Raw genomic sequence first — 115,343 nt, 5'->3', positions numbered from 1 at the left:
TATCAATTTGCTCAATTTCCTTATAGGCATTATTAAAACGAATTTTCAAAGACTCTTCCGTTTCTGAGCCTCTGCCTATAATCCTTTGCTTTAACTCTTCCATACTTGGTGGAAGTAAAAACATTAAAACTGCATCGTCATATGCTTTTTTAACTTGCATGGCTCCTGCCACATCAATCTCAAGTAAAACTGTGTTACCCTTTTCTATTTGACCAAAGACAAAATCCTTTGGCGTTCCATAAATATTTTGATGCACATGAGCATATTCAAGCATCTTATCCTTTGCAATTAGGTCCTCAAATTCATCTTCGCTAATAAAAAAATAACTTTTTCCGTCAACCTCACCTTCTCTAGGCTGCCTTGTGGTTGCTGATATAGATAAAACTATTTCTTTATTATTTTTTAATAATTCCTTACAAACCGTTCCCTTGCCAGCACCAGATGGACCTGACAAAACGACGAGAAGCCCATTACTCAAAACTTTCACCACCATTTCTTTTTAACTAATAAACTTTATACGCCTATTATATAAGAAGGAATTTTATAAAACAATAGAATGTTTCGAAAACTTAACAATATACTTTTTATTCTATGATATAATTGCCTTGAGGTGAATTATGTCATTAAACGGACCAGCAATTAGACTTTTAACAAAAGAATTAAACGATAGCTTGCTTGGAGCAAGGGTCGATAAAATATATCAGGAAAACAAAGATGTATCAATCCATCTTAGAGCAGGTAGAGAAAATAAAATTTTATATTTTTCTTTTTCTTCTGATACTCCTGCTGTATATCTGACTGATAAAAAACAGGATTATCCACAAGAGCCACCTTCATTTTGTATGTTACTTAGGAAATATCTAGTAGGAGCTCGTATCCTAAAAATTGAACAAATAAGAATGGATAGAATAATATCAATAACCTTCTCAACATCTGCTGACATATACTCAACAGACCACATTAAAATGCAGTTTGAAAGTATGGGAAAATATTCTAACCTTATTGTTGTAGATGAAAATAATAATCAAATAATAGACTCGTTAATAAGAGTTTATCCAGATATGAGTAGTGTTAGGCTTGTGCTTCCAAAAGAAAAGTACAAATTACCAGAAGCAAATGGCTTGAACCCACTAAGTGCAAGTCAAGATGATATAAGAAACAAACTCGAAGAATCCAAGCTTCAAAATTTAAAAACTGCTATTTTTAAATCGTTCGAAGGCTTAAACCCTGATATCTCTTCTTATATCCTTCACACAGCAAAGATTAACGAAGACATTAACTACACTAATCTCGATCAAAGCGAAAGGGAAAATTTGATTCTTATCATCTATAATGTCTTTCAAGATATAGTAGAATATAATTTGCAAGCCATTGTTTACAAGAAAAACGATATCCCCTTCAAGTTGTCAGCCTTTGATTTAAGTCCATCTTTTACAAATGGTAAAGAGTTCGATACAATGAACGATGCAGTAAGATATTTTTACGAAACAAAATCAACTTACAAAATTATATCATCCAGAACTCATGATTTAAGGAAAAAAATTAACCACAAAATAAATAGCCTGGAAAAAACCTTAAATATACAAAAGAAAGACTACCTTAAATCTAAAGATCGCGAAGATATAAAAATTAAAGCTGATCTTTTAGCTGCAAACATATATAAAATTTCTAGAGGCGATAAATTTATAGAAGTTAATAATTTTTATAGCGAAGATAATGAGCTAATTAAAATTCCAATTGATGAAACCCTATCGCCTAAGCAAAATGTCGATAAGCTTTATAATAGATATAACAAGATGAAAAATCGTGAACTAAACCTAAAAAAACGCATGCCTAAAATTGAAAACGAAATTTATTATTTAAAATCAGCTATAATAAATCTTGACCAAGCCGAAACAACTGACGAAATAAACCAAATAAAAGAAGAACTAAAACAAAGCGGTTTCTTAAAAAAAGGTACATCTAAAAAGAAAATCAGAAATCCAAAAATATCTTTTAGAGAATATGTATCACCAAGTGGATTTAGAGTTCTAGCTGGCAGAAATAATATACAAAATGACCAATTAACTTTTAAAGTCTCCCACAAAGAAGACCTGTGGTTTCACTTACGCAATGAGCCCGGAACCCACGTCATCCTAGAGTGTCATAACAAAGATTATAGTGAAGATGATATAGTATACGCGGCAAATGTCGCCGGAGTTTTATCAGGCAAAACTGTAAAATGTGATATCGATTATACTGAAGTAAAAAATGTAAAGAAAATAAAAAATCAAAATCCTGGCCTAGTTAATTATTATAATTACAAGACAATAACTATAGATCCAGATGAGAAAAATATGTAAGAAAAAAGTCCCTAGCGGGACTTTTTATTTTTATACTTATTCTTATTTGTATAAAATATGAGCTTGGCAAAGATCTTTTACTCTTGCCTTTAGTTTTTCTCTATCATAGCTTGTATCAAGTGTATCGGCGATAATATATCCAACTTCTCTCATATCATCTTCATTGAATCCACGAGTTGTCATAGCTGGTGTACCGATTCTGATACCGCTTGTAACGAATGGTGATTCTGTTTCATTTGGAATTGTGTTCTTGTTAACAGCAATACCAATTTCACCAAGCATTTTTTCAGCTTCTTTACCTGTAAAGCCTTTTGCCTTAACATCGATTAAGATTAAGTGGTTATCTGTGCCACCTGAAACAAGTCTAAATCCTTTTTCTGTAAGTGCATCTGCAAGAGCTTTTGCATTCTTTAGAACTTGTTCTTGATATGTTTTGAATTCAGGTTTCAATGCTTCGCCAAATGCAACTGCCTTAGCAGCAATAACGTGCATTAAAGGTCCACCTTGTGTTCCTGGGAACACTGCCTTATCAATTGCTTTTGCATTTTCAGCTTTTGTTAAAATAGCGCCACCTCTTGGTCCACGAAGTGTTTTGTGTGTTGTTGTGGTTACATAATCAGCATATGGTACTGGTGATGGATGTAAGCCAGCTGCAACTAGACCAGCAATGTGAGCCATATCAACCATGAATAAAGCTCCTACTGAATCAGCAATTTCTCTAAACTTTTTAAAGTCAATAATTCTTGGATATGCACTTGCGCCTGCAACAATTAGCTTTGGTTTTTCTTTTGAAGCAATGTCAGCAACTTGATCATAGTTGATTTGTTCTGTCTTGCTATCTACACCGTAAGCTGCAAAATCAAAGTATTTTCCGCTGATATTAACTGGTGAACCGTGTGTTAAGTGACCACCTTCGGAAAGATTCATACCCATAACCTTGTCGCCAGGTTCGATGCATGAGAAGTAAACAGCCATATTAGCGTTTGCACCTGAGTGTGGTTGAACATTTGCGTGATCAGCTTCAAATAGTTTGCATAATCTATCTCTAGCTAAATCTTCTGCAATGTCAACAACTTCGCAACCACCGTAATATCTTTTTCCTGGGTATCCTTCTGCATATTTATTTGTTAGGTAGCTTCCCATGGCTTCCATAACTGCTTCTGATACAAAGTTTTCGCTAGCAATTAATTCGATGTGTGATTGCTGACGAACTTTTTCGTCCATTACAACGCCATAAATCTCAGCGTCAGTTTGTTTTAAGTGTGAAAAATCCATTTAAACCTCCTTTGTAGATGACAGTTAAATCTTACTGCCTACACTCTAATTGTAACATATTGAAATTTGTATTTCAACTTAATTGTTACTCTATTTTAATTTAATTATAGAAATTTTATTAGTATGCTTGTTTTTAGCATCTATAAAATATATACATAGATACGAAATGGCTATTCCCAAGACTCCTAAAAAGAATGATTTTAGTTCACTTAATTTTAGTACATAGCCTAAGAGTATTCCAATTACAAAACCTAAAAATGGTATTGCATACAAAATTGCACTCGCCTTTAGGCCCAAAGAATCATCCATAACAACTTCAACCATCTCTCCTGCCTTTGCATCTATAGAGTTCATAACTTCAATTGTATGAGCTACCGTCTCGCATCCGCCTCCACAGGCTTTGCAATTTCCACCGCATGCAGAAGTACGAACTAAAGATACAAAAGCTTTATTGCCACTAGTTGATAAGACTTTTCCTATTACTTGCATTCTTCCTCCATTATTATATTCATAAGTTCCGCTGCCGCTCTAACTCCCATGTAGTTGGGTGATGGAGCTATAGTCCCCACCACACCATCAACTTTTATAGTTTCACCTTCATAATAAAGACATTTTATTTTTTTATGAAGGCTTTTATCTATATACTTCCTAAATCTTTTTGCTAGATTACAATAAGTCGTTTTATCTAGAGTAGAAAATTTTAGTGATGATATATCAGTCCTATTGCCTGCACCCATGGCAGAAATAAATTTTATTTTATTTTTAATTGCATACTCAGCAATTAATTTTTTGGCATTAATATCATCGCATAAGTCTAATATATAATCGCTATCTGCTAAAAGTTCCTCATAATTACTTTCTTCAAGCATATAAGGCATGCAAGTAAGATTTAAATCAGGATTAATATCTTTAAATCTTTCTTTTAAAACATCTACTTTTAACTTTCCAATAGAACTATAGCTTGAACCAATCTGGCGATTCAAATTGCTCTCCTCGTACTTGTCAAAATCAATTATTTTTAGATTTTTAACCCCTGACCTGGCGAGCATTTCACAAGCTATGCCCCCTACTCCACCAACGCCAACAACTGTTATTCTAGCATTGGCAAGTTTATTAAAATTTTCTTCTCCTACAAGACTTATTGTTCTACTATTTCTTTTCGACATTTACCTTTAAGCTTACTTCCTCTAATTGTTTATCGCTAATTGCTGATGGAGCCATGCTCATTAAATCAGATGCTGATTGAGTCTTTGGAAATGCAATTACGTCTCTAATGTTAGATGTGTCTGTGAATATTTGCACCCATCTATCAAGTCCAAGGGCAATTCCACCATGAGGTGGTGTACCATAGCTTAGAGCCTCTATAAAGAAACCAAATTGCTTTAAAGCTTCTTCTTTTGTAAATCCAATTGCTTCAAACATTTTATCTTGAACATCTGAGTTGTGAATTCTGATACTTCCTCCACCTGCCTCTTCACCATTGATAACAATATCATAGGTCTTGGATGAGCAATTTGCAGGATCAGTTAACATCTTATCAATGTCCTCATCTTTTGGTGATGTAAATGGATGGTGAACAGCCACATATCTATCGCTTTCTTCATCATACTCTAAAAGTGGGAAGTCCACAACCCAAAGAATAGAATATTTATCTTTATCAATCATTCCGTTTTCTTTGGCAATAAAGTTTCTAAGATTTCCTAAGGCAGCACATGTAACTTCATATTTATCAGCAACTAATAAAACCATATCGCCTTTGTTAGAGCCCATAAATTCATATAGTGCATTCTTTTCGTCTTCATTTACAAACTTATCAATTGAAGATGATTTTTCATCGTCATATCTAAAGTAAATTAGGCCCTTTGCTCCAAAGTCTTTAACGAACTCTTCTAACTTCTTAAATTTCTTTTTGCTAATAAGTTCATCACCCTTTGGAACATTAATTGCCCTTATAACATTTCCAGATGAAATTGTTGATTGGAAAATTTGAAATTCACTCTTGGAAAAAACTTCATTTACATTCTTGAGTTCCATATCAAAACGAAGATCTGGTTTGTCTACACCGAATCTCTCCATAGCTTCTGAATATTTCATCCTTTGTAGTGGAAGCTCAAGGTCATAATTTATAATTTCTTTAAAGAGTTTTTGGAATAATTCTTCATGTACATCCATGACATCATCCATATCCACAAAGCTCATCTCAACGTCAACTTGGGTAAACTCAGGTTGTCTATTAGCACGCAAGTCTTCGTCTCTAAAGCACTTCGCTATTTGATAATACCTGTCCATACCTGCAACCATGAGCAGCTGCTTATAAATTTGTGGACTTTGTGGCAAAGCGTAAAATTCACCTGGATGAATACGGCTTGGTACAAGATAGTCTCTTGCACCTTCTGGTGTGCTCTTACCTAAGATAGGAGTTTCAATTTCATTGAAGCCATGGTCATTGTAAAAGTTACGTATAATATTACACATCTTTGACCTAACTTTTAATGTGTTTTGCAGACGAGGTTTTCTCAAATCCAAATACTTATATTTTAATCTCATTTCTTCTGAGACATTATCATCATCTTTAATATAAATTGGAGGAGTGTTAGCCCTATCTAATATTCTTAATTCCTTAGCGTCAACTTCTATATCTCCTGTTGGCATATCAGGATTTTTTGAAGACCTTTCACGAACTTCGCCCCTAATAGCTACTACATATTCGCTTTTTAATTCCCCCGCTTTTTGGAAGAGTTCTTGATCTGTATCATTAAATACTACTTGTGATATCCCTGATATATCACGCACATCTGTGAAAATTAGTTTACCTAAATTTCTTGAGCGTTGAACCCAACCCATAAGTACAACTTCTTTTCCTATGTCTTCTTGTCTTAATGTGCCTGCATAATTACTGCGGCGCAAGTTGCCCATTGTTTCCATTATATCCTCCTAATTTTTTATATATTATTAACCATCTTGCGGGCCTCTTCTTTTAACTCATTAAGCTCCTTATAATGGTTTATATAATAATCTATATCCCTAAATCCAAATACCCTTTTTACAATCCCATCATCAGATGTAAACTTGCTGACTGCACCCATACCAAATGCCAGTACATCACATTTATCATCCATGCTTAAAATATTGTATAAATTAAGGTTTTGGCTCTTAGTAAAACCTATATTTTCATTATTACCAACCTGACGCTTTTGCCTATATAAATAATATGGTTTGTATCCCGATTCTCTTAATCTATCATAAGAGTAGTCAAAACATTGGTCCATTTTATTGTTAATTGCAAATTTTTGATCATGATTTATATAGTAAGATCCATTTTTCAAAGCCAAACTGTGTATAGTTATATCATCTGGCTGCAAGGTGATTAGTTTATCAATAGTTTCTTCTATGTCATCTATAGTCTCTTCTTCAAGACCTATTATCATATCTGTATTGATATTAAAACCAAAATCTTTGCATATTTTAAAAGACGAATAAAAATCTTCAACCTTATGCCTTCTTCCGATTTTATCTAAGGTCTCTTGCTTTAGAGTCTGCGGATTAACGCTAATTCTGTTTACATTATTTTCTCTCAAAGCTTTTAATAAATCTTCGTTTATTGTATCTGGCCTACCCGCTTCAAAAGTAATTTCTTTGATATCTCCAAATTTTTCCCTTACAGCAGAAAAAATTCTATCAATATCTTCTTTACCTAGTATAGACGGTGTCCCGCCTCCTATATACAATGAAACAGGCTTTTTGGGATCCATATAGCCATTATAGTCTTCAATTTCTTTTAACAGATAATCTACATATTCGCTCGGACTATATCTCAGCCTACCTTCCATACTCATAACTGAAAACGAACAGTACTTACACCTGGTCGGGCAGAAAGGTATATGGATATACACTATAAAAGAATCATCCCTAAGTTTTAAAATTGGTTTTTGAGTTTCCAATATTTCGTCAATTAAATTATATTTATCTTCTTTTACCATTAGGTCATCAATAAAAAGTTTTTTTATGTCAGCACCCTTATATTGGTCTCTAATTTGTTCCAAATATCTAACCGGTCTTATACCTGTTAAGATTCCCCAAGGTAAGTCTACATTCGTAATTGATTTTACCAATCTATATATGGCGAGCTTAATAGTAGTTTCACTATCTAAATTTTCTACTGGCAATTGGATTTCCTTGGATATATTTTCGTTAATCCACTTGCCAGTAACAAGATTATTATCAAGCTCTAAATATAATTTTGTATCAGGTTTGTATGCGTCTATATCTTCAAAAGCTATGGAAGATCGTAACATATTTAAATGAGTTGGCCTAAGCTCAAATCCACTTGTTACGATTTCAATCATAATAAACTTTTAATATATGGATTGTTGTCTCTCTCGAATTTTATATCGCTTTGAGGACCATGACCCGGACAAACGACTGTATCGTCTGGATAGTTCGTGGCAATAAACTTCAGTGAATCCTCTATCTTGCTTTGGTTGCCAGAATATAAATCTGTTCTGCCGCAGCCCATTTTAAATAATGTATCGCCAGTAAACAAATAACCATTGCCATATAGTACAAAGCTCCCTTCAGTGTGACCAGGAGTATTTTTTGCCTTCAAAGTTATTGGAGTAAACTCAAGCTCATCCCCATCTTTAAAATAGTGGTCGCACTCAAGTGTAATTGGTCCAAGCAAAGTTGCCGTCGAAAGATTGTGATCAGGATCATCAAATAAATCCCTCTCTTCACTAGCACCATAAACTTTGGCGCCAGTCTCTTCCCTAAGCTTATTAACCCCACCTATATGATCAAAGTGCCCATGAGTTAATACAATTGCTTCTAGCGTTAGATCGTTTTCATTTAAAATTTTAACCACATCTTCACTATCACCACCACAATCAATAACGATTGCCTTTTTATTTTCATCAAAAATAATATAAGTGTTAGCTCCGTAAATACCTAAATTTTTTCTTATTACTTCCATATATTCCTCCACAGTTTATTATACTGGTTTTACTATTAATTTTCAAGATTAATCGCCATTATTAGACTTATATAAAAGAATCAATTATAATATAGCTATGGAATTTTCAAAATCACAATTAGAAGCAATAAATCACAAAAATGGACCTTGTCTAGTTTTAGCAGTTCCTGGCGCTGGCAAGACAACCATCATAATAAATAGAATACTTAATCTCATAGAAGAGGAAAAAGTTTCTCCTTCAGAAATACTTGCCCTCACCTTTTCCAGAGCAAGTGCAAATGATATGCGAAAACGTTTAAAGCAATTTTCTAAATATACGACTTTTAAAAATATAAGGACTATTCATTCTCTTTGTTTTGAGATTGTTGCCACTTACAATAAATCTAAAAACAGTCCCTTTAATATGATTGAAGATGATAGATTCAAGGCCTTTAGGTATAAGGCAATAAACGACACTTATAAAGACATATACTTTTCTAACATTGACATAGAATCTTATCTTAGAATATTATCAGCGATTTCAACGATTAAATGCAAAAACCTAAAAGAAATAACCTTGCAAGTTGAAGATGAATTGGGTGTTAAGAATTTAAAAAAGTTTTATGATAATTATGAAAAAGTTCTCAAAGAAAACTATCTATATGATTTTGATGACCTCTTACTAGAAGCAAGAAAAATATTTGAAAATGATAAAAAATTCAAAAATTCATTTAAAAGTAGATTTAAATATATTTTACTAGATGAGGCTCAAGACACGTCTGATATACAATGGGATATTATTAAACTCTTGCTCAATAAGCACAATAATCTTTTTGTAGTTGCTGACGATGATCAAAGCATCTATAAATTTAGAGGTGCAAGCCCTTATATGCTTATGAGATTTGAGCACGAGTTTGCCAATGCTAAAATAATATATCTGGAAACAAATTACAGGTCCTACTATGAAATTGTAAATTCAGCCAATCGTTTGATTAAAAACAATAAATATAGGTACGAAAAAGAATTGCTCTCTAATCGCGGCAAAAAATCTAAAGTTAAGGTAAATATTTTAAAAACTCGCCAAGACCAATACGAGAGCGTGGTCAAAGATATTAAAGCTACCAAGGGTAAGAAAGCAATTATCTATCGCAACAATCTTTCAAGCATCGGCATTATTGATGCACTTGATAAAAATCTATTATCTTTTAACTTAAAAGACCACAATATCGATTTCTTTAAATCTAGTGTCTATAAGGATGTTTGTGAAATTATTTCTTTTATCTTAAATCCAACTGACTTTGATCTTTATTCAAAGATTTACTATAAACTTCAAGGATATGTTTCAAGGGCAGAAATAGAAGAAGCTCGCTACAATTCGCAAGAAAACGCAATAGATAAAGTGCTAGCAATTCCAAACCTGCCTGAATATAAAGCTGAGCTCTTGAATGATTTGAAATTACATTTAAGAATGGCGGCTGCAAACTTTAAAAAGAGGGGCCTGGATATAATTTTAAATAATTGTGGTTATGTAAACTTTTTAAAACAGTCTAAAAGAGAGCAAGCTCGTAGTCTAGATAGCTTGCTTAGGGTCTATAATACTCTCATTTCCATTTCAAAGGACACGAGTATAGAAGAATTCCTACCACGACTTGAGCAAATTAAAAAACTTTGCTTAATTGAAAACTCTTCTGATATAGAGCTCTTAACAATGCATTCGTCCAAGGGTCTAGAGTTTGACAATGTTTTTATAATTGACCTTATTGAAAGTGAAATACCAGGATCCAATATCTTGACAAATGATTTAGAAGAAGAAAGGCGCCTCTTATATGTGGGCATGACTCGGGCAAAAGAAAACCTATTCATGTACGCATATAAAAATGACGCCAATAATAAAGTCAAAATATCTCGTTTTTTTGAAGACCTAAGATAAATTATTTATCAAAAACAGATCCATCAATAAATTCTCTTAAAATTGATGTGTTTGGGATTAAATCGTCATCATCAATTGAATTGAAATAACTTAGGGTCTCTATCAACCTAGTGGCCCTTACAAAGTTATTATCATCTTCCGGCACGCTTTGAAGTAAACTCAAGGCGTGTTTTTTAATTGCTGCAATTTCGTAAATTAAACTTGTGTTAATAACTATATCAGCATCTTCTTGGTAAGGGAACACATATATATCCTCGCCTTCCCTAACATTTTTCCACTCTGATAAAGCAGAAGAAACATCTCTTCCCCTTGTGCGGACGTCTCTTACCATCCTTCTCAAAAATCTAACATCTGTAGTTGATAATCTATTAAGTGCATCAATGTTCATAGTTGTAAGAGCTGACAGATAAATTTTAAATTTATTTCTCTCTGGAATTTCCCTACTTAATATTGGATTAAGAGCGTGAATTCCTTCGATAATTATAATATCACGTGGTCCTAATTTTATTTTTTCTCCAGTTTTTTCTGCTCTTCCCTCTATAAAGTCAAATGATATCCTATCGATTTCTTTTCCTTCAATCAATTGCATTATGTCTTGATTTAACTTATGGATATCAACAGCATCTATGGATTCAAAATCGTATTCTCCATTTTCTTTTTTAGGTGTTAAAGACCTCTCAACAAAATAATCATCGGTCGAAATTTCAACCGTGTTTACTCCCCTCATGGCAAAATAAACTTTTAATTTTTGAGCTGTTGTTGTCTTGCCTGAACTCGAAGGCCCACTGATTAAGACAATCCTCTTAGCTTCATCTTTTAAAACTTCGCTAACTGTATTGTCATATTTTTTATCCATATGAGCTTCGGATATCAAAATTAAATCCCTAGCCTTGCCAGAAAGGATCTTCTCATTCATCTGTCCAACATAATTAACACCTAGAATTTTGGCAAACTTAGTCTCATCCGAAAAAACTTTTACTAAGCTAGGTTGTTCTTTTTCTTTTTTTGCATCATAGCCGTTGCTATTTCCAGGAAATACAATAAGCATGCCAGGATAATAGTATTTCAATTCAAAGTCTTTAATATAACCTGTAGATGGTGCTAGTATTCCCTCAAATCTGTCGACATAATCTCCACATCTATGCAATTTTACTTCATTTAAGTTGTTTGTTTCGATTAGCTTAACCTTGTCCAATCTATTTTGCTTTTCAAAATATTTAATTGCTTTTTCCCTTGGCCAAACTTCTTCTGTAATAGCTATATCAGAATTAATAATATTTTGCATTTCTTCTCTTATCTTACTTAAATCGCTTTGTGTAAAAGGAATGCCAAACTCCTCTTCAACATAGATTGAAGATCCAATAAAGCTATCAATAATAGATTGCCTTTCCGGGAAAAGTTTTACCTGCGCCATATGATACACGAGTATTAATGTAGATGTGTATACCCTAGTTCCAAGCGAGTTTGCAATATCAACTAAGATAACATTTTCGTCGCCATGTAACTTATAATTTAAATTTTTAATTCTTCCATCTACTATAGCTCCCAAAAAAATAAAATTACTTTCATTTTTTATATTATTTTCTTTAACTAATTCTTTTATGGACATTTCCTTTGTAATGTCTATAGAATTAACTTTTTTATTATGTGGTAATCTTAATTTTATATTCATAATTCCTCCTAAAAATATCTTACCCATTAAAAAATTTAATACTCATTTTCTTGTAAAAACTTTACTTGAGTGTTATAATACTCATACGGAGGAGAAGATGGAACCACTTATAAAATTAAATGACCTTTACAAGATATATAAGATGGGTGAAGAAAAAATTTATGCTCTTAGAGGTGTTGACCTCGAGATTAATAAGGGCGAATGTATATGCTTAGTCGGTCCTTCTGGGAGCGGAAAGTCCACCCTGCTTAATTTATGTGCAGGTCTTGAAAAACCTACAAAGGGTCAAGTCATAATAGGCGGTATTCATTTGGAAAATTTAAGCGAATCCAAGATGACGAAATTTAGACAACTTAATGTTGGCTTTGTATTCCAAGCATATAATTTAATTCCAACATTAACAGCGGTTGAAAATGTAGGACTTGGCTTAACTTTCAAAGGAATTCCCAAACACAAAAGAGATAAAATGAGCATTGATATACTTAAAAAGGTTGGACTTGGAAAACGCCTTTTTCACAAGCCAAGTGAAATGAGTGGAGGCCAACAACAAAGAGTTAGTATAGCAAGAGCATTTGTTGATAAACCGAAAATTATTTTTGCGGATGAACCAACTGGTAACCTTGACTCTAAGACAAGTATGGAAGTTATTCAGCTGATGACAAAAATGGTTCGTGATGCTGGTAGCACCTTAATTGTTGTTACTCACGATCCAGAAACTTCAATTTACTCAGACAGAATAGTTCATTTTAAAGATGGCAAGATTGAGAATATTATTAGTCAAAAGCCTCAAGAAATACCAGATGAGGATACAGATTCTAATTCAAATACAAATGCAAATGACAGTGAAGTATAGATTTTATAATAGGAGAAGAAAAGAAAATGAAAAACAAATTTATATTATTTTTATCAATTTTATTAGTATTTAGTACAATTACAGCAGTAGCTGAGGGTGATGGAAAAGAAGAACTACCACCCCAGCAATTTTCAGCTAAGGCCAGGATTGATGGAGACAGCTATATAGAAGTTGAACCTGGACAAACAGGAATCATAAGTGCCCTGGTAACTGTAACAACAGAAAGAGAAAACACTCAGCCAATCATAGTTAGCGGTAATGCAACTGCATCAGATACAACAAGTATTTATTTAGAAAACTCCTATGATGAAATGACTGCAAACACTTACGGACCATACAGAAATAATGGATATTATGGACCCCGTGACAGATTTGAAAACCCTAATTATAAGGAAGATACAGTTGGTCTAACTTTTAGAATTAAAGTTCCTGATACAGCAAGAGCTGGTAGCTACCCAGTTACTGTTAATGTTTTTGTGGATGGAGCAAGTGCTGGTCAATTTTCCTCAACTGTTAGAGTAAAAAGCAACGGTAAAGCTGCTTTTTCTAAGCTAGATTTAAGTGAAGTGACAGTCTTCCCTAACCCACATGATGTTTCCCCAGGACAAATGGTGGTTGCTACTGTAAATGTAAAAAATAATACTGAATACCCTGTTTATAATGCAGAGGTAAAACTCGAAGGAATGGACAAAGACGGCTTTACTCTTCTAAGAGATTTCAACGCCCGCACTATAGAAACTTTAAACCCCGGACAAGAAAGATCCTTTGCCTTTGAACTTGGAAGTGCCAAAAATATTAAACCTGGTAACTATGAGTTCAAGGTTACTCTTAACTATCCGAACGCATCAAAAGAAGGCGAAGCCTCAAACACCAGAAGCTTCTTCCTAACAGTAGGTTCAAATCCTGATAAGGCATCTGCTCTTATCATTGAAAATTTAAATGTGCCTTCAAAGACAATTTATCCGGGCAACCAAGCTAAAATTTCTTTTGATGTTAGAAATAAAGGGCAATCAGTTGCAGAAAGAGTTTATATAAAATCATCAGTTGATGGTAGCGGTTTGGTTTCAAGATCTGTAGGACAATTTTTTGAAGAAAAAATTAATCCTGGCGAATCCAAGCACTATGAATTTACCTACTTTGCTACACCAGCAAGTACAACTCAAAACTACCCTATCAGCTTTAAAGTTGAATACAATGATTCTTATTCTAATAAAGAAGAACCAATAGTTACAGAGCAAGTCGCAGGTATATTTGTATCTAACCCTCAAAAAGATGATGAAGGTAAAGATAAAAAACCTAGCACTCCAAAGTTAATTATTGAAAAGTATTCATTCGAACCTCGTTTACCTGAAGCTGGTAATGAATTTGAAATGACTTTAAATTTCCAAAATACAAACTCCAAGCACGAAATAAGAAATATCAAGATTACCCTTTCAAGTATGGAAACAACTAGCGATAATTCAAACACAGCTGGCTCAAATATCTTTACTCCAGTCGATTCTTCAAACACATTTTTTATTGACAGCATCAAACCTGGTCAAATGGTTGAAAAGAAAATAAAGATGTATACTGTGCCTGATGCTAAGGCAAAAACTTACCAAGTAACTGCAAATTTCGAGTATGAAGATACGCAAAATAATGAATATAAGGCTTCAGAAAATATTGGTATTCCTGTTATTCAAAAATCTAGACTTGAAATTGGAGAAGTTCAAACTCAAGAATCATTTAATGCAGGCGATGGTGCCCCACTAAGTGTTGTATTTTATAATACTGGTAAAGTAACCCTCTATAATATGATGGTTAGAGCTGAATCTGATGATCCGTCTGTTGAAATTCAAAATCCAACTTATTACATTGGTAACTTTGTTTCTGGATCAACAGAAAGCCATGACTGTCAGATCAACTCTTTTGAACCTGGTACAAAAAAAATAAAATTAATTTTCTCTTATGAAGATTCAACTGGTACCAAGCAAGAAGAAGTTAAAGAAATAACCTACGAAGTATCTGAAGCTCCACAATTTGACCCTAACGAAATGGGACCTGACGGAATGTACCCCGATGGAATGGACCCAGGCATGGAAGAAGAAGGCTTTATGGGAAAAGTCAAAAATCTTGCTAAAAAATGGTATTTTTGGACAATTCTCGCAGCTATTGCAATTGCTGTTATAGTTATTATCAGGAGGAGCCATCACAAAAAACGTGATAAGGAGCTGACCTTAGATGAGTAATATTGACTTACTTTTAATGAGTATTCGCAATCTTTGGAGGCGAAAGCTCAGAACTATCTTAACTATCTTGGGTGTAACAATTGGTTGTGCATCAATTGTAGTTATGCTCAGCCTTGGTCTTGGTATGAAAGCAAGTACTCAAAGACAACTTGAGGAAATGGGTGCCTTGGATGTTATCAACATTATGCCCTATCCTATTTATAATGATGAAACAGGAGCTGCCAAAGACCCTGCTCCATTAAATGACAAGGCCTTAAATACTATCAAACAATTAGACCACGTTGTTTCTGTTATGCCAATGCTTCGAGTTGATGATGCTCAAATATTTTCAAAAAAATATCAGACTTATGCAGAAATAGTTGGAGTTGATCCAAATGTTCTGGGTGATTTTGATATTAAGCCAGTATGGGGTAAGTTATTAACAGAAAATGATACCAATGCTGCAGTTTTTGGTGGCGGTATTAAAAGATCTTGGTATAACCCATCTTCTAGAAGTAACGGGATTATTTCGAATAATGACTCTCCTGTTAATCTCGAAAAAGACAAGATTGAAATAGGTCTAGGTTATGATTTTAGTGAAGACGGTAGACCATCTTTTAAAAAGACTTTTAAGATTATTCCTATAGCTGAACTAGATGAGCAAGACTACGAATATGGGTACAATATCTTTATTAATATGGAATTTGCAGAGAAGATTAATCGTGAAGCTAAACGCATGAAAGACCAAAACAAAGCTGAAGGTGGCTATAGTTTTAGCAGAGGATCTTCTACCAGCAAGTATTCACAAATTCTAGTAAAAGTTGATGATATTAAAAACGTAAAAGATGTTAATGACTCTTTAGAAAAATTAAATTTTAACGCTCAAAGTAAAATGAAATATGTAGAACCTATGATTAAATCTGTTGAAAACCAGCAAAAAATCCTCGGCGGCATTGGTGCTGTAAGTTTATTGGTTGCTGCAATCGGTATTGCCAACACAATGGTTATGAGTATCTATGAGCGTATAAAAGAAATTGGAATAATGAAAGTTATTGGTGCCAGTGTTCAAGATATTAAAAAAATATTCTTAACAGAAGCTGCCCTTATCGGTTTATTTGGCGGTGGAGTTGGGATTGGCTTTAGTTATATTATAAGTGCTATTATTAACAGCTACGCGTCTAAACCTTCTGATGGTTCTGGTATTGGTATGATGGGAGGCATGATGGGAGGCATGCCTGGTGAAGCAAACAAGATTTCTATCATTCCCCTATGGCTAGTCTTGGCCGCCCTTGCTTTTTCATCTATAATTGGACTAGTAAGTGGCTTCTATCCAGCTACCAAAGCCACTCGGCTTTCTCCACTTGAAGCAATTAGAACCCAATAATATAAATAATTTTATTTTAGACTTAAGTATGGCTTTATTATTAGGCCATACTTTTTTATTAGCTGTATAATATTTGTTAGAAGCAAACCGCTGTAAAAAATATACAGCCTCTTTTATGTAAATAAAAACTACCTTTATAAATTTCATTCACTTATAAAGGTAGTTCCTTTAATTTTATTCATTTGTCAAAGTCTCTAATTCAATATCATATATGTTATCTATCCTTATACAAGGCCCAGATTCTAAGCTTATAGTTCTCTCGTAATCGTCAATATTTTTAATTTTTCCACTTATAGATAAATATTTGCCACCATCCTTTAACTTGTCTGCTTCAAAATAAGTCAATCTTATAGGTGTATTTATATTTCTTAAACACTCATTGAGCTTCCAATCTAATCTATCTAGCTCAGCTTCAGTCAAATCAATTTTATTTTTAGTGTATCTTGCAGTTTCGGCTATGGCCTCTTCATAACCAGTAAGGGCCGCAAATGGAGCAAATTGTGCTGCCCTGTTTATAAGAGGCATTTTCATATGAGCCTTTGATATAGGCCGATCCATATCAATTATATTCTCGTACTTAAGATTCATGACTTATGCCCTCCTATCTGTCTGTTCCTTTCTATGCCAGTGGCCCCCTCTCTAAAGTTAATGCCCTTTAAAATAGCATTTTTCCCGTACTTATTTTTAATTTCCAGAACAGCTTTCTGTATTTTTTCTTCCTTATTTATACTAAATTTATTTCTTGTACTATTTTCTATCCTGCTAGTATCTAAGCTAAATATATCAATCTGTCTGCCATGAGTTGTTTTTTCAAGTTCATCCTTATAGCAAGTGTTATTAGCTACAATATTTAATTTTCTAATATAAAGCTCCTTGTTTACTATTCCATCAAAAAGTTCCTTAGCAGATTCAACAAAAACTTTAGACGATGAAGTGTACATATTTAAATTTTTTATACCATGAGATTTTTTGGGTATTTTCCTTCCATAGTGGTCCATCTTAATTTCTCCATGATAATTAATTTCTTTGTCTTCTAGACTAGTCCTGTCATAGCCAATAGTAATATCGATTTGATTGCTGACTAGACCTTTTGAATATAGATCAAGTGCTAAACTATCAGCCATCTCCCCAATAACAACCTTAGCTTGGTCATATTTATATGGTTCATGTAAAACTTGTCCACTGCTCCTACTTGTGTTTTGTGGTCTATACTTTTTTACATCAGAAATCGTACACGGCTCATAGCCCCAAGCATGGTCTATTAAGAGCTCAGCATTTATTCCAAATTCCTTATATAACACATCCTCATAATTGACAGAAAACTCAGCTATATCTCCCATAGTAAAAAGCCCATACTTTGCAAGCCTCTTTTGATAACCGCTTCCTACTCTCCAAAAATCTGTAAGCGGTCTGTGATCCCACAAATGTTCTCTATAACTATTAACATCCAAAACCTTAACTCTAACTCCGTGAGAATTTGGCTTGGTATGCTTTGCAAGTATATCCATAGCAACCTTGCACAAATACATATTAGATCCCACACCTGCAGTTGCCGTTATACCAGTTTCCTTTAAAACATCATTTACAATATGGGATGCTAAGTCTTCCCCATCCATACCATATAATTTCAAATAATTTGTCGCGTCAATAAATACTTCATCAATAGAATATACATGTATATCCTCAGCTGATATCCATTTTAAGTATATCTTATATATGGACTTGCTAGCCTCAATATACTTAGCCATACGAGGAGGGGCAACTATATAGTCTACTCCAACCTTCTGAGATTTATTTATTTCATCAATATTGTATGACATATGTTCAAAGTCTTTTAGACCAGATTTTTCTAGCCTATCAATATTTAAATTTCTTATTATCTGGATAGCTTCAAATAGGCGCGGCCTTCCAGGGACGCCCAAAGATTTTAAAGGCGGAGATACAGCAAGACATATCGTCTTATCAGTCCTAGAATTGTCAGCAACAAGTAAATTATATTTTAAAGGGTCCAACCCCCTTTCAATGCATTCGCAGGATGCGTAAAAAGATTTTAAATCAATAGCTATGTATGTTTTTTTGTCGCCCATAAAACTACCTCCGCATATATTATATACGATTTTAAACTTCTTTTCAACTGCTTGTTGCTTCATGCTAAAAATATTATTATTAAGGATGTATACTATTTTATGGTTATATAATAAAATATCACTAAAAAATTTTAAGTAACAAAAAACTCAGGAAAAGCTCCTGAGTTCTAAAATTTAAATTATTTAAAAGTCTATTCTACTGTTTCAGCAGTTTCAACTTTTTCAGCTGTTTCAGCCTTGGCTTCAACAGGTTTAACAACTGGGCGTGGTCTTTCTGGTCTGTCGTCTTGAATAGCTTTTGTAGGACATGTTTTTACACAAATCTTACAACTTACACATTTTTCATAGTCAATGTGAGCCAAAGAGTTTTCAAATGTAATTGCTTCTTTAGGACACTTTTTAACACATAGTGTGCATCCAATGCATCCAACCTTACATGCTTCTTTAACAAATTTACCCTTATCATTTGAAGCGCACTTAACAACTGTGTGCTTATTATAAGGCATAAGTTCAATAATATGTTTAGGACATATTTCAATACATTTTTTACATGCTACGCACTTATCTTTTATAATAACTGCAACGCCATCTACCATTTCTATAGCATCAAATGGACACACATCTTTACATGTTCCGCATCCTAAGCAGCCATAAGAACATTTCTTATTTCCGCCACCAATTTGAGCCATATATCTGCAATCCTTAACACCGTGATAATTATATTTATCAACAGCGTTATTGCAAGTTCCATTGCATCTAACAACAGCAACTTGTCTTTCAACATCAAGAGCTTCTGATCCAAGAACTTCTGCAACTTTTGCGGCAACACTTGGTCCGCCAATTGTACATGCATTGGATGGAGCTGTACCGTTTGCAATAGCATTTGCCAATCCTTCACAACCAGGAAATCCGCATGCACCGCAGTTGGCTCCAGGTAGAACTCCTAAAATATTTCCAACCAATGGATCCATTTCAACTGCAAATATTTTTGAAGCGACGCTAAGTAGTGCGCCAAAAATAAAACCTAAAATTCCAAGGACGGCAATTGCTTTTAAAATTTCTGTAAACATCATTACCTCCTATATTAAACCTGCAAAACCTGTGAAAGCAATACTCATTAGTCCAGCGGCTATTAGAGCCATTGGAAATCCCTTCAATGCTTCAGGTACATTTGCAAGTTCAAGTCTTTCTCTGAGAGCACTTAATAATAATAGTGCTAATGCAAATCCAATTGAAGCGCCTAGAGCACTTGCAATAGTTTGGAAAATGTTGTATTCATTTTGAATATTAACAATTGCAACACCAAGTACGACGCAGTTTGTTGTAATTAGTGGTAAGAAAACGCCCATCGCTTGATATAGTGAAGGACTGAGTTTTTTAATTACCATTTCAACAAATTGTACTAAGCTGGCAATAACCAAAATAAATACAATTGTTTGTAAGTATCCAAGCCCAAATGGATCTAGGATAAATCTTTGTATTACCCAAGTAAGTGCAGAGCTAATTGTCATAACGAATGTTACAGCCAAGCCCATACCTCCTGCAGTTTCTACCTTACCTGAAACTCCAAGGAAAGGACATATGCCAAGGAACTGACTAAATACGTAGTTATTTACAAAAATAGTCGAAATAATTATTTGAAAAATATTCATTATTCAGCCTCCTTATCACTTGTCTTCTTTTTTCTATCCCTTATGCTATTAAGGGCAAAAATCATTAATCCAAGAATAATGAACGCACCAGCTGGCATAACGAATAATCCCATTGGATTAAAGCCTTCAAAAATTGTATATCCAAAAATTTTACCTGAACCAATAATTTCTCTTATTGCAGCTAATATTATAATAGCAACACCATATCCAAGTCCACTAAAGAATCCATCAACAATTGATGGCAATAACGTATTCTTGCTAGCAAAGCTTTCTGCTCTGGCAAGGATCAAACAGTTTACAACAATTAGTGGAATAAATAATCCTAGTGAAGCATACACATCTTGAACAAAAGCATTTAAAAACATATCTACAATAGTAACAAATGTTGCAATTACAACAATATAAATAGGAATCCTGATCTTATCAGGAATAACATTTCTAAGTAGTGATATTGAAATATTGCTTAGTGTAGTAACAAATACAACCGCTGCTGTCATGGCAAGAGCGTTTTCAACATTAATTGAAACAGCTAATACAGAGCAAAGTCCTATCAATTGAACCAAGACTGGATTATTATTAAATAATGCATCTTTTATAATTTTTTTATAGTCCATTATTCAACTCCTTATAAATATCTAAAGCTATATTTACAGCATCTGTAACACCTCTAGAGCTTACAGTTGAACCTGTAATTGCTTGAATTTCACTAGCACCAGGATTTTCTTTCTTAACAGCTATTGGCTCTCTAACGGATTTGCCTGAGTATTGAGCTTGGAAATCTGGATTATCAACTTTAGTTCCAATTTCAGGAGTTTCCTTGTGCTTTAAAATTTTAATAGCTTTAATTTCATCGCCTATAAGAGCAGTGATTACTGTAATATCTCCACCGTAGCCGCCGCCATTTGTTGTAAGTAGATATCCAATTTCATCTCCGCCTTTAGTCGCCTTTACAATGCTTGTGACCTTTGAGTTAATTGCCTTATATTTATTTAATTCTTCACTAGTAAATTCAACAAATTCATCAGCTTCTGGAATCAATTCTTGATAAGCTTCATTAGCTTCTCTAGCTTCTCTTTCGGCAATAATTGGTTCTGTTACGCTATTTACATAGCCTAAAACACCAGCTGCCACCAAAGCAAAAACAAGAAGTATAATACCAAGTTTTATTGTTTCTTTCATTTTGTTTTTACCTCCCCAAATACCTTAGGAACAGTAAGTCTATCGATTAGAGGTACTGCAGTATTCATAATTAAAATAGAATAGCTAACGCCCTCAGCCATGCCACCTTTTAATCTAATTAAGGCAGTTAATAGACCGCAGCCCACTGCAAAAATAATCTTTCCTATCGGAGTTGTTGGTGCTGTTACAAAGTCTGTAGCCATAAAGCATGCACCTAGTAACAATCCGCCACCGAATAAATGGTAGAGTAAAAATTCTCCCCTTACTCCCATTGCAAATAATACTAACATAGTTGTTGCAATATATATGAGGGTAATTTTATAGTCTAAGACCTTTCTAATAACTAAATAAATAAATCCAATTAGAATGCAGATACTTGCAGTTTCACCTAAAACACCACTAATATTACCAACTATTACATCTCTTAAGGCTGGAAGTTGTCCTTCTCCTGCCTTCATAATTTGAAGTGTAGTTGCACCTGTAATCCCATCTGGTCCAATATAATTGGTCATTATTGCTGGCCAGCTCATCATAAGGGCTGCACGACCAGCTAAAGCTGGGTTCATAAAGTTTGAACCAATTCCTCCAAAGAGTTCTTTAGCAATTATAATTGCAAAAGCTGATCCTACAATTGGAATCCAATAAGGAACATTAGCTGGTAAGTTAAAAGCAAGTAGTAAACCTGTTACCACTGCTGATAAGTCGCCGATCAAAACTTTCTTGTGGAATGCCTTTTGCATTAATGCTTCGAAACAAACAGCACTGAGTACTGAAATAAGTATAATCATAGCTGCGTGAAGGCCAAATTTATATACTGAGAACAAGAGTTGTGGAGTTAAAGCAATAATAACATCCAACATCATCTTTCTAGTTGTTCTAGTTGTCCTCAAGTGTGGAGCCAAGGCAACAGTCCAGCTGCCATCTTTCGCTTCAAATTGTTCAGCTAAAGACATTTTATCAAATTCAGCGTCTGTAATTTCTGCTTTTATGTTTGAGTCTTCCTTTTTAACTACATTAGTTTCTTTAGGAGCAGCTGACTCTACATTTACTTTATTAATATCTTTTTCAGTCATAACTACCTCCTATCTAGCCTTTCTTGATGCAGCTCTTAGTTCGCGTTTTGCTGCAACAACCATTTCTGTAAGTGGTCTATGTGCTGGGCAAATGTAAGAGCATGAACCGCATGCTATACATGCCTGAGCATTATATTTTGCTGTATCTTCAAACCTGTTATGAAGTGCAAGAGCAGCAATATTTAAAGGCATTAAATGTACAGGACATCCGTGAATACATTTACCACATCTAATACATGGGCTCATCTCATATTTTGCAGCATCATTTTCTGCAAGTACAAGAAGACCTGATGTATTTTTTTGAATTGGAGTAGACACATCAAATTGTGAGAATCCTGTCATTGGTCCGCCAGCTACGATAGCTTTTGGATTACCATTAAAGCCTCCTGCCATTTCTATTAAAGCAGAAATTTTAGTTCCAACTCTAGCCAAAATATTCTTTGGAGTCTTTATGCCATCACCAGTTACTGTTACAACTCTTTCATAAGAAGGAATTCCTCTTAAAACAGCATCTGCAATAGCTGCAGAAGTACCAACGTTGGTTACCAATGTGTTTACATTGCCTGTTCTTCCGCCTAGAGGAACTTTACGATTTAAAATAGAGTCAACCATTCTGTATGAGTCACCTTGAGGAAACTTTGTAATTAAATCAGCTACATGAAGATTTGCCGAAGAGCTTAATTTAGCTTCTAAAGACTCTATAGCATCTTTTTTATTATCTTCTATCCCTATGTAACCGTTGCTTGCGTTAGTAACCTTCATAATAATCTTTAAGCCTTCAATAATTTTGTCGCCCCATTCAAGCATCATCCTATGGTCACAAGTTAAATATGGCTCACATTCTGCCCCATTTAAAATGATAGAGTCGATGCCCTTAAGTGCGCCGGAAAGTTTGTTATGTGCGGGAAATGCTGCCCCACCCATACCGATTACACCAGCTTTTTTGACAGCTTCGATTATTTCATCAATAGAAAAATCTTCAATTTTTTTGTCACATTCTTGAAATTCAAATTCATCTTTGAAGTTGTTTTCAATAGTAACACAAGTTGCACTAGAACCATCAAGGGTAAATCTTTTTTCAATTTTTTTAACAACCCCCGATACGCTGGAGTGAACAGGTGCGTACAATGACGCTTCCACATCTCCAATAACCGTACCAATCTTTACCTCGTCACCAACTTTTACTGTTGGCTCACAAGGAGCACCAACGTGTTGTGTAAGTGGAATTATCACTTCAGCAACAGCTTTTGCCTTTTCAATTGGAGCGTGCTCGGAAAGTTCTTTAAACTCTGGTATATGTATACCGCCCTTGAAGGTAAGATGTTTTAAATTCATATTTATCACCTTCGCCTTTCATAAAAATTATAGCATAAGACCTGGTCAAATTCAAGGAAAAAACGGCATTTATAGGGCTTGTGTAAAATTTTGTTAAATTTGTGATTTGAATCACCAAAAAACGCAAACTACGATTTAGTTTGCGTCTTCATCAATAGTTTCATTTTCTTTAGTTGTAAAATATGCAGTGTAGAGTGACTTATAAGGGAAAATAATATTTGGTTTTATATCACCCACTATAGCATTTGAATATATAAGGGCATTCATCTTATAAACAAGGGGAATAAATATATTCTCTCTGTTAATAGTCTCATCTATGCTGTTGGTAACTAAGATTAAATCTGATTCGTTGTGCGTAGATTTGATATCTTCATTCAATTTACTGATAGTTTCTGATTGATAAGGGAATATACCTGAATTTAAATTATAACTATAATCTGGAATTATATTTACAGCCATTGATGACAAGGCAATATCATAATCACCCGTTTTTAAATTTTCTAAATAAGTATTAAAGTCCTCATCAGAATTTCCAACAAATTCAACTTTTATCCCCAAATTGTATAGAGATTCAGCAATTAGAGTTGCAATTTTAAGCTGGTATTCATTTTTCCAATAAAAGTAAAATTTCAGAGTTGGCTTATCACCAGCGAGTAGTTCTTTTGCTTTTTCAACATTGGTAAGATCCTGGCCTACCCTGCAAAAATAACTGTTAGGATTAATAAATCCTGTTGTTTTAATTCCTTGATCATCTAAGGCAATTTTAATAATTCTTTCCTTATCAATAGAACTCTTAATTGCCTCCCTGTAATTTGCCTTGGCTAATTCTCCCTCAGGATTTAAAAATAAAAAATACATTTCATTGGAAGGATAAGTTTGAGCATTAAAATGTTCATTGTTAAAAAACCTATAAAAGTTTTGTCCCCATGATGTAGATACATGAATCCTACCAGTTTCAAGTGACGTGTAAATCAAATCTTTGTCATCATGATAAACACCTCTAATCCTAGAAATACTTGGCATTTCATCATGATAGTTTTCGTATGCAGTCAAAATTATTTCTTTTTTATTTTCATAAGTATCAACCATGTATGGTCCGGTTCCCAAAGGGATTTTTTTACTTAGAGTTCCCTCTTTTACTATTGGAAAAATCAAATACTCCTTTAAAAATGGTCCTACTCCATTGTAACTTATCTCAATGGTTGTATTATCAATTATTTTCCCAGTCAAAGGAAATTCTCTAGAAATATTATTGACTACAAGATTATAATAGGGCCCTTTCATAGTGTTTCTGAGATGGTCTAGAGAATATAGGACATCTTTTACTGTCAAGGCTGATCCATCATGAAAAGTTATGCCATCTTTGATGCTAATGGTCATCTTGTTATCATCCAAATTATATGAACTAGCAAGTAGAGTTTGTGGCCTTAAATTATCATCCAAAGTAAATAGCCCTTCAAAAATTAAACTAGACATATAAAAGTAGGACATATTTTCAGTTGTAAGAGGATCCAATGATTCAAAAGGTGTCAGTGGAATACTTATCTCCCCTGTCTCTGCAAGTAAATAATTCAGCTTTTCATCCTCAACAGAGACCTCTTTCTCGGTGCAAGAAGATAAAAATAACATCAATATGCAAAGTATAAATATATTTATCCTTTTCATTTTACAAACCCCTTAATAAATTTTTTTATAGCTGGAACTATGCCATCTTCTGCCTTAGTCAGCTTCATAAAATATTCTTGCATAGTCTGTGGAACCCTATAGTCCTTGCTAATTAAAAATTCATATCCCTTCCTTGCTTTCTTCACTCTTTTTATATAATTCCTAGTCTCCTCATAAGGCACCCAAGAATAAGTATCGTCATTTACATCTTCAAGGCCTTCGTCAACCCATCTTTTAACCACACTTGGTCCAGCATTATAAGCAAGGATTGCCCTGTCAGTACTGCCAAACCTTTCAATTAAATTCTTTAGATAATAGGCCCCAATCTCCATATTTTTTTCTGGAGTAAAAATATCATTTATGCCGACTTCAATCCCATACTTTTGTGATGTGTATTGGATTGTTTCAGGTATTACCTGCATGAGTCCAAGGGCATTTTTCTTTGAGACTGCATTTGGATCAAATCCGCTTTCTGTTTTTATAATTGCTAGGACCAATGATTTGTCCACTCCAACTTCTGCACAAACTTGATCAGCTACCTTTTCATATTTTATTGGGTAATTGTATGATAAATAAAAGTTTACGCCAACATATAAAACTGCCAGCGTAAGCATTAGTTTAATTAAGAATTTTATATTTTTTATCAAGATATTCTATTATCCTTTCTTGAAATCTTTCTAGACTTTCGTTGTTATCAATTATAGTATGAGCATTTTCTCTTGCAAATTCATCTGAAACAAAGTATTTGTCCCTGTCAATAATATCTTGGTCCGTCATCTTCCTGCTATCTTTAAGACGCTTATATCTGATGTCCTTGTTAACATTAATATAAATTACTTCATCAGGTATAAAGCCACATTTATTCGCTATTTCTATAGATTCAAAATAAAGCGGTATTTCAAAAAATATATCTTTGTCGGACTCGATACTGGCATAAAAATTATAAAGCTTATGATAGACGAGATCCTCGATTTCTCTTTTTAGTTCTTTATTTTTGAAAAAAACTTCCCTGTAGTTTATGCCTTCGCCGCAAATTCTATTTGTAATTTCCTGTATTTCATTAATATTATTTGAGATTATTTCCTTAGCATCATCATCCGCAGATCTTAATTCAAATTGACCTTTATCTTTTAAGATGTTGATAAAACTACTTTTTCCAGATCCAATTTTACCTGTTATTACGATTTTTTTAGGCTTCATACCAATCCTTTGCAATGCTATAATCAACTTTTAAATCAACACCCATATCAGTTACCGTTTCCATAATATGCTTGACATCTTTTGAAAGCTTATCCACTTCATCATCAGCCGCTTCTAAAATCAATTCGTCGTGGATGGTTAAAATAAGTTTTGATTTCATTTTATTTTCCCTTAAATAATCAAAAACTTTTACCATAGCAATTTTAATTATATCTGCAGCTGTCCCTTGTATTGGAGTATTAAGAGCAATTCTTTCACCAAAACTACGAATGTTAAAATTTTTGCTATTTAATTCAGGAATAGGCCTTCTGCGATTAAACAAGGTCGTAACATAACCATCTTTTTTAGCGCCCTCAACTACATCGTCCATATATTTTTTTACATTAGGAAATTGTTTCCAATAGTTATCGATGTATTCCTTAGCTGAATCTCTGCTAATATCCAGATTACGACTTAATCCATAGTCACTAATGCCGTAAACAATACCAAAGTTAACAGCCTTGGCATGATAGCGTTCCATATCTGTTACTTCATCATAGGGAATGTCAAAAACTTCACTTGCAGTCTTCCTGTGAATATCCAAATCACCATGGAAGCCTTCAATCATTTTTTCTTCCTGGCTAACCGCAGCCAAAACCCTAAGTTCAATTTGTGAATAGTCAAGGTCAAGGAGTTGGTGGCCATCTTTTGCAACAAAAGCCTTCCTTAGCATTCTCCCCTTTTCAGTCCTTGTAGGAATATTTTGTAAGTTAGGTTCTGTTGAGGAAATTCTACCTGTTGCTGTTTTTACTTGGTTAAATGTAGACCTAAGCCTCCCATCTTCATCAATTATATCGACAATACCATCTACATATGTGCTCTTTAATTTACTATCCTGCCTATATTCAAGAATTAGCTTTGGAAGAGGGTGTTTGTCACTTAATTTTTCCAAGACTTCTTGGTCTGTGGAAAATCCTGTTTTTGTTTTCTTTATAACAGGTAGATCAAGCTTGTTAAATAAAATTTCGCCCAGCTGCTTAGGAGAATTAATATTGAATTCTTCTCCAGCCAGTTCAAATATCTTCTCTTCCATATGGTCTAAATCCGCTTGAAATTGCTTGCCCAAATCTTCAAGGATAAATTTTTTAACCTCTACTCCATCGTACTCCATATTTGCAAGTACATGGGTTAGTGGAAGCTCAATATCATTTAATAGATCAGTCATATCCATAGATTCTATCTTGTCTTTTAAAACAGGATAGAGCTTATAAATTTGCGCTAGGCCTACAGCATATGAATTAAAGAGTTTATCCTTATCAAAGTCTTCTGTTTTGGTTTTCTTGTTTTTAGAAAATAGATCTTCATAGTTTTTAGCTGATGAAAAATATCTACTATAAACAGCAGAAATAGTTTCTCCATTTGAAGTAGGATCTACAAGATAATCACCCACAACAACATCAAATATAAAGACATTTTTATTAATACCATTCTTAATTAAATGGTATAGGTCCTCTTTGATATTTCCGCCTATAAGCTCATATTTTTCATCAAAAATTTCATAGAAATCATTAACTGACTCAGAAATATAAGCTCTTTCTCCATCATAAACACCATAAGCTAAAGGCTCTTCATTGTGGTAAGAGTTTCTAAAAAATTGTTTTATAGCAAGAGTCTTTGAAGCAAATTTAATATCTTTAAAAGAATCGACTAGTTTATACTCGACTTCAATCTTGTCATCCTTACTTTCTCCGCTCGTAAAATCTTGGAATTCAAGGTCAGAAAAAATTTCATTAACTCTTTCAGTATTAGGATCTCTAAGTTTGAAATAATCTTTACCTTCAACCTCAACATCGCACTTTATTCTACCAAGTTCTTTTGAAAGGTAGGCCGCTTCCTTGCCATTTGCAATTCTTTCTGTAGTTTTGTTTTTCTTCATCTTGTCGATATTTTCATAAACACCATCAAGAGTTTTATATTCATGGAGTAGCTTTTTGGCTGTAACTTCACCAATCCCATCTATTCCAGGAATATCATCAGACTTATCCCCCATGAGAGCCTTTAAATCAATAAGCTGTTCTGGTATAAGTCCGTAGTCGTCCATAATCATTTGCCTGTCATAGTCAACTGTTTCGGATATGCCTCTCTTTGTATAAATAACTTTTACATTGTCATCCACAAGTTGTAAGTAATCCCTATCGCCAGTTACTAAAATGACATTGTAGTCATCAGAATATTTTTTTGATAAACTTCCTGCCAAGTCATCTGCTTCATAACCTTGAACTTCATAAGTTCTAATTCCCATTTCATCCAAAAGATTTTTTAAAATTGAAATTTGATAACTTAATTCTGGTGGAAATTTCTTTCTGGTAGACTTATAACCATCATACATTTTGTGCCTAAAGGTTGGTCCCTTTGGGTCAAATAAAATAGCAACAAGCTCTGGTTTGTATTCTTCAGCCAACCTCTTGTACATTCTTATAAATCCATATATAGCATTTGTCTGTATGCCTTTTTTATTCGTTAAAGGTGGCAAGGCATAAAAAGCTCTGTTAACCAATGACGATCCATCTATTACTAAAAAATTATTCATTTTATCACCTAGATTAATTATAACATATAAAAATAAACATTTCTACACAAAAAAAGCATGCCTAGTGCATGCTAAACTTTATTGAACCATAAATATTGTATTTAAATTTCTTCCTGCAGGCTTTACAAATTTTCCATTTACAAAAAGGGCACTCGATGCTCCTCCATCTAAGTTCATAGCGTCTGTACAACCCAATGCTATCATAACTTGAGCAAGCTTTTCCATATTTGCAACACATGTTACCATAACAAGTTCATTATTTGCAGTAACCCCTATTGCAGACCGCTGAGCTGAATTTGTATTTATCTTTGCTTCTTTAAAAGCTTTTTTATTTTCTGCTGCTACATTTTTACCATTCTTTACAACCATTGGTCCTGCAGCAATCATATTGGAAACATCCGAATATTTTATATCCTTATCCCCTGCTTTAAAGGTTGAGCTGCCAGTTTGGTCCACTAGTTCTAAACCAACAGTTCTGCCTGGTTTAAATCTTTGGTCAACATAATTTTTATCTGCAGCTTGGGGTCCATAATAAATCACATAGCCATTTTCTGGAATCGTAATCTTTCCTGCTGGCGAATAAGTTTTGCCGACAACATTATTGACGACCTCAACTATCCAACCTCCATTTAAAACTATATCTTTGTTTCTGTATTTTGTAAAAATATAAACACCAGATTGGTCATTAGGATTTTGATTTACATACCAAACGCTAAAAGTATTAAAATCCATAGTCTGGGTATTATTGTTCCACTCATTTTTAGTTTTACCATCAAGAGATCCCTTGTAAGAGAGTGTGAGAGTATCAAAATGAACCTTGTAATCATCATATACCATAAGGCTTGCAGTATTTCCCACCATGTGGATAACTTGCTTGCCTTTTATAATCGTTGCCATTGGCTCCAGAGTTTTATATGCATCAAAATAGTTAGCATTAATAGCTGCCTTGGCTCCATAATTATTTACCATCGATTGAAAAGACTCAGCACCAATTAATTTATCATTGTTTTTGGCAACCCTAAGCTTAACGCCCTCTTCTAACTTTACTTTTACAACATTAGCTCTTACACCACTAACGGTTTTAGATTCATAAGTTGGCGCTCCAGCTAAAGAAATGCTTGTAAGCATTATTAAAGATAAAATAATACAAAGAAGCTTTTTCATAATTCCTCCTAAAAAAATATCTATATTACTAAATTAATAATAACATAGATATTTCTTTATATCAAGTTTAAAACATGGATATTTGATTTGTATCTTGCATGCCTTCTAATATTCCATGATCTTTCATATACGCGACGCTTGTCTTGTTTAATCTCGTCCTCTTCATCAAGTCATCCAGACTTAAAAATTTAGATTTTTTTCTCTCTTCGACTATACTTTCTGCAACCCCGTCTCCCAAGTTTGGAATTACAGTTAAAGGAGGAATTATTGCTGCATTTGCTTTTAAAAATTTAAAAGGCTCTGACTTATAAATATCAGCTGGCTTGCAAGTTATACCTCTAAGATACATTTCTCTTGCAACAATTAATAACTTCAAGTCGTTTATTTCTTTTTGTGTAGGTCTTTCAAGCGATTTTATCATCTTTATCTTTTCATTTATTTTTTCTAAACCACCTGTAATTGCTGAGTAGTCAAAATCAATTTTTTTAGTTGTAAAGAAGGTTGCATAAAAGGCTTCAGGATAATGAAGCTTGTACCAAGCAAGCCTGTAACTTAACATTACATAAGCAACAGCGTGGGCTTTTGGGAACATGTATTTAATTTTATTACATGAATCTATATACCATTCAGGTAAACCGTGCTCTCTCATCCTGGCTTCATCATCTTCAGTTAATGGTTTTCCCTTTCTGACTTTCTCCATAGTAAAGAAGGAAAAATCATTTTCCATACCAGCATGTAAAAGATAAGTCATAATATCTTCTCTGGTTGCGATAACATCCTTAAGTTCACATACTCCTTGTTCAATCAAATCCTTAGCATTGTTTAAATAAACATCTGTTCCATGTGATAGACCTGAAATCCTGACAAGGTCAGCAAAGTTTTTAGGATTTGTATCATCAAGCATACTTACAACGAAGTCCGTGCCGAATTCTGGAATAGCAAGAGTACTTGTGCTACATTCTAGAGTAATTGGATCTAGCTTCAAAGGCTTGGTTGATGAAAACATGGATAAAATTTCTGGATCATCAAACTTTATGGTTTTATGGCTTACGCCAGTCATATCTTCTAGCATTCTAATCATTGTAGGACCATCGTGACCAAGTATATCTAGCTTTAATATATTTGAGTGAATTGCCTTATAAGCAAAGTGGGTTGTAAATACGCCTGAATTAATATCATCTGCTGGATATTGAATAGGTGAAAAATCATGGATATCCTTATTCTTTGGAACAATCATAATACCACCTGGATGTTGACCTGTTGTTCTCTTTATACCAATCATCTTGTTAACTAATCTATACACTTCAGCATCGGATATATATTCGCCTTTCTCTTCGAAATAATTCTTGACGTATCCATAGCCAACTTTAAATTGAATAGTACCAATAGTCCCAGCCCTAAAGACATAATTGTGGCCAAATAATTCTTCTACATAAGCGTGGGCCCTTGGTTGGTATTCACCAGCAAAGTTAAGGTCGATATCAGGTTCCTTATCACCATTAAATCCAAGGAAAGTTTCAAAAGGAATATTGTAGCCATCTTTTTTCATTTCAATCCCGCAATGTGGGCAATTTTTATTTGGCATATCCACGCCTACGTTATACTTACCGCTCTCATCAAACTCGCTGTACTTACACTTGGTGCACACATAATGTGGTGGCAGTGGATTAACTTCTGTAATACCACTCATAGTCGCAGCAAAGCTTGATCCAACACTTCCACGAGAACCAACTATATATCCATCAGCTTCCGATTTTTTTACGAGTCTCTCTGCAATAATATACATTACTGCATAACCGTTTGAAATAATAGAATTTAGTTCCTTATCAAGCCTCTTCTCAACTATCTCAGGTAAGTCATCCCCATATATAGACCTGGCTTTTTTGAGACAAGATTCTCTTAATTCCACATCTGAGCCCTCGACTATAGGTGGAAACTTTTCCTTAGGAATTGGCCTTAACTGCTCGCAAGCATACAAAAGTTCATTTGTATTTTCAACTGCAAATTCGTAAGCCCTGTCGGATATAAAATTAAAGCCAGCTAGCATTTCATCAGTTGTCTTCAAGAACATAGGTGGATCATTTTCTCCTCTGAAATCTCCGCGACCTTTAGCTAGAATTCTTCTAATAATTACATCGCTTGGAACCATCTCAAATACATTTCCGCCTGCAATTATTTTTTTATTATAGAAATCAGCAGTTCCAATATATTCTTTTAAAATAGATGTTAAATCATCAACTGAATTATATCTGTTAGACATCAAAAGGCCTGAGTAGTTATCAAAAGGTTGAATTTCAACAAAATCATATTTGCTAATCATATCTTTCAGATCTTCTTTTAAAAATCCTGATTGAATTTTATTAAATATATCACCTTTTATTGCCTCTGCACCAACAATTAAACCTTCTTGAAATTTTTCCAAATCACTTAGCATAATCTTTGGACCATGCATAAAGCTATCCGTATGAGAATCTGAAACCAAGTGATAGAGATTTGTCAAACCTGTATAGTTTTTTGCATAGATAAGGGCATTAAAACTAGAAAACTCATTAATATATTTAATATCCTTTAGGCCATAATAATCACTTATATCTCCCTGCCTAATTAAAATATTTACAAGAGCTATAAAAATTTCTGCTGTAGCATTAGCGTCATCTACAGCCCTATGATGGTTCTGTAGACTTACCCCAAGTCTTTCAGCGACAATATCAAGCTTGTGTCTCTTTAAGTCCGTTAAAGTATATCTACTTATTTTAAGTGTATCGGCATATGGATTATCTAAATAAATTCCATATTGGCTGTATTTTCTTTTCATGAAACCAATATCGAACTCAGCATTGTGGGCAACCAAAATCGTCCCCTTGATGAAATCATAAAAGTCATCTTTTATTTCTTCAAAACTTGGTTTGTCAGCTAAGTCTTCGTTAGTAATGCTAGTTAATTGAGTTGTAAAAGCTGATATAGGCCTGCCTGGATTTATTAGTTGGTTATACCTATCAACAATTTCTCCATTTCTAATCTTTACAGCACCAATTTCAATTACATCGTCACTATAGGGATTAAGACCAGTAGATTCAATATCAAAAACAACAAAGTCTTTGAAGCCATCTTTATAATCAATTATAAGCCTTTCATTATCATCAATTAAAACGCCTTCAATACCATATACAATTTTAAAATTTTCATCAGAAGCATCCATTACGTCAGGATAGCTTTGAACGTTAGATAAATCCGTAAGACAAAAACCCCTATGTCCCCATGCCTTTAATTGCTTGACCAAGTCACCTGCATCAATTGATCCAGCCAAGGTACTCATCTTTGTATGGGCATGAATTTCCACTCTCTTGACATCTGCATTGTCTTGACGAGTTTCCTTCTTTACAATCTCATAATTGCGCATGGTAAGAGCCATGGCTTTATCAAAATTGTTGTAAGCGTAATCACCATTTAATCTTATATATTGACCATCATACAAATCGTTTTTAACATCGTCCAATTTATCTGAATTTATAAAAGCCCTAACCATTAGAGATTCCGTCTCGTCATATACATAAAAACCAAGAATCTTTAGGTCTTCACGCCTGGTGTCTCTAAAGCTTAAATCGAAAATTTCTCCTTCTACAGTTGGAAATACATCGTCTTGAGTAAGGTCTTTTATTTTTATAATATTCTTAAGATCTTTTTTTGAGAATTTATAAAAACTCTTTTTCTTTTCACTTTTTTTATTTTCTTTTGGTGGATCCACTTCTTCAGTTAAAACTTTATTTGTAAAAGCTAAGTCCTCTTTTTCTACATCATTATCAAATTTATATTCATCTACTAAACTTTCGGCATTGTCAAGCAAGTTCTGAGCGTCAGCATCTTTTTCCTCTTCAGCATCAGTTTTTATAATTTTGTTGTTGACTATAACTTCCAGAGAAGACAAGTATTTTTCAAAGGCCTTCTTGATAAAATCCAAATCAATTTGATTAATGTTTTGATTAGAACAAGAGCTGACCTTTATGGAATTGGTTTTTGTGTCTAAATCAACCCTTTCAACTTTAAAGTTCAAGCTGTTAAAATGTTCAATATCATCAGCACTTAATATCAGTTCTAAAATCGAATTATCCAATTTACTCACCATCCATAATTTTTATCTCATCTATCAACTCACTAACAGCCATATCCTTGTCAAGTGTCCTAATAATTTTTCCTTTCTTAAAAAGATTTACCTTGTTTTTCATAAGAGCAATTCCTATGTCAGCCTCCCTGGCCTCTCCAGGGCCATTTACGCTGCAACCCATAATGGCAACATTTAATTTGCCATTAATATTTGGCATTTGATCTTTAAATTCTTTAACCATCTCAATCATCTGTCCATTTGTTCTTGCGCAAGTTGGGCATGATATAAGATTAATCCCCTTGGCATTTAAATTTAGAGATTTTAAAATATTTTGACCAGCTATAACCTCTTTATATGGATCGTCTGTCAAACTAACTCTAATAGTGTCGCCAATACCTTCGTGTAGTAATATTCCCATGCCTATAGCTGACTTTACCATTCCCTCTTCGTATGGGCCAGCTTCTGTTATCCCCAAATGAAGTGGATAATCCATGGCTTTTGAAAAATTTTCATAGGCTGCAACAGCCACATATATATCCGATGATTTAATGGAAACTTTAATATTTGTAAAGTTTAAGTCTTCTAGGGTCTTAACCTCAGAAAAAGCACTTTCAACAAGGCTTTCTGCATTAACTCCACCAAATTTATCTATTATTTTTGTGTCAATAGATCCAGAATTAACCCCAATTCTAATAGGAATATCCATTTCATTTAGCAAGCTAACTAAAGATTTTAAACCCTCTTTATCTTTCATGTTGCCTGGATTTATCCTAATGCAATCAGCCCCATTTTCAGCGGCCCACATGGCAAGCTGATAATCGTACTGAATATCTGCAATAAAGGGTACATTAATCTTTTCTTTAATTTTTTTAATGGCAAGAGCATCCTCTTTTGTGTTAATAGCAGCCCTAACCAAGTCCAAACCATAGCTTTCACATTCTAAAATTTGCTTAACAGTAGCATCAATATCAGATGTTATAGTATTAGTCATAGTTTGAACGCTTATAGGAGCGTCTCCCCCTACAAATAAATGACCAACTTTAATTTTTTTAGTAGGCCTTCTCTTGTATTCGCTAAAATCTTGAAAAGTCATTCATTAAACTCCTTATAAAAATATAAAGTATAAAAACAATGCCAATACTCATAATAATAGTTTTGGCTTTGTCACTAAGCTCTCTACCGATTATGCTCTCAATTAATACAATTAAAATCTGTCCACCGTCGAGCGGCGCAATAGGAAGTATATTAAATACTGCTAAGGATATAGAGATATTGACTATAATCATCAGTATTACGTTTAAATTAACCCCTTGCATTGTGCCAACTGTGGCAACAAAACCGACTATGCCCATCAAATTATCAGCCTTGCCGACAAAAATCTCTTTGAGAGCCTTAAAAATTTCACTTATAAACATGCCCGCTGTAGTAAAACTCTGTTTAATGGCAATTCCAGGATTTTTTCTCACTGCAAAATAAACTCCAATCTTGCCATCCTTAGAGTCTATTGGGATTAAAAGCTCTTCCCCACTCCTAATCACAGTCAGAGTATATTTTTTATTTTTATAAACTTCTGTTGCCATCAGTTCACTTGCCGTATTAACTTTTATATCGTCAATCTTTACAATATGGTCCCCTTCTTGGATTCCCACTTCCTCTGCCACAGATCCTGGGACAATTTTTTCAACATAGGTTGAAGGATATCCATAAAAAGAAAACATCAAAAATAAAATTAATAAAGCAGTAAACATATTCATAAGAATACCACTTATTAAAATAATTAGCTTTTTGCCATTTGATGCATCCTCATAATCAACTTTGTCAGAAGATTTATAAGAAAATCCAAGGTTCTCTTCGTCCCCCTCATCGTCAAATCTGCAATAGCCACCAAGTGGCAGAGCTCTTATGCTAAATAAAGTTTCCACTCCCTGCTTTTGATATAATTTTGGTCCAATTCCTATAGAAAACTCCTTGACCCTTACTCCGACAATTCTGGCTGCAATAAAATGCCCAAACTCATGGATGGTAATTACGCCAAGTAAAATTAAAAATGCGTAGATAAATTTCATTATAAAAATAACTCCAATGCAAATGCCACAAATAAAATGCTATCAAACCTATCCAAAAGTCCTCCGTGGCCTGGTAGAAGATTACTAAAGTCCTTAACTCCCAAGGCCCTTTTTACAGATGAAGCGAATAAGTCTCCAAATTCAGCCATAATTGATGCAAACAATAAAACTAAAATGCTTTTAAAATTAACAGATAAGTTTAATACTAATGAACCTGCAAGTAACCCAAGTCCAATACCACCCAATAGGCCGAAAACTGCACCTTCAATTGTCTTTTTAGGACTGATTTTTGGCATGAGTTTATGTTTGCCAAGCAGGCTGCCGCCAAGGTAGGCAAAGACATCGGCGCCAGTTGTAATCGCTATAATTAACAAAAATCTGTCAGAATTAAATACTTGATAAGTATAGAAAGTTCTGCCCAAAATGAGAATATATACATAGATAAAGGCACTTGCACATACATTCATAAGCTTATTTTGACTATCATCAAAAATAAAATAAATCAGCATGGCTATGATTAAAATATTATCTATATGAATATAGCTGTATTTAAAAAGCAGGAATGAATTTATTGATCTAAAGATCACTATTCCCATCAAAAAAATACTATAAGGCCTTATGTCCTTTGTTTTAAAGCACTTATCAAGCTCATAGATAATGCCCAATATAATAAGACTAGTTGCTATTGTTGCAACAGTACTCCCTAGTAAATACATACCTATATAAAAAATCGCTATTCCAATCGATGTAATCAACCTAGTTTTAAATGTGCTCATTACTTAAGTCCTCCAAAGTTTCTCTTCCTATGATTAAATTCTTCAAGGCAGTCGTCCAAATCATCCCATGTAATATCTGGCCAATACAAGTCCCTAAAAATAAATTCTGAATAAGCCGCTTGCATCAACATGAAATTAGATAGACGCAGTTCTCCTCCAGTCCTTAAAATAAAATCTGGATCAGGCATTCCAGCGGTAAATAAATTTTTCCTAATCAAATCTTCATCAACTTTTTCTGCACAAATACCTGACTCTACAATCTTTTGTGTGGCAAAAACTACATCTTGCCAGGCAGAATAATTTATTGCAAAGTTTACTACTAGGCCAGTATTATTTTTTGTCAAATCAACAGCATACTCAAGTTTCTCGCGACACTTTTCTGGAAGCTCTTTTAAACTTCCAAAAATATTTACCTTGGCATTCTTTTCGTGAAGAGTTCTAAGCTCCTTATCTATATATTCAATCAAAAGGTTCATCAAAAAAGAAACTTCATTTTGTGGCCTCTTCCAGTTCTCTGTTGAAAAAGCATAGAGGGTTAAGTATTTAATATCATTTTCATCAGCCCACTCTATGGATTCGATTACCTTTTGCATTCCTTTTCTATGGCCAAAGGCTCTTGGCAAACCACGTTTTGTAGCCCACCTACCATTGCCATCCATAATTATTGCTATGTGCAAAATATCACCTCTTTAATAGATATAGAATATCATATAAAATAAAAAAATACAAAATTCACTTTATTCTGTAGAAGTATTCAAAAACTCATGATAACAAAGACTTAATGAATTGTGAATTTAATTTAAGTTTATTATTAAGAAAAATTAAAATAAAATACCCACAAAAAAAGCACCTTGCATAAAGCAAAGTGCTTTGACATGAAAATTAAATTTCCATCAGTTCAGCTTCTTTTTCTTTTGTAAGCTTATCAATACTTTCAATAAATTTATCTGTTAGCTCTTGAGCTTCAGTTTCTGATCTCTTTCTATCGTCTTCTGTGATTTCTTTATCTTTTTCGAGTTTTTTAATTCCATCAATCAGGTCACGACGAATATTTCTAATATTAACCTTAGCTTCTTCACTTGACTTTCCTACAAGCTTTGTTAAGTCTTTACGTCTTTCCTCAGTGAGTTGTGGGATTGCAAGTCTAACAACCTTTCCATCATTAGCAGGGTTTAGTCCCAAATCAGATGCCAATATTGCCTTTTCAATTTCAGGGATAACATTTGCATCGAAAGGTTGAATTACAATCAGCCTTGGTTCTGGAGCAGATATATTTGAAAGTTGTTTAATTGGAGTCATTACACCATAGTAATCAACATCAATTCTATCTAACAAAGCAGGATTTGCTCTTCCAGCTCTAATTGCTGCAAGATCTTCTTTATAAACAGATACTGATTTTGACATTCTGTCTTCAGCATCTTTGAAAATTTCGTTAATCATTGTTCCTCCTTATGATAGTTCCAATTTTTTCGCCTTTTAAAGCTCTAGTTATATTTTCTGTTTCGTCAATTCCAAAGACAAGCAAAGGAATGTTGTTATCCATACATAGGCTTGTAGCAGTGGAATCTAATATTTTTAAGTTTAATCTTAAAATATCGGAGTATGTCAAATTATCAAATTTAGTAGCATTGGGGTCAATCTTTGGATCAGCTGAATAAACACCATCAACACCTTTTTTTGCAACAAGTATTGATGAGGCGCCAATTTCAGCAGCTCTCAAAGCAGCAGTAGTATCAGTCGAGAAGTACGGATTACCAGTACCAGCTGCGAAGATAACTACTCTTCCTTTTTCTAAATGACGAATAGCCCTTCTCATAATATAAGGCTCTGCGACTTCTTGCATTTGTATAGAGGTTTGAACTCTGGTTTCTACACCAATTTTTTCCAGAGAAGATTGAAGCGCCAAAGCATTCATTACTGTTCCAAGCATACCCATATAATCTGAGGTTGCCCTTTCAATAATCTTGGCATCTCTGCCCCTCCAAAAATTGCCTCCACCAACAACAATTGCAATTTCATTGTCCGCTGTCTTACCTTCTTTGATAGATTTTGCTAATTCATAAACAAAATCCATATCAATTCCAGTACCTTTTCCTCCAGCCATTGATTCGCCAGATAGTTTTAATACTACTCTATTCTTCGTTGACATAAAAGCTCCTATTAAACGTTCATTTGCTTTGCAACTTCATCAGCGAAGTTTTCTTCTCTTTTTTCTAGTCCTTCACCAACTTCATATCTTGTAAAGCGTCTAACTTTAATGTTTTCTCCAATTTTTGTAATCAAATCATTTAAGAGATCTTGAACTGACTTGTCTGGATCTTTGATGAATGGTTGTTCTAGCAAGCAAACTTCTGTGTAGTATTTGTTGATTCTGCCTTCAACCATTTTGTGAGCAATTTCTTCAGGTTTTCCTTCATTAACTGCTTGTTGTTTTAGAACTTCTTTTTCGTGTTCAATAACTTCAGCTGGAACTTCTTCTCTTGAAACATATTGAGGATTGCTTGCTGCAACTTGCATTGCTAAGTCTTTAACAAAAGCTTTGAAGTCTTCGTTCTTTGCAACGAAGTCAGTTTCAGTATTTACTTCAACCAAAACTCCGATTCTTCCGCCGTGAATGTAGCTTTCAACAATACCTTCAGCAGCAATTCTGGATGCTTTTTTAGCAGCTTTTGAAAGTCCTTTTTCTCTTAAATAATCAATAGCTTTTTCAACATCTCCATTTGTTTCTTGAAGAGCTTTTCTGCAGTCCATCATGCCTACGCCAGTTTTATCTCTTAGTTCTTTAACCATGCTTGCTGTAATTTCCATAATTTACCACTCCTATTCTTAATAATATTTATTCTTGATCTTCTTTGGAGCTGTTGATTTCAGCTTCCATTGTATCTTGATCTACTTCTTCTTCAGCGTCATCTTCTTCAACAGAATATTGTTCACCTTGTTTAGCTTCGATAACTGCATTAGCGATTGTTTCTGTAATAAGTTTAACGCTTCTGATAGCATCGTCATTTGCAGGAATTGGGATGTCAACTTGATCTGGGTCACAGTTTGTATCTACAACACCAACTACAGGAATTCCAAGAATTCTTGCTTCATTAACAGCAATGTATTCTTTGCTTGGGTCAATTACAAATAAGCATTGTGGTAGACCTGGGAAATCCTTAATTCCGCCTAAGAATTTTTGTAATCTTTCGATTTCGTGACGAAGTTCGATAACCTCTTTCTTAGGAAGAGCTTCAAAAGTTCCATCTTCTTCCATTTGTTCTAGTTCTTCTAACCTATCAATTGATTTTTTAATTGTTTGATAGTTTGTCATCATGCCGCCTAACCATCTTTGGTTAACAAATGGCATTTCGCATCTCTTAGCTTCTGATTCGATAGCTTCTTGGGCTTGAGTCTTTGTTCCTACGAACATAACTTTGCCGCCATCTTCTACAACTTCTTTTACAAACTTGTAAGCCTTTTCAATTTGCTTAACAGTTTTTTGTAGGTCGATAATGTAGATTCCATTTCTTTCTGTAAAGATGAACTCTGCCATCTTTGGGTTCCATCTTCTTGTTTGGTGTCCGAAATGAACACCTGCTTCTAATAAGCCTTTCATAGTAATTACACTCATTTTACACCTCCGGTTTATATTCTTCCGCACTCATCTTCTGCAAGTGAGACCTTAAAGGCAACCGTACCTGCATCAAAGTGCGTGAGTAATCACAGACGTATTGTACCATAAAAATAGGATTAAAGCAAGCGATTTAGTAGATTTATTGTGATTAAAAAGACATAAAAATACTGCCAAAGATTATGGTCTTATCTTTAGCAGTATTTTTAATTTTTTATTAATTTCCTTTATCTTTTATATTAAATTTATATTTTGAGTACAGTTCTTAAAATCATACCAACGACAATACCTGCTACAAATAAAAATATATATTTAATATATTTTTTCTCGTTATTATCTCTTACCATACTGGACCTACTTGGCAATGCCACTTTCCACTATAGGAGCTCTTATAACATCTTTGGTTATCCTCTGCTCTGATTACTTCGTCATTTGAATCTACATATATTTTAGATATTCTGCTATCTGAAGAAACCCATCGTATTACTTCAGATACCCAGTACCCTGCTGATTGTCCTGTTTCATAAATAATAACCCCATCTACTAAATATCCCACAAGAATACCAGCAACAAAAATTAATACAGCTGTTGCGCCCAGTAATTCAATTTCATAATCAGTAAATTCACTTATTTTAACATTCCCATTATTGGCATTATTTATTTTATGGATTTTCTCTTTTAACTCATTATTTAATTTTGTCTCTGCGGTATCGACACTTTCCATTTTTTTAGCACTTAAAACTGTGAAGTTTGTTGCAATAAATACTACCAATAATATTGATATTAATTTTTTCATTATTTCTTCCTCCTTTAATATTTTATTATATAATTTTTATCAATAATCATAACTTTATTTTTTAACCTCCTATTTGTATTTTGATTTTTAATAAAAATTTTATTAGCTCTTTAGCTCCTATTTTGTTTATTATATATCAATATAATCAAGTAAAAGTAAAGATTCTCTTTTAAATTACTTTTATTCTAACTTAAGTCATAAAATTATTTAAAGATTCCTATTCTTTGAGCTTATATAATTGAATACAATAACTTATATTTGTTTCTTAACTGTTAAAAATTATTAGCATTCATAATCTTTCCGATTTAAACTTCTTAATATAAACAGATAGCATATAAGCATGTATACTAAAGCAACATACAATGCTTGAATCCTTATATTATCCAAAATATACCTGTAAATTATAACCAGCGATAGCGGCCTATAAAAATTATAAAAGTCAATTCTACCTCTAAGTATTCTATATGAATCAATCAGTATAAATAATGCAAGCACTATTATAAATAAAATGTTTTCCATATTATTCACCCCTGCTAAATGGGATTCGCATTCTCTGCAATGCCCCGCCATCATTGTTATTTTGTAAAATTAACTCACCCGATAAACTTTCCATATAGGAATCTACATAATAGAGTCCAATCCCATAACCCTTTCCAGAAGTCCTACCATAATTATCTGTATAAAATATTTCCTTTGCTCTGTTTATCGATTCTTTATTAAATCCCAATCCATCATCTATTACATCAATTAATAGTTTTTCATCTTTAATACTTGTTTTTATTTTAATATACTCTCTTCTATGCTCGTAAGCATTGTTTAGAAGATGAACAAAGGATTTTTGTAGCTTATTCATATTAGCTAAAACATAAAAATCTTCACCCACACTACTCTCAAAAATAATCTCTTCTTCTCTTAAGTCAGAATATATCTCTACATTCTTTTTTAAATTTGCTAACAAATCAACAATTTTTATTTTTTCCCTTTCCTCTATTTCATAAAAACTTTGACTTACATCCATTAATTTTTCTATATAATCCGATACTTTATCTGCTTCAGCTTCTATCCTATTTAATCTTTCTATATTCTTTCCTTCAAGCATTTTTGTATTTTTTATTAAATTCACATTTGTATTTATTACAGTAATTGGCGTTTTCATATCATGGCTTATATAGGATAGGCTTGAGTAAACAAAATTTTCCTTTTCTACAATTTTTTTATTTTTATCAATTAATGCATCTTGAATCTTTTTAAATTCTACAGAGTTCATATCATTTTTAAAATAATTATGGTTTATGCCATTAATTATATTGCCTAAATCTTTCATTATAAGACTATCTATTTTTTCATAAAACTTATAAGAAAAAAATATAAATGCTAATACAAAAACTCCAAATGTAAGCTCAATCGAGGTTTTGAATTTAATATTGATAAGTCTAAATCCATATTTTTGATATATATTAATGATTATTAACGATATAATTGTTGTAAAGAATATTTTTAATAAATAACCCAATATATAGCTAGATATTATCTGCCTTATCTTTCTTTCCATCTATATCCCACTCCCCATTTATTTTCTATTGGATCATCTGCATTTATCTCCAAAATCTTTTTTCTAATATTATATATATGAGACACAATTGTACGCTCTGTAACCTCTTCACTTTGTGTTGGCAACATTGAAATCATCTGTGCTTTTGATAAAATTTTGTTTTTATTTGTGTAGAGTAATTTTAAAACTTCTAATTCAAAATTTGTCAGTCTAGAAATTTCGCCCTTCTTGCTAATGGTCCCTATATTTAAATCAAATTCAGTTTCCTTAAATACAACTTTTTCTTTATTTTGATTTCTTAATTGCGTATTTATTCTTGCAAGTAAAATATCTGCATCAAAGGGTTTTGTAATGTAATCATCTGCTCCAAGATTCAAACCTTTTATTTGGTCATCTTTTGAAGATTTTGCTGTTAAAATTAAAATCGGCCTATTTATATCATTACGAATAGTTTTTAAAAAATCTAAACCATCCCTCTTACCAAGCATTAAGTCCAAAATTATTAAGTTATACTTATTAAGGATCATATAATCTTCAATATCATCTATATCATAATAAGAATCAACTTCATACCCTTTAGATACCAATAAATCCTTCAGTGTTTCAACCAATGACCTGTTGTCTTCAATAAGTAATATTCTCATCCCACCACCACCTTAAAGATATTATAACATAAGAAAAATCAATTAATAGTAAAGAAAAATGCAGCCTTTTTGAGCTGCATTAAAATTATTTCTCTCTTTTTTCTGTATAATCACAATTTGTGCATTTAATTTGTTTGTATTTGGAGTAATTTTTTTCTGTGAGCAAGCCTCCGCACTCTGGACATTTTTCTTTTATAGGCAAGTCGTAAGTTGCAAAGTCACATTCTGGATATTTATTGCAACCGTAGAAAACCCTTCCGTACTTGCTTTTTTTCTTGACTATTTCTCCATCCTTACACTTAGGACACTTTACTCCAACCTTTTCTTCTATGCTCATTGTGTTTTTGCACTCAGGAAAGCCTGGGCAAGCCAAGAACTTGCCGTACTTGCTATATTTATAAACCATCATGCGGCCACACTTGTCGCACTTTACATCCGAGACTTCGTCTTCGATCTTGACTTCTTCTATATTTTTATTTGCTTTTTCAACATCTTTTTCGAATGTCTTATAAAAATCTTTTAAGACTTTTTGCCAAGCTAAGTCTCCATCACTAACATCATCCAAGACCTCTTCCATCTCTGCTGTAAACTTAACATTGATAACAGATGGGAAATTTTCTTTTAAAATTTCATTTACTATCTCCCCTAATTCTGTTGGGACTATAGTTTTCTTGTCAAATTTTATATAAACTCTATTTACCAATGTTGAAATTGTAGGAGCGTATGTGCTCGGCCTACCAATGCCTTCGTCTTCAAGGGTCTTTATCAAACTTGCTTCTGTAAATCTTGCAGGCGGTTTGGTGAAATTTTGTTCTGGAATAATTTTATTAGGATTAACCTTTGAACCGATTTTAAATTTATTAAAATCAACTTCTTTAAAGCCAGACTCAATTCCATTTACACGCATATATCCATCAAATATAATGGCCTCTGCTTCTGTCTTAAATAAATAAATTCCATTTTCTAGATCAATAGTTTTCTTTAAAATCTTTGCACTTGCCATCTGCGAGCTTACAAATCTATTCCAAATCAAAGAATATAGCTTGTATTCATCAGCAGACAAATATTCCCTAATGGATTCAGGAGTACGATTTACATCTGTAGGCCTAATTGCTTCGTGGGCATCTTGAGTACCCTTCTTTTTGTTGTGATAGTGCTTTGGGCCAGAATAATATTCCTTACCAAAATTTTTATTGATAAATTTACCAGCCTCACTAATTGCCTCTTCACTTAGACGGTAAGAGTCCGTTCTCATATAAGTGATAAGCCCAACTTCTGAGCCTGCACCAACTTTTTTACCTTCATATAGCCTTTGGGCAATTTGCATGGTCCTAGATGATTTAAATCCTAAGCGTCTATTGGCATCTTGCTGCAATAAGGATGTGGTATATGGAGGAAAAGGATTTTTTGATCTCTTTGTTTCTTTGTTAGCAACTACAATATAATCGTTTTTCTTTAGATCTGCAATGATTTTGTCGCTAGCTTTCTTATTTGGAATTTCAATTTTCTTATATGAACTTCCGTCTTTAAATTGCTTTAGATCAAAAATTATTTCATCAGCCTTGTCTTTAAATAGAGCTTTTATAGTCCAATATTCATCTGGCTTGAAATTTCTAATTTCTTCTTCTCTATCGCATATAAGCATGAGGGCAACTGATTGAACTCTACCCGCACTGAGTTTTCCCTTTACCTTTTTCCAAAGGACTGGTGAAAGATTGTAACCAACAACCCTGTCCAAAACTCTCCTAGCTTGTTGAGAATCTACTAAATTTTCATCTATGGTCCTTGGGTCTTCCATTGCTTTTAAAATTGATTTTTTGGTTATTTCATTAAACTCAATCCGATTTTTTTCGCCTTCAAGGCCCAACAGGTATGCAACATGCCAGGCTATTGCCTCACCTTCTCTATCATTATCTGTTGCGATATAAACTTTGTCGGACTTTTTGGCAGCGCTTTTTATTTCATTTATAACAGGTGCCTTGCCCCTAATATTTATATATTCGGGTTCGAAAGTTTCAAGGTCAACACCCAGTCTTGATTTTGGTAAATCTCTTACGTGTCCTTTGGTGGCTAAGACCTTGTTATTTTTTCCTAAAAATCTTGAAATTGTCCTAGCCTTAGTAGGAGATTCTACAATAATTAAATTCAAAATATAACTTCCTTTCTAAAGTTTTAACATATACTTTCCAGCAGCTGTGCTCTTTACAATATCGAGTAATTCAAGTTTAGTTATAAGCATCTGCGTGGTTTGAACATCCAGTTCAATCTTATCCATAATCTCATCCATAGAAAATTCTCCCAATTGGAGGACATCAACTATGGATTTTTCTTGGTCAGATAAGTCCAAATTATCTGTTGAAACTTCTTTTGATTTATAGTCGTCAGTAAATTCTTCAAATTCACGAACTTCATTATATATATCTTGAGGCGAAATTACAAGTTTTGCTCCATCTTGAATTAATCTATTGGCTCCCCTCGAGTAAACACTGTTTATATTTCCAGGAATTGCAAACACATCTCTGCCTTGTTCTCCAGCTATTCCCGCGGTTATTAGTGATCCGCTTTTCTCCTTAGCTTCTACAACTAAAACGCCGAGGCCTAGTCCACTCACTATACGATTTCTACGAGGAAAATTATATGGAGCCCCCTTTGTGTTTGCGGGAAACTCGCTTATTACGGCTCCGTTTTGAGAAATTTCATGATAAAGCTTTTCATTTCTCTTTGGATAAATAACATTTAAACCCGTACCTAAGACAGCAATCGTTCTACCACCAACTTCTAAAGCTGCTTTATGGGCAACTGTATCAGCCCCGTTTGCCATGCCAGAAACAATTGTAATCCCATTCTTAGCTAAGTCACTTGCAATATACCTGCAGCTTTCTTTGCCGTATTCAGTAATCTTTCTGCTGCCGACGATAGAAAATGCAAGCTCATCTTGAGGAAGAATTTCACCCTTTACATACAAAACTGCAGGTGCATCATCTACATTGCTAAGTCTTTTGGGATATTCATCATCAAAAATTGTAATAATATGGGCACCAAAATTCTCGTATTCTTTAAAAATCTTTTTTATTTTATCCTCGTCTCTAGAAGACATTATAAAATCAATTTTTTCCTCACTTAAGATAGCAGAATTCTCTATTTCTTTTCTATCGCAGGAAAAAATTTCCTTAATATCCCCAAAGTATTCAATTAACTTTAATATTTGCTTGTTTTGGACAAATAAATAATTTAACCAAACAAGTGCTTCTCTGTTATTAATCATATCTAAAAATACTTTGAATCAAAGGACCTATATCTCAAGGCCTCTAGCAAGTGTTCGTCTTTTATATTTTCTGAAGAGTCTAGATCTGCAATTGTCCTAGCCAATTTTAATATTTTATTATAGGCCCTAGCAGAGAAAGAATATTTCCTGTAAGCCATATCTAAAATCTTTTCAGAACTGTCCATCAAGTGGATGTATTCATGTAAGTGTTTGCCAGAAAGCTGTGAATTGTTGGTGATATTTATATCCTTGTACCTTTCGATTTGCAAGTTTCTTGCATTATTAACCCTCTGGCGTATGTCCTTAGACTTTTCGCCTTCAGCTTTACCCTTCAAATCATCATAGTTTACAGCAGAAACCTCAATATGCATATCAATCCTATCCAGAAGTGGGTTTGAAATTTTTCCAAGATATCTGTCGATTTGATTTTGCGTGCAGGTGCACTCATGATTTGGGTCTCCATAGTAGCCACAAGGACATGGATTCATCGATGCAACAAACATAAAATTTGCGGGATAAGTTATTTGTGCATTTACACGCGAGATATTTACAACCCCATCTTCCAAAGGTTGCCTCAAGACTTCAAGTGTACTGCGATTAAATTCAGGCAGCTCATCTAAGAACAAAACGCCGTTGTGGGCAAGACTAACCTCACCTGGTTTAGGTATCCTGCCACCGCCAACTACAGCAACTGAACTTGAGCTTTGATGGGGCGACCTAAAGGGTCTGGTTCTTATTAATCCATCGTCAGTTGTAAGTCCTGCAACTGAATAAATTTTTGTTACTTCTATGGCCTCTTCTTCAGTCATATCTGGCAGTATAGTTGGAAGTCTACGGGCTGCCATTGTTTTGCCAGCTCCCGGAGGACCAATAATTAAAATATTATGGTTTCCTGCAGCTGCAATTTCAAGAGCCCTCTTAAGGGTCTCTTGAGATTTTATTTCAGAAAAATCAACATCGTAATGAACTTCTTTATTTATATCAGCATCTGATTTAAATGGTTTGAACTCTCTTTCATTATTTAAAAACGCAAATACATCTCTGATATATTCAAAAGCATAAACATCAACATCTTTTAAAATAGAACACTCTTTTCTATTGGCAAAAGGCACAACAAATTTACGGTAACCCAAGTCTCTCATAGAAATTACCATCGGTAATACGCCTTCAACTGCATTTAATTTGCCCTCTAAGCTCAGCTCTCCAATAAAAATATAAGGGTCTGAACTCCCCTCGACCAAGTTTCCATTAGCAGTTAATACAGCAACTGCAATTGCTAGGTCAGTGTGCGATCCTTCTTTTTTTATACTTGCAGGAGCAAGGTTAATTGTAATTCTCTTATCCAAAGGAAATCTGATTCCAGAATTTATAACAGCCCTTGTTACCCGCTCTTTTGATTCTCTAATTGCAGCATCAGGTAGACCAACTATATTAAAAGCAGCTTGTCCACCTCCAGAAACGTCACATTCAACTTCAATCATGCTTCCTATAAGTCCAGTAAGTGCAGCACTCTTTACGCTTGAATACATATCTCCTCCTATTAATTGTTTTTTATTATTTTCTTAAGTAAGTATCTATCCTTGCCGACGGTTTTTTTGCCATATTCAATAGCACCTGTAGGACATTTTGAAATGCAGGCAGCACAGTGGGTGCAATTGCCATTCCATCTAGGATATCCATCGACATAATCTATATTGTTTAAAACGCATACTTGTGAGCATTTACCACATTTTATACATTTTTCTGTATAGTAAAATTTCTTATCCTTAACCATAAACTTAAAGAAAAAACTGTTTACTGGTCCAGATATAAAACGGTCGATTAAACTTATCTTGGCTTTTTTAAAATTCTTTTTATTATTAATAATATCTGCGATCTTTCTTAATTCTTTGTTAGCATCTAAAACTATATTTTTATTTGTTTCTGCATCATCAAGATTAAATAGCATTATATAATTTTCAGGCATTTTAATACCATAAAGACCCATAAAGTTTAAGCCCCATGAACTCACATCTTCTTTTATATATTTGTAGGCATTACCAGATGATGATCCATAATTAAGAATGACATACATATCTTTGTTTCCTATAAACTCGCATTTATTTAAGTATTCAGTTATAAACCTTGGCACCTGCCAAGAATATGTAGGTGTAAGCAAAACAAAAGCTTTGTCAGATTCAAATCTTTCTTTTTTATTGCTTTTTATATAAGAAAAAAGGTCTACAGCTATATCATCTATTTCTTTTGCCAGTGATTCTGCTAAGTACTGACTGTTCCCAGTTCCCGAAAAATATAATATCATTCTTGTCTCCTTACCTGCTATTAAAAACTAAAATTCTGATATTTGAAAAGCGTTTACTATATGATTAATATACTTTTCCTCAAATATTATTTCTATTATATCATATCTCCTTCTTAATTTATACCAATTTTTCTCAGCAACAAAAATATTGGCTGTTTTATCTATTTTATGCCTCTTTATATCATTTACAGCATCCTGAGGTAGACCAAATCTCCTATTTTTTCTAGCCTTTACTTCGACAAAGACAAGGACGCCTCGGTCCATTGCGATTATATCAATTTCTCCCTGCTTGTTTCTGTAATTTCTTTCAAGTATATAGTAGTTTTTCTCCTGCAAATACTTACAGGCCATGTCTTCCCCAAGATTTCCTACTATCTTATTATCTGCCTTCATATTTTTTTAAAAAACTCCTCCTGTGCAAGTCGGATATGCCCTCTTGGTCTAAGCCTAAGTAGTGGTTTTTGGTTCCGTACCCTTTGTTATTTTTTAAATCATATCCTGGATATATTTTATCCCATCCATAGCATAAGTTATCCCTAGAAACTTTTGCAATAATAGACGCTGCCGCAACATTATAGCTAATCTCGTCCCCATGATCTATTGAAAGTAAATTATCATATCCACTGAGCTTAACTGAGTCAATTATTATCAAGTCTGGCTTAAGGATTTTGCTTGCATTTTTTATGGCTTGATCCATGGCGAGCTTCGTAGCTTCCAAAATATTTACCTGGTCAATTACTTTCTCATCCATATAGCCAAGTCCAATTGCAAGCGATCTCTTCCAAATCTCATTAAAAAATAAATTACGCTTTTTCTCCGAAAGTTTTTTAGAGTCATTTATTCCCATAATAAAAATATTTTTGGGCATGATAAGAGCAGCTGCAGCAACCCCACCAAATAGAGGCCCCCTGCCAACTTCATCCACGCCCATAATATATTCTTCATTCCTCGTCTGTTCTATCCAAGTCATCTACTCTCTCCAAGGAAATTCTACCCAATTTTCCTGACCTAAAATCTTGCAATAGTATTTGTCCTGCCCTTGAATAATCAATTTCTCCTCCACGCAAAAGCGTGCCACGAGCTCTACCTATATCCTCAAGTATTGCAACCCTATCTGCGTCTTCATTCACATCATATCTATCTTTTAAAACACCAGGATACAAGTCCTTTAAAATATCTATTAAAATAATTGCAAGCTCTGCAGGATCATCTTCTATATTTTCAATGCCATTTACAAGTTTTAAATTATTAACCAAAGTTTGATTTTTGCGTGATGTTGAAAGAATTCCCGGTGTATCCAAAATCATAAATCCGTAGTCTGTTTTAACCCACTGCTGATTTTTTGTAAGCCCCGGTGTGTTTCCTACGCGAGCAGATTTTTTGCCTTTTAGCGCATTTAAAAGTGTAGATTTGCCCACATTAGGCATGCCGACTACAATCAGCTTTAAATTAAAATCTTCAACTCGGCCATCTTTTTCTTCCAGCATTTTATTTTTTATATTACTTGTTTCTTTTAAAATTCTATTAATATCATTTCTATTGGATAAATTAACTGCAAAACTTGTCCTATCTTCATTAAATTTATTAATAAATTCCTCAGTTGCCTTTGGGTCAGCAAGGTCGCTCTTGCTGAGGAGTAAAAGTCTTTCTTTGTTAGCAAATAATCGATCGAAGATCGGATTAAGCGTAGCAACTGGAACTCTGGCATCGACAACCTCAATAACCATATCTACTAGCTTTAATTTGCTTTCAATTTCTTCTATAGCTTTTTTCATGTGGCCTGGATACCAACTCATATTATTCTCCTTTATTATAAAAAAAGGAGCATGCATGCCCCTTTGATTAATTATACTTATTTAACTTCTTTAACCTTTGCGGCCTTACCTTGACGATCTCTTAAGTAGTAAAGTTTAGCACGACGAACACGGCCTTTTCTTGTAACTACAATTTTGTCAATTCTTGGTGAGTGAAGTGGGAATGTTCTTTCAACACCTACACCGTATGAAAGTCTTCTAACTGTAAATGTTTCTTGAACAGCGCCTCCTTGGCGTTTAATAACAGTTCCTTCATAAACTTGAATTCTTTCCCTTGTACCTTCTACGACCTTGTAGTGTACTTGTACTGTATCCCCTACTCTAAAGTTTGGAATATCAGATTTTAGTTGTTCTTTATTTAAAGCATCTAGTACATTCATCCTAGTTACCTCCTTCCTCTTTTAATAATTTTTTTATATCTTTATTTTCTTTATTATTTTCCATAAATTGTTCATACAATTCTGGTCTTTTTTCTTTTGTTAGTCTTAGAGACTCTTTTAAGTTATATAACCTAACTTTCTCATGGTCACCAGATAATAATATATCTGGAACTTTTTTCCCTTCAAATTCATAGGGTCTTGTGTACTGTGGGTGTTCTAATAAACCATTATAAAAAGATTCAATTTCAAAGCTTGCATCTTCTTTTAATACGCCAGGTATCAACCTTGTAATACCATCCATAACAACCATAAAAGGAATTTCTCCACCTGTTAGGACATAGTCTCCAACAGATATTTCCATATCAATATAATTGTCAATTACGCGTTGGTCAACGCCCTCATAATGTCCACATAGAAAAGTTAAATTTTCTTCTTTTGATAATTCATTTAGTAAATCTTGATCTAACTTCTTTCCAGCTGGCCCCAGGTAAATTCTCTTGCCTGGATTTTTTATAGAATGCATTGCATCTACGATTGGTTGACAAGTCATTAACATGCCTAGCCCTCCGCCATAAGGATAATCATCAGTTCTCCTATTGGGATCATCGGAGAATTCTCTAATATTAACAGTATTTAACTCTACTCTACCATCTTCTATTGCTCTTTTTATAATAGAATAAGATTTCATATTTTCAATAAATTCAGGAAAAGTAGTCAGACAATTTATAACCATGGTATCAAACCCTCTATCGAATTTATTTCAATTTTATTATTTTCTATATCAACATTTGAAAAAAATTCTTTTACAAAAGGAATCATAGCTTCATCATCATTGTGAGAAATAACTATTATATCTTGGCTGGTCCCATTGATTACATTGGAGACCTTGCCAATACATTTATTTTCTTCATATACATCTAAACCTATTAGATCTCTATGAAAAAATTCTCCATCCTTGAGTTCTGAAAAATCAGCTTCATCTACATAAATAGAATCACCTATGAGTCTTTCAATTGTTCCTATATCATCTATGCCCTTTAGTTTTAAATATACCGATTGTTTTTTTGTATATACATCAGCTACTTCAAAAGGTTCACTATAGCCAAAGACATAAATTTCTTTAAACTGAAAGAATTCATCTATATCATCAATGTATCTTTCAATTTTAAAGGCACCTTTGAGTCCATGACTCGATGATATTTTTCCAATTTCAACTAGGTTCACTAATCAGCAATCTCCAAGTTAACATTCTTTGTAGATTCAAAGTTAGCAGCCTTTAAAATAGTTCTAATACTATTTGCAATTCTGCCCTTTCTACCTATAACCCTTCCCATATCGTCTGGATTAACACGAAGGGTTAAATTAATAGAACTATCTGTTTCATCTACATCGATTACAACATCTTCCTTATTAACTACTAAGTTGTCTACCAAGTAGGCAAGTAATTCTTTTGCTTGCATCTTATACCTCTGTTTCTTTTTCTTCTTCAGCAACTTCTACTTCTTTTTCAACACCTTTAGCTTTAACATCTAAAACATTGTATTGTTTTAATAAGTAGTTAACTGTATCTGTTGGTTTAGCGCCAACGCCAATCCAGTATTCTGCTCTGTCACCATCGATCTTGCAAACCTTTGGATTGCTTACAGGATTATAATATCCAATTTCTTCAATGAATCTTCCGTTTCTTGGAGCTCTTGAGTCTGCAACAACTACACGATAGAATGGATTCTTCTTTGATCCCATTCTTCTTAATCTAATTTTTACTGCCATGTCCTACACCTCCTTTATTAAAAGAATGGCATTCCCATTCTTCCCTTGGATTTTTTTGACATCTGATTGAATTTTTTCATCATTTTTTTTGTATCCTTAAACTGTTTTAGAAGCTTTGAAACCTCATTTGGTTTCACGCCAGCACCAGATGCAATCCTGTCTTTTCGAGATTGATCAATTATTTCAGGTTTAAACCTTTCTTCCTTGGTCATACTCTTAATAATAGCTTCTATTCTGCTCATTTGCTTTTCATCAACTTGAATATTTTTAAGCGCCTTATTGTTGCCAACACCAGGAAGCATTCCCAGCAGCTCATTTATCGGCCCCATCTTTCTGACTTGTTCCATTTGATCTAGGAAGTCATCAAGAGTAAAGGTCATCTCACGCATCTTTTGTTCAAGTTCTTTGGCCTTCTTTTCATCATAGGCCGCTTCTGCCTTTTCGATTAAGGTTAGTACGTCGCCCATGCCAAGTATTCTACTTGCAAGTCTATCTGGCTTAAAACTTTCAATCTTGTCTAGCTTTTCACCTGTGGTAATAAACTTTATAGGCTTATCTACAACTGATCTAATACTTAAAGCTGCACCACCACGTGCGTCACCGTCAAGTTTTGTTAAGACAACTCCAGTGAGCTCTAGTGTATCATTAAAAGACTTAGCTACATTTACTGCATCTTGACCTGTCATAGAGTCAAGGACGAGTAATATCTCACTTACATCAACTGCAGATTTAATATCTCTTAACTCATTCATTAAATCTTCATCAATGTGGAGTCTACCGGCCGTGTCTATGATTATTACATCGTGATTATTTTGCTTTGCGTATTCTACAGCTTCACTTGCTGTTTTTGCAGGCACTTGAGTCCCTTTTTCAAATACTGGAACCTTAACCTTTTCACCAACAACCTGAAGTTGCTTAATAGCAGCCGGACGATAAATATCAACACCAACTAGCATTGGATTTTTGCCTTCTTTTTTCATAAGGCCACCCAGCTTTGCACTTGTCGTTGTCTTACCAGCACCTTGCAAACCACACATCAGGATTATAGTCGGCTTTTTAGAAAAATCAATTTTTTCTTCTTTACCACCCATAAGTGCAGTCAGCTCTTCATTTACAATTTTTATTACTTGTTGGGCAGGAGTTAAGCTTTCCATGACTTCTTTGCCTACGCAGCGTTCTTTAACGGTTTTTGTAAAGTCTTTAACAACCTTAAAGTTTACGTCTGCCTCCAAAAGAGCCATCTTGACTTCCCGCATAACCATATCGACGTCTTTTTCGCTTAATTTTCCTTTTCCGGTAATTTTAGCAAGGGACGATTGTATTCTTTCACTTAAACTCTCAAACATATTTCACCTTTCAATACTTTTAAATTCATCTATTATGTTTTCGATTTTCAAGAGGATGTCTTTAGGAAAATCTTCTGTTTTCTTTCCCTTTTCGTGTAAGGAAATTAAATCCTCTTTAATTTTTTGACTCTTATAAAACATATCAGCCAAGTGAAGGTCTTCTTCAAAGGCCTGTAACTTCTCATTAGCACTTTTGATCAAATTGCTAACTGCCTGTTTAGATACGCCTAAATTGTCGGCGATCTCTGTCATAGTCAAATCATCGTTGTAATACAAATCAATAGCATCTTTTTGTTTGTCAGTTAAAAGAGTACTATAGAAATCATACAAAACACTTGCTTCAAAATGATAAATCATCTTACCACCTGTCAACTTTTTTTGTTGACTTGTTTATTTTACCATGCATTTTACTTGTTGTCAACCCCTTTTGGCTAATAATTTTAATTTTCTTCAAAAATTGCATCTACAAATAATTTCGGATCAAAAGGTTGTAAGTCATAAATGCTTTCGCCCACTCCAATAATCTTTACAGGAATGCCAATTTCATGTTGAATAGGGATAATTACACCGCCTTTAGCCGTTCCATCTAACTTTGTAAGAGCAACACCTGTTACTTCAGAAACCTCTTTAAACTCTTTGAGTTGCAGAAGAGCATTTTGTCCAGTAGTTGCATCCAAAGCCATAATAACTTCAAGTGTTGCATTTGGCATCTTTTTATCAATTATTCTTCTGATTTTGTTAAGCTCATTCATTAAATTAACTTTGTTGTGCAAGCGTCCTGCTGTATCAATTATTGTAATGTCGATATTATTCTTAATTGAGTAATCAAGTCCATCAAAAACAACACTTGCTGGATCAGCACCTTCTGCTTGGCTAATAACTTTTACATCAGCCCTTTCACCCCAGACCTCTAGTTGTTCTATAGCCGCTGCCCTAAATGTATCAGCCGCTATAATTGCAACGCTCATACCCTCTTGTTTAAACTGGTAGGCAAGTTTTCCAACTGTAGTTGTCTTACCTACACCATTAACACCAACCAACATAACAATTGATGGGGTTGGCAAAAGTTTTAAATCGTTTGACTCAATATTTTCGTTTAGGGTATCTAACATAACCTCTTTTAAAAGATCTTTTGCGTCTGCAGCATTGTGAATATTTTTATCAATAATTCTATCTTTGAGTTCATCAATTATGGTCATGGTAGTCATAGCACCAATGTCGCTCATAACTAAAATTTCCTCAAGCTCATCATAGAAATCATCATTTATTTCATTGGCTTGGAAAACAGAATTCATTTGATAGACAAGATTTTTCCTAGTCTTATTTAATCCATCAAAAAGCTTTTTAAACATACCTTTTTGCTCAGGTTTGTCCTCTTTAATCTTTTCAGAAACTTCCTTTACTTCTTCTTTAATTAACTTTTTTTCTTTATTAACTTTAGCTTCTATTTTTTCAGTCTTTTCATCTATATTTTCTTCTGCTGCCTTTATATTATCTTTAACATCATTTACATTTTTATCAAAAGCATCATCTGCCTTATCTATAAATTCTTCAGTTTTTTCAGCCACATCCTCTTGGACTTCAGTTATTTTTTCAGATAATTCTTGAGTTTTTACTTTAATGTCATCAGCTTTTTCCGAAATATTTTCTGATAAATTCTCCATGTCTTCAGCAAAATTATCTGAAAGATCTTCTAATTTTTCTTCGACATCCTTGGATGCTTCAACTATTTCTTTATCTTTTTTCTTAAATTTATCCTTAAACCAATTAAACATCTATATTGCCTCCTCAATATAATCTTCTACTCTAACGCTAATTATTTCACTTACACCCTTATCTCTCATGCAAACACCGTAAATAGTATCTGCAACTTCTAAAGTAGTTTTTCTATGAGTAATAATTAAGAATTGTGAGTCTCTTGCTAGTTCATTTAAAAATTTGGTATACCTTGAGATATTGATATCGTCAAGGGCCGCATCAATTTCGTCAAGTATGCAAAATGGTGCAGGTTTTAACTCTAGTATTGCAAATAAAAGAGCCATTGCAGTTAGCGTTTTTTCTCCACCTGATAGCAAACTCAAAGCTTGAAGTTTTTTTCCTGGTGGCTTTGCAACAATTGTAATACCTGAGTTTAATGGATCTGATTCATCTACTAAATATAAATCTGCTTCACCACCATTAAATAACTTTTTGAAGACCTTTTGGAAGTTAAGGCGGATTTTTTCCATATTATCCTTAAATTGAACTTTCATATCTTGGTTGATTCCTGCAATTATAGAATTTAAATCACTTATAGTCTTTTCTATATCTGAAATTTGTTTCTCATAAAAAACTTTTCTTTCGCTTAGTTCTTTAAATTCATTGATAGCGTTTAGATTAACCATTCCTAAATTTTCTATAATTTTATCAATTTTTGCAATAGTATCTCTTTTCTCTCTTAGATTTTTTGTATCTCTAGCTTCGTTAATAAATTCCTCGTAAGCATAGCCCCTATTTGAGATATCCACTTTAAAGTTTTCTATGCTTTCGTCCAGGCGAACTTCTTTAAGGTCTTGTTGGTTAAGCTTGTTTTCTAATTTAATAGTATCTTCTTGCTTAATCTTCAAGAGACGATCTAAGTCTAAAATTTTATTTTTTACATCTTGCTTTTTATTTTGCATAAGCAAAATTTCATCGTCATCATGTTTTTGAAGATCTTCTATCCTAGAGAGTTCTTTTAAACTTTGGTCAGCTAAGTCTTTAAGCTCATCAAGTTCTTTTTCTCTTTCTGATAATCTTTCTTTTTTTAGGATAATATCATTCTTGATTTCTTCTAACTTAATTTCATTGCTTTCAATCTTATATTTAATATTTGACCGCTCTAATATCTTATCAACCGAGTCCTGCCTCTTGCTTTCTAAATCATCAATAGAGTTAATCAAGATTTTTTGTTCCTCTACTAGTTGATTCAATCTTAATGTGTCAATCTCTTTAAACTCAACAGTTGAGTCTATATTAGATAAGTCTTCAAGATTCGATTTTATCCTATCCTTAGTAATTTGTTTCTCTTCTAAAAGATTTTTCATGCTAGCCATTTCATTTTCTCTTTGAAGAATTGTGTCTCTTAGGATTTTTGTTTGAGATGTTTTATCCAAAAGAAGATTATTGGTCGATTCAATATTTTCTTTTAGAGCCTCGATTTGACCTTGATAATCCGCTCTGCTTTTTTCTAGTACAATTAGTTCTTCACTATATTTTTTAATATCTTCTTCAAGTTGGCTTATCTTAGCTTTAATTGACAAAGGAGTTTGTTTCTCCCTGTATGATGTACCTCCAGTGATGGCTCCATATTGGTTAAACTGCTCACCATTTTGAGTAACTATCATTTTATATTTCTTTTGATACTTAATTCCTGTGTCAATATTATCAACAACCACAATATCCTTTAACAAGTATGAGATAATTGATTTATATGGCTCTTCTGCTACCACAAACTCAATTGCATAGCCCAAAACACCATCCGACTTGTTTTGCATAACTTGTGTCTTTGACTTGTTTGTTGTGTCCAATGGTAAAAATGTAGCTCTACCAGCTTTTTTAGAATTTAACTCAGCGATCATAGCCTTGGCATCTCTTACTGATTTGGCAAAAACATATTGCAATCTTGAACCCAAAGCAGTTTCAATTGCTTTTACATAGCTTGAGTCAGTATTTATTCTGCTAACTAAAGTCCCTAAATAACCATCATTTTCATTGTAGTTTTTCTCTAAGAACTTAATCGGCTGATAAAATAATTCATTTTTATCCAAAATATTCTTATTAAAATCTAAATTGAGCTTGGCATTATTGTATTGATTTGAAATATTAGAAATATTAACAGAAATATCTTCATTTTCTAAAGATTTAGACCTCAATAAATCATTATAGTCCGCAAGCTTATCACTTAAACTCTTCACTTCATCAATTAAGCTTGTATTTTGAATATTCTTTTCCTTCAAATCTGCTGTAAACTCTTGGATTTTTACATTTAAATCATTTAATTCATTTGATAATTTATCAAATTCACCTTCATAGAGCTTAATCTTTTCATCCCTAATCTGTGTGTTGGCTTGACTTTCCAGCTTAAGTAGTTCATTTTTATGGTCTTCTTCCCTAATTGTATTTAGTTCACTCTCAACTTCTTTAAGTCTTGACCTCTTCTTATTTATTTCTAAATCAAAAGAACTCGAATCTTTCGCCTGCCAATTTTCTAGTGAATCTTTAAGAGATAAATTTTCATTGGATATTGTATCTATATTTTTATAGGCACTTTCAATGCTATCATTCAACTCTTGTATAGAGTCTTGAATGTGTTTTTTTCTTTCAATATTTATGTTATGTGAAGATTTTATTTCAGAAAATTCCCTAAATTTAGACATTTTAACATCATTTAAGGCCTGAATCTTAAGGTCTAAATCCTCAATTTCTTTATTCATATCACCTTTGTTGGATTCAAGTTTCTCAATCTCAACTTTGGTGGAATTTAAATCAGATTGGATAAGTTCTTTGTCTTTGGAAATGTTTTCAAAATCTTCTAAATTCTTTTTTATGCCGTAGTATAAAAGATCAAGCTCTAGAGTGTTTTTTTCTAAAATTACATTATTATACTTTTCTGTCTTTATACTTTCGGCTTCTAAGTAAGTATATTGCCTATTTATCTCATCAAAAATATCGCACAAACGATCTAGATCATCATTTGAGCGTTCAATTTTTCTTAAGGCTTCTTCTTTTTTATATTTGTAAAGAGAAATGCCAGATGCTTCTTCAAAAATATCTCTTCTATCCTCAGGTCTATTTGAAAGAACATTATCGATTTGCCCTTGACCTATAAGTGAATAACCATCTCTACCAATACCTGTATCCATAAATAGTTCTCTTATGTCGCGCAGGCGAACCTTATTTTTATTTATAAGATACTCACTAGTCCCATCCCTAAAAAGTCTTCTAGTAACAACAATTTCATCATATGGAATATCTTCGATCTTGCAATCAGAAAATGTTATAGAAACTTCAGCAAAGCTAACTGGTTTGATATTATCTGTTCCTTTAAAGATAATATCTTCCATCTTTGCTCCTCTAAGACTTTTGACGCTAGATTCACCTAAGACCCATCTAATTGCATCAGAAATATTGCTCTTACCTGAGCCATTAGGACCAACTATTGCAGTAACACCTGGTGGAAATTTTATAATTGTATTGTTTAAGAAGCTCTTAAAGCCCCTAATCTGTAACTCTTTAAGTAACAATTTTCCTCCAACTTTAACAAAATCCAGATATAATATCTGGATTTCACTTATGCATTTTGCACTTTATTCACGTAATCTAAGCAATCTCCAATTGTAGCTATAGACTCTAGATCACCATCTTCAGCTTCAAGGCCAAGTTCTAGTTCGATAGCCATGATAAGTTCAACTAAATCCAATGAATCTGCATTTAAGTCATCCTTAAATGAAACCTCTCTAGTTAGCTTTTCGATTGGAGTACCAAATTGCTCACTTATTAACTCTAAAATTTTGTTATCCAGATTGCTCATTTTATACCTCCGTTTTAAATAAGTTAGTTAAATACTCTATTAGATTCGACTCATACGTTTCTTTTGCAACTTTTATTGAATTATAAAAAGCCTCAGCGTTGGAATTTCCATGAGCTTTCACAACTACTTTTTTTAGACCCATGATTGGAACGCCACCATATTGGTTTGCATCAAGCTTTTTAAAATTATTTTTCAAATGTTTTTTCAAAAGTAGCATGCCAAGCTTAGTAAAAATATTTGTGTAAGCTGTCTCTTTTAACAACCTTAATACAAATCTAAATTCCCCTTCAAATCCTTTTAGCAAAAGATTTCCAGAAAAACCATCTGTTACTATTACATCGGCCTCTCCATCAAAAAGATACCTTGCTTCAAGATTGCCTTTAAAATTAAGATCAGATTCTTTGAGAAGCTGATATGTTTCTCTTGTCAAAACTGTTCCTTTGCTTTCTTCTATGCCATTATTTATTAGCATAACTGAAGGATTTTCTATCTTTTGAGTAAGGTTAACATAGTTACTAGCAATAATTGCAAAATTCTTGAGCATTTCAGGTGTGCAATCAACATTAGCTCCAGCATCTATCATATATGAAAAACCTTTAACTGTTGGTACAGGAACCATAAGCGCAGCTCTATCAACACCTGGAATTCTACCAACTATTAAAGAAGCTCCAGCAAAAACTGCTCCCGTACTTCCACCGGAAACAAATGCGTCATATTCACCTTTTTTTAATGCGTATAAGCCCTTAGTTATTGACGAATCTTTTTTGTTTCTAATAGCAAATGCAGGGTTATGTTCATCTGTGCTAATTTCTTCACTTGCAAGCAAAAATTTACAGCCACTTTTAATAACTGCATCTTCAATATCTGCCTTACCTATTATGGTAATGTCTATACCGAGTTTTTCTTTTGCCATTCTACCTGCATCAATTACAACTGAACTGCCATCATCTAGTCCATTTGCATCTAATAGAAACTTCATTTATACCTCTCTTATTTTATTAAAAGAATATGGATGGCATAGAAAAATACCATCCATATTAATATTACTCAACTGTAATTACTTCTTGTTTATTATAATATCCACAGTGTGGGCATACTCTGTGTGGTCTCTTTGGTTCTCCACATTCAGGGCAATTTATAACTGTTACTCTAGGAAGAGTATAAGAAGAAGCTCTTCTCTTAGCTGTTCTAGCTTTACCAGTTTTTCTCTTAGGTACTGCCATATTACACCTCCATAATTATTTTAAAGATTAATTATTTTGTAGTTAATCTTAATGTATCTCTTGCAATCATCAATTCTTCGTTAGTAGGAACAGTAATAGCTACTACCTTTGAATCATCTGTGCTGATAATTGCTTCTTTTCCACGAACATTGTTCTTTTCTTTGTCAATTTTTGTTCCCAAAAATTCTAGCTTGGACATGATGTCTTCTCTCATTTCAATAGAGTTTTCACCAACGCCAGCTGTAAATACGATTACATCGACGCCGCCCATTTGAGTTGCGTAAGCACCAATGTACTTCCTTACGCGGTTTGCAAATTGGTCTAAGGCAACCTTAGCTCTCTTGTTTCCTTTTTCAGCTTCTGCTTCTATATCTCTAAAGTCTGAGCTTACACCTGAAATTGCAAGAACCCCACTCTTCTTATTTAGCATATCGCTAATTTCTTGAGCGTTTAAATTTTCCTTATCCATAATGAAAGGAATAATTGCAGGGTCAATATCACCTGATCTTGTACCCATGCATACACCTTCAAGTGGAGTAAGTCCCATTGATGTATCGATAACCTTGCCATGGTCAATAGCTGCCATTGAGCTACCATTTCCAAGGTGACAAGTAATAATTCTTAAATCTTCACGTTTTTTACCTAAAATTTCTGCTGCTCTTTTAGATACAAAGTTATGACTTGTTCCGTGGAAGCCATATCTACGTACAGCATACTTTTCGTAGTATTCATATGGCAATGCATATAAATAGTTTTCCATTGGCATTGTTTGGTGGAAAGCTGTATCAAATACTACAACGTTTGGTGTTTCTTTCATCAATTCTTGAATAGCTTCAATTCCCATGATATTTGCTGGGTTGTGAAGTGGAGCTAACTCTATGCAAGCTCTGATTTCTGAAAGAACTTCATCATTTACTACAACTGAGTCATTGAATTTTTCTCCGCCGTGAACAACTCTATGTCCAACAGCTGAAATTTCATCCAAGCTCTTAATAGCGCCGTGATCTTTGTGAAGAAGTTGTTCTAAAACAAGTTCAAGAGCCTTTTTATGGTCTTTCATTTCTTCTTCAACAACAAATTTTTCTCCGTTGATTTTGTGAGTTAAAACTGAACCTTCAATTCCAATTCTTTCTACCAAACCTTTGCATAAAACATCTTCATTGGTCATATCAATTAATTGATATTTTAGTGAAGAACTTCCACAGTTAATTACAAGTATATTCATATTCTGTTCCTTTCAATAAATTATCACTTATATATTATATTATCTTATATGCTTTTAAAAATCAAGCAAGAATTTGTAAAGCTTATTTTACAGATTCAACAAGTTTTTCGAAGCCTGCTGGGTCATTAATTGCCATTTCAGACAGAATCTTTCTGTTAACTTCGATATTGTTTTCTTTAAGAGCTGCAATGAATTTTGAATATGATAGACCGTATGGTCTTACAGCTGCGTTAATACGAGTAATCCAAAGTTTTCTAAAGTCTCTTTTCCTTTGTTTTCTTCCTTCATAAGCATAGCTTTGGCTCTTTAGTACAGCTTCCATCGAAGTTCTATATAATTTCGATTTCCCACCATAGTAACCTTTGGCTTGCTTCATTACTTTGTTCTTCTTTTTACGTCCTGAAACAGATCTTTTTACTCTAGCCATTTTAAACCTCCTAACTTTATGGAATCATATGAGAAATTCTTCTCATATCACTTTTGCTAACTAATGTGCCTTTTCTTAAACTACGAATTCTCTTAGGAGATTTCTTTCCTGTAATGTGGCTCTTGTAAGCCTTAAATCTTTTTAATTCACCGCTTGCGGTTCTTTTAAATCTCTTTGCACTTCCGCGGTGTGTTTTTAATTTTGCCATAATTTCCTCCTTCTGGTATTTAACTCTTCGGCAATACGTACATAACCATATTGCGTCCTTCTAGTTTTGCAGGTTTGTCGACAACTGCCAAGTCCTCGATTTTTTCAAAGAATTGCTCAAGTACATCTACACCTTTTTCGGTGTGACCCATTTCTCTGCCTCTAAATCTAACAGAGATTTTTACCTTGTCTCCATCGTTTAGAAACTCCTTGACTTTATCTGCCTTGACAGACATATCATGTTCTTCGATGTTTGGTGTCATCTTCATTTCGCGAACTTTGATAACCTTTTGATTTTTCTTGGCTTCTTTTTCGCGTTTTTGCATTTCATATCTGTACTTTCCATAATCTAAAATTCTGCATACAGGTGGTTTAGCATTGGGTGATACTTTTACAAGGTCTAAATCTTGGTCGTGAGCTAAGTCTAACGCCTTTTCAATATCACAAACACCAATTTGATCACCGTTTTGATCGATGAGTCTTACTTTGCTATCCCTTATTTGTTCATTAATTTCGAGTTCCTTAAYTTCCTTTCCCCCTTCCAAAATATAAAAAAGAGCCCAGAAGGCCCTTTTAAAAAATCAATAAATAAGATTTTGTTGTAACCTTATGCACAACAGGTGATAAGGTGAGAAGGGGCCTTCTACTTTTCTTCACAAGCATGAGTATACCACATGCTTAATTATTTGTCAAGCACTTTTTCTTCAGATGCTAAGTTTTTTAATGCAATCGCATAAATTTTTGCAGCATCCATTAAGCGATCAATTTTAATTCTTTCATTTTTTTGATGCATTCTGTCTTCATCATCCAAGAACATAGCTCCGTAAGCTACGCAGTTTTTCATAGCTTTTGCATAAGTTCCGCCACCAATTGTCATTGGTTTTGACTCTGTGTCGCCTGTTTGTTTTTGATAGGCGTCCATCAAAATTGAAACAAGCTTTCCTTCTGGATCAATAAAGAGTGGATCTTCTCCACCTGTTCTTGTAAATTCTCCCTTGTATTCACTGGTTCCCTTATTGATTTTATCCATAATTTCTTCTTTTTTAACACCTTTAAGAGGATGGCGCATATTTAATACAATGTCAATTTCCTTATCTGTATTTGAAATCATGCCTACATTGAAGTTTAACTTGCCACTCAATTCGTCTTCATAGTCGATGCCTAGTCCTTCACCGTGCATGTGGAAGCCCATAACTTCATTATAAAATTCTGCAAATGCCCTGAAAGAATCTTCTACTGGCATCAACTTTGCTAGTTGTTCCATAAGTTTTGAAATCGCATTTACACCAAGTTCTGGTTTTGAACCGTGTGCACTAATACCTTTTGCTGTAATATGAACTTCTCCACCTTTTTCTTCAACCTTGAAATCAGGCAAAGTTGCAATTGATTTTACTTCATTAGTAACTTTAGATCCGTCCATTACAATTGTGCAGAAGTCTGGAACCATATTAGGAGCATTTCCACCTTTAACTGCTTTAACCATTGTGTCTTTGAAATTATATTTTAATTTTAAAGTACCAGTAATGATTCCTTTTTCTCCAAAGATAACCGGGAATTCAGCATCTGGAGTAAATCCAAAATCAGGCATAGCCTTATTCTTTACATAATAATTCATTCCGCCCCAACCAGTTTCTTCGTTGGTTCCCAAAATCAATCTAATTTTTCTGATTAATTTTTCATCTGTTTCTTTTAGAGCACGCATTGCATAATAAGCAGCAATTGCTGGTCCCTTATCGTCTTGGGTTCCACGACCTTGCAGATACTCTCCATCATTGATCATTTCAAATGGATCAGTATCCCAGTTGCCACCAGCAGGTACAACGTCAACGTGAGCCAATATGCCTACAGTTTCATCGCCTTCGCCAAATTCTATATCACCAGCGTAGTTTTGTAGGTTGTCGATTCTAAATCCATCTCTTTTACCAATCTCCAAAAAAGCTTCTAGGGCTTCTTTAGGTCCATTGCCAAAAGGTGCGTCTGCTGTTGGTTCGCCTTCGACTGAATCAATGGCAATTAATTTGCCCAAGTCTTCAATCATTTCTTCCTTGTGTTCATCAATCCATTTTAAAAAATCCATTTAATCACCTATCCTTTTTGTTTTTATTTCATCATGCAAATCTTTTATAAATGAATTTAGATCTGCATCATTGACGTTTTCTCCATTTCTCTTTCTAATAGAAATGTTTTTATTTTCTTTTTCGTTTTCACCAAGTATTAACATATAATTAATCTTTTTTAGTTGTGCTTCTCTAATCTTGGCTCCCATTTTAGCATCTCTGGAATCCAAATGAACTCTAATTCCATTTTCTTTAAGGGTCTTGTAAACTTCCCTTGCATATTCATTTGTCTTTTCACTGACAGGTATGACTTCAACTTGTACTGGAGCTAACCATAGTGGGAACTTGCCTGCCAAGTGTTCAATGAGAACGCCCATAAATCTTTCGATAGATCCAAATATTGCCCTATGAAGCATAACTGGACGCTTTCTTTCATTGTTTTCATCAACATATACAAGGTCAAAGTTCTCTGGCATTTGGAAGTCCAATTGAATTGTTCCGCATTGCCAAGTTCTGCCAATTGCATCTTCTAGGTGGAAGTCAATCTTAGGACCATAGAAAGCGCCGTCGCCTTCATTTAATTTAAAATCTATATTCATGTCATGGAGGGCATTTTCAAGGGCCTCTTCTGCTATATTCCATGTTTCAATTTCGCCCATGAAATCTTCTGGTCTTGTGGATAGTTCAACAGTATATTTAAATCCAAAAGTTTTATACATATAGTCTGCTAGCTTTACCATCTTTTTAATTTCATCTTCAACTTGTGATGGAAGGCAGAAAATATGAGCATCATCTTGAGTGAAAGACCTAACTCTCATAAGTCCGTGTAAGGCACCAGATAATTCATGTCTGTGAACAAGGCCAAATTCTGAAAGTCTAATTGGCAAATCTCTATATGAATGAAGGTCATTTGCATAAACAATCGTAGAACCTGGGCAGTTCATAGGTTTAATGGCAAATGGAACGTCATCAACACTTGTAAAGTACATGTTTTCTTTATAGTGATCCCAGTGACCTGAACGATGCCATAAATCTTCATTCATAATAATAGGAGTTTGAATTTCTCCATAGCCATTATCAATTAATATATTTCTCCACCAATTTAAAAGTTCGTTTTTCAAAATCATGCCGTTTGGATGGAAGAAAGGAATTCCCGGAGCTTCTTCATGAATGCTAAATAAATCAAGTTCCTTACCAAGTTTTCTATGGTCTCTCTTCTTAGCCTCTTCAAGCATATCTAAATATTCATCTAGCATTGACTTTTTAGGAAAACTTATTCCGTAAATTCTTTGAAGCATTTCATTTTTTTCGTCTCCACGCCAATAAGCACCAGCAACACTTAAAAGCTTAAAGGCTTTTATCTTTGAAACGTCCTTTAAGTGTGGTCCTCTGCAAAGGTCGACAAACTCGTCTAATTGATAGAACGAAATAACTTCTCCTGATGGGAAATGTTCGATTAAATCTACCTTGTATTTTTCATCTAGTTTTTTGAAATGTTCGATAGCTTCATCCCTTTCCATTTCAAATCTCTTGAGTTCATTTCCCTCTTTAACGATTTTTTTCATTTCTGCTTCGATCTTTTCTAGATCTTCTGGAGTAAATCTGTGTTCAGTATCAAAATCGTAATAAAAACCTTGGTCAATTGCAGGGCCAATTGCAAATTTAACTCCTGGGAATAATCTTTGAATAGCTAGAGCCATCAAGTGAGCAGATGTGTGCCAAAAAACTTTTTTCCCTTCCATGTCATCAAAAGTTAAAACTTCAAACTTACCATCGTGACTTGGCACATCTTGCATGCCAATTACGTGTCCATCAAGTACTGCTCCTGTAGCATTTCTTTGTAGGCCTGCAGAAATTTCCCCTACAATATCATACACATCCATGCTATCATCAAATTCCCTGATGCTTCCATCAGGTAAAGTTAATTTTCTCATATATCCTCCTTAAAAAATTAATTTTATCAACAAAAAAAGACCACCTCCCCAAGGGACGAATGATCTTTAAATCCGTGGTTCCACCCTAATTACTTCTCAAACCTTTAACGTAAAGGATACGGTTTGCAATTTCTTGCATCTTACAAAAGCGCCGGTACAATTAAATTCACACTAGCCCTATCGCAGCTCCAAGGACCTCTCTGAAAATGTAAGTTTAAATACGCTTCAATACTTAGTATTCAGTTCATACAAATTATAACACTAAGGAATAAAAAAAGCAAGCACTCAGCTTGCTAAATTTTGGAGGCGGCAACCAGATTTGAACTGGTGGTCAAGGTTTTGCAGACCCGTGCCTTACCACTTGGCTATGCCGCCACATCTTTAAACAACGTTTTTTCAAACATCACTTAAAGATTATACACGATTAAATTTGAATTGTCAACCAATAATTAATTTTATTTTAATTTTTCCAAATACCAGGGTTAAACAAAAATAATACAGGAACAATTTCAAGTCTGCCTGCAATCATTGCAAAAGACAAAATAATTTTTGCTATTGGATGAAACATTGCAAAACTTCCAGTAGGACCAACAACACCAAGGCCAGGTCCTATATTATTAAAAGTTGCTGCAACAGATGTAAAGGCTGTTTCAAAATCCGGTGTAAAAAATGATATGAGTCCAAGTATTGCCATAAATACTATTGCATATATAAGCAGATAATTTGAAACCCCTCTTTCCACCGACTGTTCAACTTTTCTATTATCTACATTAACGACCACACACCTATTTGGCGATACAATTTTCTTTACCTCAGCAACAGCCGTTTTAAAAATAATAATTACCCTTGAGACCTTTATGCCTCCAGCAGTAGAACCAGCACAACCTCCGATAAACATTAGTGTTACCAAAACCCACTTACTAAACATGGGCCAAGTGTTAAAATCGGCAGTAGAATAGCCAGTTGTCGTCATAACAGATGAAACACTAAAAAGTGATTGGCGAAGTGCACTTCCAGAAGTTATTTGACTTGGTAATATATTTATAAAAATTAAAAGTGTTGCAAGTCCAATTATAGATAAATATGTTTTTAATTCTTCTGATCTTAGAGCATCTTTTACTTTTCCAATTAAAATCAAATAAAAAACATGGAAATTTACCCCAAATAAAATCATCCCAATCGAAATAATAATTTCAATAGCAGCCGAGTTATAATAGCCAATACTTGCAGCTTTTATACCAAAGCCTCCAGTTCCTGCTGTGCCAAATGCATGAAGGACACTATCAAAAACTGGCATTCCAGCAATTACAAGAGCAAAAATCAAAATTATTGTCATACCAATATATATCAAATATAAAAGTTGAGCAGTACTTTTTAATTTGCTAAGCATCTTTCCAAACTGTGGCCCAGGCACTTCTGCTTTCATAAATTGAATATCACTTAAACTGGTGTTTGGTGAAATTGCAAGAACCAATACTAGGACTCCCATCCCACCAATAAAGTGGGTAAAACTCCTCCAAAATAGCATAGAATTTGACAAAGATTCTACATCTGTCAATATACTTGAGCCTGTTGTGGTAAATCCACTTGCTGTTTCAAAAAATGCATCAACCAAAATTGGAATTTGCCCACTAAAATAAAAAGGCAAGGATCCAAAAAAGCTAATTAAAATCCAAGAAAGACTTACAACAATCATGCCTTCTTTAATATAAACTCCAGAATTTTTTGGTTTCTTTATAGCAAAAGGTAGGCTTACGAGTGCAATTATGAGTATCGATTTTAAAAATGCAGCTATATTATAAAAACTTTCCCTATAATATAAAGCTACTAAAATCGGTAAAAAAAGCAAGAGCCCTACCAATAAAAGTATTCTAGATATATTGTATAATACTACTCGTCTGTTCATACTAATCAACTATTGCCTCATCAAAATTATCCAAATATTTAGTCTTGGTTACAACCAAAACCTCATCATTAATTTGAATTGAATCATTACCACCTGGATAAATAATCGACCCATTTCTCTTTATACAAGCTATTAATATCCCAGGTATAGTGTGCAAGTCCTTGAGCGGAATATTCAATGCTCTTGATTTTTCTGTAATCGAAAAGTGAATAACTTCTACTTCGTTGTCTAAAATCCTATTAAAATTCTCTACCCTTGATCCACTTGAATCAATTTGCGAACGAACAAATCTGATTATCTTGTCTGCAATTATCTTTTTTGGTGAAACTATAGTATCTAGTCCCAGTTTGTCAACTATAACCTTCATAATATTTCTGTTGATTTTTGTAATGTTTTTTGAAACATTTTGACTGATTGCAAACATAGATATGATAATATTTTCTTCGTCAATGCCAGTTAAACTTACAACTGCATCATAGTTTTCAATTCTCTCTTCCAAAAGAACTTGCTGGTCTGTCCCATCTGCATTTATAACTACAATTTGCGGATAAGTTTCTGAAAAAAACTCAGCCATTTCAGGGTCTTTTTCTATAAGCTTTACACTTATATTTTTTTCTAATAATAATTCTATCAAGTAGAAAGCAATCCTGCTGCCCCCTACTATTAAAACAGATTTAATTAGTCCATCTTTGTATTTGCAGTTTCCTATAAATTGCTTCAAAGCTTTACTGGTCCCAGTAATATAAAATCTATCGCCCTCCATGAGCATAAAATTTCCGTCTGGAATATAGACCTCTCCTGCTCTTTCAACTGCACAGATGAGAACTTTGTCTTTAGTAATATTGTAATTTTTTAAAACCAATCCATCCAAAGGCGAGTCTTTTTCAACAACCAGCTCAACCATATTAACTTTATTAGACAAGAAATTTTCCACACTAAAAGCGCAAGGATATTTTAGAGTGTTCATTATATCATATGCAGTCTCTTTTTCTGGATTTATCATAAACTTTATGCCAAGATTACCTTTTACAAAATCCATATTTTGAGAATACACAGGGTTTCTCACCCTTGCAATCGTATCCTTTGCCCCAAGTTTTTTTGCAATAATGCAAGCGATAATATTTAATTCATCAGAATCAGTTATAGCCATAAACATTTCACAGTTTTCTACACCTGCTTCAATCTGAATATCTATACTTGCACCATTGCCAACAACTCCTGTTATATCGGATGTTTCCATAACCTTTTCAAGAGTTTTTTGGTTAAGTTCAATTAATACAATATTATTTCCTTCAGATGCCAGATCCTTGCAAAGTGCTTCTCCAACTTTGCCAGCTCCAACAATTACAATTTCCATAAACTATCTCCTCGATTTACATATAAGCCAAATAGATTATCTTTCCATTTGAACAACTTCAATATTATTTTTATTTAGAAGCTCAATTGAATAATCATCAAGCCTATATGCATTTATATATACTATTCTTTTTATACCGGCTTGTATCAAACTCTTGGTGCAATTTAAACAAGGAAAGTGAGTTACATAAGCAGTACATCCTTTAACGCTTATACCTTCCTTTGCACAGTACAAGAGAGCATTCATTTCTGCATGAATTGTAGCAATACAATGGCCATCGCGCATAACGTGACCAACATCAATGCAGTGTGGGTTCCCACTTACACTTCCATTGTAGCCAGTGCTTACTATACGATGATCATTGTTCACAAGTACACAACCAACATAAGCCCTATCGCATGTTGAGCGCTTTGCAACTATCTCAGCAATATCTAAAAAATAATCATCCCAACTTTGTCTTTTATTAGACATTTTCTACGCTCCCTTTAAAAACTTGTCCACTAGGAATATCTACAGTTATAATGTCGCCCGTTTTTATTTCCTTTGTACAATCATTAGCGCCAACAATTGTTGGTAAACCAAGTGACAAACCGATAATTGCACCGCTGCTTGTAAGGCCACCCTCTTCAGTAATAAGAGCACTGGCACGCTGAGCATAAGGAGTCATATCTCTATCCATTCCAAGAGTAACGATTATATCACCATCTTTAAAATCTTTCAAAAGTTCTTCTTGCGAATTTGCAACTACAGCTCTACCTGTAATTTTTCCGCTTCCTATTCCCATTCCCTTTGTCATCATTTTTGCGATTACTTCTACTCTAAGCAAGTTTGTGGATCCACTCTTTGAAAATGGAATACCTGCTGTGAGTACAACTAAATCTCCCTCCTTAAAATATATATCCTTGCATTTTTCGATGCCTGCTTTAAATAGCTCATTTGCGTTATCAATTTCTTTAATAATAACAGGAAAAACCCCCCACTCCATGGTTAGCTTTCTTTCAACTCGTTCATCATCTGTTATAGCAATTATAGGTTGCCTAGGTTTAAATTTTGATAAAGCCCTGGCCGTTTGTCCACTGCTAGTTGCAGAAATAATTGCAGCTGCATGTAAATCTTTTGCTATTGAATAAGTGGCCTCTGCAATTGCATTTGTAACAGTGATCCTATTAATATCTACCCTGTCTCTTTGCATTCTTTCGTATTCTGGGCTCTCTTCAGTCGATATAGAAATGCTCCTCATCATTTTTATAGACTCGATTGGATATTTACCAGCTGCACTTTCACCTGAAAGCATAACAGCAGATGTCCCATCAAGTATTGAGTTTGCCACGTCCATTACTTCAGCTCTTGTAGGTCTTGGGTTTCTAGTCATAGAGTCAAGCATTTGTGTCGCTGTTATTACAACTTTATTTGCAAAATTACATTTTTTTATAATTTCCTTTTGCACATGAGGAATATTTTGCGGTGGAATTTCAACTCCAAGATCTCCTCTAGCGACCATTATACCATCGCTAACTGCAAGTATATCATCTAAATTATCCAGGCCTTCTTGGTTTTCAATTTTAGATATAATTGAAATTTGATAGCCATCATTTTCTTCTAAGATTTTTCTGATTGATAGAACATCATTGCGATTCCTAATAAAGCTTGCAGCTAAAAAGTCCACATCATTTTTTATACCAAATTTTATATCGCTTATATCTTGTTCTGTTAGGGTCGGCAGTTTTATTTTAGCCCCAGGAATATTTACACCCTTCCTATCTGATAACTCACCACTATTTATTGCTTTAAGCTCAATTGAATTTGAAAAAATATTTACAATTTCAAACTCCACAAGACCGTCATCAATTAATAATCTGCCGCCTAATTCCACGTCATTTATTATGCCATCATAAGAAACGCTCACCATATTTTGATCGCCAAGTATATCATCAGTTGTAAGAATAAATTTTTGCCCTTGTTCTATTCTAATTGGTCCTTCTCTAAATCTGCCAATTCTGATTTCGGGCCCCTTTGTATCAAGCATTATAGCAACTGGTATGCCCAATTCCTTGCTAACTTTTTTTATCCTATCAATTCTAACTTGGTGTTCCTCATGAGTGCCATGAGAAAAGTTTAAGCGAGCAACATTTAGGCCATTTAAAATCATATGCTTTAAGGTTTCTTCGCTCTCACTTGCTGGTCCAATAGTGGCCACAATTTTTGTACTATTCATATCTTCTCCTATATAGATAATATGTCTGCGATTTCAAATATTTCTTGATCAATTCTCTTTGGTATCTTCAAAGCAGAATCAATATCCAATTTAACAATCTCGTTGCACTTCAAGCCCAAAGCTATATTAGTTCTATTGTTAGATAATAATTTTACTGCAATATTTCCCATGCGTGAAGCCATAAGTCTATCAAAAACAGTTGGCATACCACCTCTTTGTACGTGGCCAAGAACAGTTTCTCGAGTTTCTATACCAGCCCTATTTTGAAGTTCTTTACTTATTTCATAAGCACTTGCGGCACCTTCTGCAACGACAATTATGTGGTGCCTCTTGCCTCTTTTAATTCCGCTAACAGCTTTTTCAACCATTTTGTCTACATCAAACGGTATTTCAGGGACAATAATGGTCTCTGCACCACCTGCAAGTCCAGCAGTTAGTGCTAAGTCTCCACAATTTCTGCCCATAACTTCAAGCACATTTGCCCGTCCATGAGAACTAGATGTGTCACGCAATTTAGAAATTGCATCTACAATTGTCTCAGTTGCCGTCATAAATCCAATTGTATAGTCAGTGTATCCTAGGTCGTTGTCAATTGTAGCTGGAATTGCAACCACATTTATGCCCTTGTCTAAAAGCTTAGAAGCACCGGTTAGAGTTCCATCACCTCCAATTGCTACAAGGCCATTAATTCCTCTTCTTAATAAATTCTCGGCAGCAATTTTCTGTCCCTCTTCTGTCATAAACTCATCGCTTCTTGCGGTCCCTAAAATAGTTCCGCCCCTGTGGATGATATCAGCAACACTTGAGACATTCATCTGGTACATATCATCAACAATAAGGCCATTATATCCCATCCTAACACCATAGACATCAATGCCGAGATATATGGATGTCCTTACAACAGCTCTTATGCAGGCGTTCATGCCCGGTGCATCTCCGCCACTAGTTAAAACTGCAATCTTCATTGGTCTCCATTCCTTTTAATATTTTCTTTGCCAAAAAGTTTTTCTAAAAAATCTATATTCTTACTATTTAAATATAAGGCACTCGCATCCTTGAAAGTCCCTATCGCATCTTTATCTGAAAAATAAAATACAACTTCCCCGTCACCTGGGTTTGATTGGATAAAGCCCCTAGCCATATTAATTTCATTAGAATTTTTTTCTGAATCTGTTTTAATATAAAGTGTTTCCCTTTGTTTTAAATCGCTAACCTCATTTACAATTAGCTTTGGTTTTTCAACATCGCTGTAGGACAAGTCCCCGCTCAGTAAAACTCTGCTGCCATCTACAAGCTTGTCTCTGTACTTTCTATAAACATTTGGAAAGACAACTGCATCTATCCTGCCAGTTAAATCTTGGAGTTCAAGAGTCATCATCTTTTCGTTTCTCCTAGTGATTAATACACGAGATCTTGAGACAAGTCCTGCCAACTTTAGCCTGTATCTATTAAATGAAATACCATTTGATAAATACTCTTCATACTCTTCATTTATAGTTGCAATATCTTTGTTTTGCAAAGCTTTAATTATTTCTTCGTAAGACTCCAGAGGATGGCTGGAAACATATACACCCAGGACATCTTTTTCTAATTCCAAGAGCTCATCCTTATTAAACTCTTCCAAGTTAACCAAAATCATAGAATCGGATTCAGAGCCGAACATATTAAATTGACCTCTTACATTTGACCTCTTCTCAATATTTACTGTGTCAATTATAACGGCATATTGATTTAGAGCTGACCTCCGGTTTACTCCAAAGCTATCGAAAGCTCCAGCATACACAAGTGATTCAAAAGATCTTTTATTAAGTGCTGCTGAATCTATTTTTGAAATCGCCCTGATTAAATCCGTAAGAGATGTAAATTTATTTTCTTTCCTTGCCTCGACAATAGCGTCTGCTGTATTGTGGCCTAAGCCTTTAATTGCCTTAAAGCCCATCCTTATATCATCGCCCTCTGTAGTAAATCTCCATTCAGATTTATTTACATCAGGTGGAATGATTTTTATTCCCATCCGCCTTGCCTCTTCTATATAAAGAGCGACCTTGTCTTGTTGACCAGCAACTGAAGTTAAAAGGCTCGCCATAAATTCCTTAGGATAATGAGTCTTGAGCCATGCAGTCCTCCATGCATCAAGGCTGTATGCTGCAGAGTGACTTTTGTTAAAGGCATATTTTGCAAAGTCAATCATATCATCAAAAACTTCTTCTGCAAGTTCTTTTGATGCCCCTTTTTCAATAGCGCCCTTGATAAATATCGGCCTTTCTTCTTCCATAACGTCCATTTTCTTTTTACTCATGGCTCGCCTAATCAAATCAGCTCGTCCAATTGTATATCCTCCAAGTTGTTGAACGATGGCTATAACTTGCTCTTGGAAAACTATTACTCCATGGGTATCTTTTAAAATTTTTTCAAGAATTGGATGCTTATAGTCTATCTTCACATCAGAGTTTTTGCGTTCACAAAAATCGGGAATGCTATCCATTGGCCCTGGTCTAAAGAGTGAGTTAGCTGCAATTAAATCTTCAAAACGATCTACCTTTAGCTCTTTTAAGAAGGCCCTCATGCCAGGTGATTCAAATTGGAAGATACCAATTGTATTTACATCTGCAAATAATTTTATAGTTTCTGGATCATCTAGCTTCATGTCTTCAAAGCTTGGTCTGTGGCCAGTATTTTTTTCGATTAATTTTAATGAATCTTCTATAACTGTTAAAGTCCTTAAGCCCAAGAAGTCCATCTTCAAAAGACCAAGTTCTTCAAGTGTTGTCATTGTATACTGAGTTACAGGTTGATCCTGAGCTGTTGCCAGCGGTGCGTAATTTACCAGCGGGCTTTTTGAAATAACAACGCCAGCTGCGTGAGTGCTTGCGTGCCTAACGTGACCCTCGATTCTCCTTGAAATATCGATGAGTTTTTTTACTTCCCTATCATTGTCATAGGCATCTTGTAATTCTGGGTTGTCATTAAGTGCCTTGTCAATTGTAATATCAAGTTCATTTGGAATCATTTTTGCGATTTTATCAACATCATTATAAGGCATATCAAGCACGCGACCAACATCTCTAATCGATCCTTTAGCAGCCATGGTTCCAAAGGTAATTATTTGCGCAACATGGTCGTGGCCATATTTTTCTTTAACATATTGAATAACTTCTTCTCTTCTTTCATAGCAAAAGTCAATATCTATATCAGGCATGGTTACCCTATCTGGATTTAAAAATCTTTCAAAGACCAAGTCATATTTTAATGGGTCCAAGTCAACTATGCCAAGCGCATAACAAACTATGGATCCAACACTTGATCCACGACCAGGGCCAACAGGAATACCCTTTGATTTAGCAAAGAGAATAAAGTCTTGGACTATCAAAAAGTAATCCACGAAGCCCATGTCTTTAATAATGCTTAGCTCGCTTTCAACCCTTTGCCAAACCTCATCGGCAACCTTGCCATCTTTTTCATATCTTTCAATAATCCCATCATGGGTTTGTTTTTTTAAGTATTCAAAGTGACCCATATTACCCGGAGTATCGAAGTTAGGCAAATGATAGTGGCCAAATTCAATTTCCACATTGCATTTATCTGCAATCTCCTGTGTGTTTTTTATTGCATCTGGCATATCAGCAAATAATTCTTCCATCTCTTCTGAAGATTTGAAATAAAATTCGTCACTCGCGAAGGTCATTCTGGTCTCATCATTTATAGTCTTGCCCATAGATATGGCCATCAGAACTTCTTGGATAAAAGCATCCTCTTTATTTAAATAGTGGCAATCATTTGTTGCCACTAGTTTTGCACCAAAACGGTCCCTAAGAGTTTTGAAGTAATGCCTAATCACATCTTCTTCCCTTATGCCATGATTTTGAATTTCTAAGTAAAAATCGTCTTTAAAGACATCTGCGTACCATTTATATGCATTTACAGCTGAAACCTCGTCACCATTTAAATAATGGGATTGAATTTCTCCACCCAAGCAAGCAGAAAGTGCAACTAAGCCTTCGCTGTGTTCTTGCAAGAACTCGTGGCTAACACGCGGCCTGTAATAAAATCCATTTAAAAATCCTTCGCTAGAAATTTTCATCAGATTCTTCAAGCCTATTTCATTTTTGCATAGCAAAATAAGGTGATAACCTGACCTGTCGTCTGGATTTTTCAGCCTGTGATCACCTCTAGAAATATAAACTTCAGATCCAATAATGGGTTTTATGCCAGCTTTTTTTAACTCTTTGTAAAAGTTAATAGCCCCGTACATATTCCCATGATCGGTAATGGCTACTGAGTTCATCTTGTATTCTTTTGCTTTCTCTGCCAAGTCACTGATTTTTATTGCCCCATCGAGCAGCGAAAACTCAGTGTGCAGGTGTAAGTGTGTAAACATTACATCACCTTTCTATGCGCATCTTTAGCCTTTCAAGTTTATTTGGACTAGCCTTGTCGATTATAAATGTATAATTTTCATATTTGTAGATCTCGCCAACTTTTGGAAATTTTCCAGCAAGGCCAATTACAAATCCACCGATACTTTCATATTCATCGGACTCAAGATTTGTAGAAAGCCTATCATTTATATCATCTAAATCTGTATCCGCTTGAATAACAAATGTGTTTTCAGTAACTTGCTTAATAGAATTATCTGCTTCGTCAAATTCATCGTCAATATCGCCAACTATTTCTTCGACTATATCCTCCACTGTAACAAGTCCAGCCGTCCCGCCGTACTCGTCAAGTATTATAGCCATACTCATCTTATGTTTTTTTAATTCACTGAGAAGTAAAAAGTTTGGCCTAGATTCATATTGAAATATAGCTTCACGCAAATGATCTCTTATATTGAAATTTTCTTTATCAACTGCCAGTAGGTCCTTTGCAAATAAAAGTCCAATAATGTCATCAATATTCTCATCAATTACTGGATAACGAGAGAAGTTATTGTTTTTCACAATATCCATAACCTCATCATAAGTGGAATCCACAGGAATACTGATAATACTCGTACGATTGGTCATAACATCTTTGGCTTGTGTACCTGCAATAGAGAAAACATTTTCCATCATCTCTTTTTGTTCGTTTTCAAGTATACCTTCTTCATGGCTGACATTTAAAATTGTTATCAGGTCATCTTCGGTAATCTTGTCTTCTTCAGATTCACTTACTATAGCCTTGCTGAGAGCTCCAAATAGCATTGTAAGAGGTGTGAAAACCTTAACAATATAATAAATAAAAGGGGCTACTGCGAGGGCAAATTTTGTAGAGTTCGCCTTAGCTAAATTTTTTGGAATAATTTCTCCAAAAATTAAAATTAAAATTGTCATCACGACAGTCGATATAGCGACCCCGTTTTTCCCAAACATATCCACAAAAATAACTGTGGACAAGGATGAAGAAAGTATGTTTACAATATTATTGCCAATTAATATTGCCGAAATTGTCCTATTGGAATCCTCTATCAAATATTCAAGCTTGTCCGCATTTTTAACCTTAGATTCAACAAGCTGCCTAAGCTTAATTGAACTAAGCGAAGTGATAGATGTTTCACTGCCAGAAAAGAAAGCAGACATAGCAATTAAAATCAAAATTATTACTATATTCAAAATAGTCCTCCTTAGCTTATATTATAGAATATAGACCCCCTATTAGTCAAATAAATTCACCATTATTACATTTAAATTAAATCTTGAATTTATAGCCAATCTGCTCTTTTATATCTTCTTTAAATATGTTAAAATACATTTATATGATTTTTATTTATTTAGAGAGGATTTATGATTAAAACACTTAAAAGATATTTCAATTTAATAGGTAGTCACAAGGCCTCCGTCTTTATCGCTGTAACTTTTTGTATAATTTCTGGCGGTCTTGCAATACTCCCCGCGACATTTACAGGAAATATAACAGATGCCATTAAGGCAGGCTCACTTGAATATGATTCTTTAATGTGGTCAATTTTTTGGCTTATTTTTATGCTTGTTTCAACTTACTTCTTGGACGCGTATTATAATTATGTTATTTTTAGAAATTATTATTTTGTAGACGCAAGTGTAAGAGTTCAGCTTTTAAAAAAATCTATTAGACAAAATCCACCATTTTTTATTAAATATAATGCATCAAATATTATTACCAAGGCAACATCTGATGCCGATGCAATAGCGACCGTCGCTTCTTATGGAATCATGACCACAACCGAGGGGGTGCTTCTGCCAATAATTTATTTTATAACTATGGCCACCATCAGCCCATGGCTATTTTTAATTGCACTTACTGCCCTTCCTATAATGATTTATGTAGTCGTGCAAATTTCAAAGAAGCTAGATGGCAAATATGACCAGTCACTTGAAACGCAAGATGCAATGAACGAACACGCCCTGGAAAGTTTTACGGCTATAAAAGCTATAAAAGCCTTTGATACAAAAAGTAGGCGGCTAAATGAATTCTTAGAAAAAGTTTTAATAAATAACGACAAGGAGCTAGAAGTAAATAATATTGAAAACCTCTATGTACCAGTTGTAAATGGAATAATGTCTTTCTTTGCAATTCTAAGTATCATAGTCGGGGGCTTTCTTATTAGCAAGGGCAAGATTACCCTTGGCGAACTCATAACCCACTCCATGCTCTTGCAAGAACTCGATTGGCCTGCCTACGCAGTTGCCGATTTAATTACGGTTTCAAAGAGCGGGTCAATTTCTTTAAGGAGAGTTGATGAGGTTCTTAATTATAAGGAAAGAGAAAAAACTTCTGATCCTGTTGTTATAAAAAGTATTGATGAAATCCAAATGAAAGACTATTCTTTTAAATATCCTAATGCTGAGTCCTATGCTCTTAAGGATATTAACCTTTCCATCAAAGCTGGTCAAAAAATTGGTCTTGTTGGTAAGACTGGATCTGGTAAATCTACGCTTCTTAGCCAAATTGTTGCAGAGTATGATGACTTTGAAGGATCTATGCTAATTAATGGCAATAATATTATGGATATTAATCTGGATTCTTATAGAAAGAACATTGGCTATGTCCCTCAAGAACACTTCTTGTTTTCAAAATCTGTTAAAGATAATATTTTGTTTTACAGAAACGGCGATTATAATAAGGCTATTGATATAGCAGCTTTTAGAAATGACCTTTCATCTTTTGCAGATGGAATAGACACTCAGTGTGGAGAAATGGGCATCACTTTGTCTGGTGGACAAAAGCAAAGAGTTTCTCTAGCTAGGGCTGTGCTTTTAGATCCAGAGCTTTTGATACTAGATGATGTCCTATCTGCTGTTGACAACAATACAGAAAAAGAAATTTCCGAAAATCTTGCAAATAATTTTCCAAATACTACAATTATTATCAGCTCACACAGGCTTTCTGTAGTCAAAGATGCTGACGAAATAATTGTGCTTGATAATGGACAAATTTCTGAACGTGGCAAATTTGAAGACCTGATTTCAAGTGGAGGTTGGTTTAGCGACCAATATCACTTGCAGGAGGTGGACCATGAGTAAAAAAGAAAAATATAGCAAAAGTACCATCCGCCTTCTTTTTAATTTGTCAGGCAAAATAAAAAAAGAGCTTATTATTGGTGTGTTTTTATCCACTGGATTTATGCTTTTAAATATCTACCTGCCAATAATTTTAAAAAATATTATAGACAATGAAATCTCTCCAACAATCGGCATTATAGATTTACAGAGATTCCTCTGGATGTCAGCTTTCTATTTATTTATGAATCTTATGTTTGGGTTAATGCAATATGTACTCATCCATCATTATAAAAAGACTTCTAACAAGATTGCCTATATCTTGAGAAGGGATTTATTTAAACACATAGTAAACCTTCCTATGCCATTTTTTGACAAGACACCTGTTGGTAAAATTACAAGTCGAACTACAAGTGATATAAACGAATTCAAGCAACTATTTTATATAGGATTTACAACTGTTGTAAACGCTGTCTTTTATTTAATAGGTAGCATTGTTTATATTAGCTTTACAAATCCAAAAGCCCTGTACATTGTGCTTGTACCAATTCCAATATTTATCTTCACAATTTTAAGCTACAACAAGTACCAATCAAATCTAAATATTAAATACCGAAAAATAAAATCGACTATAACCTCCGATTTAAATGAGATAATAAAGGGAGCAAATATCATACAGGCTTACGCAGTTTGCGAACCTGTTGAAGAAGAGTTTGTTGATAAGAACAAAGAGCTGTACACATATGGTAAAAAAATCGAATTGTTTGACTCCTTCTTTTCATATAACATTACGGACATGCTTAGACTCATGAGCATAATTGCAATTTTATATTTTGCAGGTATGAGTAACCTAAGGGGAAACACTACTTTTACTGTAGGATATATACTGATTTTAATCCAGTATACTTCACAGATATATGCATATCTGACCAGACTTATGAACAGGCTAAATGTTTTTGAAAAGGGCATGAGCAGCCTTGAGCATATCAATACAATCCTCTTAGAAGAACAAGAAGATGATGGATTCATTGCAATTAATAATATAAAAGGCCAAGTGGAATTTAAAAATGTATACCACGAATACATCGAAGACAGTCCTGTGTTACAAGATATTAATTTCAAGAGAGAACCCGGTTCTTCTACTGCTATTGTCGGCAGCACAGGCTCTGGCAAAAGCTCTATCATTTCTCTTTTGTTTAAATTTTATAGCCCTTACAAGGGTCAAATATTAATAGACGATCAAGACATCCAAAATATAAGGACTGCTGATTTAAGAAAACACATGGCTCTTGTCCTCCAAGATCCTATCCTTTTTAAAGGTAGCTTACGATACAATATAACGCTTGGCGATGATTATACTGACCAAGAAATTAAAGCGGCCCTAATAAAAAGTGGTGGAGAATCTATTTTAAGTAAATTAAAAGATGGTCTGGACACCAACCTCCTCGGAGAAGACGGTGGCCTAAGTCTCGGGGAAAAACAAATCGTAAACTTCGCAAGGACTATCATCAGGGACCCAAGTATATTAGTTTTGGATGAAGCAACCGCGTCAATCGATACAGAAACTGAACAACATATACAAAAAGGCCTTGAGGCCCTGATGGCAAATAGAACTTCATTTATAGTCGCCCACAGGCTTTCAACCATTAAAAATTGTGACTCAATAATTGTAATCGACTCTGGCAAAATTATTGAATCCGGCAGCCATGATGAGCTAATGGAAATGCATGGAAAATATTACGAACTCGTTCAAGCTCAGTCGTAAAGAGTTTAGCTCAACATTAATTCATAGTATCTATTAAAAATTAAAGTTTTTCACTTAAACCAAAAAATAGCCCTTAACTGGGCTATTTTTATTTATTATAATACGTATGGATCATCCATAGGATCTACAAATTTCTTTGGATCGTAATCTGTTTTGATTTCTTTCCAATCTTTCATTGATAAATCTTCAGTCGGTTTATCCAATTCTGGGTGAGCATTGTTTGCCTTGTAATTTTTTTCTCTAGAGTCTCTCTTGGAGTTTTCAATGACAACATCTTTTATATCAATTCCTAATGCTTCTGCTAGCCTCTCTCCATAATCTTTATCAGCCCTGTAACAGTGGCTAATCCACCTATGTTTAATTTGTAGAGTTGTATCTTTCATATGTCTTGCTGTATTTTCGCATAATACTTGTTTTTGGTCTTCTGTCATAGCATTATATAAGAGACCCGTTTGTGTAAAGTAGTCACTATCATCTTCTCTAAAATCGTACCTATAAGCATCTCCACCTGCTTGCTTAGGTTCGTAGCCTCTTTCATTTTCAGTCCAATTACCATATGAATTCGGCTCATAATTATTTTCTCCACCTAGGTTTCCATCTACCCTCATTTTACCATCTCTATGCCAAGGATGATAATCTTTTGGATCCATTCCCCTAGGAAAATTTACAGGAATTTGATTGTGATTAATACCAAGTCTATATCTTTGGGCATCCCCATACATTAAAATTCTGGCTTGCAGCATCCTGTCTGGTGAATATCCAATTCCTGGGACTATATTTCCTGGACTAAAAGCAGACTGTTCAACATCTTGAAAATAGTTTTCAGGATTTTTATTTAATTCAAATTCGCCAACCTCTATAAATGGATGGTCTTTTTTAAGCCACATCTTAGTAAGGTCAAAAGGATTAACTTCTGATTCATCAGCTTCCTTCTCACTCATAACTTGAATATACATTTTCCACTTTGGATATTCGCCTTTTTCTATAGCTTCAAATAAATCTCGTTGATGAGAATCTGGATCCATTCCTTTAACTTTTTCAGCTTCTTGATCTGTTAGATTTTGTATGCCTTGCTCAGATCTAAAATGGAATTTAACCCATGTGCGTTCATTTTTTTCATTAATTAATGAATAAGTGTGTGAACCAAAGCCGTGCATATACCTATAAGATGATGGGATCCCCCTGTCGCTCATGGTAATTGTAACTTGTAACAATGATTCAGGTAAGGATGACCAAAAATCCCAGTTGCTATTAGAGCTTCTCATGTTGTTCTTTGGGTCTCTCTTAACAACATGGTTTAAATCAATAAATTTCATCGGATCTCTAAAGAAAAAGACTGGAGTGTTATTTCCAACCATATCCCAGTTGCCCTCTTCAGTATAAAATTTTAAAGCAAATCCCCTTATATCTCTATCTGCATCTGCATACCCTCTTTCACCTGCAACCAAAGAAAATCTAGCAAACATTTCTGTTTTCTTCCCAACTTCTGAAAAAATCTTTGCCTTAGTGTACTTAGTAATATCTTTTGTAACAGTAAATGTGCCAAAAGCTCCTGAACCTTTGGCGTGCATTCTTCTTTCAGGAATAACCTCTCTGTTAAAGTGAGCATTCTTTTCAAATAGCCAAGTGTCTTCAAATACAATTGGACCTCTTGGACCTGCTGTCATTGAATCTTGATTATTTTCAATCGGAGCTCCAGATGCCTTTGTCAATTTGGGATTCTTTCCTTTGGTATCATTTCTACTTGAAAGATGATCTCCTAAATTGTTTTTACTCATTGGATCTTTTTTCATTTCCATTTTTTCTTTTTCGTCTTTTTTCTTTGTCATAATTCCCTCCTTTAAATTAATTCAGTATAGTAAAGCTATCACTTGTTTTATACCCTATAAAAAAATTTTAAAGCATTTTTATAATTTAAATACAAAAGACTTCAAATACAAAAACGTATTTGAAGTCTTTTATTTGTTTTATTTAACTGATTTTTTAACTGCATCTACAATTGCCTTTGAATTTATTTTGAAGTGTTCAAATAAATCTCCGCCCTTGCCGCTTGCTCCAAATGAAACCATGCCTAACTTTATTCCACCTTGAGTGTACTTATCCCAGCCAAATGTGGATAGTGCTTCAACAGATACTTTTGGTGTATCCTTTGGCAAAACTGAGAGTTTGTACTCATCTGTTTGATCTTCAAATAGATCCCATGAAGGCATGCTGACTACTCTTGTGCCAATTCCATAGGCCTCCAATTCCTTTGCTGCGTCCATTGCTATTGAGAGTTCAGATCCAGTCGCAATTACAATTGCATCAAGCTTTTCATCTTCTTTTTTAGCAATGTATGCGCCCTTTACAAGGTCTTTTGCATTTATATCAAGTGTTGGTAAGCCTTGTCTTGTTAATACAAGTGCAGTTGGCTTATGATTTTTAATTGCGACTTCCCATGCAACGATTGTTTCGTTGTAGTCTGCTGGACGAATTGTTGTAAAGTTTGGCAGACTTCTTAACATTGCAAGTTGTTCTATAGGTTGATGGGTTGGTCCGTCTTCTCCAACCCCTATTGAGTCGTGAGTTAGTACATAAACAACAGGAACATCCATAAGAGCTGAGAGTCTCATAGCTGCTTTCATATAGTCACTAAAGACAAAGAAGGTTGCGCAATATGGGCGAACGCCTCCGTGCAAGGCCATGCCGTTTGATATAGCAGCCATTGCAAATTCACGAATACCAAAGTGAATATTGCGTGGACTGTAATCGTCTTTTGAAATAAATCCTTGGCCATCAATAGTAGTATTATTTGAACCAGCTAAGTCAGCTGAGCCACCAACCAAACTTTGAACTTGTTTTGCAACTTCTTGAATTGCCTTACCACTTGCTGCCCTAGTCGCAATTTTTTCCTCCTTATCCATCAAAGAACTTAAGTCAACATCTTTCTCTGTGTGGATAAATTTAACAAATTTTTCGTATCTTTCTGAATTTTCTGTCTTTAATTCGTTCAAACTTGCCTTATATTCATCATAGGCCTTTACTTTTTCATCAATAATGGCCTTTACATGGTCTTTCACTTCTTGAGGAACAGTAAAGGATTCGTAGTTCCAACCGAGTCTTTCTTTTAAAATCTTGTAGTCATCTTCTTTTAGTGGAGCCCCATGACTTTTATTTTTGCCTTCTACACTTCCTGCACCAAAACCAATAACAGTTTTAATTTCTATTAATGAAGGCCTGTCATCTTCTTTGGCCTTGCTAATAGCTTTTGAAATAGCTTCGATGTCTGTGCCGTCTTCCAGCTTTTGAGTATGCCAGCCATAAGCTTCAAATCTCTTTAGTGTGTCGTCAGCAAATGTAATATCAGTTGACCCATCAATTGTAATATTATTTGAATCGTAAAGGACAATTAATTTTCCTAACTTATGGGAGCCTGCAAAACTTGCTGCTTCGTGGCTAATGCCTTCCATCAAACATCCGTCTCCTACTAGAGCGTATGTGTAATGGTCTACAGGATTGTTTGCTCCTTTAAATGTATCGTGGAGATGAGCTTCTGCTAGTGCCATGCCAACAGCCATGGCAAGTCCTTGACCAAGAGGTCCAGATGTAGCGTCAACTCCTAATGTGTGGCCGTATTCTGGGTGACCTGGTGTCTTTGAATTTAATTGTCTAAAATCTTTTAAATCATCCATGCTTAGTTCAAAGCCAAAGACATGAAGCAAGCTATACAAGAGTGCTGATCCGTGTCCTGCTGATAAAACAAACCTGTCCCTATTTGACCAATGAGGTTTGTTTGGATTAAATTTTAAATGATCTTTAAATAAAGCATAAGCCATAGGTGCTGCTCCAAGCGGTAAGCCTGGGTGTCCAGAGTTTGCTTTGCCAATCATATCGACAGAAAGCATTCTCAGCGTATTAATTGTAAGATTATCAATGTTGTTCATAATTCCTCCCTTATAGATTTTTTATTAGTCACTACTTTTATTAAAAAATGTGGTATTACTAACTGTCTTTTAATTCTGGATGGTTCTTTTAATAATCTATAAAACCATTCCATGCCAATTTTTTGTACCCATTTTGGTGCCCGTTTTAAATTTCCACTAATTACATCTAAGCTTCCTCCAACGCCTATTGACATTGAAGTTAGTCCATCTAATTTTGATATAAAATATTCTTGCTTGGGAAAACCCATTGCAGAAACAACTAAGTGCGGTTTTTTATTTTCTATATCCTTTAAAATTTCTTGCTCTTGGGGCGAATTTAATTCAAAATACCCATTATGGGCCCCCACTATATTTAAATTTTTATAATCTTTTTTTATATTTTCTATTGCCTGGTCCAGAGTTTCTTGTTTTGCCCCAACTATATAAATATCCAAAGCCTTTTCATCTGCTATTGATAAAATTTTCTTTAGAGTATCAAAGCCAGTTTGTCTGCCCTCACCTTCTATGCCGGCAATCTTTTGGGCAATTACAATCCCAACTCCATCTTTTAGTACGAGGCCAGCACTATTTATAAGTTCTATAAGTTTCTTGTCCTTTTTGGCCCTCATAACAATCTCTGGGTTTGGTGTGATTATCTTAAAATTATTGGACCCGGTCATATTTGACCTTAAAATTTCGTCAAGTTCATGGTCATTGATATCCGAAAATTTTACACCAAGCACATTAATTTTTCTCATTCATATCCTTTAGCAAGTCAAGTGCTTCAATCGCATTTAATCTTGCTAATTCCTTTCTTTCTTCGTCTTTATTTTCTATATTATTTAAATAACCTTTATCTGCTAAGCATTTTTTTATTTCTTGGTAAACTTTTTGCCCATCAATATCATTTATATCTATAATATAATCTGAGTCAATGCTCTCCATAAAGCTTTTTACTTTTGGGTCATAACTTATAGCCAGTGGCTTTGTATGAACTGCCGCAGAATAAATCACACCGTGAAGTCTCATGGCTAGAACCATCTGAGCCTTAGAAAAAATCCCCATAAGCGTAGTGACGCTCATATCTTCATAGTAAGAATAAAGGTTTTCATTCTGACATTTATCCTCAAGTCGCTTTAATATTGGAGTATCCTTGGACATATGCATTGGTATGAGCAAAATCTTGTGGCCTTCACTCATGAGTTTATTTATAGCAAAGGCCATCTGATCTATCATTTTCTCATCATCATTCCATGGCCTCAAATTTACAACGATAAATTCACCATTAATATTTATATCTGATAATATTTTCTCTGCCTCATCTGTATTTTCTTTAAGTAAGAAAACTGGATCGGACCTTACCAGACATTTATCTTTGGCTATTCCAATTTCTTCCAAGTACTTAGCCGAATCATCGTCTCTTAATGTAATTAAGTCAACATCCTTTAAAACTTTTTTAGTAAGCTTTCTATTGAATTTCCCATTTATTGGGCCAACTCCATTGGCATAGATACAAACTTTTTTATTCTTGCGTTTTGCAACAGAGATTACATATAAATAATACCAGAGAGACCGTGAACTCGTAACGTCTTGAAGCAAACTGCCTCCTCCAGATATGAGCATGTCTCCTTTCTTTATTGTTGATCCCACAACAAAAGGGTTAAACCTATATACTGCATCGACATCGTAGACCTCACGAGTCTTGTTTGGATTGTTGGATAAAACTCTTAAACGAAGAGTTTTGTCTCTTCTTTTTAGTTCGCCAACTATAGCTTCAAGAATCGCGTCATCGCCTTGGTTATCAAAGCCATAAAAGCCCGACAGCACAATAGTTTTGCCAAATAAAATCTTATTGTAAATATCCAACTGCATTCTAGACATGCTATGGCTGCTGTATTTATTCAAAACTATTTCATGGAGATTTTTCCCATATTGAATTCTTTTGTCGTCATTTTGAGCCAAGTCAAGCAAGCGTTCGCTTAATTTTTTATAATCGCCAGGCTCATAAGTGTATCCGCTATAATCATCGATTACTACCTTTGGAACGCCTCCCACATGAGTCGCAACCATGGGCTTGGAATACTTAGCACCCTCCAATATAACATAAGGGAAACTTTCTGATAAACTCGATAAAACATTTATATCTATGGCGTTGATAAATGAAAACGGATCTTTAACCTCGCCCAAAAAATGAACTCGGTCTGATATTCTAAGATCTTCTGTCATTTTTTTGAGCTCGTCCATTAGCCCGCCGCTACCACCTATTAAAAAGTCAGCATCAGCCTCTTTTAAAAATTCTTCAGCTGCCCTAATAAAAGTCCTGTGGTCTTTAACCTCATCAAGCCTTGCAAGAATTCCGATTTTAATTCCATCATGGCGAATATTATACCTGTCTAAAAACTCTTCTTTGGGTACAAATTTATCTTTGGCCTCAAGATTTATTCCATTGTAGACAACGTCAATATTTTTCTTGGAAAACCCACGATTGAGGAGCATGTTTTTAAAATCATCACTGACAGCTACATAATTTTTAAAACGTTTTAGAGCAAAGGTATTTAAATTTTTAAAAATCAATTGCTTATAAAAATTTCCCTTAAAATCCAATCTTGGATCTGAGTGAACAGTCGATAAAAATTTAACATGCTTTAATTTCTTCATCAAAAAAAAGGCAATAAAATTAGCCCTTGCCCCATGGCAATGCACCAAGTCTATTCCCTCTTTATTAACATATTCAACTATATCATTAACGACACTCAAATCAAATCTACTCTTTTGTTCAAAAACAACAGTAGATAACCCTAAGTCCTTGGCTTCATCCAAGAATACGTCTTTAAAAAATACTCCCAGCCTAACGTCAATGTGATTTTGTATCTCATTAAGTAGGGTCATAATATGCGTTTTTGCACCACCTGTATCGCCACCGCTAATAAGGTGAAGTACTTTAATCATTAATAAGTTTCCCCCTCGATAGGTTGTAAATACCATTCTTCGATGTTCAAGGCCTCAGATAAACCACTCTTTACCACAAGCGGAAATGAGCTCTTTGCATTTTGAAAACTCTTATTCTTAATTAATTTTGAAGTCTTTGGATTTTTCCAAATGCCAATCAAATTAACCTTTTCATCTTTAGCTTTCTTTAAAAAGTGATCATACATAGATTCTAAAGCTTCTTCACTAGTATATAAAATATCCATTACCATATAGTATTTTATATCAGCCTTGTCTATCTCCTTATAAATTATATATCCTTCTATGCCATCCTTGTAAGTAGAAATAAATTTATAATTAGGTCTATTATTTATCCTATTTGAAATCCATTCTCCAGATCTCTTAGCCATAAATCCATAATCAGACTTGACTTTATCAAAGAGTACATCAACTTGGTTTAAGTCCAGTTCATCCTTAAGGTCAAAGCCTGAATAAGTAATTTTTTTGGTCCTTAAATTTGAAATTGAATTTATTATCTTGGCTACAAATGTAAAAATTCCATTAGAAGTTACATTGGACGGATCTAGAATCTTTGCATAAGCATTGACCTCTCCAACAATTTTATAATCTTGCTTATCGACCAAGTTTATAAGTTCATACTGAAGGGGTAATGCATACATAAGTTCATTTTTTACTTGATCTTCAAATTCCCTATATAAATTTGTATATATGCCCTCTCTTCTTCTGTCTTTGATAACATTAGAATCAGCAATAAAAGTAGATTTATATTCCTTGGCCCTGTAATTTAAATCACGAATATTTACTCCAACAAAACCAATGATCTTATCATCTTCACAATAAGTTCTAAATTTAGATTCTTCTTGGTATTTGCTTAAAATATCTTCTTTATTTTTTATCCCAGTATTTTCTGACAAAAATTCAATATATTTATCTTCCATTAGTCCTCCTGCAAGTGGACGCTTATTCCCAAAGCCTTATCAATTTCTTTCATCTTTGCATCGGTCATCCTTCCAATTTTTTCTCTTAAACGCCTTTTGTCAATAGTTCTAATCTGCTCCAAGAGAATAACTGAATCCTTTGGAAGACCCCCAACATCCTTGCCAACATTTACGTGGGTAGGCATACTAGATTTGTTTTTTACAGATGTAATAGCCGCCACAATAGTAGTTGGAGAGAATTTATTTCCAATGTCGTTTTGTATTATTACAACAGGTCGAACTCCACCCTGCTCGCTACCAATAACTGGAGAAAGGTCAGCATAAAATAAATCTCCCCTCAATATAGTAATTTTCTCCCTATTTTGTTTTGGGGCTATTTTTTTAACATCCTGTTTTTGCAAATTGTTTTCTTTTATACTTGCCTTATCTAGCTTTTGATTGTTCTTATTATTCATATGTGCACATCCTATACATAGTTTATAATATCCTTAACCTCACCTTTATCGATGATAACTCTTGGAATTCTGCGTGATAGCATGCACATTATTTCATAATGGATAGTACCCATGATGGCCGCAAGTTCTGGTAAAGTTGTATCCCCTTCTCCTGAGCCAAAGATAACTACTTCATCGCCTATTTTTACATCGCTATTATCAGTAACGTCCACCATAAATTGGTCCATACAAATATTACCTATTGATGGAGCTTTCTTCCCATCTATGTTTACTGAAAATTTGTTTGATAGAAGGCGTGAAATCCCATCAGCATAACCTAGTGGAATTGTAGCAACTTTTGTAATGCGTTTTGTAACAAAGGTTTGGCCATAACTTACTCCACTTCCCTCAGGTAAAATTTTTAAATTGCTGACCAAAGCTTTCAAAGTCATTAGTGGTTTTAAATCCCATTTGCTTCTCATTTGACCTGAAGGCGGATAACCATACATGATAATTCCAGGCCTTACATAGTCAAGATCAAACTCAGGATAATCCATAATCGCACCGGAATTTGAAATATGTTTTTTTAATTTTTTTCCAAGAGCATGTTCAATCGAACTTACAAAAGTAGAAAATATTTGATATTGCTTCCTTGTGTTTCCAAGGTCAACCATGTCCGAAGTTGCAAAATGACTGTAGATACCATCGCACTCAATGTTTTCAAAAGAAATAATTTCCATTATCTTTCCAAAAGCAACAGTGCCTGGCAAAAATCCAATCCTACTCATACCAGTATCAATCTTGATATGAATTTTAGCTTTTTTACCTAGTTCGCCAGCAATTTTATTTATAAGCCTAGCCTGCTCCATATCGTAAACAGTCATTTCTAGGTCTTTCACTATAGCTTCTTTTATTTCAGTATCTCTGACATAATTTAAAAGTAAAATCGGATCATTGATACCAGCATTTCTAAGTTCAAGCCCCTCGCTTAAAATGGACACACAAAAACGGTGCACTCCAATCTCCTGCAATTTTTTTGCAATAGTAATCGCATCATGATTGTATGCATTAGCTTTAATTACTGCCATTATTTCACTATTTGGATTTAAGTGTTCCTTGATAATATGTATATTGTGGCATAAATTATCTAAATTTATTTCCAACCAACAAGGCCTTATATCTTCAAAATTCATATTCTCCACCTTCATATAAAATATACCACAAAAGCCCAGTTTTTTCAAGCATTGACCTAGACAATATTTTTTTGCATATTTGAGAAATATAGATCATATGGTATAATATATTTGAGGTGAATTATGCAAGAAAATTTAATGAAAAAAATAGAATTCGTAACAACAATTGAAAAAATGAAAACAATAGAAAGAAGAACCAAAATAATTGGATTAGATAGAAGAGAAAACGATGCTGAGCACAGTTTTTCTATCGCAACTATGGGAATTATTTTCCAAGACTACGCAGGAGATGTAGATATAGATAAATGCATTAGAATGCTCTTGGTCCATGACCTGGTTGAAATTGATGCTGGCGATACTTTTGCCTACGATACAGAAGGCTATAAAGACAAGGCCGAGCGTGAGCAAAAAGCTGCCGAGAGAATTTATGGAATTTTGCCTGGAGATTTGGGCGAAGATTTAAAAAATCTTTGGATTGAATTTGACGAATGCAAAACTCCTGAGGCAAAATACGCCAATGCCATGGATCGCTTACAACCCGTAATAAATAACATCTATAACAATGGTGGAACTTGGCTAGAATATAAAGTCAGCTGGGAAAGTTTTTTAAAACGCATGGAACCAATCAAAGAATTTAATGATGAAATTTATAATTATGTTTTAGAAAACGCAAAAAAATATTTTAAATAAAATTTTTTAACTAAATGCAGATAAATTTAAATTTTATTTGCTTCTTGATAATGGCTTGTAAGCTATAAATATTAGCTAGCAAGCCATTATTTTTTTGAAATTTTTCGTAAAAAATATCTCATATAAATTGTTACTCGTTTGTTTAATTATACACACTTGTGGGTAAAGTGTTTTTAAGGATAATATTTTACTCCTCATAAGCTTTTAAAATACATAGGTAAATGAGTTTTATTGGTAACTGAGAGTTTTGTATTATCAAATTATAAAACATAGAAAAGAGGAATTTTATGATTAAAGATTATGCAATGAAAAAATTAATAGGCTATTTAAACTCCAATCCAGACGAGAATATTCCAAAAGCAGTTGCCTGGGCCGAAAAATATTTGCCAGGAGTCAAGGATGACCCTAGCTTTCACAAAATAAAAGAAGCTGCTCTGGATAAAAATTCCAACTGGTATCCATTAATAGAAAGTATTTGGGACATAGACAAAGGCGTTAGAGAAACCATCCTTGTAAACTTTTTTGTCAACGGGTATATAAACTGGAAGGACAAACGCCCTAAGATGATGAAAAAATATGACTGCTCTATCCCCTGGACTATTTTAATGGATCCAACCAGTGGTTGTAATTTAAAATGTATTGGATGTTGGGCCAGTGAGTACGGAAACAAATTAAATTTAGATTTTGAAACTCTGGATTCGATCGTTAGGCAAGGAAAAGAATTGGGAATTTCAGTTTATCTCTTTTCAGGCGGCGAGCCTCTAGTAGCCAAAGATAGGATTATAAAACTATGTGAAGCCCACCCTGACTGCCTTTTTGTTTCATTTACAAACGGCACTTTGATTGACGAAGATTTCGCCAAAGAAATGCTCAGAGTGAAAAACTTTATACCAACCATTTCGGTAGAAGGCTTTGAAGATGCAACTGACTTTAGAAGAGGCAACGGAGTCTTTAAAAAAATTGAAGAAGCCATGGATATTCTTAAAAAATATAAGCTACCCTTTGGTGCATCTTGCTGCTACACCAGTCAAAATGTTGACTCTCTAAGCAGCGAAGCTTATTTTGATTGGATGATTGAAAAAGGAGCCCTCTATGCTTGGTTCTTTACTTTTATGCCAATAGGTGTAAATTCAACAACCGATTTAATGGTTAGACCTGAACAAAGAGAACAAATGTATCATGCAATAAGAAATTATAGAAAAACTAAACCAATTTTTACGATTGATTTTTGGAATGACGGAGAATATGTCCACGGTTGCATTGCAGGTGGCAGAAATTACTTGCATATTAATGCCAATGGAGATGTCGAACCCTGCGCCTTCATCCACTATTCAAATGTAAATATTAAAGAGCACACTTTAGTTGAATGTCTACAAAGCGACCTCTTTAAACAATATCAAAGCAATCAACCATTTAATGACAATCACCTAAAGCCATGTCCCCTACTTGACAATCCTGGCATGCTGCAAAAAATGGTTCACGCTTCTGGTGCTAAATCAACCGATATGGAGGCACCTGAAAATATTGATGACCTAAGTGCCAAAGTCAAAAATGCTGCTGAGGCCTGGTCACCAACAGCAGACAAACTTTGGGCAGAAAGTCAAAGTAAAAAGCAAGAAAAAATTGCCAAGTAATTTCTAAATTAAATGGCGATTGAAAAATAAAATTAAAGAATAAGATAGCAAGCGATATTTCTTATAATGCCTGCTAAATATTATCTTAGAACCTAGGAAAAAATCCTAGGCTCTTTTTTAAATTATATAATTTTTAATCCAGTAACTTTTTTAAAAATTGTCCTGTATAGGATTTTTTTACCTTTGCAACTTCTTCAGGCGTTCCTTGGGCAACAACTGTGCCTCCCTTATCGCCACCTTCTGGTCCAAGATCAATCACATAGTCAGAAGTTTTTATAACATCTAAATTGTGCTCAATAACAACAATTGTATTGCCACCCTCAGCTAATTCGTCCAAGACTTGGATTAGTTTTGATACGTCCTCAGAATGCAAACCCGTGGTCGGTTCGTCGAGTATATATATGGTCCTCCCCGTTGCTCGTTTAGAAAGTTCTGTCGCAAGTTTAACTCTCTGTGCTTCCCCACCAGACAAACTCGTGGAGCTTTGTCCTAATTTTATATAGCCCAAACCAACATTGTACATGGTTTCTAGCTTACGACTTATCTTTGGATGGTTTTCAAAGAAATACATGGCTTCTTCAACAGTCATATCTAAAACATCGGAAATAGTTTTATCTTTAAATTTAACTTCCAATGTCTCCCTATTATACCTCTTGCCCTTGCATACTTCGCAAGGAACATATACGTCTGGCAAGAAATGCATTTCAACTTTTATAATGCCGTCGCCCTTGCAGGCCTCGCACCTGCCGCCTTTTACATTAAAAGAAAATCTGCCTTTTTTGTAGCCTCTTGCCTTAGCTTCATTGGTCATTGCAAAGACATCACGGATTCCATCAAAGACTCCGGTGTATGTCGCAGGATTTGATCTTGGCGTTCTACCTATTGGCGATTGGTCAATAACAACCACCTTGTCAAAGACTTGATCATTTTCAACTCCATCTGATTTTCCTGGCTTGATTTTAGATTTATTTAAATCTCTGGCCAAGTTCTTGTATAAAATCTCATTTACCAGAGAGCTTTTGCCTGATCCACTTACACCTGTAACAGCTGTTATAACTCCAGTTGGAATTTTAACATCAATATTTTTTAAATTGTTTTCATGAGCGTTTTTAATCGTGACAAAATCAACTGGCTTGCGGCGTTCTTTTGGAACTTCAATTTTCTTTTTACCAGATAAATATTGGCCAGTTATACTCTTTTTATTTCTCATAACCTGCTTTGGCGTGCCAAAAGCTACAATATCTCCACCGTGAACTCCAGCGCCAGGTCCAATATCCAAAATATAATCAGCCTCTCTCATGGTGTCTTCATCGTGTTCTACAACCAAAACAGTATTGCCAATATCAGTTAGCTCTCTCAAAGTTTTTAAAAGTTTAGCATTGTCTCTTTGGTGAAGGCCGATGGATGGCTCGTCAAGTACATAAGTTACACCGACTAACTTTGATCCGATTTGAGTTGCCAATCTAATCCTTTGTGACTCACCGCCCGATAAACTTCCTGCCATCCTAGAGAGATTTAAATAGCCAAGGCCAACATCTTTTAAAAATCCAAGCCTTTCTTTAATTTCTTTTAAAATCTCTTCTGCAATTTTATTTTCCATTTCAGTGAGCTCTAGTTTTTCGAAAAACTCAATTTCTTTTTCAACATCCAGTTCAGTTAGCTCAGCAATATTTAAGCCGCCAACTCTTACGCTAAGAGCTTCCTTGTTTAGTCTTTTGCCTCCGCAAGTTTTACACGGAACTTCCTCTATAAATTCTCCAATTACCTCTTGGACCCAATCGCTAGAGGAATTGTCATAACGTTCTTGTAAATTGTTTACAGCGCCTTCCCATCTCCTAGTTACAGTTTTTCTCCTACCAGTCCTATCAAAGCCTGACTTATATGTGAATTTAACAGCATAATTAGTCCCATAAAGAATTTCATCTATCATCCCTTTTGGAGCTTCTTTAATCGGTGCATCTAAGCTAAAGTTCCAGTGTTTGGCAATTTCAGCAAACATCTTCATATAAAATGAATCCATGTCGGTATTGCCGTAGCTTGCAATTGCCCCTTGCTTGATTGAAAGCTCACCATTTGTAATAAGCCTATCGGGATTAATAGTTTGGAAAAATCCTAAGCCATTACAAGTTTCGCACATCCCAAAGGGGGAGTTAAATGAAAAAAGTCTGGTAGAAACCTCCTCGAATGAAATTCCACAATCTATACATGCAAAATTTTCACTAAAAGGAATATTTTCCTTGGACGTTTCCACAACTATATAGCCATTGCCTAATTCAAGAGCCGTTTCAAGCGAGTCAACCAAACGCTTTTCGATATTATCCCTTCTAATAAGTCTGTCGACGACAACTGCAATATTGTGATTTTTATTTTTTTCAAGTTCTGGCACACTTTCAATATCATAAAGTTCTCCATCTACATAGACGCGTACATAGCCGTCTTGTTGGATTTGCTTAAAAACATTTTTATGCTCGCCTTTTTTGCTTCTGACAATTGGTGCAACTATCATCATCTTTTCGCCTTCATCTAGACTCATAATCTTGTCGACCATTTGATCGATAGATTGTTTTTCAATTAACTTGCCACATTTTGGGCAGTGAACCTTGCCAATTCTGGCGTAAAGCAGCCTGTAATAGTCGTAAATTTCTGTAACAGTCCCCACAGTTGAGCGTGGATTCCTATTTGTAGTTTTTTGATCAATTGAAATAGACGGACTAAGTCCACCAATATATTCAACAGCTGGCTTTGTCATATTGCCAAGAAATTGCCTGGCGTATGCAGACAAACTTTCTACATACCTGCGTTGGCCTTCTGCATAAATTGTATCAAAGGCCAATGAGCTCTTGCCAGAACCCGATAGGCCTGTAATAACTGTCATTTTATTCCTAGGAATATTAACAGAAATATTTTTTAAATTATTTTCATGTGCACCTTTTATTTCAATGTATTCGTTCAAATTATTTCTTCCTCTCAATTTTTTCTAATTTCTTTTGCCAATTAACCATTTCATCTCTAAGCCTTGCAGCCTCTTCAAACTCAAGACGCTCTGCAGCTTCTAGCATGCTGGCCTTATATTCTTTAATAATTTCAAGTATTTGATCTTTGCTAAGAGTCTCAGTCTTTTTAGGAGCTTTATTTGTATCTCCCTTCATAATTCCAATAACTTCTCTAACATCCTTTACTATAGACTTTGGAACTATGCCGTGCTCTTTGTTGTAGGCTTCTTGAATTTCTCTCCGCCTTTTAGTTTCTTCAATGGTCTTCTTCATGCTATCAGTAATCCTATCTGCATACATTACTACTTGGCCATTTACATTTCTGGCGGCCCTACCAACAGTTTGAATTAAAGATGTTTCAGATCTTAAGAAGCCTTCTTTGTCTGCGTCTAAGATTGCAACCAAACTTACCTCTGGCAAGTCTAAACCCTCTCTTAAAAGGTTAATGCCAACCAGTACATCGCATTCACCCAGACGCAGTTCTCTAATTATCTGCATCCGGTCAATTGTCTCTGTATCCGAGTGCATATATCTAACTTTTATACCTATATTATCAAGATAATCTGACAAGTCTTCTGCCATTTTCTTGGTAAGAGTTGTAACTAATACCCTTTCGTTCTTTTCAATTCTATCTTTAATCCTTTCAATCAAATCATCGATTTGATTTTCAATTGGATGGACAATAATTTCTGGATCCAACAGACCTGTAGGCCTTAAGACTTGTTCTGCAAGCGTGGTTGATTTTTCCAACTCATAAGGCCCAGGTGTAGCTGAAACAAATAAAATATTGTGGATCAGCTTTTCAAACTCAGTAAAATTAAGCGGTCTATTATCAAGTGCAGACGGCAACCTAAAACCGTATTCAACTAGGGTCTCCTTCCTCGACCTATCACCTGCGTACATGCCCCTTATCTGTGGAATAGTTACGTGACTTTCGTCGGTTATAATCAAAAAATCTTCTGGAAAATAATCGATTAGAGTATATGGCCTGCTGCCTGGTGCCCGACCTGAAATATGCCTGGAGTAGTTTTCAATTCCAGAGCAAAAACCAATCTCTCTTAGCATTTCAAGGTCATATCTTGTCCTCTGCTCAAGACGTTCTGCATATAGGAGATGGTCCATGTCCCTCAGTTCTTTTAGTCTGTCCTCGAGTTCTTCTTCTATAGTTGTAATCGCTCGATCAATCTTAGCCTGCGAAGTCGCAAAGTGTGATGCAGGGAAAATACTTGCGTGTTTTAATTCGCCCAGCACTTCTCCTGTTAGGTGATTTATTTCTGAAATACGATCAATCTCATCTCCAAAAAATTCTAACCGAATGCAGTTTTCACTTTCGCTGGCAGGAAAAATATCTAAAATATCTCCACGGACCCTAAAAGTCCCGCGTTCAAAATTAATATCATTTCTCATATATTGGATGGCTATAAGCTCTTCTATAACCTTGTCCCTATCCTTAATCATCCCAGGTCTCAAACTAACCATCAGATCAATATAGTCTTCTGGATCGCCCAAACCATAAATGCAGGATACAGATGCAACTATAATTACATCCTTTCTTTCAAAAAGAGCCGCTGTAGCCGAGTGCCTAAGCTTATCGATCTCATCATTAATAGCCGAGTCCTTGGCTATATAAGTATCTGTCGATGGCACATAGGCTTCAGGTTGATAATAGTCATAGTAGGATACAAAATATTCAACTGCGTTTTCAGGGAAAAATTCCCTAAGCTCCATGCAAAGCTGATAAGCAAGTGTTTTGTTATGTGCAATTACAAGGGTTGGCTTTTGAACTTTGTTTATAATATTTGCCATAGTAAAAGTTTTACCAGATCCCGTAACCCCCTTTAGAGTTTGAAATCTTTCGCCCTTTAATATTGAATTGGAAATTTTTTCTATAGCTTCTGGCTGGTCACCAGTAGGTTGAAATTTGGAATGTAACTTAAAGTTCATGGTCCCTCCTTGTATATTTTTAATATATTATGTAAAATTAATATGGTGATAAAATGAAAAGAAAATTAATTTTACTTATCTTTATAATATTTTTGTCTGGATGCGATGTGCTTATAAAAGATGATCCTAAAACTGGGATTAATTATATCCCCATCGAATACGATTTAAAATCCATAGATTATATAAGTGACTACAACAACAATGAAATTTCCTGGGAAATGAAACCCGTGGGCTCAATAGATGTAGAGCTCACTATCGTCTGCCCATTAACAGATAGGACCAATATAAAAGTCCTTGATCTAAAGCAAAGCGAAGATGAAATCATTGTTAAATTAAAAGGCCCCGTTGTAAAAAATGATAGCCTACAAAAACCTGTAATAAAAATTGTTCTTAGAGGCATCAACCCTTATAATAAACAAAACTATAAATTAAGACTGGATTCTGATTTCGATTTTTTAAGGCCAAATATGGATACCGATACTGCAAAGGCTATAATCAAAGAAACATATCCCAGTATAATATATGATCCCTTGGATATCAAGCTCATGCGTACTACAAAGGGCCTAATGTGGACCCTGTATTATCCGCTAGTCGATCAAGACCAAGAAAATGCTTCCATACGTTTTGCCATCAGTGATTCCAGCAAAGAAATTGTAAATGAAAATAAATTTGAAATTTCAAAAAAAATACCTTTCGATAAATCGATTGGTTTTGCAAGTGGTGATTTCTTTTTGTATAAACAATCAGATGACATCTACTTCTATAATATACCCAAAAACGAAAGTTTGAAAATAAATAAACTTAAAGAAGAATTTACAAATATAAAACGAGACCCCAAGACTTCTAAAATATATTTTCAATCATGTGAGCCGACATCTAAATTTTATATTTTTAATCCTGAGACAGATGATATAAAAACTTTTGACTTAGGAGATTTATATCCAGATGACTTTGCTGTCTACGATGATAAAATTTTCTTTATAACCAACAACAGCACAAGTTCAAAATTATTTAAATCTCAAGACTCAGAATTAGAAGAGATTAAGCAAATGAGTTTTTTGATTAAGTCCATAGCTACAAACGGCAAGGACCTTGTAATAGAAACCATTGGCAAAGATGGAAATCTCGTATACCGCATTGATTCAAACTACAGCCTAGCCTTTCTCGGCAAGGGAGCCAAGCCAGTTATCAATAGTGAATTCATCTCCTACCTTAAGCAAAGTCCTGGATCAAATAATGCCGAGCTCATTGTATACTCTCTAAAATCTGGACTCAATAAAGAAATCATGCAGGGAAATATAAAAGGTATTTCCTATGACCAAAATGATAATCTTGTTATAAAAGAAAAAATCGAGAGCACAATAAAACTCTCGATCTATAAAAATCAATCTATTAAAACGATTGTCCAACTGCCATGTAAAAATATATTTTACTCAGCAAAGACAAATTCTTTAATGGTTGAAAGTCATAATAACTTATTAAATATAGATTTATTGAAGTAGGTCGATTGTGTCTACTGGATTTTCATCAACATCTGATTCTTCAGTTTCTGGATTTTCGCTAGATGGATTTTCTGCACCAGCATTTGGATCCGACTCTACAGTGCCTGTCCCTACTTCTACAATAGCATTTTGCATTGGGTAAGAGCTTTTCAAGTAGCCTATCTCCTTGAACTTTTGCCCATTTTTTTTGTAAATTTTTGTGGAAACAGCATTTATCCCATCCCTTCCTCCGCTCACAACTCTTTCCTGTCCTGCTTGGATGGCATCTGTTTGCCTTTCAACCCGGCCTCTAGGAATTCTTGAAACAATTGTAGTTTGTAAATCAATATCATAATTCTTTTCTTTGGTGTCGCCGTATATTTTAAAATAAATATTTTTATTGTCGACCCAAGACTTAATAATAATTGGGAAATCCCAATTATTTCTAAATTTTAAATCCTTGGCGCCCTTCCACACAGCAGCATCTGCTCCAACTGCAACATATGGAGCTGCAATTGAGTGCGGGTGTCTCTCAATAATTTCTACATCTGCCCTGACAAGAGCATTGTAAAGAGTAGTTGATGTTTGGCAAAGGCCACCGCCCAAAGAGTCTACATATTTTCCTCCTACAATAGTAGAAGCCATCTTGTAACCGTTTTGTGCGGTTATCTCTCCCATCTCATCGTTAAATGAAATACTTTCTCCTGGCATAATAACCCTGTCGCTTATTCTCTTGCAAGATAATCTTATATTTTCATTCCTGCCTTGAGTGCCATTTCCCAGTGGAGTTTGAAATTCTCCAATGACTCCATTTATTCTTCCAAGCATTTCGTTAGAAGTCTTGGCTTCTTTTACTTTGACATCTGCTGTGACGCTCTCATCTCCAGATTTTACTGCATTTTTAATCTTCTTTGCCAAGTCTTCAGCATCTATTTCTACTCCATTTTCGCCTTCTATGATATTAAATCCCTCTTCGGTAAACTCAACATGAGCTTCAACAGGCTCTTTTAAAAGTTGTTTGTTTATATTTTCTATATAAGCCTTTAGAGTATCGGAATTAATACTGGTCTTAGTTTCAAAATTTATAGGATTTTCCTTGGCCTCATTTATAATAGCAAGCCTAGATTCACTAGACCCTCTTCTACCAAAATTATAGGCATCATCTACTGCCTTGGTATAATTTATTTCTAAGCCAAGATCTTTTAAAGTGCTTTCATAGGTGTTTTCATCAATTATAATTTTAAAATTTTTATTTAAAATACTTTCAACCTGTGACTTTACCTCTTCCAATGCTTGGTCTCTAGTCTTTTTGGACAAATCTATATTATCAACGCTAATTCCATCATAAATTAGGTCGCTAGATAAAATTTGCCTTTTCTTCTCCTCTTCTTTTTGATTATTGTAAAAATAATATATGGCACCTGCTAAAATTAATAAAGCAAGTATAATTGAAGTCGTGATTATTGTTTTTTTATTCATTCATTTATCTCCCAAAATAATTTCTATATATGAAATTTACCCCATAGGCTAATATTTATTCAACTTAAATTATATTTGCCAAATTAAACATCGGAGCAACAATTCCTATAGCCATTATACCAATAATTACTCCAACTATCAATGTTATAATTGGTGATATCCACTTGGCCAAATTTTCTAACCTATTATCCACAGATTCTTTGTATAAATCTGCCAGATTTGCTGAAACTTCTTTCATAGCTTCGCTTGTCATAACGCCAGTAAAAAGTGCAGTCGAAAATTCAGTAAATACATAAGATTCGGATCCTATGCTTACAAAGTCTTTGCCTGCTTGGACTTCATTTGTAAGCTTTATAAGATTTAATCTTAAAAATAAATTTTCTTCAGAACTACTTATGTGGCCCAAAGAAGCATAAGTGTTTTCTAGTCTAGAATACAAAATGTTAAACTTTTTAAAAAATGCTTCTAAAAAATAATCTTGTCTGAGTTTTCTAAATAAAGAATACTTGTACTTGTAGGTCTCCACCAGCATATAAAAATCATATGAGACCATGTACAGAAATCCAAGACCTATATAGATAATAAAAATTATTGCAAGAAAATAGATTAAATAATTTGACAAAGCCTTGCCGATTCCTATGGCGACCTTAGTCACTTTCGGTAAATCTGCATCAAAGCCTTCATAGAGCGACGCAAACATAGGAAGTATAAAATTGCTCATTACAATCAGCATAAGCAAGGATAAGAAAAACAAAAACGCAGGATATGATACGGCATTAAAAACCTTTCTTTTTACAGACTTGCCTCTCTCTAAAATTCTGTTTGCCTCTCTCATCGGTTCAAGCAAATCATCGCTAAGCTCTGCAACTTTTATCAGATTTAAATAATAAGCTGGCAGCCTAGTTGAAAGTTTCAAGGCCATGTAAAAACTTTGGCCCCCTGACATTTTTCCATATATTTTATCCAGAGTCGCCTTTTCTTTCTTGTATTCATTTGAATTTCTCAAAACGCCAACCGCAGTATAAACGTCTACGCCCTGAGAAATTAAAATCTCAATCCCCTTTAAGAACCTATAAGTTTCCTTTTTGCTTTCAATCAAAGGTTTTATAGAAATATATCTATCAACTGGCTCTTCTATTGGGCCTATACCTAGCTTGTAGCCATCTTGTGACTCTTCAATGTAATTATATATCATTTTCTTCCTCAAAGGTTTTTAAATCAATCTTGCCTTCTTCATATAATCTTTTCAGAGATTCTTGCCTATCGATGATTTTTTTAAATCTAAATTCCCCTCTTCCTTCATCTGCAACAGACAATTCAAAGACACCTGTCCTGCCATAATAGCCATTGTTGCATTTATCACAGCCATTTGCCATGTAGTGGCCATCCTCAGTTTTTATTTTACAATCGCAGAGGGTCCTCACCAAACGTTGGCTAATAATTGTGGAGATTGCTGTTTTTAAAATATATTCTTCAACCCCCAGGTCCAAAAGCCTATCATAAGTATTTTTATCGTCCCTTGTATGCAATGTTGAAAAAACTGTATGACCTGTTATAGCTGATCTCATTGCAACTTGTGCAGTCTCTTCGTCCCTGATTTCGCCAATGTAAATAATATCTGGGTCTTGCCTGAGCGATGCCCTAAGTAATTTATTAAAAGTCCTTCCCCTTGAATTGTCAACTTCTAATTGAGTAATGTCATCTGCCCGGTATTCAATTGGGTCTTCTATACTTATAATATTTTTTTCTTGATGAGGGAGAAGCTTTAATGCTGCATGCATGGTTGTATTCTTACCGCTGCCAGTCGGACCAACCACCAAATTCATACCCTCTTTGTTAATATATTTTTTATAAATATCAAGGACATCTTCTGGCATACCCAGCTTTATCAAATCCAATTCGATTTGATTGGAGTTAAGTAATCTCAAGACAAATTTTTCGCCAAATTGCGTAGGCACACTGCTCACCCTAATGCTAAGATCTTTTGAATTGTCTTTAAAATCCATGCTGCCGTCTTGCATTTCTTTATTTACAGTATCCATGCCAGACCTGACTTTAATAATATTAGATAATCTATCAAAATCCTGGTACATATAAGAAATATGCTTCAATACTCCATCAATCCTAAATCTAATTCCCATTTTATCTTCTTTGGGTTCAAAGTGAATATCGGTTGCCCTCATTTCAATTGCATCTATTATAATCGCATCCAAGTCATCTCCTGCATAGGATTTAGCTTTTACAATCCTATACAAAAACGGCCCGTGTTCATCTTCTATAAGCGCAATTTCTTTACTCTTTGGCATGTGATCAAAGTCTACCAAAATATAATCGTCAATTTATATATTTTTGCATTGACGCCCCTAACATCTTGGATGGGTTCTTTAACTTTGCCTACAAAAATAGCCGGGTCAAGGAAGCCCCTATCTCCGACTATTTTATTGTAGTCTACTAATTTTTGTATAAACTTAATATTCATAATTATATTTCCTCCAAAGAGGATTTTATTTTTGAAGACAAAAGATCAATAGCCACTTTGTTTTCTCCGCCTTCAGGAACAATTATATCTGCAAATCTTTTTGTAGGCTCAACAAAATTAATATAACTAGGTCTTACCGTAGTCATATATTGCAAGATAATAGAATCCAAGCTCCTAGCTCTTTCCTTCATGTCCCTTAAAATTCTTCTTATAATGCGGACATCTGAATCAGTATCTACAAAGACCTTTATGTCGATCAAGTCTCTAATGCGTTCGTCATACAAAATAAAAAGTCCTTCCAGGATAATAATATCCCTTGGTTCAACAGTAAGAGTACCTTCTGATCTAGTGTGAATTGTAAAATCATAAATCGGCACTTCCACAGAATTTCCCCTTAAAAGCTCTTGTAAATGATGTTCAAGCAAATCATTGTCAAATGAAAGTGGGTGGTCATAATTTAACTTTGCCCTCTCCTCCATTGACAAATCATCATGAGGCTTGTAATAAGAATCTTGATTTATAATAGCGACATTAATCTTTGGGATCTCTTTAATAATGTTTTTTGCAACTGTGGACTTGCCACTGCCTGATCCGCCTGTGATACCGATTATAAGTGGTCTTTTCATTTTTCAATTACCTTTCTTACAAAATAATTATTTTTCGCTTGGCCTTCATAGACAAAAGAGTAAGTGTCCTTTGGAACATTTGCCCTATCTATTTGCCTGCCATCCTTATCCCTTAAATCTTTTACGACCACCTTGTCAGTGGTGTCTGGTCCAAAAATTTCCAGCTCATCGCCCTCATTTATACCATTCTTTAAATATACATAGAGCCTGCTGTTCTTTACTTCGACTACATCACCCTTGTATTGAGCCTCTGATATATAACTAGAGCTTTGATTGTATTGGCCTTCTGCTCCAGGATTCCCAAAATAAAATCCAGATGTAAATGGCCTGTGACTTGTCATTTCAATTTCTTGATTATATTTTTCATCAAACTTATAATCGCTTGGTGATTTTAAATATTGGTCAATGGCTTTTCTGTAAGCCCTGACAATTGTTGCAACATAATAAGCAGATTTAATTCTGCCTTCAATTTTCAAAGAATAAATACCAGCTTCAATTAATTTATCAATAAATTCTATAGTTCTTAGGTCGCGACTATTCATAATATAAGTCCCGCCATCCACTTCTTCTATTGGAAAATATTCGCCTGGTCTTTTTTCTTCGACCAAATGATATTTGTATCTGCAGGGGTGTGCGCAATCCCCCCTGTTGGGATCTCTGCCTGTCATATAGCTTGAAATCAAACACCGGCCTGAATAACTCATGCACATGGCTCCGTGACAAAAACCTTCTAGAACCATGTCCTCCGGAATATTATCTCTAATACTTTTTATTTCTTCAAGGCTTAACTCTCTTGCAAGAACAATCCGTCTAGCCCCCATCTGATACCAAAAGTTTGCAGTTGGAGCATTAGTTACCGACCCTTGGGTGGAAATGTGAATTTCCATATCAGAAAGTTCTTTTACCTTCATCATAATTCCTGGATCGCTAACTATAACCCCATCCACTTTTGCATCAGATAAAAATTTTATATAGGCATCCAGATTTTCCAAATCTTCATCGTGGGGAATAATATTTAAAGTTACATAAACTTTTTTCCCACGCTCATGAGCGTACTCCACGCCCTCTATCATCTCTTCTTTTGTAAAATTGGTGGCGCCTTTTCTGAGGCCAAAGCTCATTCCGCCCAAATAAACAGCATCAGCTCCATAATCTAATGCTGTCTTTAGCCTAGGCAAATCTCCTGCTGGTGCAAGTAATTCTATCATCTTATCATGTCCTTTTTATGTTCCAGATGTTCTTCATAAGTTTTTGAAAAACTGTGAGATCCATCTTCACCTGTCTTTACGAAAAATAAATACTCTGTATCCGCTGGATTAATAGCAGCCATAATGGATTTCATACCTGGACTAGCAATTGGTGCTGGTGGTAAACCTTCGTTTATATAAGTGTTGTATGGCGAATCTATTTTTGTCTCTTCATTTGTCAAAACAGCCTTTCTCTCACCAATTATATATTGCACAGTTGCACATGATTGCAGCCTCATACCTTGATTTATTCTATTATAAAAGACAGAAGAAGCTAGAGGTCTTTCATCATCAATTTTAATTTCTCTTTCGATTATCGATGCCAGAGTAATCATTTGATTTAAATCAAGACCATTATATGATCCTTGGTTGAAGTTTTGTTCCATCCTAACATCAAAGGCAGTAAGCATTCTTTTTATAAGGCTTTCTTCCCCTTCAGAAGCTGAAACCTCATAAGTTGCTGGAAATAAAAAGCCTTCCAAGCTTTGTCCTTGAGGCAAAGTTTTTAAAAATGGAAATTCTTCTTCATAAATTCCCTTATCCTCAGTTAATTCCATAAACTTTTGAGAGCTTCCAAGTCCAAGTTCTTCTATCCTTGCTGCAATCAACTTTCTTTCAAAACCTTCTGGAATTACAAGTTTAACACTGCCAGCCATATCTACCTCTGGCTTTTTTGTCAACTCATTTATCACCTGATCAACATCCATAGACCTGGAGAGTTTAAACTTTCCAGATTGGATTTCTGACTCAAGTCCAAGCTCTTCAACTCTTGAAATAAAAGCACTCCCATTTTTTATAAGATTCATATCATACAAAGATGAGGCAACCGTGCTCAAAGAGCTGCCCTTGGAAATTGAAAACTCATAAAGGTTTGTGTCATTTATATCTACAGGCTTATACATACTCTTATTATAAGCCTTGAAACCAAAAATTGCAGCAAATACAATCGCTAGTAAAAGTGCAAATGTTAAAATCCATTTAACTGCTGTATTCATTAAAACCTCCTAAATATTTTTGACCTTTCATACACATATAAAATTGCGTAGCCAAAAATGAATACACTCAGTGCTTCTCCTCCCATAATTCCTAAAACAGTAGTCCAGTAAGGAATACCTGTGTAGTAACTAACCCAAATGCTGACTAAAAATCCATTTAGCACAACCGGGCTTAAAAATGCAATAAATTTGTTTTTAGCTTTTCTGGTAATAATAGCAGCAACCAGTGTAACTAGTGACCCACATATTAGGTCTACCAGTCCAAAACCTGAAACGGCCATTAAAATCAAATTGCTGATAAAGCAGCCAACAAAAACTCCCGGTACAGCAGCAGCTTCAACAAATGGAAGCACTGTGAGTCCCTCCGCCAAACGAAGCTGAACAGCTCCAAAAGTTAAACTGGCGGCAGGAATCATTTGAATTGCAATAAGAACCACATACATCGCCGCTATGAGTGCAGCCTTGGTTACATATTTTGTGTCGTATCTCATAATTCTCTCCTTAAATTAAATTTTTTACACCTCTGTAAAGATTGTTAGAATCATTGGGTTTCTACCAGTTGTACTCATCAAGTATTTGCGCAACTCATCTCTTATAGTAGTCTTCATAGTATTCCAATCATCGATTCCTCTATCTTGCAAGCTTTGAACAACTGACCTTAGCTTTCTCAAAAGTGATTCCATTATGTCTTCACTTTCCTTTACATATACAAAGCCGCGGCTAATAATATCTGGGCCTGCAAGTACTCTACCATCGTCAGCTGACAATGTAAGTGTAACAACAATCAGTCCATCCTCTGATAAGTGTTTCCTATCACGTAGAACGATATTTCCAACATCGCCAACACCAAGGCCGTCAACCAAGACATCTTCATTAGCAATGTGATCAACAACCTTCAAGCTTCTTTTTGTAAGTTCCAAAACATCGCCATTGGATTGAACAAAAATATCTTTCTTATCCATGCCCATTTCTTGAGCGAGCAAGGCGTGTGTTTTAAGGTGCTTTATTTCACCATGAACTGGCATAAAGAACTTTGGTTTTACCAGTGCGTGCATAAGTTTAATTTCATCTGCACAAGCGTGACCAGAAACGTGGATGTTTGCAATCTTATCATAAATTACATTGGCATCCTTGGCCATCAAATTATTTATTACAGCGGTTACTGATTTTTCATTTCCTGGAATTGGATTAGCTGAAATAATAACCGTATCCTTGCTTGTTAATTTTATTTTCTTGTGCTCATCATTTGCAATCCTGGTAAGAGCACTCATTGGCTCCCCTTGTGAGCCCGTCATTATAATACAAACCTTATTTGGTGGGTAATTGTGAGCTTGATTAATATCAATCAAAGTCTTTTCTTTTATTTTAATATATCCCATCTCAATAGCAGTGTTAGCTACATTTAGCATAGATCGTCCAGACAAGGCCACAAACCTGTCATGCTTTTCTGCAGCGGAAATAATTTGCTGAACCCTGTGCACATTTGAAGCAAAAGTCGCAACCAAAATCCTGCCATCAGCTTTAGAAAATAATTCGTTAAATGTTTCTCCAATTGTGGACTCACTTAAAGTGTGCCCTTGCCTTTCAACATTTGTTGAATCTGCTAACAAGAGAGAAACACCCTTTTTACCAATCTCTGCTATACGAGTTAGGTCTGGTCTAACCCCATCAATAGGTGTCAAGTCAATCTTAAAGTCACCAGTTTGGAAGATAGTGCCAACAGGTGTGTATAGAGCTATAGAAGCAGAATCAGGGATTGAGTGAGTGACAGCTACAAATTCTGCCTTAAAAGCTCCCACATCAATTACATCTCCATAATTCACTTCATTTATATTTAAAGCTAAATTAAATTCCTTGACCTTGTTCCTAATAAGGGCGCAGGTCAACTTTGTCGCATATATTGGTGCATTAATTTGATTTAATACATAAGGAATAGCCCCAATATGGTCCTCGTGTCCGTGCGTTATAAAAAACGCCTTTACCTTGTGTTTGTTTTCAATTAAATAACTTACATCGGGGATAACAATATCAATCCCCAACATCTCATCTCCTGGAAAGGTCATTCCGCAATCGATAACTACAATCTGATCTTTATATTCATATGCTGTTATATTTTTACCGATCTCTTTGAGACCTCCAAGAGGAATAATCTTTACTCCGTTACTCATAATTCCTCCTAAATTTTAATTTAATAATTTTTTAATACTCTTATACTTTTCTTCTAACTTTCTAGTTTCCATGGGAAATGGTTTGGTATAGATGGTATTCCCAGACCCATCAATTTCTACGCGCAAAAACAAGAGCTCATCTGACATATCCTCAGCAGAAGATATAGCAATATACTCCTGCCCATTCAAATCAAAACGAGCCTGCACCAAATAGTTTGTAGCCTCCCCACTTTCATTAAAAACAGCCAAGCTCTCTGGCATAAAATCTCCTATCTATTCCTTTTAATATATAGCTCTAAAATATAAGATGCAGCAAGTGCATCTTCATAACCCTTTTCCTTACCTCTTTTTACATTCAAGGTCCTTAGTGTGTTGTTTGCCATCCTAGATGTAAATCTCTCATCTACAAAAACAATTTCACAATCAGTAGCCTTACGAATATTAGAGGTGTACTTCTTAACTTTTTTCGCTTGAGGACCAAGCTCGCCATTTATATCGAGTGGCAATCCTATTACAATAGTACCCACATTTCGCTCTTCAATAATCTTTTGCAGGTCAGCCATATCCTCTGCTTTTGATTTTCTTTTTATAACTCCAACTGGCATGCAAATAGTGCCACTAGGATCACTAGCGGCCACGCCAATTGTACTATCACCTATATCTAGTCCCAGAATTGTTTTATTCAATATTCAAGTACTCCTTCAATATTGCTTCTAACAATTCATCTCTTTCCATCTTAACAATTTCATTTCTGGCATTGTTATGACTAGTTATATATGTTGGATCTCCAGACAAGAAGTATCCTATAATTTGATTTACCGGTTGATAACCTTTATCTTCGAGAGCCCTGTAAACTTTTTCCAAAATTTCCCTTGGCTCAGAATCTGTATCCTTCTTTGAAACAAATCTCATCGTTTGATCAAAATCCATATCTATCACCTCTTTTAAATTTTATTCAGCATATCCATTGTCATAATTATAACATATTTTTAAATCAATGTCGAATATTTTTTAAGGGTTAAAATCCAATGATAATTTTACAATTGCGAATAATAAATTAATTTTTTTGAAAAATAATATTTTATGTGTTATAATTAACCTATATTTATTGATATAAAAGGAGACTTATATGCCACATAGAAATAAGGTGCTAACACCTGGCAAACTTATAGTATACATTATATATATTGTTTTAATAGTAACCATTGTATTTGGGAGCTTACTTGCCCTATCTGTCGTTAGCATTATGAAAGAAGTTGATGAGGTTGATCCAAATATAATTGCCAACAACCTAACCGAAACTTCAAAGATTTATGATTTAGATGGTAATTTAATAGAAAAAGTTGAAACCGCTGAATACAGAACGGTAATTGGCATCGAACAAATGCCAAAGCAATTAATCCAAGCCTTCCTAGCCATAGAAGATGAAAGATTCTACGAGCATGACGGCGTGGACCTAATAGGTATCATGGCTAGTTTTCGCGATGCATTTTCAAGTGGTCAATTACGTGGTGGATCCACAATCACCCAGCAACTTGTAAAAAATACTTACCTTACAAACGAAAGAAAATTAAAGCGTAAAATTCATGAAATCACAATGTCAATTGATCTTGAAAAGAAAATGTCAAAAGATCAAACTATTGAGGCCTATTTAAATACTGTCTCCCTTGGGCAAAACGCCTACGGAGTCGAAGAAGCTGCTCAAACTTATTTTTCAAAATCAGCCAAGGACTTAAACCTAGTTGAATGCGCTATGCTTGCAGGAGTTGTTAAATCTCCTACCAAGTATCCCCCATACAAGAGAGTCAGTCCTGAACACTTTGATCCAAATACCATGGAAAAAGTTGGCTTTATTGAACTCTTAAATCAAAATTACATCCTTGTTTATAATGAAGAAAACGAACAAAGAACCGATGTCGTACTCTCTCAAATGTTGAAGTACGGTAAGATTACACAAGAAGAATACGACCAGGCTATGAGTATTGATAGAAAAACACTAATAAAACCTGGTGAAACAAAAACAACAGACATTACTAACTACTTTACCGACTATGTCCTAAAGCAAGTTGAGCAAGACCTCATGGATAAATATGGTTGGAGCAAAAAAATTGCCCAAAATAAAATCTTCTATGGCGGTATCCAAATATATTCAACAATTAATGTCGGCTACCAAAAAATAATGGAAGACGCCTACAAAAATTTTGTTGAAATCCTATTTGGCAATACCGATAATATGAGGGCGCCGATTATTCTGGACACCACATCCGATGCATACGGAAACCTAGTCGATTCAAACGGCAATTTCATATATTTGGCCAAAGACAATTTAATCGTTCAAAATAGCGATGATATTTATTTGGCTCCTGGCGAATGGAGATACGACGAAAACGGCAACCTTTGTATCAAGTCCAGCAAGCTAAAGGCATATAATTCAAATATAGACGTTCAGGACTACTATACAATTGATGAGAAAAAGACACTCGTTACCCACATTGTCGGCAGCCTACCGATTGCCAAAGATGACTTCTGGGTTGAAAACGGCGAAATCGTTATCAGCTCAAAAGCAATAGCCAATAACGACAGCCTATTTAAAAATAAAGAGGACTACCTCCACATCGATGGAAACCAAGTCTACAGAAATAAAAAAGGCGTTCCCCAACCACAATCTGCCATGATAATTGTCGATTACCACACAGGCCACATCTTAGCTATGATTGGTGGTAGAGACGTAGACGGCAACAGATTTTTAAACAGAGCAACAGATAGCCACAGGCAACCAGGTTCTACCATAAAGCCGGTAAGCGTATACTTGCCTGCCCTTGAAAATGGTTATACTGCTGCCAGCCCGATTGACGACGTACCAATTGTTGTCAATGGAAAAATTTGGCCAAACAACTGGTATTTAGGATTTAGAGGAATTCACAGCTTGAGATATGCTGTTGAACAATCTATAAACGTAAGTGCAGTTAAAGTTTTAAATTCTATGGGTCCAAACAAAGTTGTGCCATATTTAGAAAGGATGGGCATCATCGATACCGAACACCCAGACCGCGATTCATTTGTCAGCGCTTCTGAAAATAGTGAAGTTAACGACGAAAACGCATCCAGCTTGGCCCTCGGTGGAATGACAAATGGCTTCTCCCCTCTTGCACTTACAGCAGCCTTTGGTACAATTGCAAATGACGGCGTTTATTTAAAACCAACATCTTATACAAAAGTTATTGATAACGATGGAACAACCCTTTTGGAATACACAGAAAATCCAGTACAAGCAGCCAAGCCACAAACTGCTTATGTAATGAAAGATATTTTAAGAACAGTTGTAACTCGCGGGCTTGGAACCAGAGCACAAATACCTGGCCAAGTAGTTGCAGGTAAAACTGGTACCACCCAATACACGGCGGACTTATGGTTCTCAGGCTTTACTGATTACTATGCTGCAAGCACATGGATTGGCAGTGACAGTCCAAAGATCACCATGAAACAAAACTCAATGATCGCTGCTCAATTATTTCAGTATGTAATGAGCCAAGTTCATGAGGGACTGCCAAGCGTAACAGAATTTGCTCAGCCAGAAGGCATAGTACGTTCATCAGTATGTACAATGTCTGGCAAAAGTCCAAGCGAATTTTGTTCAAGCGATCCGCGCGGAACAGTAATTTCTGAAATATTCATTAAAGGAACCGAACCATCAGCACCATGTGATGCTCATGTAGAAGTCGAGATATGTACAGAATCAAACATGCTAGCAAACGATTTCTGCCCAGAAGAAACTAGGACCAAGATTGTACGTGTTCAAACCACCCCACCCTATAGTCCAGAATCTCACGGCGGAGTTATCCCTAGTGATATGCAATACAGAGTTCCAACTCAGACATGTGATATACACAACGAATCTAATACTGGTGAAAGCGAAATAATAGATCTATTAACTCCAGATGGAGATGGTGAATTCGATATAAACGATTATTTGAATAACAATAACAACAATGAAGAAAATGGTGAAAACGGAGGGCAAATAGACTTGCTCGATCCAAATCAGAATGAAAATAACGAAAACAAAGATGAGAAAGAACCGCCCAGCACAATAGATTTGTTGCAATAAAAATTAAATAAAATCAATTAATAACTGCTTTTAATATAGAGCAGTTATTTTTTTTAATTCCACAAAAAGTATTGACAATACGAAACATATAGTCTATAATAAACAATGAATACCGCGGCAAATCCAATTAAGGAAAGGTGATTCAATATTATGAGTAGTTTTTACGGACCAAGAGTGAAGGTAGTAAGACGTTTAGGTCTTAATGTATTTAACCTTCCAAAAGCAAACAATGGAATGAAAAAAGGAGCTGCACGTTCTGATAAAAAATTATCAAACTACGGTGAACAAGTCCTAGAAAAGCAAAGACTCAGAGCCTACTATCAAGTACCAGAAAATCAAATGTTAATGTACTTTGACAAGGCAAGAAAATCAAAAGAACAAACAGGTCACGCACTTGTTAAACTTCTTGAAACAAGACTAGACAACATGGTTTACAGAGCCGGCTTTGCATCATCAATTCGTCAAGCAAGACAAATGGTAGTACACGGACACATCCATGTAAACGGACACAAAATTGACCGTCCAAGCTATCAAATCGAAGTTGGTGATGAAATCTCTCTCAGAGAAAAAAGCCGTTCAAACGAAATGTTCAAAGAAAATTTCGCTGGCCAAGCTTCCCCATATCCATACATTACAAAGGATGAAAACAAATTTTCAGCTAAGCTTGTCAAATCTCCAGAAAGAGATGAAATCCCAGTTGAAATTCAAGACGTTCTTGTTGTTGAATACTATTCACACTAAAAATAACTCCCTCGTGGAGTTATTTTATTTTACATACTATTAAAAAAGCTGCGGTACTTTGTTCCCACAACTTTAATTTTAGAACTAAAAAAACGCCCTAAGGCGTTTTTCTTTTAGTCTCCTATGTAGTCCAATTATTCAGCTGGTACACAAGCACCTGTTGGACATACGTCTGCACAGTTTCCGCATCCGATGCATTCATCAGCATCAATTGAGTAAATGTCACCTTCTGAAATACAACCTACAGGGCATTCTGATGCACATTGTCCGCAAGCGATACAATCATCTGTAATGTGATAAGTCATAGTGTTACCTCCTTTATTTTTTAAGCTCTTAGGCTCTATTTATATTATAACATAATATATCTTTATGTCAAGGAAAACTCTCTTCATTTTCAATTCGTCATGACTAACTTTTATAAAATTATTATCTAGAGTCCTTGGTATATCAACATTTTCAAAGCGTTTTTGTGTTCTCCCCTTTTTGTTTTAATTAATACGATAAATATTTAGTTAGCCTGCTCTTACACTTGATTAATTTTATAGTTTTTAATATAATTTTGACATGAGGTGATTTGATGAGACTTAGAAAGAAATGGTCTGCTGTGCCCCGACTTTTGGATTCTGGCAAGGCTCTTTTTTGGCCAAAGGAATACAAGGGCAAGTGGAAAGATTATTTTGCAAATGACAATAAGATTCATTTGGATATTGGTTGTGGGAGCGGTGATTATTGCCTGCACATGGCTGAATTAAATCCAGATGTTAATTATATTTTGTGGGATCGTGAGGCTGGTGTTCTGGTATATGCTTTGGATCAATTGGAGGATAAAAATATTGCAAACGCAGTTTTGATTCCCAGAGAGATTGATGGGATAGATCAAATTTTTGCAGAGAATGAAATTGATTCTATCACCATTCACTTCCCTAACCCTTGGCCAAAGAATAGGCAAAACCATAGACGCCTAACCTATCCGAATAGGTTAAAAAAATATAAATATATTTTAAAAGATGCTGGGACTATTGACTTTAGGACTGACGATGATGAGCTATACACAGATACG

At 34.5% G+C, this 115,343-nt stretch carries 100 protein-coding genes and 1 tRNA gene (2 of these 101 only partly in view); 13 read left to right on the top strand and 88 right to left on the bottom strand.

The window, feature by feature from the left end; all coding sequences use genetic code 11:
* Positions 1-478, bottom strand: partial view of a guanylate kinase gene (gene gmk, locus CUU59_RS03105; protein WP_099950545.1) — the 5' portion only. The gene continues 128 nt to the left of window position 1, outside the view; 478 of the gene's 606 nt are visible here — the first part of the coding sequence; it begins with the start codon at positions 476-478; its stop codon lies beyond the left edge, outside the window.
* A gap of 139 nt (positions 479-617) precedes the next feature.
* On the opposite strand from gmk, the gene CUU59_RS03100 reads away from it, so the two are divergent.
* Positions 618-2,342 carry an Rqc2 family fibronectin-binding protein gene (locus tag CUU59_RS03100; RefSeq protein WP_099950544.1) on the top strand — a complete coding sequence of 575 codons (1,725 nt, stop codon included), beginning with the start codon at positions 618-620 and terminating at the stop codon, positions 2,340-2,342.
* 42 nt (positions 2,343-2,384) lie between these two features.
* Here the strand turns inward: CUU59_RS03100 and CUU59_RS03095 are convergent, their stop codons facing one another.
* From CUU59_RS03095 to CUU59_RS03070, 6 genes are all read right to left on the bottom strand, one after another.
* Positions 2,385-3,617 carry a serine hydroxymethyltransferase gene (locus CUU59_RS03095; RefSeq protein ID WP_099950543.1) on the bottom strand — a complete coding sequence of 411 codons (1,233 nt, stop codon included), beginning with the start codon at positions 3,615-3,617 and terminating at the stop codon, positions 2,385-2,387.
* Between the two features lie 90 nt (positions 3,618-3,707).
* Positions 3,708-4,106, bottom strand: coding sequence for a SoxR reducing system RseC family protein (locus CUU59_RS03090; protein ID WP_099950542.1), 399 nt, complete (start codon positions 4,104-4,106; stop codon positions 3,708-3,710).
* Positions 4,097-4,783, bottom strand: a complete 687-nt coding sequence (locus CUU59_RS03085) for a tRNA threonylcarbamoyladenosine dehydratase (RefSeq protein ID WP_099950541.1) — start codon at positions 4,781-4,783, stop codon at positions 4,097-4,099. The genes CUU59_RS03090 and CUU59_RS03085 overlap by 10 nt, the downstream gene beginning before the upstream one ends.
* On the bottom strand, positions 4,767-6,542 hold the full coding sequence (gene aspS / locus CUU59_RS03080) for an aspartate--tRNA ligase (RefSeq protein ID WP_211286982.1): 1,776 nt from the start codon (positions 6,540-6,542) through the stop codon (positions 4,767-4,769). The genes CUU59_RS03085 and aspS overlap by 17 nt, the downstream gene beginning before the upstream one ends.
* 17 nt (positions 6,543-6,559) lie before the next feature.
* Positions 6,560-7,963: a coproporphyrinogen dehydrogenase HemZ gene (gene hemZ / locus CUU59_RS03075; protein WP_099950539.1), complete on the bottom strand. Its 1,404-nt coding sequence runs from the start codon at positions 7,961-7,963 to the stop codon at positions 6,560-6,562.
* Positions 7,960-8,586 (bottom strand): MBL fold metallo-hydrolase, encoded by a 627-nt coding sequence (locus CUU59_RS03070; protein WP_099950538.1) that lies wholly within the window; start codon positions 8,584-8,586, stop codon positions 7,960-7,962. The genes hemZ and CUU59_RS03070 overlap by 4 nt, the downstream gene beginning before the upstream one ends.
* 97 nt (positions 8,587-8,683) lie before the next feature.
* Between CUU59_RS03070 and CUU59_RS03065 the strand changes: the two genes are divergently transcribed.
* Complete coding sequence (locus CUU59_RS03065) at positions 8,684-10,495, top strand: ATP-dependent helicase (protein ID WP_099950537.1); 1,812 nt, start codon at positions 8,684-8,686, stop codon at positions 10,493-10,495.
* Position 10,496: 1 nt separating this feature from the next.
* On the opposite strand, the gene CUU59_RS03060 is transcribed toward CUU59_RS03065, so the two are convergent.
* Complete coding sequence (locus CUU59_RS03060; protein ID WP_169922836.1) at positions 10,497-12,167, bottom strand: nucleoside kinase; 1,671 nt, start codon at positions 12,165-12,167, stop codon at positions 10,497-10,499.
* A 97-nt stretch (positions 12,168-12,264) separates the two neighbouring features.
* Between CUU59_RS03060 and CUU59_RS03055 the strand changes: the two genes are divergently transcribed.
* From CUU59_RS03055 to CUU59_RS03045, 3 genes are read left to right on the top strand one after another with little or no spacing between them, the layout of a single operon-like run.
* Complete coding sequence (locus tag CUU59_RS03055) at positions 12,265-13,020, top strand: ABC transporter ATP-binding protein (protein WP_099950535.1); 756 nt, start codon at positions 12,265-12,267, stop codon at positions 13,018-13,020.
* Positions 13,021-13,046: 26 nt separating this feature from the next.
* A complete protein-coding gene (locus CUU59_RS03050) occupies positions 13,047-15,248 on the top strand; it encodes a COG1361 S-layer family protein (protein WP_099950534.1) in 2,202 nt (733 codons plus the stop codon).
* Positions 15,241-16,611: an ABC transporter permease gene (locus CUU59_RS03045; protein WP_099950533.1), complete on the top strand. Its 1,371-nt coding sequence runs from the start codon at positions 15,241-15,243 to the stop codon at positions 16,609-16,611. Before CUU59_RS03050 ends, CUU59_RS03045 begins: the two co-directional genes overlap by 8 nt.
* A 174-nt stretch (positions 16,612-16,785) precedes the next feature.
* Here the strand turns inward: CUU59_RS03045 and CUU59_RS03040 are convergent, their stop codons facing one another.
* From CUU59_RS03040 to CUU59_RS02755, 58 genes are all read right to left on the bottom strand, one after another.
* A complete protein-coding gene (locus CUU59_RS03040) occupies positions 16,786-17,199 on the bottom strand; it encodes a YolD-like family protein (protein WP_099950532.1) in 414 nt (137 codons plus the stop codon).
* Positions 17,196-18,698 carry a Y-family DNA polymerase gene (locus CUU59_RS03035; RefSeq protein WP_099950531.1) on the bottom strand — a complete coding sequence of 501 codons (1,503 nt, stop codon included), beginning with the start codon at positions 18,696-18,698 and terminating at the stop codon, positions 17,196-17,198. The genes CUU59_RS03040 and CUU59_RS03035 overlap by 4 nt, the downstream gene beginning before the upstream one ends.
* 191 nt (positions 18,699-18,889) lie before the next feature.
* Positions 18,890-19,771 carry an RnfABCDGE type electron transport complex subunit B gene (gene rnfB / locus CUU59_RS03030; protein WP_099950530.1) on the bottom strand — a complete coding sequence of 294 codons (882 nt, stop codon included), beginning with the start codon at positions 19,769-19,771 and terminating at the stop codon, positions 18,890-18,892.
* Between the two features lie 6 nt (positions 19,772-19,777).
* Positions 19,778-20,350 (bottom strand): electron transport complex subunit RsxA, encoded by a 573-nt coding sequence (gene rsxA / locus CUU59_RS03025; RefSeq protein WP_075573705.1) that lies wholly within the window; start codon positions 20,348-20,350, stop codon positions 19,778-19,780.
* Positions 20,350-20,964, bottom strand: coding sequence for an electron transport complex subunit RsxE (gene rsxE, locus CUU59_RS03020; protein ID WP_099950529.1), 615 nt, complete (start codon positions 20,962-20,964; stop codon positions 20,350-20,352). Before rsxE ends, rsxA begins: the two co-directional genes overlap by 1 nt.
* Positions 20,954-21,529, bottom strand: coding sequence for an RnfABCDGE type electron transport complex subunit G (locus tag CUU59_RS03015; RefSeq protein WP_099950528.1), 576 nt, complete (start codon positions 21,527-21,529; stop codon positions 20,954-20,956). The genes rsxE and CUU59_RS03015 overlap by 11 nt, the downstream gene beginning before the upstream one ends.
* Positions 21,526-22,482, bottom strand: a complete 957-nt coding sequence (locus tag CUU59_RS03010) for an RnfABCDGE type electron transport complex subunit D (protein WP_099950884.1) — start codon at positions 22,480-22,482, stop codon at positions 21,526-21,528. The genes CUU59_RS03015 and CUU59_RS03010 overlap by 4 nt, the downstream gene beginning before the upstream one ends.
* Positions 22,483-22,611: 129 nt before the next feature.
* A complete protein-coding gene (gene rsxC / locus CUU59_RS03005; RefSeq protein ID WP_099950527.1) occupies positions 22,612-23,937 on the bottom strand; it encodes an electron transport complex subunit RsxC in 1,326 nt (441 codons plus the stop codon).
* A gap of 135 nt (positions 23,938-24,072) precedes the next feature.
* Positions 24,073-25,602 carry an ABC transporter substrate-binding protein gene (locus CUU59_RS03000; RefSeq protein WP_099950526.1) on the bottom strand — a complete coding sequence of 510 codons (1,530 nt, stop codon included), beginning with the start codon at positions 25,600-25,602 and terminating at the stop codon, positions 24,073-24,075.
* Positions 25,599-26,249, bottom strand: coding sequence for a lytic transglycosylase domain-containing protein (locus CUU59_RS02995; protein WP_099950525.1), 651 nt, complete (start codon positions 26,247-26,249; stop codon positions 25,599-25,601). The genes CUU59_RS03000 and CUU59_RS02995 overlap by 4 nt, the downstream gene beginning before the upstream one ends.
* The gene (locus CUU59_RS02990; RefSeq protein ID WP_099950524.1) at positions 26,221-26,802 is read right to left on the bottom strand and encodes a dephospho-CoA kinase; all 582 of its coding nucleotides are present in this window, start codon (positions 26,800-26,802) and stop codon (positions 26,221-26,223) included. The genes CUU59_RS02995 and CUU59_RS02990 overlap by 29 nt, the downstream gene beginning before the upstream one ends.
* On the bottom strand, positions 26,792-29,371 hold the full coding sequence (polA, locus tag CUU59_RS02985) for a DNA polymerase I (RefSeq protein ID WP_099950523.1): 2,580 nt from the start codon (positions 29,369-29,371) through the stop codon (positions 26,792-26,794). Before polA ends, CUU59_RS02990 begins: the two co-directional genes overlap by 11 nt.
* Before the next feature lie 78 nt (positions 29,372-29,449).
* Positions 29,450-30,535: a phosphodiester glycosidase family protein gene (locus CUU59_RS02980; RefSeq protein ID WP_099950522.1), complete on the bottom strand. Its 1,086-nt coding sequence runs from the start codon at positions 30,533-30,535 to the stop codon at positions 29,450-29,452.
* Between the two features lie 67 nt (positions 30,536-30,602).
* Positions 30,603-34,646, bottom strand: coding sequence for a PolC-type DNA polymerase III (locus CUU59_RS02975; RefSeq protein ID WP_169922835.1), 4,044 nt, complete (start codon positions 34,644-34,646; stop codon positions 30,603-30,605).
* A gap of 1 nt (position 34,647) precedes the next feature.
* A complete protein-coding gene (gene ispG / locus CUU59_RS02970; protein WP_099950520.1) occupies positions 34,648-35,730 on the bottom strand; it encodes a flavodoxin-dependent (E)-4-hydroxy-3-methylbut-2-enyl-diphosphate synthase in 1,083 nt (360 codons plus the stop codon).
* On the bottom strand, positions 35,711-36,703 hold the full coding sequence (locus CUU59_RS02965; RefSeq protein ID WP_099950519.1) for a M50 family metallopeptidase: 993 nt from the start codon (positions 36,701-36,703) through the stop codon (positions 35,711-35,713). The genes ispG and CUU59_RS02965 overlap by 20 nt, the downstream gene beginning before the upstream one ends.
* Positions 36,703-37,479: a phosphatidate cytidylyltransferase gene (locus tag CUU59_RS02960; RefSeq protein WP_099950518.1), complete on the bottom strand. Its 777-nt coding sequence runs from the start codon at positions 37,477-37,479 to the stop codon at positions 36,703-36,705. Before CUU59_RS02960 ends, CUU59_RS02965 begins: the two co-directional genes overlap by 1 nt.
* A complete protein-coding gene (uppS, locus tag CUU59_RS02955; RefSeq protein ID WP_099950517.1) occupies positions 37,479-38,156 on the bottom strand; it encodes a polyprenyl diphosphate synthase in 678 nt (225 codons plus the stop codon). Before uppS ends, CUU59_RS02960 begins: the two co-directional genes overlap by 1 nt.
* Before the next feature lie 205 nt (positions 38,157-38,361).
* On the bottom strand, positions 38,362-38,916 hold the full coding sequence (frr, locus tag CUU59_RS02950) for a ribosome recycling factor (RefSeq protein WP_211286987.1): 555 nt from the start codon (positions 38,914-38,916) through the stop codon (positions 38,362-38,364).
* Positions 38,912-39,628, bottom strand: a complete 717-nt coding sequence (pyrH, locus tag CUU59_RS02945; protein WP_099950515.1) for a UMP kinase — start codon at positions 39,626-39,628, stop codon at positions 38,912-38,914. The genes frr and pyrH overlap by 5 nt, the downstream gene beginning before the upstream one ends.
* Before the next feature lie 11 nt (positions 39,629-39,639).
* Positions 39,640-40,287, bottom strand: a complete 648-nt coding sequence (gene tsf / locus CUU59_RS02940; RefSeq protein WP_075573722.1) for a translation elongation factor Ts — start codon at positions 40,285-40,287, stop codon at positions 39,640-39,642.
* Positions 40,288-40,315: 28 nt separating this feature from the next.
* Positions 40,316-41,092, bottom strand: coding sequence for a 30S ribosomal protein S2 (gene rpsB / locus CUU59_RS02935; protein ID WP_075573723.1), 777 nt, complete (start codon positions 41,090-41,092; stop codon positions 40,316-40,318).
* 340 nt (positions 41,093-41,432) lie between these two features.
* The gene (locus CUU59_RS02930) at positions 41,433-41,888 is read right to left on the bottom strand and encodes a hypothetical protein (protein ID WP_099950514.1); all 456 of its coding nucleotides are present in this window, start codon (positions 41,886-41,888) and stop codon (positions 41,433-41,435) included.
* 520 nt (positions 41,889-42,408) lie between these two features.
* Positions 42,409-43,440, bottom strand: coding sequence for a sensor histidine kinase (locus tag CUU59_RS02925; protein WP_099950513.1), 1,032 nt, complete (start codon positions 43,438-43,440; stop codon positions 42,409-42,411).
* Complete coding sequence (locus CUU59_RS02920; RefSeq protein WP_099950512.1) at positions 43,425-44,084, bottom strand: response regulator transcription factor; 660 nt, start codon at positions 44,082-44,084, stop codon at positions 43,425-43,427. Before CUU59_RS02920 ends, CUU59_RS02925 begins: the two co-directional genes overlap by 16 nt.
* 85 nt (positions 44,085-44,169) lie before the next feature.
* Positions 44,170-46,233, bottom strand: coding sequence for a type I DNA topoisomerase (topA, locus tag CUU59_RS02915; RefSeq protein WP_245870538.1), 2,064 nt, complete (start codon positions 46,231-46,233; stop codon positions 44,170-44,172).
* A 15-nt stretch (positions 46,234-46,248) separates the two neighbouring features.
* Positions 46,249-47,349 (bottom strand): DNA-processing protein DprA, encoded by a 1,101-nt coding sequence (gene dprA, locus CUU59_RS02910; RefSeq protein WP_099950510.1) that lies wholly within the window; start codon positions 47,347-47,349, stop codon positions 46,249-46,251.
* A 2-nt stretch (positions 47,350-47,351) separates the two neighbouring features.
* Complete coding sequence (locus CUU59_RS02905) at positions 47,352-48,878, bottom strand: YifB family Mg chelatase-like AAA ATPase (RefSeq protein ID WP_099950509.1); 1,527 nt, start codon at positions 48,876-48,878, stop codon at positions 47,352-47,354.
* Positions 48,879-48,889: 11 nt separating this feature from the next.
* Positions 48,890-49,651, bottom strand: a complete 762-nt coding sequence (locus CUU59_RS02900) for an EFR1 family ferrodoxin (protein WP_099950508.1) — start codon at positions 49,649-49,651, stop codon at positions 48,890-48,892.
* A 27-nt stretch (positions 49,652-49,678) separates the two neighbouring features.
* The gene (locus CUU59_RS02895) at positions 49,679-50,044 is read right to left on the bottom strand and encodes a YraN family protein (protein WP_099950507.1); all 366 of its coding nucleotides are present in this window, start codon (positions 50,042-50,044) and stop codon (positions 49,679-49,681) included.
* Entirely contained in the window at positions 50,031-50,621 is a 591-nt protein-coding gene (locus tag CUU59_RS02890) for a ribonuclease HII (protein ID WP_099950506.1), read from the bottom strand. Before CUU59_RS02890 ends, CUU59_RS02895 begins: the two co-directional genes overlap by 14 nt.
* Complete coding sequence (gene ylqF / locus CUU59_RS02885) at positions 50,593-51,447, bottom strand: ribosome biogenesis GTPase YlqF (protein ID WP_169922834.1); 855 nt, start codon at positions 51,445-51,447, stop codon at positions 50,593-50,595. Before ylqF ends, CUU59_RS02890 begins: the two co-directional genes overlap by 29 nt.
* A 56-nt stretch (positions 51,448-51,503) precedes the next feature.
* On the bottom strand, positions 51,504-51,845 hold the full coding sequence (gene rplS, locus CUU59_RS02880; RefSeq protein WP_099950504.1) for a 50S ribosomal protein L19: 342 nt from the start codon (positions 51,843-51,845) through the stop codon (positions 51,504-51,506).
* Between the two features lies 1 nt (position 51,846).
* Positions 51,847-52,578 carry a tRNA (guanosine(37)-N1)-methyltransferase TrmD gene (trmD, locus tag CUU59_RS02875; RefSeq protein WP_075573735.1) on the bottom strand — a complete coding sequence of 244 codons (732 nt, stop codon included), beginning with the start codon at positions 52,576-52,578 and terminating at the stop codon, positions 51,847-51,849.
* Entirely contained in the window at positions 52,569-53,069 is a 501-nt protein-coding gene (gene rimM / locus CUU59_RS02870; RefSeq protein WP_099950503.1) for a ribosome maturation factor RimM, read from the bottom strand. Before rimM ends, trmD begins: the two co-directional genes overlap by 10 nt.
* Entirely contained in the window at positions 53,069-53,305 is a 237-nt protein-coding gene (locus CUU59_RS02865) for a KH domain-containing protein (RefSeq protein ID WP_099950502.1), read from the bottom strand. The genes rimM and CUU59_RS02865 overlap by 1 nt, the downstream gene beginning before the upstream one ends.
* A 1-nt stretch (position 53,306) precedes the next feature.
* The gene (rpsP, locus tag CUU59_RS02860; RefSeq protein ID WP_099950501.1) at positions 53,307-53,615 is read right to left on the bottom strand and encodes a 30S ribosomal protein S16; all 309 of its coding nucleotides are present in this window, start codon (positions 53,613-53,615) and stop codon (positions 53,307-53,309) included.
* A 17-nt stretch (positions 53,616-53,632) separates the two neighbouring features.
* Positions 53,633-54,961 (bottom strand): signal recognition particle protein, encoded by a 1,329-nt coding sequence (gene ffh / locus CUU59_RS02855; RefSeq protein WP_099950500.1) that lies wholly within the window; start codon positions 54,959-54,961, stop codon positions 53,633-53,635.
* 3 nt (positions 54,962-54,964) lie between these two features.
* Positions 54,965-55,318: a YlxM family DNA-binding protein gene (gene ylxM / locus CUU59_RS02850; RefSeq protein WP_099950499.1), complete on the bottom strand. Its 354-nt coding sequence runs from the start codon at positions 55,316-55,318 to the stop codon at positions 54,965-54,967.
* Between the two features lie 83 nt (positions 55,319-55,401).
* Positions 55,402-56,736 carry a signal recognition particle-docking protein FtsY gene (gene ftsY, locus CUU59_RS02845; protein WP_099950498.1) on the bottom strand — a complete coding sequence of 445 codons (1,335 nt, stop codon included), beginning with the start codon at positions 56,734-56,736 and terminating at the stop codon, positions 55,402-55,404.
* Positions 56,737-60,225 carry a chromosome segregation protein SMC gene (gene smc, locus CUU59_RS02840; RefSeq protein ID WP_169922833.1) on the bottom strand — a complete coding sequence of 1,163 codons (3,489 nt, stop codon included), beginning with the start codon at positions 60,223-60,225 and terminating at the stop codon, positions 56,737-56,739.
* 47 nt (positions 60,226-60,272) lie between these two features.
* Entirely contained in the window at positions 60,273-60,512 is a 240-nt protein-coding gene (locus CUU59_RS02835) for an acyl carrier protein (protein WP_099950496.1), read from the bottom strand.
* 1 nt (position 60,513) lies between these two features.
* Positions 60,514-61,491, bottom strand: coding sequence for a phosphate acyltransferase PlsX (gene plsX / locus CUU59_RS02830; RefSeq protein WP_099950495.1), 978 nt, complete (start codon positions 61,489-61,491; stop codon positions 60,514-60,516).
* 64 nt (positions 61,492-61,555) lie between these two features.
* A complete protein-coding gene (gene rpmF, locus CUU59_RS02825; RefSeq protein ID WP_075573745.1) occupies positions 61,556-61,735 on the bottom strand; it encodes a 50S ribosomal protein L32 in 180 nt (59 codons plus the stop codon).
* A 31-nt stretch (positions 61,736-61,766) separates the two neighbouring features.
* On the bottom strand, positions 61,767-62,960 hold the full coding sequence (locus tag CUU59_RS02820) for an acetate/propionate family kinase (protein WP_099950494.1): 1,194 nt from the start codon (positions 62,958-62,960) through the stop codon (positions 61,767-61,769).
* An 82-nt stretch (positions 62,961-63,042) separates the two neighbouring features.
* Positions 63,043-63,387: a 50S ribosomal protein L20 gene (gene rplT, locus CUU59_RS02815; RefSeq protein ID WP_075573747.1), complete on the bottom strand. Its 345-nt coding sequence runs from the start codon at positions 63,385-63,387 to the stop codon at positions 63,043-63,045.
* Positions 63,388-63,403: 16 nt separating this feature from the next.
* Complete coding sequence (gene rpmI / locus CUU59_RS02810; RefSeq protein WP_099950493.1) at positions 63,404-63,595, bottom strand: 50S ribosomal protein L35; 192 nt, start codon at positions 63,593-63,595, stop codon at positions 63,404-63,406.
* Positions 63,596-63,614: 19 nt separating this feature from the next.
* Entirely contained in the window at positions 63,615-64,139 is a 525-nt protein-coding gene (gene infC / locus CUU59_RS02805; protein ID WP_211286981.1) for a translation initiation factor IF-3, read from the bottom strand.
* Between the two features lie 137 nt (positions 64,140-64,276).
* Entirely contained in the window at positions 64,277-65,671 is a 1,395-nt protein-coding gene (gene pepV, locus CUU59_RS02800) for a dipeptidase PepV (protein WP_099950491.1), read from the bottom strand.
* Complete coding sequence (thrS, locus tag CUU59_RS02795; protein WP_099950490.1) at positions 65,672-67,585, bottom strand: threonine--tRNA ligase; 1,914 nt, start codon at positions 67,583-67,585, stop codon at positions 65,672-65,674.
* A 301-nt stretch (positions 67,586-67,886) separates the two neighbouring features.
* Positions 67,887-67,960 (bottom strand) — tRNA-Cys (locus CUU59_RS02790).
* A gap of 85 nt (positions 67,961-68,045) precedes the next feature.
* Entirely contained in the window at positions 68,046-69,491 is a 1,446-nt protein-coding gene (locus CUU59_RS02785) for a TrkH family potassium uptake protein (protein WP_099950883.1), read from the bottom strand.
* 1 nt (position 69,492) lies between these two features.
* The gene (gene trkA / locus CUU59_RS02780; RefSeq protein WP_075573752.1) at positions 69,493-70,848 is read right to left on the bottom strand and encodes a Trk system potassium transporter TrkA; all 1,356 of its coding nucleotides are present in this window, start codon (positions 70,846-70,848) and stop codon (positions 69,493-69,495) included.
* A 36-nt stretch (positions 70,849-70,884) separates the two neighbouring features.
* Positions 70,885-71,319, bottom strand: a complete 435-nt coding sequence (locus CUU59_RS02775; RefSeq protein ID WP_075573753.1) for a deoxycytidylate deaminase — start codon at positions 71,317-71,319, stop codon at positions 70,885-70,887.
* Positions 71,312-73,063 (bottom strand): pyruvate kinase, encoded by a 1,752-nt coding sequence (pyk, locus tag CUU59_RS02770; RefSeq protein WP_099950489.1) that lies wholly within the window; start codon positions 73,061-73,063, stop codon positions 71,312-71,314. The genes CUU59_RS02775 and pyk overlap by 8 nt, the downstream gene beginning before the upstream one ends.
* An 8-nt stretch (positions 73,064-73,071) precedes the next feature.
* The gene (gene pfkA / locus CUU59_RS02765) at positions 73,072-74,028 is read right to left on the bottom strand and encodes a 6-phosphofructokinase (protein WP_099950488.1); all 957 of its coding nucleotides are present in this window, start codon (positions 74,026-74,028) and stop codon (positions 73,072-73,074) included.
* Entirely contained in the window at positions 74,025-77,441 is a 3,417-nt protein-coding gene (locus CUU59_RS02760) for a DNA polymerase III subunit alpha (protein ID WP_099950487.1), read from the bottom strand. Before CUU59_RS02760 ends, pfkA begins: the two co-directional genes overlap by 4 nt.
* A gap of 4 nt (positions 77,442-77,445) precedes the next feature.
* Entirely contained in the window at positions 77,446-78,654 is a 1,209-nt protein-coding gene (locus CUU59_RS02755; protein ID WP_099950486.1) for a hemolysin family protein, read from the bottom strand.
* A gap of 171 nt (positions 78,655-78,825) precedes the next feature.
* On the opposite strand from CUU59_RS02755, the gene CUU59_RS02750 reads away from it, so the two are divergent.
* Together CUU59_RS02750 and CUU59_RS02745 are read left to right on the top strand one after the other, a co-directional pair.
* Positions 78,826-80,544, top strand: a complete 1,719-nt coding sequence (locus CUU59_RS02750; protein ID WP_099950485.1) for an ABC transporter ATP-binding protein — start codon at positions 78,826-78,828, stop codon at positions 80,542-80,544.
* Positions 80,537-82,285 carry an ABC transporter ATP-binding protein gene (locus CUU59_RS02745; protein ID WP_099950484.1) on the top strand — a complete coding sequence of 583 codons (1,749 nt, stop codon included), beginning with the start codon at positions 80,537-80,539 and terminating at the stop codon, positions 82,283-82,285. Before CUU59_RS02750 ends, CUU59_RS02745 begins: the two co-directional genes overlap by 8 nt.
* Positions 82,286-82,380: 95 nt before the next feature.
* Here the strand turns inward: CUU59_RS02745 and CUU59_RS02740 are convergent, their stop codons facing one another.
* The 7 genes from CUU59_RS02740 to alr all read right to left on the bottom strand — a co-directional run bounded on the left by CUU59_RS02740 (position 82,381) and on the right by alr (position 91,701).
* Positions 82,381-84,114, bottom strand: a complete 1,734-nt coding sequence (locus tag CUU59_RS02740; protein ID WP_425432805.1) for a catalase — start codon at positions 84,112-84,114, stop codon at positions 82,381-82,383.
* A 138-nt stretch (positions 84,115-84,252) separates the two neighbouring features.
* The gene (gene tkt, locus CUU59_RS02735; protein WP_099950483.1) at positions 84,253-86,208 is read right to left on the bottom strand and encodes a transketolase; all 1,956 of its coding nucleotides are present in this window, start codon (positions 86,206-86,208) and stop codon (positions 84,253-84,255) included.
* On the bottom strand, positions 86,205-86,945 hold the full coding sequence (locus CUU59_RS02730) for a WecB/TagA/CpsF family glycosyltransferase (RefSeq protein WP_099950482.1): 741 nt from the start codon (positions 86,943-86,945) through the stop codon (positions 86,205-86,207). Before CUU59_RS02730 ends, tkt begins: the two co-directional genes overlap by 4 nt.
* Positions 86,932-89,136, bottom strand: a complete 2,205-nt coding sequence (csaB, locus tag CUU59_RS02725) for a polysaccharide pyruvyl transferase CsaB (protein WP_169922832.1) — start codon at positions 89,134-89,136, stop codon at positions 86,932-86,934. The genes CUU59_RS02730 and csaB overlap by 14 nt, the downstream gene beginning before the upstream one ends.
* Positions 89,136-90,074, bottom strand: a complete 939-nt coding sequence (locus CUU59_RS02720; RefSeq protein WP_099950480.1) for a GNAT family N-acetyltransferase — start codon at positions 90,072-90,074, stop codon at positions 89,136-89,138. The genes csaB and CUU59_RS02720 overlap by 1 nt, the downstream gene beginning before the upstream one ends.
* Positions 90,074-90,424 (bottom strand): type II toxin-antitoxin system PemK/MazF family toxin, encoded by a 351-nt coding sequence (locus CUU59_RS02715; RefSeq protein ID WP_146036074.1) that lies wholly within the window; start codon positions 90,422-90,424, stop codon positions 90,074-90,076. The genes CUU59_RS02720 and CUU59_RS02715 overlap by 1 nt, the downstream gene beginning before the upstream one ends.
* Positions 90,425-90,540: 116 nt before the next feature.
* Entirely contained in the window at positions 90,541-91,701 is a 1,161-nt protein-coding gene (alr, locus tag CUU59_RS02710) for an alanine racemase (RefSeq protein ID WP_169922831.1), read from the bottom strand.
* Between the two features lie 123 nt (positions 91,702-91,824).
* Here alr and CUU59_RS02705 point away from each other — a divergent pair, with 123 nt between their 5' ends.
* Together CUU59_RS02705 and CUU59_RS02700 are read left to right on the top strand one after the other, a co-directional pair.
* A complete protein-coding gene (locus CUU59_RS02705; protein ID WP_099950477.1) occupies positions 91,825-92,391 on the top strand; it encodes an HD domain-containing protein in 567 nt (188 codons plus the stop codon).
* 287 nt (positions 92,392-92,678) lie between these two features.
* Complete coding sequence (locus tag CUU59_RS02700; protein ID WP_099950476.1) at positions 92,679-94,025, top strand: radical SAM protein; 1,347 nt, start codon at positions 92,679-92,681, stop codon at positions 94,023-94,025.
* 133 nt (positions 94,026-94,158) lie between these two features.
* Here CUU59_RS02700 and uvrA read toward each other — a convergent pair whose 3' ends face one another.
* Complete coding sequence (gene uvrA / locus CUU59_RS02695; protein WP_099950475.1) at positions 94,159-96,978, bottom strand: excinuclease ABC subunit UvrA; 2,820 nt, start codon at positions 96,976-96,978, stop codon at positions 94,159-94,161.
* A gap of 1 nt (position 96,979) precedes the next feature.
* Positions 96,980-98,962 (bottom strand): excinuclease ABC subunit UvrB, encoded by a 1,983-nt coding sequence (uvrB, locus tag CUU59_RS02690; RefSeq protein ID WP_099950474.1) that lies wholly within the window; start codon positions 98,960-98,962, stop codon positions 96,980-96,982.
* Between the two features lie 53 nt (positions 98,963-99,015).
* Here uvrB and CUU59_RS02685 point away from each other — a divergent pair, with 53 nt between their 5' ends.
* Positions 99,016-100,464: a hypothetical protein gene (locus CUU59_RS02685; RefSeq protein WP_099950473.1), complete on the top strand. Its 1,449-nt coding sequence runs from the start codon at positions 99,016-99,018 to the stop codon at positions 100,462-100,464.
* Here CUU59_RS02685 and CUU59_RS02680 read toward each other — a convergent pair.
* From CUU59_RS02680 to CUU59_RS02630, 12 genes are all read right to left on the bottom strand, one after another.
* Positions 100,453-101,922 (bottom strand): VanW family protein, encoded by a 1,470-nt coding sequence (locus CUU59_RS02680; protein WP_099950472.1) that lies wholly within the window; start codon positions 101,920-101,922, stop codon positions 100,453-100,455. The two genes, CUU59_RS02685 and CUU59_RS02680, sit on opposite strands and share 12 nt — an antisense overlap.
* Positions 101,923-101,986: 64 nt before the next feature.
* Complete coding sequence (locus CUU59_RS02675) at positions 101,987-103,117, bottom strand: type II secretion system F family protein (RefSeq protein ID WP_099950471.1); 1,131 nt, start codon at positions 103,115-103,117, stop codon at positions 101,987-101,989.
* Positions 103,107-104,228 carry a GspE/PulE family protein gene (locus tag CUU59_RS02670; protein WP_099950470.1) on the bottom strand — a complete coding sequence of 374 codons (1,122 nt, stop codon included), beginning with the start codon at positions 104,226-104,228 and terminating at the stop codon, positions 103,107-103,109. The genes CUU59_RS02675 and CUU59_RS02670 overlap by 11 nt, the downstream gene beginning before the upstream one ends.
* Before the next feature lie 11 nt (positions 104,229-104,239).
* Entirely contained in the window at positions 104,240-104,401 is a 162-nt protein-coding gene (locus tag CUU59_RS08125) for a hypothetical protein (RefSeq protein WP_169922830.1), read from the bottom strand.
* A gap of 2 nt (positions 104,402-104,403) precedes the next feature.
* The gene (udk, locus tag CUU59_RS02665) at positions 104,404-105,027 is read right to left on the bottom strand and encodes a uridine kinase (protein WP_075573770.1); all 624 of its coding nucleotides are present in this window, start codon (positions 105,025-105,027) and stop codon (positions 104,404-104,406) included.
* Positions 105,024-106,235 (bottom strand): peptidase U32 family protein, encoded by a 1,212-nt coding sequence (locus CUU59_RS02660; RefSeq protein WP_099950469.1) that lies wholly within the window; start codon positions 106,233-106,235, stop codon positions 105,024-105,026. The genes udk and CUU59_RS02660 overlap by 4 nt, the downstream gene beginning before the upstream one ends.
* Positions 106,232-107,269: an endolytic transglycosylase MltG gene (gene mltG / locus CUU59_RS02655; RefSeq protein ID WP_099950468.1), complete on the bottom strand. Its 1,038-nt coding sequence runs from the start codon at positions 107,267-107,269 to the stop codon at positions 106,232-106,234. The genes CUU59_RS02660 and mltG overlap by 4 nt, the downstream gene beginning before the upstream one ends.
* Positions 107,269-107,760, bottom strand: a complete 492-nt coding sequence (locus CUU59_RS02650; RefSeq protein WP_083427712.1) for a QueT transporter family protein — start codon at positions 107,758-107,760, stop codon at positions 107,269-107,271. The genes mltG and CUU59_RS02650 overlap by 1 nt, the downstream gene beginning before the upstream one ends.
* 24 nt (positions 107,761-107,784) lie before the next feature.
* Positions 107,785-109,437: a ribonuclease J gene (locus CUU59_RS02645; RefSeq protein ID WP_099950467.1), complete on the bottom strand. Its 1,653-nt coding sequence runs from the start codon at positions 109,435-109,437 to the stop codon at positions 107,785-107,787.
* A 15-nt stretch (positions 109,438-109,452) separates the two neighbouring features.
* Positions 109,453-109,698 carry a DUF1292 domain-containing protein gene (locus CUU59_RS02640; protein WP_099950466.1) on the bottom strand — a complete coding sequence of 82 codons (246 nt, stop codon included), beginning with the start codon at positions 109,696-109,698 and terminating at the stop codon, positions 109,453-109,455.
* An 8-nt stretch (positions 109,699-109,706) separates the two neighbouring features.
* Positions 109,707-110,123: a Holliday junction resolvase RuvX gene (ruvX, locus tag CUU59_RS02635; protein WP_169922829.1), complete on the bottom strand. Its 417-nt coding sequence runs from the start codon at positions 110,121-110,123 to the stop codon at positions 109,707-109,709.
* Entirely contained in the window at positions 110,116-110,367 is a 252-nt protein-coding gene (locus CUU59_RS02630) for an IreB family regulatory phosphoprotein (RefSeq protein WP_103143222.1), read from the bottom strand. Before CUU59_RS02630 ends, ruvX begins: the two co-directional genes overlap by 8 nt.
* A gap of 199 nt (positions 110,368-110,566) precedes the next feature.
* Between CUU59_RS02630 and CUU59_RS02625 the strand changes: the two genes are divergently transcribed.
* On the top strand, positions 110,567-113,542 hold the full coding sequence (locus CUU59_RS02625; protein WP_099950464.1) for a penicillin-binding protein 1A: 2,976 nt from the start codon (positions 110,567-110,569) through the stop codon (positions 113,540-113,542).
* A gap of 150 nt (positions 113,543-113,692) precedes the next feature.
* Positions 113,693-114,283, top strand: coding sequence for a 30S ribosomal protein S4 (gene rpsD, locus CUU59_RS02620; protein WP_099950463.1), 591 nt, complete (start codon positions 113,693-113,695; stop codon positions 114,281-114,283).
* Between the two features lie 134 nt (positions 114,284-114,417).
* On the opposite strand, the gene CUU59_RS02615 is transcribed toward rpsD, so the two are convergent.
* Entirely contained in the window at positions 114,418-114,588 is a 171-nt protein-coding gene (locus tag CUU59_RS02615; RefSeq protein ID WP_099950462.1) for a DUF362 domain-containing protein, read from the bottom strand.
* Between the two features lie 272 nt (positions 114,589-114,860).
* On the opposite strand from CUU59_RS02615, the gene trmB reads away from it, so the two are divergent.
* Positions 114,861-115,343, top strand: partial view of a tRNA (guanosine(46)-N7)-methyltransferase TrmB gene (gene trmB / locus CUU59_RS02610; protein ID WP_099950461.1) — the 5' portion only. It continues 138 nt past the right edge of the window; 483 of the gene's 621 nt are visible here — the first part of the coding sequence; the start codon lies at positions 114,861-114,863; its stop codon lies beyond the right edge, outside the window.

This window comes from Ezakiella peruensis, from assembly GCF_900215725.1.
Taxonomy (GTDB): domain Bacteria; phylum Bacillota; class Clostridia; order Tissierellales; family Peptoniphilaceae; genus Ezakiella; species Ezakiella peruensis.
Note: the sequence above shows the minus strand (reverse complement) of the source record. Positions and strands in the feature narration are given on the sequence as shown.

What these genes read in the sequence shown, in the direction of transcription:
- CUU59_RS03100 (WP_099950544.1), top strand. Translation starts at nt 618, where the DNA reads ATGTCATTAAACGGACCAGCAATTAGACTTTTAACAAAAGAATTAAAC.
- CUU59_RS03095 (WP_099950543.1), bottom strand. Translation starts at nt 3,617, where the DNA reads ATGGATTTTTCACACTTAAAACAAACTGACGCTGAGATTTATGGCGTT.
- CUU59_RS03090 (WP_099950542.1), bottom strand. Translation starts at nt 4,106, where the DNA reads ATGCAAGTAATAGGAAAAGTCTTATCAACTAGTGGCAATAAAGCTTTT.
- CUU59_RS03085 (WP_099950541.1), bottom strand. Translation starts at nt 4,783, where the DNA reads ATGTCGAAAAGAAATAGTAGAACAATAAGTCTTGTAGGAGAAGAAAAT.
- aspS (WP_211286982.1), bottom strand. Translation starts at nt 6,542, where the DNA reads ATGGAAACAATGGGCAACTTGCGCCGCAGTAATTATGCAGGCACATTA.
- hemZ (WP_099950539.1), bottom strand. Translation starts at nt 7,963, where the DNA reads ATGATTGAAATCGTAACAAGTGGATTTGAGCTTAGGCCAACTCATTTA.
- CUU59_RS03070 (WP_099950538.1), bottom strand. Translation starts at nt 8,586, where the DNA reads ATGGAAGTAATAAGAAAAAATTTAGGTATTTACGGAGCTAACACTTAT.
- CUU59_RS03065 (WP_099950537.1), top strand. Translation starts at nt 8,684, where the DNA reads ATGGAATTTTCAAAATCACAATTAGAAGCAATAAATCACAAAAATGGA.
- CUU59_RS03060 (WP_169922836.1), bottom strand. Translation starts at nt 12,167, where the DNA reads ATGAATATAAAATTAAGATTACCACATAATAAAAAAGTTAATTCTATA.
- CUU59_RS03055 (WP_099950535.1), top strand. Translation starts at nt 12,265, where the DNA reads ATGGAACCACTTATAAAATTAAATGACCTTTACAAGATATATAAGATG.
- CUU59_RS03050 (WP_099950534.1), top strand. Translation starts at nt 13,047, where the DNA reads ATGAAAAACAAATTTATATTATTTTTATCAATTTTATTAGTATTTAGT.
- CUU59_RS03045 (WP_099950533.1), top strand. Translation starts at nt 15,241, where the DNA reads ATGAGTAATATTGACTTACTTTTAATGAGTATTCGCAATCTTTGGAGG.
- CUU59_RS03040 (WP_099950532.1), bottom strand. Translation starts at nt 17,199, where the DNA reads ATGAATCTTAAGTACGAGAATATAATTGATATGGATCGGCCTATATCA.
- CUU59_RS03035 (WP_099950531.1), bottom strand. Translation starts at nt 18,698, where the DNA reads ATGGGCGACAAAAAAACATACATAGCTATTGATTTAAAATCTTTTTAC.
- rnfB (WP_099950530.1), bottom strand. Translation starts at nt 19,771, where the DNA reads ATGATGTTTACAGAAATTTTAAAAGCAATTGCCGTCCTTGGAATTTTA.
- rsxA (WP_075573705.1), bottom strand. Translation starts at nt 20,350, where the DNA reads ATGAATATTTTTCAAATAATTATTTCGACTATTTTTGTAAATAACTAC.
- rsxE (WP_099950529.1), bottom strand. Translation starts at nt 20,964, where the DNA reads ATGGACTATAAAAAAATTATAAAAGATGCATTATTTAATAATAATCCA.
- CUU59_RS03015 (WP_099950528.1), bottom strand. Translation starts at nt 21,529, where the DNA reads ATGAAAGAAACAATAAAACTTGGTATTATACTTCTTGTTTTTGCTTTG.
- CUU59_RS03010 (WP_099950884.1), bottom strand. Translation starts at nt 22,482, where the DNA reads ATGTCTTTAGCTGAACAATTTGAAGCGAAAGATGGCAGCTGGACTGTT.
- rsxC (WP_099950527.1), bottom strand. Translation starts at nt 23,937, where the DNA reads ATGAATTTAAAACATCTTACCTTCAAGGGCGGTATACATATACCAGAG.
- CUU59_RS03000 (WP_099950526.1), bottom strand. Translation starts at nt 25,602, where the DNA reads ATGAAAAGGATAAATATATTTATACTTTGCATATTGATGTTATTTTTA.
- CUU59_RS02990 (WP_099950524.1), bottom strand. Translation starts at nt 26,802, where the DNA reads ATGAAGCCTAAAAAAATCGTAATAACAGGTAAAATTGGATCTGGAAAA.
- polA (WP_099950523.1), bottom strand. Translation starts at nt 29,371, where the DNA reads ATGAATAATTTTTTAGTAATAGATGGATCGTCATTGGTTAACAGAGCT.
- CUU59_RS02980 (WP_099950522.1), bottom strand. Translation starts at nt 30,535, where the DNA reads ATGAAAAAGCTTCTTTGTATTATTTTATCTTTAATAATGCTTACAAGC.
- ispG (WP_099950520.1), bottom strand. Translation starts at nt 35,730, where the DNA reads ATGACTTTTCAAGATTTTAGCGAATACAAGAGAAGGCCTACTAAAAAA.
- CUU59_RS02965 (WP_099950519.1), bottom strand. Translation starts at nt 36,703, where the DNA reads ATGAAATTTATCTACGCATTTTTAATTTTACTTGGCGTAATTACCATC.
- CUU59_RS02960 (WP_099950518.1), bottom strand. Translation starts at nt 37,479, where the DNA reads ATGAGCACATTTAAAACTAGGTTGATTACATCGATTGGAATAGCGATT.
- pyrH (WP_099950515.1), bottom strand. Translation starts at nt 39,628, where the DNA reads ATGTCAACGAAGAATAGAGTAGTATTAAAACTATCTGGCGAATCAATG.
- tsf (WP_075573722.1), bottom strand. Translation starts at nt 40,287, where the DNA reads ATGGAAATTACAGCAAGCATGGTTAAAGAACTAAGAGATAAAACTGGC.
- rpsB (WP_075573723.1), bottom strand. Translation starts at nt 41,092, where the DNA reads ATGAGTGTAATTACTATGAAAGGCTTATTAGAAGCAGGTGTTCATTTC.
- CUU59_RS02930 (WP_099950514.1), bottom strand. Translation starts at nt 41,888, where the DNA reads ATGAAAAAATTAATATCAATATTATTGGTAGTATTTATTGCAACAAAC.
- CUU59_RS02925 (WP_099950513.1), bottom strand. Translation starts at nt 43,440, where the DNA reads ATGGAAAGAAAGATAAGGCAGATAATATCTAGCTATATATTGGGTTAT.
- CUU59_RS02920 (WP_099950512.1), bottom strand. Translation starts at nt 44,084, where the DNA reads ATGAGAATATTACTTATTGAAGACAACAGGTCATTGGTTGAAACACTG.
- dprA (WP_099950510.1), bottom strand. Translation starts at nt 47,349, where the DNA reads ATGATTAATAACAGAGAAGCACTTGTTTGGTTAAATTATTTATTTGTC.
- CUU59_RS02905 (WP_099950509.1), bottom strand. Translation starts at nt 48,878, where the DNA reads ATGTATTCAAGCGTAAAGAGTGCTGCACTTACTGGACTTATAGGAAGC.
- CUU59_RS02900 (WP_099950508.1), bottom strand. Translation starts at nt 49,651, where the DNA reads ATGATATTATATTTTTCGGGAACTGGGAACAGTCAGTACTTAGCAGAA.
- CUU59_RS02895 (WP_099950507.1), bottom strand. Translation starts at nt 50,044, where the DNA reads ATGAAGGCAGATAATAAGATAGTAGGAAATCTTGGGGAAGACATGGCC.
- CUU59_RS02890 (WP_099950506.1), bottom strand. Translation starts at nt 50,621, where the DNA reads ATGACTTGGATAGAACAGACGAGGAATGAAGAATATATTATGGGCGTG.
- ylqF (WP_169922834.1), bottom strand. Translation starts at nt 51,447, where the DNA reads ATGAGTTGGTATCCAGGCCACATGAAAAAAGCTATAGAAGAAATTGAA.
- rplS (WP_099950504.1), bottom strand. Translation starts at nt 51,845, where the DNA reads ATGAATGTACTAGATGCTTTAAATAAAGAACAACTAAAATCTGATATT.
- trmD (WP_075573735.1), bottom strand. Translation starts at nt 52,578, where the DNA reads ATGGTTATAAATTGTCTGACTACTTTTCCTGAATTTATTGAAAATATG.
- CUU59_RS02865 (WP_099950502.1), bottom strand. Translation starts at nt 53,305, where the DNA reads ATGCAAGCAAAAGAATTACTTGCCTACTTGGTAGACAACTTAGTAGTT.
- rpsP (WP_099950501.1), bottom strand. Translation starts at nt 53,615, where the DNA reads ATGGCAGTAAAAATTAGATTAAGAAGAATGGGATCAAAGAAGAATCCA.
- ffh (WP_099950500.1), bottom strand. Translation starts at nt 54,961, where the DNA reads ATGTTTGAGAGTTTAAGTGAAAGAATACAATCGTCCCTTGCTAAAATT.
- ylxM (WP_099950499.1), bottom strand. Translation starts at nt 55,318, where the DNA reads ATGATTTATCATTTTGAAGCAAGTGTTTTGTATGATTTCTATAGTACT.
- ftsY (WP_099950498.1), bottom strand. Translation starts at nt 56,736, where the DNA reads ATGTTTAATTGGTTTAAGGATAAATTTAAGAAAAAAGATAAAGAAATA.
- CUU59_RS02835 (WP_099950496.1), bottom strand. Translation starts at nt 60,512, where the DNA reads ATGAGCAATCTGGATAACAAAATTTTAGAGTTAATAAGTGAGCAATTT.
- plsX (WP_099950495.1), bottom strand. Translation starts at nt 61,491, where the DNA reads ATGAAGTTTCTATTAGATGCAAATGGACTAGATGATGGCAGTTCAGTT.
- rpmF (WP_075573745.1), bottom strand. Translation starts at nt 61,735, where the DNA reads ATGGCAGTACCTAAGAGAAAAACTGGTAAAGCTAGAACAGCTAAGAGA.
- CUU59_RS02820 (WP_099950494.1), bottom strand. Translation starts at nt 62,960, where the DNA reads ATGAATATACTTGTAATTAACTGTGGAAGTTCTTCACTAAAATATCAA.
- rplT (WP_075573747.1), bottom strand. Translation starts at nt 63,387, where the DNA reads ATGGCTAGAGTAAAAAGATCTGTTTCAGGACGTAAAAAGAAGAACAAA.
- rpmI (WP_099950493.1), bottom strand. Translation starts at nt 63,595, where the DNA reads ATGGCAAAATTAAAAACACACCGCGGAAGTGCAAAGAGATTTAAAAGA.
- pepV (WP_099950491.1), bottom strand. Translation starts at nt 65,671, where the DNA reads ATGGATTTTTTAAAATGGATTGATGAACACAAGGAAGAAATGATTGAA.
- thrS (WP_099950490.1), bottom strand. Translation starts at nt 67,585, where the DNA reads ATGAGAAAATTAACTTTACCTGATGGAAGCATCAGGGAATTTGATGAT.
- CUU59_RS02785 (WP_099950883.1), bottom strand. Translation starts at nt 69,491, where the DNA reads ATGAACAGACGAGTAGTATTATACAATATATCTAGAATACTTTTATTG.
- trkA (WP_075573752.1), bottom strand. Translation starts at nt 70,848, where the DNA reads ATGGAAATTGTAATTGTTGGAGCTGGCAAAGTTGGAGAAGCACTTTGC.
- CUU59_RS02775 (WP_075573753.1), bottom strand. Translation starts at nt 71,319, where the DNA reads ATGTCTAATAAAAGACAAAGTTGGGATGATTATTTTTTAGATATTGCT.
- pyk (WP_099950489.1), bottom strand. Translation starts at nt 73,063, where the DNA reads ATGAATAGTACAAAAATTGTGGCCACTATTGGACCAGCAAGTGAGAGC.
- pfkA (WP_099950488.1), bottom strand. Translation starts at nt 74,028, where the DNA reads ATGAAGATTGCAGTTTTAACTAGTGGCGGAGATGCACCGGGCATGAAC.
- CUU59_RS02760 (WP_099950487.1), bottom strand. Translation starts at nt 77,441, where the DNA reads ATGTTTACACACTTACACCTGCACACTGAGTTTTCGCTGCTCGATGGG.
- CUU59_RS02750 (WP_099950485.1), top strand. Translation starts at nt 78,826, where the DNA reads ATGATTAAAACACTTAAAAGATATTTCAATTTAATAGGTAGTCACAAG.
- CUU59_RS02745 (WP_099950484.1), top strand. Translation starts at nt 80,537, where the DNA reads ATGAGTAAAAAAGAAAAATATAGCAAAAGTACCATCCGCCTTCTTTTT.
- CUU59_RS02740 (WP_425432805.1), bottom strand. Translation starts at nt 84,114, where the DNA reads ATGACAAAGAAAAAAGACGAAAAAGAAAAAATGGAAATGAAAAAAGAT.
- tkt (WP_099950483.1), bottom strand. Translation starts at nt 86,208, where the DNA reads ATGAACAACATTGATAATCTTACAATTAATACGCTGAGAATGCTTTCT.
- CUU59_RS02730 (WP_099950482.1), bottom strand. Translation starts at nt 86,945, where the DNA reads ATGAGAAAAATTAATGTGCTTGGTGTAAAATTTTCGGATATCAATGAC.
- csaB (WP_169922832.1), bottom strand. Translation starts at nt 89,136, where the DNA reads ATGATTAAAGTACTTCACCTTATTAGCGGTGGCGATACAGGTGGTGCA.
- CUU59_RS02720 (WP_099950480.1), bottom strand. Translation starts at nt 90,074, where the DNA reads ATGGAAGATAAATATATTGAATTTTTGTCAGAAAATACTGGGATAAAA.
- alr (WP_169922831.1), bottom strand. Translation starts at nt 91,701, where the DNA reads ATGAATTTTGAAGATATAAGGCCTTGTTGGTTGGAAATAAATTTAGAT.
- CUU59_RS02705 (WP_099950477.1), top strand. Translation starts at nt 91,825, where the DNA reads ATGCAAGAAAATTTAATGAAAAAAATAGAATTCGTAACAACAATTGAA.
- CUU59_RS02700 (WP_099950476.1), top strand. Translation starts at nt 92,679, where the DNA reads ATGATTAAAGATTATGCAATGAAAAAATTAATAGGCTATTTAAACTCC.
- uvrB (WP_099950474.1), bottom strand. Translation starts at nt 98,962, where the DNA reads ATGAACTTTAAGTTACATTCCAAATTTCAACCTACTGGTGACCAGCCA.
- CUU59_RS02685 (WP_099950473.1), top strand. Translation starts at nt 99,016, where the DNA reads ATGAAAAGAAAATTAATTTTACTTATCTTTATAATATTTTTGTCTGGA.
- CUU59_RS02680 (WP_099950472.1), bottom strand. Translation starts at nt 101,922, where the DNA reads ATGAATAAAAAAACAATAATCACGACTTCAATTATACTTGCTTTATTA.
- CUU59_RS02675 (WP_099950471.1), bottom strand. Translation starts at nt 103,117, where the DNA reads ATGATATATAATTACATTGAAGAGTCACAAGATGGCTACAAGCTAGGT.
- CUU59_RS02670 (WP_099950470.1), bottom strand. Translation starts at nt 104,228, where the DNA reads ATGCCAAAGAGTAAAGAAATTGCGCTTATAGAAGATGAACACGGGCCG.
- CUU59_RS08125 (WP_169922830.1), bottom strand. Translation starts at nt 104,401, where the DNA reads ATGAATATTAAGTTTATACAAAAATTAGTAGACTACAATAAAATAGTC.
- udk (WP_075573770.1), bottom strand. Translation starts at nt 105,027, where the DNA reads ATGAAAAGACCACTTATAATCGGTATCACAGGCGGATCAGGCAGTGGC.
- CUU59_RS02660 (WP_099950469.1), bottom strand. Translation starts at nt 106,235, where the DNA reads ATGATAGAATTACTTGCACCAGCAGGAGATTTGCCTAGGCTAAAGACA.
- mltG (WP_099950468.1), bottom strand. Translation starts at nt 107,269, where the DNA reads ATGAATACAGCAGTTAAATGGATTTTAACATTTGCACTTTTACTAGCG.
- CUU59_RS02650 (WP_083427712.1), bottom strand. Translation starts at nt 107,760, where the DNA reads ATGAGATACGACACAAAATATGTAACCAAGGCTGCACTCATAGCGGCG.
- CUU59_RS02645 (WP_099950467.1), bottom strand. Translation starts at nt 109,437, where the DNA reads ATGAGTAACGGAGTAAAGATTATTCCTCTTGGAGGTCTCAAAGAGATC.
- CUU59_RS02640 (WP_099950466.1), bottom strand. Translation starts at nt 109,698, where the DNA reads ATGCCAGAGAGCTTGGCTGTTTTTAATGAAAGTGGGGAGGCTACAAAC.
- CUU59_RS02630 (WP_103143222.1), bottom strand. Translation starts at nt 110,367, where the DNA reads ATGGATTTTGATCAAACGATGAGATTTGTTTCAAAGAAGGATACAGAT.
- CUU59_RS02625 (WP_099950464.1), top strand. Translation starts at nt 110,567, where the DNA reads ATGCCACATAGAAATAAGGTGCTAACACCTGGCAAACTTATAGTATAC.
- rpsD (WP_099950463.1), top strand. Translation starts at nt 113,693, where the DNA reads ATGAGTAGTTTTTACGGACCAAGAGTGAAGGTAGTAAGACGTTTAGGT.
- CUU59_RS02615 (WP_099950462.1), bottom strand. Translation starts at nt 114,588, where the DNA reads ATGACTTATCACATTACAGATGATTGTATCGCTTGCGGACAATGTGCA.